Origin of the sequence: Pseudomonas sp. NPDC088429, from assembly GCF_044753305.1 — a bacterium.
Taxonomy (GTDB): Bacteria; Pseudomonadota; Gammaproteobacteria; order Pseudomonadales; family Pseudomonadaceae; genus Aquipseudomonas; species Aquipseudomonas rustica.
In genome coordinates this window covers 19,644-104,259 of the sequence record NZ_JBIVMX010000015.1, presented here as the reverse complement: position 1 = coordinate 104,259, position 84,616 = coordinate 19,644, and the positions used below count along the sequence as shown (strand labels likewise).

Here is an 84,616-nt window from a genome sequence, read left to right as displayed (position 1 = left end):
CTGATCGACCCTGTCGAACGCCAGACCGAAATGCAGGACTGAGGATAATTTTATGCACCCACACTTGATCAAATTACTCAGCCTGTCGGCCCTGACCGTGGGCATTCTCGCGGCCAGCAACGGCGCCCGCGCCGATGAAGGCGCCGCCGCCACGCCGCCAAAGTTCAGCGCCGAACCGTGCTGCAACCTGTGCCCGGCCGCCCATGACGCGAAGAACTACACCACGCGTTATCAGCAGAACTTCACCACGCTGGTGCAGGCGCAAGGCGACTGGCTGTTCCGCACTCAGGAAGATTTGCGCACCGAGTTCAACACCACCCCGGCCGGCTACAAACGCCTGCAACAGCTGCACGATGCGTTCAAGGCCAAAGGCGTCGAGCTGGTGATTGTTTATCAGCCAACCCGTGGCCTGGTGAACCGCAACAAGCTCAACCCGCAGGAAAAAGCCGCGTTCGATTACGAGAAAGCGCTGGGCAACTACAAGACCATGCTCGGCCGTTTCGCCAAGATGGGTTACGTCGTGCCGGATCTGTCGCCGCTGACCAACGAATCGCTGCCAGACACCCTGCCCGCCCACGATTTCTACTTCCGTGGCGACCAACACTGGACGCCATACGGTGCACAGCGCACGGCGAAAATCGTCGCCGAGAAGGTCAAGCAGATCCCGGCCTTCGCCGACGTGCCCAAGCGTGAATTCGAAACCAAACGCTCCGGGCGCATGGGCAAGACCGGCACCCTGCACAACATGGCCGGGCAACTGTGCGGCACCAGTTACGCGATCCAGTACATGGATCAATTCACCACCGAGCCTAAGGGCGAGGCTGGCGACGGCGATCTGTTCGGCGATTCCGGCAACCCGCAAATCACCCTCGTCGGTACTTCGCACAGCGGCAAGAACTACAACTTCGCCGGTTTCCTCGAAGAAGCCATCGGCGCCGACATTCTCAACGTCGCGTTCCCCGGCGGTGGTCTGGAAGGTTCGATGCTGCAGTACCTCGGCAGCGACGAATTCCAGAAGACCCCGCCGAAAATTCTCATCTGGGAATTCTCGCCGCTGTATCGCCTCGACCAGGAGACCATCTATCGCCAAATGATGTCCCTGCTCGACAACGGCTGCGAAGGCAAAGACGCACAGATGTCCGCGAGCACCACGCTCAAGCCGGGCGGCAAACAAGAACTGCTGGTCAACAGCAAGAACCTGAACCTGCAAAACAGCAGCCATCAGGTCGACATCCGCTTCGCCGATCCTTCGGTGAAAACCCTGCAAGCCACCCTCTGGTACATGAACGCTCGCCACGAGCACATCAAGATCGAGAAACCGCAAACCTCCGACACCGACGGTCGTTTCGCCTTTGAGTTGCGCACGGACGAAGACTGGGCCACGCAGAACCTGCTGGCGGTCGAAGTTCAAGGCCCGGAAGCGGGCACCGCGCCGCAAAAAGTCGAAGCGAAAATCTGCAAACGCAACGTATTCCCGGGCGCTGGGCAACAAACCGCTCAGGTCGGGCAATGAGGTCTGCTATGCGAAACTCGAAACTGAAAACTCTTTTAGCGCCGACGCTGCTCGGGCTGGCGATCTTCGCCGGCACCGCGCAGGCCGCCGCGCCACTGCGTCCACCTCAGGGCTATTTCGCGCCTGTGGATAAATTCAAGACCGGTGACAAAAGCGAAGGCTGCGACGCGATGCCGACGCCGTACACCGGGCCGCTGCAATTTCGCAGCAAATACGAAGGCTCGGACAAGGCGCGTTCGACGCTGAACGTGCAGTCGGAAAAAGCTTTCCGCGACACCACCAAAGACATCACCACGCTGGAACGCGGCACCGCCAAACGGGTGATGCAGTTCATGCGCGACGGTCGTCCGGAGCAACTCGACTGCACGCTGAACTGGCTGACCGCGTGGGCCAAGGCCGATGCGTTGATGTCGAAAGACTTCAACCACACCGGCAAGTCGATGCGCAAATGGGCGTTGGGCAGCATGGCCTCTTCGTACATTCGCCTGAAATTCTCCGACTCGCATCCGCTGGCGCAGCATCAGCAGGAAGCGCAGGTGATCGAAGCGTGGTTCAGCAAAATGGCCGATCAGGTGGTCAGCGATTGGGACAACCTGCCGCTGGAAAAAACCAACAACCACTCGTACTGGGCCGCATGGTCGGTGATGGCGACCTCGGTCGCGACCAACCGCCGCGACCTGTTTGACTGGGCGGTGAAGGAATACAAGGTCGGCGCCAATCAAGTCGATGCCGACGGTTACCTGCCGAACGAACTCAAGCGCCAGCAACGCGCCCTCGCCTATCACAACTACGCCCTGCCGCCGCTGGCGATGATCGCCAGTTTCGCCCAGGTCAACGGGGTCGATTTGCGTCAGGAAAACAACGGTGCGCTGAAGCGTCTGGGTGATCGGGTGTTGTCGGGGGTGAAAGACCCGGATGAATTCGAGAAGAAGAACGGCAAAGAGCAGGACATGACCGACTTGAAAGAGGACATGAAATTCGCCTGGCTCGAACCGTTCTGCACGCTCTACACCTGTGCGCCGGATGTCATCGAGAAAAAGCGCGGCATGCAGCCGTTCAAGACCTTCCGTCTCGGTGGGGATCTGACCAAGGTCTACGACCCGTCCCATGAAAAGGGCAACAAAGGCTCGTAAGACCACAACCCTGTAGGAGCTGCCGCAGGCTGCGATCTTTTGATCTGGCCTTTAAAGATCAAGATCAAAAGATCGCAGCCTTCGGTAGCTCCTACAGGGGGCATCGAATTTGAGTTGGCCCGCCGGTTTTTCTTGGGGGGTTTGGGGGGGCTTTGGCCCTTGACTGTTGGTTCAAACATGGAGAGATCGGGATGGTATTTTCATCTAACGTGTTCCTGTTTCTGTTCTTGCCGATCTTTCTCGGCTTGTACTACTTGAGCGGGCAACGCTATCGCAATTTGCTGCTGCTGATCGCCAGCTACGTGTTCTATGCCTGGTGGCGTGTGGACTTCCTCGCGCTGTTCGCCGCCGTCACATTGTGGAACTACTGGATCGGCCTCAAAGTCGGTGCCGCCGGTGTCAGAACCAAACCGGCGCAGCGCTGGCTGTTGCTCGGTGTCGCCGTCGATTTGTGCATCCTCGGCTACTTCAAGTACGCCAACTTCGGCGTCGACAGCATCAACGCGATGATGACGTCGGTCGGTCTGTCGCCGTTCATCCTCACCCACGTGCTGCTGCCGATCGGTATCTCGTTCTACATTTTCGAGTCGATCAGCTACATCATCGACGTGTATCGCGGCGACACCCCGGCCACGCGCAACCTGATCGACTTCGCCGCCTTCGTAGCGATCTTCCCGCACTTGATTGCCGGCCCGGTGCTGCGTTTCCGCGACCTAGCCGACCAGTTCAACAACCGCACGCACACCCTCGATAAATTCTCCGAGGGCTGCACGCGGTTCATGCAGGGTTTCATCAAGAAGGTCTTCATCGCCGACACCCTCGCGGTGGTCGCCGACCATTGCTTCGCCCTGCAAAACCCGACCACCGGTGACGCGTGGCTCGGCGCACTGGCCTACACCGCGCAGCTGTATTTCGACTTCTCCGGTTACAGCGACATGGCCATTGGTCTGGGCTTGATGATGGGTTTCCGCTTCATGGAAAACTTCAAACAGCCGTACATCAGCCAGTCGATTACCGAGTTCTGGCGTCGCTGGCACATCAGCCTGTCGACCTGGCTGCGTGACTACCTGTACATCACCCTCGGCGGTAACCGTAAAGGCACGCTGATGACCTATCGCAACCTGTTCCTGACCATGCTCCTCGGTGGTCTGTGGCACGGCGCGAACATCACCTACATCGTCTGGGGCGCCTGGCACGGCATGTGGCTGGCGATTGAAAAAGCGCTGGGCCTGAACACCTCGCCACGCAGCCTCAATCCGATCCGCTGGGCGCTGACTTTCCTGCTCGTGGTGATGGGCTGGGTGATCTTCCGCGCCGAAAACCTGCACGTTGCCGGCCGTATGTACGGCGCGATGTTCAGCTTCGGCGACTGGTCGCTGTCGGAACTCAATCAGGCCAGCCTTACCGGTCTGCAAGTGGCAACTCTGGTAGTGGCGTACGTGACGCTGGCGTTCTTCGGCCTGCGCGATCTGTACACCAACCAGCCACCGGCCAAGAGCAAACCTGAAGTCAACGTTGAGGCCAACGGCCCTGCCACGGCGACTCCGGGAATGATCAAAGCCGCACCCGGCGAAAACCCGGCGAGCATCCATGAGCCTGGCTACACCGTCGGCGTCGAAGCCCAGGTGCAACCGGCCTACTGGAGCGCTGACTGGTCGCGCTACGTGATGCGCGGCCTGATCCTGCTGCTGTTCATCGCCTCGATTCTCAAACTCTCGGCGCAAAGCTTCTCGCCGTTCCTTTACTTCCAGTTCTGAGGGATCTGACATGACCCGCTCATTACGCATCTTCTACATCGCCCTGTTCCTGGTGACCCTGTTGGTCTTGGGTCTGTGGTCGGTTCGCAGCTTCTTCGGCTTCAGCACCAATGCCGATGCGACAGTGCTCAACGGTCGCTGGACCAAGGCTGTGGAAACGCACTACGACGATGAATTCCCGATCAAGCGTCTGGGCACCAACCTCTGGGCCGCGCTGGATTTCAAACTGTTCAACGAAGGTCGTCCGGGCGTGGTGCTCGGTCTCGATCAGTGGCTGTACAGCGATGAAGAATTCAACCCGATCGTCAACGAAGAGCTGAACCTGCAAGGCAACTACGCGCTGGTCGAAGGCGTGCGCCAGACCCTCAAAGAGAAAGGCGTGAAACTGGTGATGGCAATCGTGCCGGCCAAGGTTCGTCTCTACCCGGAGCATCTGGGTGAAGTGAAACCGGCGAGCATCCACGAAAATCTCTATCAGGATTTCCATGCTCGTGTAGCCGCCGACAAGATCCTCGCCCCTGACTTGCTCAAGCCGTTCCAGCAGGCCAAGCAAAGTGGTCAGCAAGTGTTCCTGCGCACAGATACGCACTGGACGCCTGAGGGCGCCGAGATCGCCGCGAACACCCTGGCGAAAACCATCGCCGACAAGTTCCCGCTCAGCGGCGAGCCGCAACGCTTCGTCACCACACCGGCCGAGAAGGTTACACACAAGGGCGATCTGCGCTTGTTCCTGCCGCTCGATCCGCTGTTTGAAAACCTGATGCCGGCGCAAGAGCCGCTGCAAAAGCGCAACACCGTCGCGGCTGGTGATCAGCCTGCCGGAGACGACGCGCTGTTCGCCAGCAATGAAGTGCCGGTGGCACTGGTCGGCACCAGCTACAGCGCCAACCCCAACTGGAACTTCGTCGGTGCCCTGAAACAAGCGCTGCACAGCGACGTGGTGAGCTACGCCGAAGACGGCCACGGCCCGATCCTGCCGATGCTCAGCTACCTGAAAAGCGATGACTTCAAGAACAGCCCGCCACAGGTGCTGATCTGGGAGTTTCCTGAACGATATCTGCCTGTGAACAACGAAATCGGCGACGCCGACCCGCAGTGGGTCGCAGAGCTTAAACAAGCCGGCGCGCGCCAACAAAACGTAGCAATCAACACTAAATCCGAGACGCCCGATCGGGCGCAAAACTGAAAGAGAGGTACACCATGACTTTCACTACTACTCCTCGTCGTCTCGCAAAACGCATTGCACTGGTTGCAGGTTTGAGCGTGCTGTCGGTTCAAGCTTTCGCCGGTGGTGACGCCGCACTTTATGGCCCGACTGCACCGAAAGGCTCGTCCTTCGTGCGTGTCTACAACGCCAGCAACGCTGAAGTCAGCGCCACCGTCGGCAGCACCAACCTGAGCGACGTTGCGCCACTGGCCAGCAGCGACTTCAGCTTCATGCCGGGCGGTGATTACAGCGCCAAAGTCGGCAGCCAGACCCTGCCGGTGAAACTCGCCGGTGACCACTACTACACCCTGGTCAACAACGCTTCCGGCGCGCCGCAGCTGATCGAAGAGCCGCCGTTCAAGAACAAGCAGAAATCCCTGGTACGCGTGCAGAACCTCAGCGACAAGCCGCTGACCCTGAAGACCGCCGACGGCAAGACCGACGTGGTGCCGAACGTGGCCGCCAAGGGCCGTGGCGAACGTGAAATCAACCCGGTGAAAGTCAGCCTGGCGCTGTACGAAGGTGACAAGAAAGTCGGCGACGTAAAACCGGTCGCCCTTGAGCGCGGCGAAGCTGCGGTGCTGTACGTCACCGGCAGCGGCAGCAGCCTGTCGCCAGTCTGGGTAAAACGCCCGGTGTCGACTCGCTAAACGCTCGAGCTATCAGCTACAAGCCTCAAGCTGCAAGTAAAGCGCTTCTAACTCGCCGCTTGCAGCTTGCAGCTCTCAACTGCATTTTATGGAGTAAACAATATGATTCCGGTGATCTTGTCAGGTGGTAGCGGTTCACGTCTTTGGCCGCTTTCGCGTAAGCAGTTCCCTAAGCAATTCCTCGCCCTGACCGGCGAACACACGCTGTTCCAGCAGACCCTCGAGCGCCTGGTGTTCGAAGGCATGGACACCCCGATCGTGGTCTGCAACAAGGATCACCGCTTCATCGTCAACGAGCAGTTGAGCAATCGCAATCTGGAATGCCAGCGCATCCTGATGGAACCGTTCGGCCGCAACACCGCGCCGGCCGTGGCGTTGACCGCGATGATGCTGGTCAATGAAGGTCGCGACGAACTGATGCTGGTGCTGCCGGCTGACCACGTCCTCGAAGACCAGAAAGCCCTGCAACGCGCCCTCGCCCTCGCCACCGTCGCCGCTGAAAACGGCGAAATGGTGCTGTTCGGCGTACCGGCGACCAAACCGGAAACCGGTTACGGCTACATCAAATCCACTGCGGATTCGCTGCTGCCCGAAGGCGTCAGCCGCGTCTCGCACTTCGTCGAAAAACCTGACGTCAAACGCGCTACCGAGTACGTGCAGTCCGGCGGTTACTACTGGAACAGCGGCATGTTCCTGTTCCGCGCCAGCCGCTTCCTCGAAGAGCTGAAAAAGCACGATCCGGACATCTACGACACCTGCCTGCTGACCCTTGAGCGCAGCGAGCAGGATGCCGACACCGTGACGCTGGACGAAGCCACCTTCGCCTGCTGCCCGGACAACTCCATCGACTACTCCGTGATGGAAAAAACCCAGCGCGCCTGCGTGGTGCCGCTGACCGCTGGCTGGAGCGATGTCGGTTGCTGGTCGTCGCTGTGGGAAGTCAACGAGAAAGACGCCAACGGCAACGTCACCAAAGGCGACGTGGTCATCCAGGACAGCAAGAACTGCATGATCCACGGCAACGGCAAACTGGTGTCGGTGATCGGTCTGGAAAACATCGTCGTGGTCGAAACCAAAGACGCCATGATGATTGCCCACAAAGACAAGGTTCAGGGCGTCAAGCAAATGGTCAACACGCTCAACGAGCAGGGCCGCAGCGAAACCCAGAACCACTGCGAAGTCTATCGTCCGTGGGGCTCGTACGACTCGGTGGACATGGGCGGGCGTTTCCAGGTCAAGCACATCTCGGTGAAACCGGGCGCGTGCCTGTCGCTGCAGATGCACCACCACCGCGCCGAACACTGGATCGTGGTCAGCGGCACCGCCGAAGTGACCTGCGATGAAAACGTGTTCCTGCTCTGCGAAAACCAGTCGACCTACATCCCGATCGCCTCGGTGCATCGCCTGCGCAACCCGGGCAAGATCCCGCTGGAAATCATCGAAGTCCAGTCGGGCTCGTACCTGGGCGAAGACGACATCGAACGCTTCGAAGACATCTACGGCCGCTCCACCCCGATCGAACGCGGCGTGTCGGTGAAAACCATCGCGCAGTAACTGATCGGCAAAACAAGAAGCCCTCGTCCAGCCCGTTGCGTTCCCTATCCGCAGCGGATTGGGCGGGGGCTTTTTTATTCCCAGACAGCCCCTTCATTCATGATGCGCCGCAGTAACCGTGGCGCGTTTGCCACGTTTATTGCCCATCTTCGAAGGATCCTCGGCCATCAGCGCCATCGATATGTTCGGTGGCGTCGCCGAACCGAATCCGGCGGCGAATAACTGCATCGAGAGTGCACTCGGCGCTGCGCTGGACTGTGCGGCTGTTTCGCCAATCTGATGGTTAAAACCGGTGAAAGCGGCCATCTCCGGTAACTTGCTCAACAGTGATGAGGTGTTGCTGGCAACCGGCACACTCGTTGGCAACATGTGCTGGGGGCTGCGTTGGCGGCTCTGCATCTGTGCTTGCGCATCGTAGACTTCGAGCACGCGCCCGCCGGTTTCCAGCACACTGCCCACGGCGCCGATCAACGGATGCTTGGCGTAAGACAAGGTCTTGCCAATGACCTGTGCGCCCTGAGCAATCCTTTCTCTGGTTTCGGATGAAACCTGTGGCAGACCTCGAGACGATTCCTGCATTCGCAATGCCGCACTGCCTGAGGCCTGAGTGGGCAATGAAACCAATCCATCCTGATCGCGATAGAACAGCGGATTGTTGCGCATCGCCCGGTATCGATTTGGCCCGTCGACCTCTTCGCCGGGATCGGGACTGACCCAGCGTTGCAGCCACGCGGCGTAGTAACGGAAGCCAAAATAATGCAGGCCGGTGGCATCCTCCTCCTTGCCTGAGTAACCGAGGCTTTTGTCGCTGACATCGCCGTCCTGCCACGCCGTTGCACCGAAGGCATAAAACATTTCGCGGCTGATGATTTGCCCATCGCCATCCAGTTCAAGACCGATGGAACCGACGTGATCGGTGCAGCCATAGCGGTAGCGATCCGGTCCGCCGTCACGATGCAAAACGCGCACGCTGTTGAGTCCGATCGCCACGCTGATCACCTGCAAATGCTCGTTGTTACCGCTGTGGCTGCGCAGTTCCAGCCCGGGCAGATAGCGCGTCTCGGCAATCACTGCGCGTGCAGGGGTCTGTCGTTCAGTGATTTTGCGCACGCGCAAACCGGCGCCGTCATACAGGTAAGACTCGCGATCATCGAGCCCACTCTCGCGGGTAATGGGCGTGACGCGACTGAGCTGATTGCGCAGGTTCCACTGCAGATTTCGCCCGGGCTCCAGCGCCAGCAAGTTGCCGTTGCTATCAAACGCGGCAGCGATGTCCGCCTCCGTGGGGGCCGTACCGTTGCGCCAGGACAGGCAACGATTGCTGTAGCGAGCGGCGCTGAGTTGATGACCCTGAGCTTGTCCGCCGACATGGCTCAATTGCAGGAGATTACCGCTGGCGTCGTAACGGAAGGTCTGCCGATAGTTGCCGATCGCTGCGGGATCCGCCTGGCCGCTCGCGCCGGGGCCCCGCTGAGTAACGAGCGACTCCCAGCCAGTGGCTTCGATTAACTGGTAAAGACTGTCGTAGCGAAAATGCCTGATTGGCTCGATGCGCTGGTTGGCGAAATAGCGCACGGGGAGTGCCTTGTCTTCAATGCTCAGTACATTGCCCATCGGGTCGTACTGATAAAGCCAATGCTGCAACACCACGCCAACAGTGCTCTTGGTCAGACGTTCGAGCAGTCGACCGTCCTGTGGCCGATAAAGCAACGTCGTGCTGACACCGTTGCCCGCCATTTCATATACAACCTGGCCTTCAGCGTTGTAGCGGATATCGCTGACCAACAGGTGCGCGCTGGATTGATGCTTCAATTGCAAAGCAGCGCCACGCAAACGGCCATCCACGGCCATCTCGAACGTTTGTCGATGACCCTTGGCATCAATGAGTTCGCGCAGCGTCCCCTGTGGCGTAAAGCGCCATTGCGTGGTCGCACCAGGCCCCGGTTCGAGCAATCGCAGACAATCATCCAGCAAAGGTGGCCAGTTCGGCGCAACAGAATCCTGGGTGAAGTGGCGGGTGTTTTCAGTGCTTTGGCCGCTGATCGCGAACTGTGTGAACAGCACGCAACCAGCGGGATCGAAGTGCTGGATCAGCTCGCCGAACTGATTGCATTGCGCATCGCCCTCCCCCGGCCGGCCGTACTCCAAGCGCTCGACACAGCGTCGGGGCTCGGCCACGGCCTCTTCGAACTTCGCCGTCGGGCGCAGACGCTGATCGTATTCATTCTCGTGCCGCGTGCCACGACTGTCCCAAGCGGACAACACTTGATTGCCCAGACCACGCAACTTGATATGCACACCGGCATCGGTGCTGTCCGAACGCAGCACTTCGCCATTCAATGCATGCACCGAAGTGAGGTTGGCCGGCGTCAACGGATCCGTTGCTTGCAGCGCCCACAGTCGCGGATCCCATTGTTTGACGGCATGCCCGGCGACGTCGAGGGCCGTACGGTGGATACGCGTTTCAGCAGGCCGGTTTTCATCGTCGCGCCAGTAATCCACGTTGCGAATCTGCAGTCCGCGTGGATCATTCACCTCAAGCATCGATGTATGACTGTGGATGCCCATGGGTTTCGACCACGTCCTTGGTGCGTGCGGTTATCACAGCAGGCAAAGTGCCGCGTGCCTACTGTCAGAAATTACAGTCCCGACCAACGGCGCAATCGACTGTTCTACGAATATCCATTGCGCCGGCCCTTCGGTAGGATGGTGCTCACGAACTCAAGGAGCGCTCCCCCATGTTCATCGGCATTTTGCTGGTCATCACCTGGCTGATCCTGTTGCTGCGCTATCCGGCCAAAGCCTTGCCGGTGTCAGTGGCAGCCGCTATCGGCCTCGGTCTGGTAGCGATGTGGGTGGTGTGGCTGGACAACCGCGAGATCAAGCAACTGGCGCGCCTCGAGTTGCGCATCAGCTACGCGCCGGAGCAATGCCCGGCCGATCGTCCGCTGCAACTGAAGATGAACAACGGCAACAGCGTGCCGCTGACCGAACTGCGCTGGCGCATCGCAGCCTACGCGCCGGGCGACACGGTCAATCTGGCCGACAACCAATACACCGCGCCGCGCTACCGTGGCCCCGGCGAATTGCAGGCCGGTTCGACATGGGAAGACTGTTTGCCATTGCCGCCACTGCGTCCCGGTTATCGCCCGCAAACTCTGGAGTTCCGCGCCGAGCATTTGCAGGGTAGTTTCTCCGACTGATCCCCCTTCCCAACTTTTTTGCACAAGGAATGCGCCATGCCCGTTGCGTTGATTACCGGTTGTTCCAGCGGCATCGGCCGCGCGCTTGCCGATGCGTTTAAAACGGCGGGCTACGAAGTCTGGGCCAGTGCGCGCAAGGCTGACGATGTCGCAGCATTGAGTGCGGCCGGTTTTACCGCCGTGCAACTGGATGTCAACGACGGCGCGGCGCTGGCGCAACTCGGCGAGCGAATCAGTCAGGAGCATGGCGGCCTCGACGTGCTGATCAACAACGCCGGTTATGGCGCGATGGGGCCGTTGCTCGACGGTGGTGTGTCGGCGATGCAACGGCAGTTCGAAACCAATGTGTTTTCCATAGTCGGCGTTACCCGCGCGTTGTTTCCGGTGCTGCGGCGGGGCAAGGGACTGGTGGTGAATATCGGCAGCGTGTCAGGGCTTTTGGTCACGCCGTTTGCCGGTGCTTACTGCGCCTCGAAAGCGGCGGTGCACGCATTGACCGATGCCTTGCGCATGGAACTGGCGCCGTTCGGCATTCGTGTGATGGAAGTGCAGCCGGGGGCGATTCAGTCGAGCTTCGCCAAGAATGCCGGGCATGAGGCCGAGCAATTGATCAATGAACAATCGCCGTGGTTTCCGTTACGTGAAGGCATTCGCGCGCGGGCCAAGGCTTCACAGGATAAGCCGACGCCGGCTGCTGAGTTTGCCGCTGATTTACTCAAGGCCGTGCGGCAGAGCAACCCGCCGCGCTTGATCCGCATTGGTAATGGCAGCCGGGCGTTGCCGCTGTTGGCGGCGTTGTTGCCGAAGGGGTTGCTGGAGTCGGTGTTGATGAAGCGGTTCGGGTTGGGTGGGGATCTGTAGGAGCTGCGGCACGCTGCGATCTGTTGATTTTGATGTTGATTTGAAGATAAAAAGATCGCAGCCTCGTTTCACTCGACAGCTCCTACAGGGAGTCGTTAGTTCCAGGTTTTCATGAAATCAATAAACGCCCGCACCTTCAGCGGCAAATGCCGGGTGTCCGGATACAGCGCGTACACCCCTTGCTGGGCAAAGCGGTAATCCGCCAACAACCGTTGTAACCGTCCCGCTTCCAAATCCTCCTGAATCAACCATTGCGGCAAAATCGCCACACCCTGCCCGGTCAACGCAAAGGCCCTGAGCGTCGCTGAGTTGTCCGCAACAATCGCAGTGGTTCCCGGTTTCGGCTGGTAGAAATGTTCAGCACCGTGCGGATCAGTCACCGTCATCTCCGGCACCCGCCCGTGCCCCAATGTCGGCATCGACTCCAGCACCGCCAGCGTATCAACCGGCGCAAAACGCTCGACCAACCCCGGCGCCGCCACCGCAAACACTTCGAATGTCGACAACTGCACCGCACGCAAATTGGAGTCGTGCATACGCCCCAGACGAATCGCCATGTCGAACCGTTCGGAGATCAGATCGGCATGGGTCGAAGACGTCGACAGGTGAATATTCAACTGCGGTTGCTGCTGACGAAACACCTCAAGCGCCGGCACCACCTGGGCCAATGCAAACTCCACCGTGGTGGTGATGCGCAACGTACCCTTGAGCTGTGAATGCTCCGAACGGGCTTCCTCGATCGCCAATCGTGCTTCGTCCAACGTACGCAAACAGCGTCGATAAAAACGCTCGCCGGCGTCGGTCAGCGCCAGTTGCCGGGTATTACGGGTGAGCAAGGTAACGCCCAATTCTTCCTCCAGCCGCTTGAGGTTGAAGCTCACCACCGCGCGCGTCTGGCCCAGCGTGTCGGCGGCAGCGGTCAACGAACCGGCCTCAACCACCGCTTTGAATGTGTCGAAACGGTCGAGACTGACCATGCTCATTGCGCTCCTTGTCAAAATAATTTTGACAAACTAGCAGCCAAACCAGCGTTTTCCTATCACCAGAAGCGCCCTACCCTGCACGTCTCATCACAGGGAAGCTGCCATGGCTTATCGCTCGAAAGTCGCGCTGGTGTATCTGTTGGGGTTCGCCCTCGACTTGCTGAACATGTTCGTCGCCAGCATTGCCTACCCCGACATCGCCCAACAATTGCACGCCTCGGTGACGCAACTGGCGTGGATCACCAACGCCTACATGCTCGGGCTGACGCTGATCATTCCGCTGAGCGTGTGGCTAGCGGCACGGATCGGCGAACGACGGCTGATTCTCGCCTCGCTGCTGTTGTTCGGGATTGGCTCGGTGCTGGTGGCGCAAGCGGCATCGATCGAAAGCTTGATTGGCTGGCGCCTGCTGCAAGGGCTCGGTGGCGGGTTGTTGCTGCCGGTCGGTCAGGCGTTGGCGTATCGACAGTTTCCGCCATCGCAGCGCGCGCATTTCACCGGCGTGGTGTTGCTGGTGGCGCTGATGGTGCCGGCACTGTCGCCGGCGGCGGGCGGATTGATTGTTCAGGCGTTGTCGTGGCGGTGGATTTTCTACCTCAATTTGCCGGTGGCGCTGCTCGCTATTGGCCTTGGACTGTTCTGGCTGAAAGCCGATCAGCCGTCGAGTGAACGCCCGACGCTGGATGCGCGCGGCTTGCTATTGGCGGCGACGGCACTGAGTTTATTGTTGATCGCCGTCAGCATGCTGAGCGAAACAGACACGCGCATCCTCGGTCTCTTTGTCCTCGTGCTCAGCGTCCTGACCCTGTGCATTTATCTGCGAGACGGCTGGCGTAAACCCAACGCCATTCTCGACCTGCAACTGATCAAGAATCCGTCGCTGCGCCTGGCGATGCTGATCTACCTGTGCGTGCCCGGCGTGTTCACCGGCACCCACATGATCGCCGTGTTGTATCTGCACAACCTCGGCTTAGGCGCAGCGCAAATCGGGGCGTTGATGCTGCCATGGGCAGTGGGTTCGGGCGTGGCGATCATGCTCGGCAAACGCAGTTTCAATCGCCTGGGGCCGAAGCCGCTGTTGAGCGCTGGCATGCTCCTGCAATGCCTCGGTATCGTCTTGCTGATGCGCATCGAACAACCCGCCAGCACGCCGCTGATCATCGCCTACGGCCTTATGGGCCTGGGCGGCAGCCTGTGCAGCGTCACTGCGCAGACCTTGGCATTCGTCGGCATCACGCCAGAAAAAATGGGCCATTCCAGTGCGCTGTGGAATATCAATCGCCAGCTCGGTTTCTGCCTCGGCGCGGCGTTGCTCAGCTCCTTGTTGGGGGCTTTGGGTGGTGAGGGTTTTCGCTACTGCTTCCTCGCTGCCGCGTTGTTGACGATGCTGCCGATGGTCAGTGTTTTGCGGTTCGATTCGACGGCAGTGCTCGCGCTGCTGACTCAAACTCCCCTCAAGGAAAAATCCATATGACCGACTACAGCGAATACTTTGATGAAGTGATTCAGGCACACGAAGCCATCGAACGATGGTTTGCCGTGGAGGGAGACGACGCTGAACTGGAGCGACTGCTAGCGCGGTTTTCGCCTGAGTTCTCCATGATTTCGCCGCTGGGCCGGATGCTGAATTTCGCGGCGTTGAACGCTCTGTTTCGGATGGCTGGAGGTAAGAAGCGCGGGTTCAAAATCGAGCTCAGCGAACTGCGTGCCATTGCGTTGCATGAACACGGGGCCACGGTGAGTTACCGTGAACTGCAGACGGATGCGAGCGGATTGAATACGGATCGACGCTCGACAGTGGTGTTTGAGAAAAACAAATCCGGGCGAGTGATCTGGCGGCATTTGCAGGAGACTTTTTGCCACGGCTGATATTGCCGGCGCTCGCTAAATCCTGTTTTTGCAGCGATGTCTACTGTCAGGTCTGACAGTAGACAGCCCGACCCACGCAGCGCAAATTCCAGTCATCGGCAGGGATGCCACCGGGTTCATCCTCGCTACGAGGTTATGCAACGGCCTCCCGGTTTATTTCAGAGAAAGGATCCTAGCCATGAGCCGCTCACTTTCCAACAACCTGCCAGGCAGTCGCGATGAAACCTGGGGGCCCGAAAAAAATGGATATCTGTCGCTTGCGCACGTATTCAAAGAACACCCTTATTCGACGAATACGCTGTTCGGTGCCTTATTGCTGGGCAATGGCGACTTGATCATTGCGACAGATGACGAGGAGGAGGGAAACGGACAGTTCCTGATTACGAAGGTGAACTCCGTCGGTGAGCTCGATCGACGCTTTGGAAAAGACGGCTTCATCCTGGATCGTTTCGCGCCGGGTAGCTTAGCGTTCAGTGGTGAGATGGCTCAGGGCAAGGATGGTCGAATCTACATGTTTGGCGCATCAGGATTCTCATTAACCCAACCTGACCCTGAAATCGCGATCCTGTGCTTCGATGAGGCAGGTAACCGAGTCAACGAATTCGGGATCGATGGCCAAATAATCGTGGAGAACCTGATCGATGAGCGCGTTTTCTATGGAGAGCGGCGCTTTATCCGGGTGTTGGAGGATGGCAGTCTGCTGATTGGCACGAATGGCGCTACCGGCGCTGCCAGAATCGAAACCGCTTACCTGATGAAGTTTGATGCCAGAGGTAATCCTGTGACCTCATTCGGCGTCAGCGGAATCGTCGACATCAAGCTTCCCAGAGCGCAAGCAACCACCTACCTCACGGACGGGTGCATTCTGGACGATGGTCGAATTCTTGTTGCCGGTTACTCGCGACCCGATGGCAGTACGAAATCCGGATTACTGGCCATGCTTAACCCAAACGGTTCGCTCAACCTGATGTTTGGGGATAGCGCGACACCGGGTATCCGATTGTTCACCAAGCAGCGCTTCGACATCGAACTCAATGCGGTCACCGAACGCGCGTTGGGTAAATACTTGGCGGCAGGCAGTGTCAAAGCCCCCGCGCTGCAGAACACTCAGGGTCTGGTGGTAGGTTTCGACAAGCTTGGGAAAAATGATCCGGACTTTAACAATGGGAGTCTTCTCGAGAGTTCACTGAGGCCCGGTTTTCCTACCAATTGGCAGAACATCCTCGCGCAAGGCCAACACATCTATGTCGCCGGCGGTGAATCAGGGCATTACCTCTTGCTGATTGGGCTTGATGGCAAGCCTGATCCGTCGTTTGGCGATGCCGGGATCGTCGAAGAAAGCCAGAATGCATTTGTCACCACGCTGCTGCTCGCCTATTCAACAAATCGGTTACTTTATGCAAGTAACTCTATCGGACTGGGCATCAGATTAGGCAGCCTCTACCGTTACTACCGGGCCTGATCGACCACCACGGTACAGGTAATCCCCGCCGCCAACAGAACCCCCTCCGGCACCTCATCAATGTGAATCCGCACCGGCACTCGCTGCGCCAACCGCACCCAGTTAAACGTCGGATTCACATCGGCGATCAGCTCGCGGCTTTCCGGGTTGTCGCGGTCGTAGATGCCGCGCGAAATACTTTCCACGTGGCCCTTGAGTACTTCGCCGCTCATCAATTGCATATCGGCTTTATCACCGACGCGAACGTGCGGCAGTTTGGTCTCTTCGAAGAAGCCGTAAACCCAGAACGAGTTCATGTCGACCACGGCCATTTTCGCTTCGCCGATACGGGCGTAATCACCGCGATGCACGTTGAGGTTGGTCACGTAACCGTCGACCGCCGCACGCACTTCGGTGCGTTTGAGGTTGAGTTCAGCAGCTTCCAGTTGCGCCTGCGCGTGTTGGTAATCGGCGAGCGCGGCGTCGGCGATGTTGCTGGCGTCGTCGCGGTTTTCCTTGGAGATCACCAGGTTGTCGAGGTCGGCGCGGCGATGGGCGTTGACCTTGCGCATCTCCCACGTCGACTTGCGCGAAGCGACCAGCGACTGCGCTTGTTTGACGGCGATGCGGTAGTGCTCGGGGTCGATCTGCATGAGCAAATCGCCCTTCTTCACCAGTTGGTTGTCACGCACCGGCACGTCGATCACTTCGCCGGTGACGTCGGCGGCGACGTTGATGATGTCGGCACGCACGCGGCCGTCGCGGGTCCACGGCGTGTTCATGTAGTGCTCCCACAACGTGCGGCCGATCCACAGCGCCAGGGCCAGCACCAGCAGGGTCGCGAGCAGGCTGAAAAACTTTTTCATCGGGACGTTCTCAACGGTAGACAGTCAGCGCCATGGCGCCGAACAGACAGGTAAACAGACTCAGACGCAGCAGCGCCGGGTGCCAGAAAAAACGGTACAGGTCGAACCCGGACAGGAACCGATCCACCGCCCAGGCCAATGCCGCAGCGACGAAAAACATCAGGGTCATGGTCGGCATGTACACGCCGTGGAAGGCGATTTCACGAGGCATGGGCAAGTCCTTCGGGCTTGGCGATGGCGTAGGCAGCGAGCGGTGATTGCGGGTCGAGCAACGAGGTGCGGATGAAGTGCAGATAGCTCTTCACCCGGCGCAATGCGGAGGTGTCGAAGTGCGGCGCGAACGGCTCATCGGTGGCTGCGACACGGCTGATTGCATGGTCGACCGCGACCAGTGCGCGTTCAAGATTGCTGGTGTTCGGTTGCAGAAACAGTCGCACCAGCGCGCGGCCCATCACGCGGATCGCCTGCCGCCACGGCTGCGATTCGGCATAGGCCGGGTGCACCGGCAAAATCGCCTGTTCCTTGCGTAACTCGATGATCGCGTGGCCGACTTCGAGCACCACGAACATCCAGCGCAGCAGGTTCTTTTGCACCTTCGGCTCACCAGCGGCGAGACCGTAGGCCTGATGCAGCAAATCGCGGGTACGACTCTCGAAGCTCGAGGCCAGACCTTTGAGTTTGCCGCTGATTGCGTAAACCACTTGGCCGCGCAGATCCTGCTCCAGACGTTTCCACAGCCAGCGACTGTTCGGCGGCAGAATAATCGCCCCCGCAGCGGCACAGACCAGCATGCCCATGACCATGGCGATGTAGTCGTTGATGAAGGTATACGGGTTGTAAATGGTCAGGTTGTCCGGCACCGAACCAGTACTGAAGAAGATCAGCAGACCGAGGCCGACACCGGCGTATTGCGGCCGCGATGTGAGAAACGAACCGAGCACGATCACCGGCGCGAGCATCACGCACAGCAATGGAAAACCGTCGATCCACGGGAAGATGAAAAACATCTCGACGAAGCCGATCAGGGCACCGAGGAAGGTGCCGCAGGCCATCTGGAACGCCATGCGTTTCGGGTTAGGTGTGGCAGCTGAAAGGCCCACGGTGGCGGCGGCGATCAGGGTCATCGTCGCGCCGCTTGGCCACGCGGTGGCGACCCAGTAGCTGCCGAGCACCACCAGAATGAACGAGGCGCGAATGCCCGAAGCCGCTGCCGCCCACCAGTTGGTTTGCGGGGTGAACGGCTCGTCCCAGCGCTCGCGTTCGTGGCGGTGATCGGCCAAGGAAGCGTGGGTCTGTGCATAACTGTGCAGGTCGTCGACGAAGCGATAAAGCAGCTCGTACGCGGTGTGGAAATCCAGTTGTTCGGCTTCGCTCGGATCTGTGTCCTGAAAGACCCCGCGCAGGGTTCGCACACGTACCGGCAACCCTTCTTTGTAGGTCGCCAGCGCAGTTGCCAAACGAGCGGCATCGGGGCTGGTCAGGGCGCGGCCGCTGAAGCCGTCGAGCACTTCGGCGAGATCCTGCAGGCCCGGTCTGATCGCCGCGACGACGTGCTCTTCGCCGTTGACGCGCAGGCGTTCGAGCAACTGATGCAAGGCGTTAAAGCGTGTGGTGATGCCCATGAATTCGCTGTTCAAACGGCTCAGGCGACCGTTGCGTCGGCGCATGTGCGGGTCTTCGAAAACCGTCACGCTGCGCAAGCCTTCAAGGCCCACCGCTTCGGCGATAAAGCGCACGTTGCTCGCTTCGAAAGACTCGGCTTTGCTGCGCCCGCGCAGGCCATCGGTGACGAACAATGCGAACACGCCGAAGCGCTGATACAAGGCGTTGCGCATGGCGGCGCTGGCGGTTTGCGGCAGGATCGCGGCGCTGATCACGGTCGCGCAAAGGATGCCCAGCGAGATTTCCAGCACTCGCCATACGGCGGCCATGAACGCGCCGTCCGGATGAGCCAGCGCGGGCAAACCGACCATCGCGGCGGTGTAACCGGCAAGGACAAAACCGTAGGCGCGGAAGTTGCGGCAACGCGCGGCGCCGGCCGAACAGATGCCGACCCAGATCGCCAATGAGCCGAGAAACAGTTCAGTGTTTTGCGCGAACAAGGCGATCAGCGTGACCATCATCGCCGACCCGGCCAATGTGCCGAGGAAGCGATAGAAACTCTTGGCGAACACCTGGCCGCTCTGCGGCTGCATGACGATGAACACGGTGATCATTGCGGTGCGCGGTTGCGGCAGTTCCAGGCGCATGGCCAGCCACAGCGTCAGGAATGCGGCGAGCAACACCTTGAAGATGTAGACCCAGGTCACGCCATCGCTGCGCGCCCAGTCGAAAAATCCACGGCGCCATTCCAGGGAGTAGAGCCAGCGCAGCGGTGCGGGCAAGGGAGTCATTAAATTCTGCTCAATGATCGAGAATTGAAGAATTTGTTACAGCGTACACAGCCCCTGTGGCGAGGGGATTTATCCCCGTTGGGTTGCGAAGCGGCCCCAAAACCTACGACCCGATTCCCACAGTCACACCGCGTGCACTGGCTTTGCGACGGCTGCGCCGCCGAACGGGGATAAATCCCCTCGCCACAGGGTTTGGGGTCAACTCCAAAGGAGGAAATTTCCAGCTGAGATTTTGGGTTCACCGCAGCAGTGCCGGGGTTTTCGGGGCCTGGGTTTTTTCGGCCGTCGGTACGTCGTTGCCGGCGCCAAGACCACCACCCAACGCAGTCACCAATTCGGCATGCGCACTCAGACGCGCCGCCTGCACCTGCTGCTGCACGTGCTGCTGCTTGAACAGCAACGTCTGCGCATTGAGCACGTTGAGGTAATCGGTAAGCCCACGCTGATAAGCAATCATCGCGATGTCGTAAGTCTTCTGCGCCGTGGCCACCGACTCGGCGGCAAAGCCTTGCTGCTTGTCCATCGATTCGCGGCGGATCAACTGGTCGGAAATGTTCTTCAACGCATTCACCAACGTCTGGTTGTAATGCGCCACGGCGATGTCGTAACCGGCGGAGGCTTCACCGAGTTCGGCACGCAAACGCCCACCGTCAAAGATCGGCAACGAGATCGCCGGGCCGACGTTGTAGTTGAGTTTCTTGCCGGTCAAAAACTCCAGCGCGCCGCCACCCGTGGCCATGTAACCGAGGCTGCCGACCAGATCGACATTGGGATAAAACCCGGCATGCGCCACATCGATTCCACGCGCCTGCGCCGCCACTTGCCAGCGACTGGCGACTACATCCGGCCGCTGACCGAGCAATTCGGCCGGCAACGCCGACGGCAATTTCAACTCAGCGCCAAGGGACAAAGTCGGGCGCTGCAACTGCGCACCCTCCCCCGGCCCTTTACCCGCCAGCGCGGCAAGTTGATTACGACTGAGGGCGATCTCTTCATCCAGCGCATCGATTTGCCGATGGGTTTCCGGCAACGGTGTTTCGGCCTGACTGACTTCGAAATGCGTGCCGATCCCGCCGTTCAAACGCTTCTGCGCCAGATCGAGAATCTGTTGTTGCTGCTTGAGCGTCGCCGCGACGATGTCGCGCTGGGCGTAATGCAGCGACAGTTCGATGTAGGCGCGGACGATGTTGTTCTGCAATTCCAGCTGCGCCAGTCGCGCTTCGGCCGCGCTCATGTGCGCCAGATCCACCGCGCGCTCGCTGCTATTGCTTTCGCGGCCCCAGAGGTCGAGGGCGTAGCTGAAACCCAGCGCAGCGTTGTTATCCCAGGTCGTGGTGTTGGCCAGATCGCCGGGGCCGTAGAACTGATCGGTCGGCCAGTTGTGGCGTTTGAACGTCGACTCGCCATTGATCTGCAACGACTCGGCCGCCTCAGCAACACCGGCCATGGCTTTCGCCTGGCGCACTCGCGCAGCGGCCATGGCCATGCTCGGGCTGCCTTGCACGGCGAGGTCGATCCAGCGATTGAGTTGCGGGTCGCCGTAGGCTTGCCACCATTGCGCGGTGGGCCAGTTGGCGTCACGGGCAGCGTGGGCGATGGCGTCGTCGGTGACCAGTGAATTGGCCTCCAACGCCTTGCCCTGCGGGACAATTCCGTCAGTTGAGATGCAGCCGCTGAGACCCAGGGTAAAAGCCAGAACACTGAGCGGCAAAAGCGCTCTGTTGATGCGACGCGGCACAGCTGCGAATTCCTGAGAGAGGGGATCGATACTTCTTCTGTAGGAGCTGCCGCAGGCTGCGATCTTTTGATCTTGATTCCCTTAAACCAAAATCAAAAGATCGCAGCCTGCGGCAGCTCCTACAGGGATCGGCGCAATTCTATGGAAGGCCCTGTGCGGCGATAAGCTGGGATTTCTGTGAATCTTTGTTACGGTTAACGAGATAATCCCTTGGTCGGGGGTCTCGCCCCTGAAACTTCGTGTCACAATTTGCCATCTCCCTTGAGAGCACCCCATGGACACTTTGCAAAACATGCGCGCCTTCAGTTGCGTCGCCGAAGCCGGCAGCTTCACCGCCGCCGCCGTGCAACTCGACACCACCACCGCCAACGTCTCGCGCGCGGTCTCCAACCTGGAAGCCCACCTGCAAACCCGCTTGCTCAACCGCACCACCCGCCGCATCGCCCTGACCGAAGCGGGCAAGCGCTACCTGCTGCGCTGCGAACAGATCCTCGCCTACGTCGAAGAGGCCGAAGCCGAAGCCAGCGACGCCCACGCGCGCCCGGCCGGGCAATTAAAAGTGCACACCATGACCGGCATCGGTCAGCACTTCGTCATCGACGCGATCGCCCGCTACCGCAAGACCCACCCGGACGTGACCTTCGACCTGACCTTGGCCAACCGCGTGCCGGACTTGCTCGACGAGGGCTACGACGTATCGATCGTGCTCGCCAGCGAACTGCCGGATTCCGGTTTTGTCTCGCAGCGACTGGGCATCACCTACAGCATCGTCTGCGCCTCCCCGGCCTACGTGAAAGCCAACGGTGCCGCGCAAAAACCCAGCGACCTGCTCAACCACGCCTGCCTGCGCCTGGTCAGCCCGGTGATCCCCTTGGAAAAATGGGCGTTCGACGGCCCGGAAGGTCAGGAAGTGGTCACCATCAACAGCTCACCGTTTCTGGTGAACTCCGCCGACGCGATGAAAACCGCGATCATCAGCGGCATGGGCCTGGGTGTGCTGCCGGTGTATGCGGCGATTGAAGGCTTGCGCAACGGCACGCTGGTGCGGGTGATGCCGAACTACCGCTCGCAGGAATTGAACCTGTATGCGATCTACCCGTCGCGGCAATATCTGGATGCGAAGATCAAAACGTGGGTCGAATACCTGCGCGGCTCCCTGCCAGAAATCCTCGCCGCGCACCAAGCCGAACTGGCCGCCTACGAACTCAGCGGCACCCTCGCCGGCGCCCGAGTCGCCAACTGACCTTTAAACACACCACGCCCCTGTAGGAGCTGCCGCAGGCTGCGATCTTTTGATCTTGCCGTTTAAAAATCAAAAGATCGCAGCCTACGGCAGCTCCTACAGAACGGGAATTTCGCGGATGTTTCCGACAGGTCGCGTCGGTTGTCCGTCGGAAGCGAGGTGGATAGGCTTTGGGTGTCGCTGACGAATCAGCGACCGGGCTTGGTCGCTCGGGTTTAGAATGGCGCACTTATCAAGCTTGCTTAATGGCGAGCCGTGCGTGGGAGAGCTTCGGCTCTGCCGGGTTTCCATTCCCTGGTCGACCAACCCGCGTACGGTTCGCCACCCTATTGCTTGGTCGCAGTGCTTGGCGAACTCCACTTCCCGAATGGAGCTTCACCATGATCAAACCAACACCGAATCCCCCCGAACTCGAAGACACCACCCCCTACGAATTCCCCGGTTCAAAAAGATTCCACGAAGCCGCCGAACGCGCCCTCGACCACTACCTAAAACCCAACGCACTCACCCTGCGCTTCCATAAACCCAGCACCATGTTCCAGGTCGCCCCCGATCAAGACAACGAAAGCCTGCTGGTACACGCCTGCGAATCCCTGGCCCAAGCCAGCCTCATGACCAGCGACATCGCCGCCTACATCGAACTCCCGCAGCGAAGAACGATTCTGGCGATCCAGCAAATCATCATGCTCGCCGAACTGGCCGTGAATCGCGCGCTGGATAACCACGAAATATCCCAACCCCCAACCCACAACTGATTCCCCCGTGGGAGCGGGCCTGCTCGCGAAGACGTCAGCACACTCAATATTTACGGCGTCTGACACACCGCTATCGCGAGCAGGCTCGCTCCTACAGTTGGATTGAGTACATCTGGCAGGAATTGGTCGGCTGTCAGGCCGCCATCGCGAGCAAGCTCTGCTCCTACGAAAAGCACAAGCAAGATCAAAGGATCGCAGCCTGCGGCAGCTCCTACACAGGATGAGCGCAAGCTCGACAAAGCTTTTGATCTTGATCCACGAGCGACGTCGGAAGGCTGAGTGGAGGGATTGATCCGGGGGTGGGAGCGCAGCGACCGTTTGGCGCAGCCAAACACAGCGAGAGGAGGTGCAGCGAAGCAAACCGTAGGCGCTGCCCCCGGATCAATCCCGCAGCGAAGGAACCCCGAGCCCCAGCGAGCGGGCCGAACGCAGGAGCAAAGCCTTTTCGGTTACCTTTTCGGCGTTTGGAAAAGGTGACTCGCCGTAAGGGCGAAACCTTAATCCGCCATCACCTAAAAAACGGATATACACCCAAACCCCCAAGAACATGGTCGGCCCAAAGGCCGCCAAGCCCCCCGAGACAATCAAAGCGAGAAAATGTTAGCTTGCTTGCAATCAAGCCCGTCGAGCCCTCAGCAATGAAAAAGACTGTCCTGGCCTTCAGCCGCATCACCCCGCCAATGATCGAACGCCTGCAACAAGAGTTCGACGTCATCGTCCCCAACCCAAAAACCGGCGACATCAACGCCCAATTCAACGAAGCCCTGCCCCACGCCCACGGCCTCATCGGCGTCGGCCGCAAACTCGGCCAGGCCCAACTCGAAACCGCGACCAAACTCGAAGTCGTCTCCAGCGTCTCCGTCGGCTACGACAACTACGACCTCGACTACTTCAACCAACGCGGCATCATGCTCACCAACACCCCCGACGTCCTCACCGAAAGCACCGCCGACCTCGCCTTCGCACTGATCATGAGCAGCGCCCGCCGCGTCGCCGAACTCGACGCCTGGACCAAGGCCGGCCAATGGCAAGCCAGCGTCGGCGCCCCGCTGTTCGGCTCTGACGTGCACGGCAAAACCCTCGGCATCGTCGGCATGGGCAACATCGGCGCCGCCATCGCCCGCCGTGGCCACCTCGGCTTCAACATGCCGATCATCTACAGCGGCAACAGCCGCAAGACCGAACTCGAACAACAACTCGGCGCCCAATTTCGCAGCCTCGACCAACTGCTGGCCGAAGCCGACTTCGTCTGCCTGGTCGTGCCACTCAGCGACAAAACCCGCCACCTCATCAGCCACCGCGAACTGGCCCTGATGAAACCAAGCGCCATCCTCGTCAACATCTCCCGTGGCCCGGTGGTCGACGAACCCGCGCTGATCGAAGCCCTGCAAAACAACCGCATTCGCGGCGCCGGTCTGGACGTCTACGAAAAAGAACCGCTGGCCGAATCGCCACTGTTCCAGCTGAAAAACGCCGTGACCCTGCCGCACATTGGCTCCGCAACCAACGAAACCCGCGAAGCCATGGCCAACCGTGCCCTCGCCAACCTGCGCAGCGCCCTGCTCGGCGAACGCCCGCAGGATCTGGTCAACCCACAAGTCTGGCGCGGATAAAAAAACGGGCAAGTGCAAACTTGCACTTGCCCGCCACAACTTGACTACACAACTTGAAATTCAACAACAGCCCTATTCACACTCCCGCGTTATAAGCTCTCGGCATTATCGAATGAACGATAAGACGCTATGGAGAGCGAAGACCTTGAACAACCTGAGCACCGAAAAACTTATCCGCTACAGCAAAGTCATCTTGATGGCCTACATCAGTTTTTTTGGCGTACTGGTGATCATTCATAACTTTTTCGACTACAACTCAAACTACGAATACGTTGCTCACATCCTGAGCATGGACACTACCGCCAACGAAAACATCAAGTATCGGTCGATCGATTCGCCTTACCTGCACCACCGGATCTTCTGGCTCATCATTACGCTGGAAGTCACCTATACCGTGCTATGCCTGATGGGTACCTATCACCTGTATCGAAAAGTGAATGACTCGGCGGAAGAATTCCATGAAGCCAAGAAGTTTTCGATCATGGGCATTCTGGTTGCCATCTTTATCTATTACGTGTGCCTGCAAACCGTCGGCGTGGAATGGTTTGACATGGACACTTCAACAGAATGGAACGCCAAAGACTGGGCTCGGCACATTGTTGACTTCATCTTCCCGGTAATGATTTACATCACCTTGAAAGTCGAGCGCTGATCAACAGCGCTCTTTCATATCAAGCTAACTTACCGTGCGGCGGAACCAAGACTGTTTTCGGTTTACGAAACACCAACACGTTACCCAACATCACCAACACCAGCCCGACCAGCGCCGGCGCCGTCCACTGGTAACCTTCGGCAAACGCCGAAACGTTAAGCGCGACCACCGGGAACAGCACCGTGCAATACGCCGCGCGCTCCGGGCCCATGCGGCCGACCAGCGTCAGGTATGCGGTGAAACCGATCACTGAACCGGGAATAACAAGGTAGAGCAGCGCGCCGACGTAACGCGGCGACCAGTCCATGTCGAACGGAATGCCTTTGACCAGGCACCACACCGACAGCATCGCCGCGCCATACGCCATGCCCCAGGCATTGGTGGTCAGCGGCTTGAGGCCCGCCTTCTGCTGCAGGCTCGACAGCATGTTGCCCGCCGAAAAACACAAGGTGCCGCACAACGCCAAACCGAGTCCAAGCAAGGTTTGCGGACTGGCCTGATGCCCGGCCAGTTCGGGCCAGAACAACATGCCCAGACCGAACAGCCCCAGCGCCCCGCCCATCAATACATTGCGCGCGATTCGTTGCCCAAAGAACACCCGCGCATTCAACGCATTCCACAAAGTTGCGGTGGAAAACACCACCGCCACCAGACCGCTGGGGATCCACTGGCTCGCCGTCAGAAAACACATGAAGTTCACACAAAACAGGCACAAGCCCTGCGCCACACAAATCAAATGACCGCGACGGTTCATCGGTTGCAACCGACGGCTGAGCAGCAACAACACAAACAGCACCAGCGCCGCGAGGCCAAATCGATAAACAATCGACACCGGAATCGCCACCACCCCCAACTGCCATTTCAAGGCAATCCAGGTGGTGCCCCAGATCAGCACGGTCAGCAAATACAACGACAGGTTCATGGCGCTTACTCCTCAATAGGCCTTGAGTGTCTGCCGAGGCTTGCCTTCGGCGCTTGCAGATTCTTGCGCTTTTGTCCGGCAGTGGGCTGGCAGCGCGAAGCCTACGGAGTAGGATGCAAGGCGTTGGAGAGAACCGATCATGGCCGCAATCGATAACCTGCAAGTCTTTCAAGCCCTCAACCGCTCGCCGAACGCACGCCTTGTGCACAGCGCCGAGCTCGGTGACGGCTTGTCTGCAGCTTTGTGGACCAACCACCACGACGCGCAGGAATACGAAGCGCCGAGCCATCACACGCTGTCCTGCTACATCGCTGGCGGCACCGGCACTTTCCGTCGCGGCCAGCCGGGGCAAAAAGGCGGGCCGGACAAGCTGTGCATCCTGCCCGCCGATCACGAATCGGGCTGGGTGATCAACGGTGATATTCGTTTGGCGCACCTGTATTTCAGCGCTGAACAATTCGCCCTCGGTTGCGTCACGCTGCTTGATCGTGAGCCGCGTGAGATGCAATTGCGCGAGCAGACTTTTCTTGAAGATCCGCAACAAGCGCAGCGCTTTCGGCAACTGCTGACGTTGAACTGGGACGAGCCTGCCGAGCGCTTGCTGACCAGCAGCATTGCTCACGAATTGATCAGCCACACTTTGCTCAGCCAGGTTGGCGCGCGTCAGGGTTTGCGTTTGAAGGGTGGGCTGGCACCGCATCAGCGTCGGCAATTGGTGGAGTTCATCGACAGCCAGTTGGCCGAGCCGATCAGCCTTGGGCAGTTGGCCGGATTATGTGCATTGTCGGAATATCATTTTGCGCGGATGTTTCGGATGAGCTTTGGCTTGCCGCCGCATCAGTACGTGCTGGCGCGACGCCTGGATCGGGCGCGGGAATTGTTACGGGGCACGGCGTTGCCATTGGGGGAGATTGCTTTGGCTTGCGGGTTTGCCAGTGCGAGCCACTTTACCAATCGATTCAAGCAGGTATTGGGCGGGACGCCGGGGGAGTATCGGCAGGCGTTTTTGCGTTGAGGCCTGGTTCCCCTCACCCCAGCCCTCCCGAAACGTCGGACCGCCCAGAGGGAGAGGGAGCCGATTGGGGGATGCTCAAGCATTACACCGACTTGAAAGTACTTTTCTGAATCCATAATCAATTCGGTGTTTCAGGTCGCCGTATCGCGCAAGACACCTCGGTCAGTCCCCTCTCCCTTCGGGAGAGGGTTAGGGTGAGGGGCTCTAGATCTTGACTTAAAACTCCAACGTGCTGGACAACGAAACCTGCCGCGAATCCCCCATCGACACAAAGAACCGGCTCGCCGCCGACGTGTAGTAAGTGCGATCAAACAGGTTCTTCACATTCAGTTGAAACTTGACCTTCTGCCCTTCAACCTGGGTGTCGTAAGTGGCAAACGCGTTCGCCACGGTATAGCTCGGCAGATCAAAATCATTCACCGCGTTACCCGCCCGCTCACCGACATACCGCGCCCCGGCACCGACGCGCAATTGATCGCCACCGATCACGCTGCCGAAGTCATACACCGCCGACAATGAGCCGCTATTCTTCGCCACGTTTTGCAGGCGCTTGCCTTTGTAGTCCGGGTCTTCCGTGACTTCGGCATCGGTGTAGGCGTAGCTGCCGATCATGCTCCAGCGCTCGCTCAACTGACCGCTCAAATCCAGTTCCAGACCGCGCGAACGCACTTCGCCGGCGGCGCTGTAAATCGTCGTTGGGCCTTCAGCATTGGCGACCAAAACGTTGCGCTTTTTGATGTCGAACAATGCAACGTTGCCGGTGACTTGTCCTGGCAGATCGAGGCGCGCGCCCAGCTCCCACGACTTGGCTTCTTCCGGCGCGATGCTGCCGTCGAGCACGGTGCTGCTGCCGCTCAGCGGGGCGATGGTCGAGTTGGGTTTGAACGATTCGGTGTAGCTGCCGTAGAACGACAAAGCGTCGGTGTAGCGATACACCAGCCCCGCGCGCGGCACCCATTTCTGCCCGTTACTGTCGGTGTTGGCCTTGAACGGCACGCCTTTGCCGGCGTACTGGTCGTACTCCTGAAAGCGCCCGCCGGCGACCAGAATCCATTGATCGGTGAGGTGAATCGAGTCCTGCATAAAGATCGAATCGCTGCGCAGTTCATCGGTCTGCGCGCTGTCGGCGGCACTGACCGTGGTGCCTTCGACTTCACGGCCATACACCGGATTGACGTAGCTGAAGGTGCTCAGGCTTTTCTGGCGGATCAGGTCGGCGCGGTAGATCTTGCGGTACTCATCGTCGACGCCGAACACCAGGTCATGCTGCATGCCCAACACGTTGACCTTGCCTTCGAGACTGGCGGTGGTGAAACGGTCGGTGCTGATCGCGTTTTGTGTGCCGTCCATGCTGCGGGTCAGCGTGCCTTTTTTGCTGTCGATGGCGGTGACGCGTACTTGGCTGGCGTCGTAGGTTTCGCGGTTCCAGCTGTAGCCGAAATGGGCTTTCCAGTCGTCGTTGAGTTCGTGGTCGGCTTCGAAGTGATAGAGATCCGAACGCCCTTCCATGTTGTTGAACGGCTCGTCGAGGCGCTCGTTGCGCGAGATATCCAGTGGATGATTGGTGCGCGGATCGATCAGCGTGCCACGGTCGAACGGCGTGAGAAATTCGCGATGCTCGTAGGCGAACAACAGCTTGGTGCTTTCGCCGAACCAGGCCAGCGAAGGCGCGATCAGGGTTTGGCGGAGCGTGCCGAAATTGCGCCAGTAATCTTCGTCTTCGTGATCGAGCACCATGCGATAGGCCAGCCCGGAATCGCCCAGCGCACCGGTGCTGTCGAAGGTGCCGCCGCTGCCATTCTTGCCGTCGCCGTAGGTCGAGCCGCTCAGGGTCAGCGCGTTGTACTGCGCCAGCTCAGGCTTCTTGCTGACCATGTTGACCACACCGCCCGGATCCTGAATGCCGTAGAGCAACGACGCCGGGCCCTTGAGCACTTCGACGCGATCGACCGTGGCGTTCATGCCTCGGCCCTGCACGATTGGCATGCCGTCGCGCATGATCGAGCCGTTGCGGTTGTCGCCGAAACCGCGCGTCATCACCGAGTCCTGCGTGCTGCCCAAGGTGTTGCCCTGAGTGATGCCGCTGACGTTGGCCAGTGCATCGTCGAGATTGCGCGGTGCCTGATCGCGGATGACCTGCGCCGGGATGACGTTGACGGTCTGCGGGACTTCTTGCAGCGAGGCCGACGAGCGCATCACCGAACTGGTTTCCGGCGGCTGATAACTCAACGAATCGTTGCGCATCGAGGTGATGGTGGTGGCGCCGAGGTTCAACGCGCCTGCGGTGGGCTGCGGCTCCAGTGCCAAGGTGTGACTGTCGGTGCGGCGGAAACTCAGGCCGGAACCTGTGAGCAACTTTTGCAGGGCCTGTTCCGCGCTCATCTGGCCGTTGACCGCCGGGGCGGTGAGGCCGTACGGCGCTTCGTCGGTGTAGACCACGCTCTGCCCGGTGACCCGGCTGAAATCGCTCAAGGCTTGCGGCAGCGGTTTGGCGGCCAGGCTGAACGTGAACTGCTTTTGCGGCTGGCTGCTGACGGTTTCAGCGGCGCGAGCCACGCTCATCGGCAACAGCGCCAATGCCGAAAAGCTCAACGCCGACACGCCTAACCACTGTTTGACCGAACCCGATTTTGCCCTGGACTTCATGACTCATGACCTGTGTAGAACCGCAACGGATGCGAATGACTCGCAGTTTCAGTCACTACACGGATGGGGCCTGGGTTTACCTCATCACAATTTGAAAATATTTTTGCAGGTGTGTTGTCGGGGCCGACGCCTTCGCGAGCAGGCTCGCTCCCACAGGGGATCGCATTTCAAAATGTGGGAGCGAGCCTGCTCGCGAAGAGGCCGGTGGCCCTATCGCAAAATAATCAAGTGCCCCAACACCTGATGCTGCTCAAACCCCAACACCCCCTGCAAAGAATTCAACACCGCCTGCGGATCCTTACTCGGAAAACTGCCACTGACCTTGCGCGCCGCCAACTCATCATTGAGCAGCACAATCCGCCCCGGATAATACCGGCGCAAATCCTCCACCACGTCCCCCAGCGTCGACTTGTAATACGTCAGCCAACCCTGCCGCCAGGCCAGTTGCGCCTCGCTGTCCACGGCATGCAGTTTTTCCGCCGATCCCGCTCCGTAAGCGACTTGCTGCCCGGCCGTGAGAATCTGCTGTTCGCCATTACGATCCGCCGTCACCCCGACACGCCCGGACAACACCGTCACCTGCGCGCCATGCGCTTGCAGTCGCACTTCAAATTGCGTCCCAAGCACCCGCGCCGAGCCTTTCTCGGCCTCGACCACAAACGGCTCACCAGTGTGCGTAACCGTGAAAAATCCGGCGCCACGGCGCAACTGCACATGCCGCTCACCCCGGCTGAAATCCACCGCAATCGCACTGTCAGCATCGAGGGTAACTTGCGATTGATCAGCCAACGTCACCGTGCGAATTTCCCCCGGCGCGGAAACGTAATCAGCCCCCAGGTCATCAATCCAGCGCTGCGGCTGCCACCCGGTGCCGAGGCTGATCATCAGCAACAGACACGCGGCCATCGCCAGCCCACCCGACCACCGCAAGAGTTGCGGACGACGCGGTCGATCCATCGCATCGAGATAACCCTGCAGCGCCAAAGCCTCTTCATCGGCCAACGTTCGCGCCGGGCCTTCGCTCAACTCCCAGACCACTTGCGCCTGCGCATAAGCCTCGGCGTGCGCCGGATCGGCACGCAGCCATTGGCTGAAGGTGAGTTGATCGCCCGCGCTTGGCCGATCATGCAACAGGCTGAGCCAAGCGAATGCAGCCTGCTCCTGAGCCGGTGTCGGGGTGACGTAATCGGTTGGCTTCACGGTGCTTTCCCTGGCAGACGTGGCGCGGGTTCGCGCAGGCTGGCCTTGCAGGCCTCGAGGGCGCGCATCATATGTTTTTCCACGGCACTTTGGGACAGGCCCATGGCTTTGGCGATGTCTGCGTACTTGCGACCGTGGATGCGATTGAGCAAAAAGATTTGCCGCGTGCGCTCGGGCAATGCACGCAATGCCGCTTCGACGTGGCGCAGATCATTGCCCGCTTCGAGCGCCGCTTGCGGCTCGCTGCCGTGGCTGTCCGGCGCGTCCGGTTGCCAGCCTTCGTTGACTCGCGAGCGCGCACCTTCGCTGCGTAAATGGTCGATGGCGATGTTGCCAGCGCAACGTAAAAGATAAGTGCTGAGTTCCTCGACCTGCACCAGCGGCCGCCGCCAGAAACGCAGAAACAAATCCTGCACCAGATCCGCCGCTGTCGCCCGGCAGCCGACGCGCCGATTCACCAGCGCTTCCATCTGCGAACGCTGGGACAGAAACACCTGGAGAAAGTGCGCACGCGCCCCGCGCGGTTCGTCGTCGCGGGATTCCGGAGGGAGACCGATCAACACCTCAGCACTGCGCCCATGCCGCCACCGGGCTGGCCAACAGACTCAGCCCGGCGAGCGCCAACGCCAGACGCGGGCGATACGGCATCAGCAACACCAGCGTCAATGCGCTGAGCATCAGCACGGCGAACCAGTCGACCAGGCCAAAGCTCCAGCCGTTCACCGTCACTGCCGCCCACAGCGATAAACACAGCAACAACCATCCGCCGATTTTCAGCGCCTGACGACGCGAGGCCGAAGGTTTGTGGCCGAGCAATTCATCGTGATGACGAGGCATCGACAGACACAACGCGGTGAACCCGGCATAGCACAGCAGCAGCGCCAGCAACATCAGTTCGCTCCCTGCTCAAGGGTGATCGCCCGAGCCTTTTCGCGACGAGGATTTTTCACGCTGACAGTGCTGGCGGCGCGTTGCATTTTCCATGCGGCCCACGCGAGAAACACGCCGGTGGCGAAGCAGGTCAGATCGAAACCGGCGAGCGTCCAATCGCCCTGCGTCAGGGTTGCCGCGAGATTCCACGGCGTGGTCAGCGCATTGATCACCGGCACGGCAGTAAACAGCAACGCGCCGCACGCCAGCTGCTCGACCCACGCCTTGCGCCCCGGCCGCAACAGCGCGTGCAACACGCTCAAACCCCAAGCGATAAAGAACGCATTCACTTCCCAATCCGCACGTCCGGCCAGACCTGTCGGCAGCAGACGATTGGCCAGGAAAAACACCGCGATCGCCGTCACCAGCCCGGCCATGCTGGCGATGTTCAGCACTTCAACCAGCCGCAGTTCGAACGGCATCACACCGCTCTTCGCGTGTTTCAGCTGACGCTTGCCGAGCCAGATCACCAGCCCGGTGCCGATCATCGCGGTGCCGGCCAGCCCGCAAATAAAGTACAGCCAACGCAACACCGGCCCGGCGAAGTGGCCCATGTGCAAACCATAGAAAGCGCCGCCGACCGCCATGGCCATCGGCTGATTCGGTGTGCTGCCGAGCATCTGCCCGCTGACCCCGTTGAACGTCACCGCACGGCCGAAATCGTGCACCACGCCGTCGCCGGCACGCGACAGCACCACCGTCGCATTGGCGTCGCCCGGATTGTTCACCGACAGTCGCGCCGTATGGCCGCCCGACCATTGTTCGCTGGCCTTGGCCAACAGCGGTGCCATGGGTGCCAGCGCCTGAGGAGTGTTGGCGCGTTCCGGGGTATTCGAGGCTGGGAATACTTCATCGTAAAACTTGTTCACGTCGCTGCCGTACGACGCCAAAATGCTCGCCGGCATGACCATCGACATGAAAATCACCAGGCTGCTGTAGGTGATCATCAGGTGAAACGGCAGCACCAGCACGCCGACCGCGTTATGCCCGTCGAGCCAGGAGCGCTGGCCTTTGCGCGGACGGAAGGTGAAGAAGTCTTTGAAGATTTTTTTGTGGGTGATGATCCCGGTGATCAGCGCGACGAACATCACCATCGCGGCGATCGTCGCCAGCCAGCGCCCCCACGGATAGGGCATTTGCAGCTGAAAGTGGAAGCGGTAGAAGAACTCGCCGCCCATGCTTTCGCGGCCCTGCACTTCGCTGCCGGTTTGCGCGTCGAGGGTATTCGATTCGAAGCGGCCGCGCTCGCCGGGTTTGCCCGGCGACTGCTGCCAGCGCACGGTCAGGCCGGGATCACGGGCGTCGGGCAAGTCGATCAACCAGCGCGAGGCGCCGGCGGCATGTTGCTGTAGATAATTTTGCGCCAGCGTCAGGCTCGCCTCGGCATTCAACGGTCGCGAGGGAATTTCCGGCTGCATCCAGTGCGTGGTTTCGTCATTGAAATAGGCCAGCGTGCCGGTCAGAAAAATCGCGAACAGCAACCAGCCGAACACCAGCCCGACCCACGTGTGCAACCAGGCCATGGCCTGGCGAAAACCCTCTTTCATGCAAAGCCCAACCCGCGAGCAGCGCCGGAGATGGTCGCCAGAATCACGCTCGGCACCAGCAAACCGACCCACGCCGACCACGCCGTGCGGCAGGCAAAGCACCACAACACCGCCACCAGATAGACCAGAAACGAAACAGTCATGCCGGTCACCACGGCTTCGGCGCGGTTGAGCGGCAACCACATGGTCAGGGTGACACTGGCCAGCGCCGCGACCAGATAGCCGCCAAACACCGCCGCCAGCACCCGCGAGGTAACGGCCAGACGATAGGACATGGGAAGTGTGGCGAGTTTGGCTTTCATGTTTCGACCCTGAAACGAAAACGTCCGGCCGACAAGCCGAACAACAGTCGAGCAATATTAATGATAAATATTCTCATACGCAAAAGCATCTGATTGCCGGACACCGTCAGCGCACCCTACAATGCGAACAGTTCTTGTTCTCTAACGCACCTCTCTACCGCGTCAGCAAAACGCCCGGAGTCACCGTTGTCGTCCGCCCATCCCGTCGAATCGCTCTATCAGGCCCACCACAACTGGCTGACCGGCTGGCTGCGGCGCAAACTCGGCTGCCCGGACAGCGCGGCGGATCTGGCGCAGGACACCTTCATCAAAGTGCTGACCGCTCGCGATCCACCGGTGATAATCGAGCCGCGCGCGTTCCTCACCACCCTCGCCAAGCGGGTGTTGTTCAATCACTACCGCCGTCAGGATCTGGAGCGCGCCTACCTCGACACCCTCGCGCAGATGCCGGAAATGCTTGCGCCCTCTGAAGAACACAAAGCGATCATCCTGCAAACCCTGATGGAGCTGGATGAGTTGCTCGACGGTTTGCCGCGCCAGGTCAAACGCGCGTTTTTGCTCGCGCAGGTCGATGGCCTGACGTATCCACAGATCGCCACTGAACTCGGCATTTCTGTGGCCACGGTCAAACGTCATCTGAACAAAGCGGCGATGCGCTGCTACTTCGCCCTATGAATCGCGCTCCGGATTTTTCTTCGCAGGTGGCCGAACAGGCTGTGCACTGGCTGATGGAAATGCAGCAAGGCGCCCTGAGCCCGCGCCAGCAGACGGCGATGCAGCAATGGCTGGAGGCGCACAGCGAACATCGGCGGGCGTGGGAACACATTCAGCGGGTCAATCAGCGGTTGCGCGGGGTGTCTTCGCCATTGGCGCATGCGGCGTTGAACGGGCCGAAGTCGGGCAGTCGACGTCAGGCGCTGAAATTGTTGCTGATTCTTGGCGCCGGTTCGGCTGCGACCTGGGGAATGCGTGAGCACAATCCGCTGCCGTCGCTGCTTGCTGATTACCGCAGCCCGGTTGGGCAACGGCGCAAAGTGGCGTTGGGTGCGGGCGATCAATTGCACCTCAACACGGCGAGTGCGGCTGACGTGCGGATTGATCAGCGTCTGATTCGTTTGCTTGAGGGCGAAATGCTCCTGACCGCGTCGCACGCGTTTGAAGTGCGTACGGCGCAGGGCATTCTGAAAACCCAGGGCGCGCGTCTCAATGTGCGGCAATTGGCCGATCGCACGCAGGTGGCGTTGTTTGAAGGGCGGGTCGAACTAAGCGCCGATGGGCGTGCGCCGATGCTGCTGCCGGTGGCTCGGCAACTGAGTTTTACCTCGACGATTGTTGGTGACGCGAAAGCGCTGGATGCCAACAGTGGCGCCTGGGTCGATGGCATGTTGGTGGCGGCGCATATGCGTCTGGGGGATTTTCTCGATGAGCTCGGTCGCTATCGTCGCGGGCAGCTTAATTGCGACAGGAAGGTTGCTGATTTGTTGATCTCCGGGACGTATCCGCTGGACGACAGTGAGCGGATTCTTGATCTGCTGGAAATCAGTTTGCCGGTGAAGGTGAAGCGCTTTACCCGGTATTGGGTGACCGTTGAGGCGCGGGTGTAAGGAACAAGATCAAAGGATCGCAGCCTTCGGCAGCTCCTACAGGAGATATGCATTGCAAATGTAGGAGCTGCCGCAGGCTGCGATCTTTTGATCCTTGAAAAATAAATGAGCCGTTTTTCAGATCTGGCGTGACAGAGAAGGAAAGCCCCCTTGATTCAACCTTCTCAGGATCATCCACCATGCACCCCACCCGCCTCACGCCACTGGCCCGCAGCCTGCGCAATCTCGTCCTCGGCGCCAGCCTGAGCTTCAGCGCCCTGCCCGCCGCGATGGCGGCCGACGCCAAGGCTTACCACATCGCACCGTCGTCGCTGGAAAATGCCCTCAACCAGTTTGGCCGTGAAGCGGGCGTGCTGATTTCTTTCGGTTCACAAGTCACCAGCGGCGTGCTAAGCCGTGGTCTGGAGGGGAGCTATACGCCTGAGCAAGGTTTGAATGCGCTGCTCGAAGGCACCGGTCTGCAAGCACGCGCCGAAGGTAACAACGCGTTCAGCCTGCAACCGATCACCGATGCCGCGCTGGAGCTGGACACCTCGAAAGTCGTCGGCGACTGGCTCGGCGATGCCGCGCAGATCAACGTCTTCGAACACCCCGGCGCGCGCGATGTGATCCGCCGCGAAGAGTTCGAACGTCAGGGCGCAACTCAAGCGCGCGATGTGCTCAACCGCATCCCCGGCGTCAACGCCCCGGAAAACAACGGCACCGGCAGCCACGACATGGCGCTGAACTTCGGCATTCGCGGTTTGAATCCGCGTCTGGCCGCACGCTCGACCGTGTTGATGGATGGCATCCCGGTGCCGTTCGCCCCTTACGGCCAACCGCAGCTTTCGTTCGCGCCGATCAGCATGGGCAACATGGATGCGGTGGACGTGGTGCGCGGCGGCGGCGCGGTGCGTTACGGCCCGCAGAACGTCGGCGGCGTGGTTAACTTCGTGACCCGCGCGATTCCCGACGAGCCAACGGTCAAGGGTGGCTTCCAGACTGAGACCAGCCCTTCGTCGAGCCACGACGGCTTCAAGACCAGCGCCAACCTGCTGGCTGGCGGCACCAACGCCAACGGTCTCGGCGGCGCACTGCTTTACTCCGGCACGCGCGGCGGTGATTGGCGTGAGCACAGCGACAGCGAAATCGACGACCTGATCCTCAAGGGTAAATATCAGCTCGACGAGGCCAACAGCTTCAACGCCATGGCGCAGTATTACGAAGGCAAGGCCGACATGCCCGGCGGCCTGAATGTCGCCGATTACGACGCCGATCCCTATCAATCGACGCGCCTCAAAGATCAGTTCTGGGGCCGTCGCACCATGTTCAACTTCGGCTATCGCTATCAGGAAGATCGCCGCGAATTCACCGCCAATACTTTCTTCACCAAAACCCTGCGCAGCGGTTATCTGGATCAGGGCAGCTTCCTCTCGCTGTCGCCACGCGAATACTGGGTGCGCGGTCTGGAAACCCGTTTCGCCCAAGGCTTCGACCTCGGCCCGACCAGCCATGAAGTCGGCGTCGGCTACCGCTACATCAACGAGGCCGGCCACGAACTGCGCTATCGCACGCCGATCGCCAGCAACGAATACCCGACCACCAACAGCCGCAACGACCGCGACACCCGTGGCGGCACCGAAGCCAATGCGTTCTTCGTCGACGACCGCATCGACATCGGCAAATGGACAATCACCCCGGGCGTGCGCTACGAGATGATCGACTCGCAGCAAACCAACAACCTGACCAACGTCAAATATGAAGGCGACTACAACACCGCGCTGCCGGCGCTGAACGTGCTGTATCACCTGACCGACAACTGGAATCTGTACGCCAACACCGAAGGTTCGTTCGGCAGCGTGCAGTACAGCCAGATGCCCAACCGCGTGAGCAGCGGTGAAGTGAAACCGGAAAAGGCCCGCACCTGGGAGCTCGGTACTCGCTATGACAATGGCGCGTTGCGCGCGGAAATTGGTGCGTTCTTGATCAACTTCGACAATCAATATGAAAGTAATCAGACCAACGATTCGGTGATCGCCCGGGGTGAAACTCGTCATCAGGGCATCGAGACCAGCATCAACTACGCGCTGGATGACTTGAGCCCGGCGCTGGCGGGTTTCGATGTTTACGCGACTTACGCCTTCGTTGACGCGACCATTCGTGAAGATGGGCCGAATAAAGGTAATCGTGTGCCATTCTCGTCGAAGCACAAAGGCACGATTGGTATGGGTTACACCGAAGGGGCGTGGAAGTTGAATCTGGACAGCAGTTTCCAGAGTGACCAGTTTGCCGATAATGCCAACACTTCGAAGGAAAGTGCTGATGGCAGTAACGGCAAGATCCCGGGTTACATGCTGTTCAGCAGCCGCGCGGGGTATGACTTTGGGCCGCAGTTGTCGGATCTGAATGTGGCGGTGGGGGTGAAGAACATTTTTAACACGCAGTACTTCACGCGCTCGTTTGATGACAACAACAAGGGCAAGTATGTGGGGGAACCGCGGACGGTTTATGTGCAGACTTCGGTAGCGTTCTGAGGATTGAAGAGCCCCTCACCCTAACCCTCTCCCGGAGGGAGAGGGGACTGACCGCGTTGTTTTGGCGTATTGCGCCGACATGCAATATCGAGCCGAACTCAAGTCTTGATACAACTAAGATCGGCCCCCTCTCCCTCTGGGAGAGGGCTGGGGTGAGGGTTCTCGGCTACAGTGAAATATCAAATCAACTTCACAAGGATCGTGAAGCATGCAAACTCGCCCCACCCTCGTCCAGTTCTCCCGCCAGTTACGCGCTAACCAAACCGACTGCGAACTCCTGCTCTGGCAGAGATTACGCTCCCGCCAAATCGCCAATCTTAAATTCCGCCGACAGTTTCCCTGCCCGCCTTACGTGCTGGATTTTTACTGTGCTGAGCTGAAATTGGTGATTGAGCTGGACGGTGGGCAGCACTTTGAAACGTCGGGATTGATTCATGATCAGCGTCGAACTCTCTATTTGTACCAGCAAGGCATTGAGGTCGTACGTTTCAGCAATCTGGAGGTACTTCAGCAGATGGATGCCGTACTGGAGCAGCTCATACGAATAGCGGCAGCTCGAAAATTGCCCTCACCCTCACCCTAACCCTCTCCCGGAGGGAGAGGGGACTGATTGGGGGATGCTTGCGAGTCACGCCGACCTGATTCTGCTTTACCGAATCCATAATCAACGCGGTCTTTCAGGTCGATGTACCCCGCAAGACACCTCGGTCGGCCCCCTCTCCCTCTGGGAGAGGGCTGGGGTGAGGGGCTGTCCTGCTACAAAAAAAACGGGCCTGCATTCGCAGGCCCGTTCTCATCAGGTTGGCTTATAGAATCAGCGCATCAACTGTTGATCGCTGCCTGTTCATTCTCGTCAAATTCTTCCGCCAACAGTTTGTCGTTGGCCTTGCCGGTGAAAGGCACTACAGCGGCGCGTGGTTTACCTCGCAGTTTGCCGAAGAGGTGCTCCAGGGCGTGCTCGAGTTTTTCGGCAGCGCCGTCGATCGCCTGTTCCAGCGAATCGGCTTTGTGGGTCACGGAAATCGGTTGATGGCCCTTTGGCCGCGCTTCCAGTTGGCAGCGCATGTCATGCGGTCCTGGTTTGTCACCGTTCTCGTCGCTCAGATGGACTTCGACACGGGTCAGGTCTTCCTCATAACGGTCGAGCGTGCTCTCAATGGTTGTACGTACCCACTCCTCCAGTCGTTTACTGCCTTGAACATGGTTATCGCTGTTGACTTGGATTTGCATAGTTCATCCCTTATTTCAGCTAGCTCGCGAGGGGCCTGAATTGAATTTCCTGACCCCTTGGTTACAACAATCGGCCCGACTGCCGAACATTTCAACCCCTGAGAAAAGATAAATATTCATTCGCAAAAAAAGCCGGACAACCGAGTAAAGCGCTGGTAAGGTCGGGAGTTGGGTCGCCTCGCAACCCGGCAAAAACTGCTCACAATTGCCCGTCGTTCAACGGGTGCAAGCTGCGAAAAATCCCCGCCTCTTCGACCAGCCAATCATGCACCGCTCGCACGCCCGGATGGCTCAGCGCCCCTGGCGCATAGAGCAACACGTAACGTTTGTGATTGGGCACCGACAAACCGAACGGCACGATCAACGCGCCCCGCTCCAGTTCATCGTTAAGCAATGTGCGCCGGGCAATCGCCACGCCCATGCCGGCAATCGCCGCTTCGATGGTCAGGTGATTGCGGTTGAAGGTGTGCCCGCGCCGTACGTCGGCGCCTTCGAAGCCGATCGCGTTGAGATAAAACTCCCACTCCGCGTATTCATAACTGCCGCGCCAGGCGGTGATGTCGTGCAGCAGCGGGAAATGCCCCAGATCCGCCGGCCCGTGCAGCGGTGGTCGACCGCGTAGCAGGCTCGGCGCGCACACCGGGAAAATCTGCTCATCGAGCAAGGCTGTGGATAACAATCCCGGATAGCTACCGTCGTTGAGATCGATCGCCAGATCGAAGTCGCCTTCATGCAACGGCACGCTGCTGTCCTCCGCCACCAGTCGCAACTGGATATCCGGAAAACGCTGTTGCAGGCGCGGCAAGCGTGGCGTCAGCCATTTGCTCAGAAACGATGGAATCGAGCGTACCCGCAGCGTGCCGCTGATCATCCCGGCATCGAGTCGACGCAATTCCGCATCGATGCTGCCGTACGCCTCGTTGACCGTGATCGCCAGCCGCTGCCCTTCCGCGCTCAACTCCACGCCCCGCGCACGCCGGTGAAACAGACGAAAGCCGAGGCGCTCTTCCAGTTGGCGGATTTGCTGGCTGACCGCGCCCGGGGTGATGTGCAGTTCTTCCGCGCACCGGGTGAATGACAGGTGCCGCGCGGCACAGGAAAACACCTGCAGCCAGACATAGGTCTGTGCGTGCAATTGACGACTCATCGTTTAGTCCTGCTAAAGGCTGTCTTAGGAAGTTTCGTTGGTCACGTCAGACCGAGAGAGGCAGTATCGCCGACATTGCGCTTGGCCTACAAAAAATGGCGGCGATTCCTACTCCATGACTTGCAAGGCTTTAGTATGGCTATCAGTGTTTTCGATCTTTTCAAAGTCGGCATCGGCCCGTCCAGTTCCCACACCGTCGGCCCGATGCGCGCCGCCGCGACCTTCGCTCAGGCGCTGATCGACCAGCGGTTACTCAATGATGTGCGGCGCGTGGAAATCCGCCTGTACGGCTCGCTTTCCGCTACTGGCGTCGGTCACGCCACCGATCGCGCCACGGTCATGGGCCTGATGGGCGAATGGCCGGACAGCATTGATCCGTCGACCATCGACCCGCGCATCCAGCAATTGCGTGAGTCCGGCCAACTGTCCCTCGCCGGTCAACGCGCGATTGCCTTCAACTGGCAGGAAGATCTCCAACTGCTCGACGAGCGCCTGCCCTACCACCCCAACGCCATGTCGCTGACAGCCTTCGGCGAAACCGACGTGCTGCTTGAGCAAACGTACTACTCGGTCGGCGGTGGTTTCATCGTCGAAGCGGCGGAAGCCGAGTCGGGTGTCGCCCCGGCCGGCGACGTGGTGCTGCCGTACGATTTTTCCAGCGCCGCCGAACTGCTGTCGTTGTGCAAAAAGCACGGCTTGCGGGTTTCCGAGCTGATGATGGCCAACGAGCGCGCCTGGCGCAGCGACGCCGAAATCCGTCAGGGCCTGTTGCACATCTGGTCGGTAATGCGTGAGTGCGTCGAACAAGGTTTGCGCCATGAAGGCATTCTGCCCGGCGGTCTCAATGTGCCGCGTCGTGCGGCGAAATTGCACCGCAGCCTGTTGGAAATCGGCAAACCGAATGTGATCAGCTCGACCCTGTCGGCAATGGAATGGGTGAATCTGTTCGCCCTCGCGGTGAACGAAGAAAACGCGGCGGGTGGACGCATGGTCACTGCACCGACCAACGGCGCTGCGGGGATCATTCCGGCCGTTCTGCACTACTACATGAAATTCAATCCGGACGCGTCTGACGACGATGTTGTCGCGTTCTTTCTCGGCGCGGCCGCCGTCGGTATTTTGTGTAAGAAAAATGCCTCGATCTCCGGTGCCGAAGTCGGTTGTCAGGGCGAAGTCGGCTCGGCCTGCGCAATGGCCGCTGCGGGTCTGGCTGACGTGCTCGGCGCCACTCCGGAGCAATTGGAAAACGCCGCCGAAATCGGTCTGGAACACAACCTCGGCCTGACCTGCGACCCGGTCGGCGGGCTGGTGCAAGTGCCGTGCATCGAGCGCAACGCGATCGCGGCGGTGAAAGCGATCAACGCCACGCAAATGGCCCTGCGCGGCGACGGCAATCACTTCATCTCTCTCGATCGGGTCATCCGCACCATGCGCGATACCGGCGCCGACATGCACGACAAGTACAAAGAAACTTCGCGCGGCGGCCTGGCGGTGAACTGGGTGGAGTGCTGATCCCGATTGCACTGTCAGCGGTCATCTGCGCAGTTCTGCCCTGAAACCGCGCGATAAAAAAAGGCGAGCCCCGTGGCTCGCCTTTTTTATCGCCGTGTTCATTGTTCGACAATTTTTCCGGCATGTCCCTTGCAAACTCCCCGTAGGAGCTGCCGAAGGCTGCGATCTTTTGATGTCGATCTTAAAAAACAACGTCAAAAGATCGCAGCCTGCGGCAGCTCCTACACGAGCAATTCGCGAATGGCCACGGAATGGCCGGTGATCAGGTTTGGCGAACCAACCCGATCACGGCCGGTCAACAACTGCACGTTCAATCAGGCGGTGACGCATCATGGACAATCCATTTCAGATCATTACCGATGCCTTTGCGCCGGACTATCAGATCAACCTGAGCATTCAAGGGCTGGACGGCAGCATTATGCTGACCCTGTCCAACAACGGCCGGATCGTGGCCAAACGCATGATCAGCGCCGAACAACGCAACGATCCCGCGCGCCTTAAACGCCTGGTGCAGAGCATTCAATTCGGCATCGCCATCGAACAGGGCCACAGCGCCATGGCGATCCTCGAATCGATGACCAGCGGCGACGAACTGACCCCGCCACCGCAAAAAATCATGGATCAGCCCCGACCAGCGGCCGGACTTTAAAGCTCGCCCTTCTCGACCTCGGGATGCTCGCTGGAACCTGTACCGAGGGTGCGCTGTGGTTTCTCGATTTTCACCGAGGGAAATTGTGACGAGGCGTAACGCACCACCAGAATCGCCAGCGCCAGCAGCAGAATCCCGCCGCACAGGTAGATGATGCCCATGTCCGGCGGGTTGTGGTGCGAGACGTTGGAGATCAACAGGCGCGTCAGCGCAGTGATCGCCACGTAGATCAGGAAGCGCACCGGCATGTGGTTGGTCTTGAAATAAATCCCGACCATCGCGCCCAATTCGAGATAGATGAACAGCAGCAGGATGTCATCGATCTTGATGTGGCCTTCCTCGAGCATCCCGAGAAACTCCATCACCGCCGCGTATGCCGTCACCGCACCGATGGCAAACAGCGCCAGATAGTGGAAGGTTTCGACGAACAGGTTGCCCAGGGACTCGGCCAGTTGATGCACGTTTTGCCGCAGTTTCTCGGCCCAGTTTATTTTCACGATGATGTTCCTTAGCTCGATGCGAGCGGATGATGCGCGTTGGACGTGACGGTTTTCTGCACGTAACGGTTTTCATGCAGAAAAGAGGCCACGCCATCATGGCGAGCCATCACCAAACCCGCGCCGTGGCGTTTGGTCGCAGGCCTCGGGTTTGCACGATCCCTGTGGGAGCGAGCCTGCTCGCGAATGGCCTCAACACGATCCCACTGCCAAACCTTAAATCCGGTCTACATTAAAATCCCACTACCCATGGCGCAGGGATTCGCTTATCCTTTTCGCTGTATATGGATACAGTAGTCGTCAAGACAACTTAATGTGAAGGCATGTGAGGTGGTGAATGGCCGTCGAAGTGGTATACCGCAGCAGCCGAGATCTGGAGCGCTTGTTCATGGATAAAGCCGAAGCTGACCGTCATGACAAAATGCTCGAACTGGCCGAATATCTGGCCGATGTCCTGCAAAAAGCCGTTCCGTCCCTGACTGAACAGCAAGTGGAAGAAGCCGGGATCTACATGGCGAAGAATCGTGATGTGTTCGCCCGGGCGTTCAAGAGCCAGCCTGACGCGCTGTCGGAGCTGATCAACGCCCCGGCCGAGCCTGTCGAGAACGCTGAAGTGGTGGAAGTTGCTGAAGCGCCGGCCAAGCCTGCGAAAGCGGCAAAAGCTGCAAAGTAATCAACAAAGGATCGCAGCCCCTGTAGGAGCTGCCGAAGGCTGCGATCTTTTGATCTTCCCCCATCACCGATATAAAACCCGCTCCGCCAACTCGTCCGCCACCCGCGCTGGCGAACGCTTCTCCGCCTGCGCATGAGCAAACACTTCCGTCAGCCGCGAACTGATTTTCGACAAATGCGCGGTAATTGTCGGCAACTCTTCGCCGCGATGCTTCAGCGAAACATAAATCAGCCCACCGGCATTGATCACATAATCCGGCGCATAGAGAATCCCGCGCCGTTCCAATTGATCAGCCACGTCCAGATGCGTCAGTTGATTGTTCGCCGAGCCCGCCACCGCCGAGCAACGCAATTGTGTGACGGTGTGACTGTTGAGCACCCCGCCCAGCCCACACGGCGCAAGAATGTCGCACGGCGTACTGAGCAAGGCATCGTTGGCAATCGGATGCGCGTTGAGTTGCTCCATCGCCAATTGCACTTTGCCGTGATCAATGTCACTGACCAGCAATTCGGCACCCGCCGCGTGTAGTTGCTCCGCCAGCGCATACCCGACATTGCCCAAACCCTGAATCGCCACGCGCAAACCTTCAAGATTATCGCTGCCCAGCCGCGCCATGGCGGTCGCGCGAATGCCGGCGAACACGCCCATTGCCGCATGCGGGGCCGGATCGCCCGCCGAAGTAGTGCTGGTGACGTGTTGGGTTTGTTGAGCGATGCAATCCATGTCCGCCACTGAGGTGCCGCTGTCGATGGCGGTGATGTAACGGCCATCAAATTGATCGATGCAGCGACCGAACGCCTCGAACAGCGCCGCACGATTTTCCACATGCGCCGGCCGCACGATCACCGCAACGCCACCGCCCTGCGGCAATCCCGCCAGCGCGGCTTTGTAGCTCATACCCTGAGCCAGGCGAATGGCATCCTCGATGGCTGATTCATCATTCGGATAGGCAAGGTAACGACACCCGCCCAGGGCTGGCCCGAGGCGACTGTTATGGATGGCAATGACCGCCTTCAACCCTGAAACCGGGTCGACGCTAAGGTGCAGCGAATCCAGGCGAGTGCTTTGCATGAGCGCAAACATTGTTGGGCTCCCGAATCACTTCTTGTAGAACGCCAGTATAGGCTTGCGCCTGAAAATTGCTGGAGCGCACCGGAATAAGCGGCCTCGAAGTCAGATGTTTTGCGGCATAACTCAATCGCTGCAAAATCCGCCACTGGACGAATAGCACTGACGGGGCTAAAACGAGGCATTCGAGGGAGATTGCGATGAGTCCGCGTCAACGATTTTTCGAGTGCCTGCACCGTTCACCGCCCGCGCTGTTAGAAGCCGCGTTGTGGATTGCTGCCGAGCACGAAAAAGACGTCGACCCGGCGGCGCTGCTGCACGACTTCAAAGAGCTGCAACAGCGCGTGAGTTATGGGCTGCCGATGCTGCCGGTCAGTGAACTGGCGCAACCGTTGCTGCGGCGGATGACCGATCTGGGTTTCGCTCAGGATGATTTTTTGCCGCTACGACCGCAGGCGGCGATGCTGCCCAAAGTCATGCAGACCCGTCGCGGCCAGCCTTTGGCGCTGGCGTTGATTGCGCTTGAGCTGGCGCAAGGTCTGGAGATTCCGCTGGTCGGGGTCAACTTCCCCGGGCACTTCCTGCTGCGGGTACCGGGGGCCGATCACCTGCTTGATCCCTGCGGCGGTCGACGTTTGTATCCGAATGATTGTCGCGAGTTGTTGCAGCGCCAGTATGGGCCGAACATGAAACTCAACGCCGAGCATTTGCTGACCGCCTCGCCGCTGCAGATGCTGCAACGTTTGTCGCGCAACTTGCGGCAGTTGCACCTGACCCATGAGGACTACATTGCCTCGCTGATCGACGCTGAACGGGTACTCGAACTGGGCGATGCTGCTGCCGCTGATTATCTGGCGCGGGCGAGTTTGTACCAGCGGCTGGATTGCCCGAATGCCGAGCGCTTCGATCTTGAGCGTGCGTTGTTGCTGAGTGATGATCCGATCCAGCGTCTGCGCCTGACCGACCGGCTCAGCCACTTGCCGCCTAATTCTGTCGTCCATTAAAAGCAAAAGATCGCAGCCTTCGGCAGCTCCTACAGGTGATCTCATGTAGGAGCTGCCGAAGGCTGCGATCTTTTGATCTTCAAGATTTAAAAGGCGCCGCAACACCCACAACCGAACCACCCTCGGAAGGCGAGCGCACCTGGATGATCAGCAGCGCAGCGATGACCGCCGGAATCGCGCAGAAGAAGAAAATCTGCTCCACGGGAATGTGCATCGCCAGCAGCAGACTGCCGAACAACGGCCCGAGAATCGAACCAAAACGCCCTACACCCAATGCCCAACCAGTACCCGTGGCGCGAACGTGCGCCGGATAAAAATTACTCGCGAACGCATTCAACGTCAGCTGCCCGCCGATGATGCAGAAACCCGCCGCAAACACGCAGGCCACCAGGTAACGCGGATTGTCGTGATTAAGGCCGAGCAAAATCGTACACAGCGCCGCGCCGGCCAACACGCCAGACAACAGCCGCACCTTGCGCTTTAAACGGTCGGCAAACCACGCCATGCAAATCGCGCCGAGGGTGCCGGCGAACAGGAACATCGACGTCACCAGATTGGCTTCGTTGAGTGTCAGGCCGCTTTCCAGCAGCAACGTCGGCAGCCAACTGATCATGAAATACAGAAGAATCAGGCTGACAAAAAACGTCGCCCAAATCAGCAGTGTCGGTCGCGCGTAGCCGTTGCGGAACAATTCGACCACGGTCAGTTTGCTGCCCTGCTCGCGCTCGTTCTGCTCGACGCTCGCCACTGGCGGTTGCCAGTCCGGCAACATTCGCGCGGTGATTTTGCGCAGGCGCGCATATGGCGGCGCGTCACGCAGCAAACGCGGCAGCGACTCCGGCAACATCCACCAGAGGAACGGGAACAGCAGCAACGGCGTCACGCCGCCAGCGAGGAACACCGCTTGCCAGCCGAACTGATCGATAAATCCGGCCGCGACAAAACCACCCGCCGCACCACCGAACGAAAAACCGCACGCCGCCAGCGTCACCATCAAAGTACGCAAGCGTGGTGGCGAATATTCCGACATCAACGCCATCGCACTGGGCATCGCGCCGCCCATGCCGATGCCGCAGATAAAACGCGCGATCATCAGCGTATTCAGGGAATCGGCGAACACCATCAACACGGTGAGCGTGGCGTAGATCAGCACGCAAGCAAGCAGAATCCGTCGCACGCCGAAGCGGTCGGCCAATGGCGTGACCACCAGCGAACCAATAGTCAAACCGAGCAGGTTGGCGCTGAAAACAGGTCCGAATGCGGCTTTTTCCAGCCCCCAATCCTGAGCCAGTGCCGGGACAACGTAACCGAGCACCTGCGCGTCGTAACCGTCGGTGACGAGCAGCAAGGCGAGCAGGATCAGGAGCAACCACTGATAGCGGGACACCGGACGGGCGTCGAGTGCCGCACGGAAGCTGGCAATCTGGTTGTGCATCGCAAGGTACCTGTTTTGTTTTTATGATTTTTTGCTGTGGCAACCGGATCGTTCCCACGCTCCGCGTGGGAATGCCGCCGGGGACGCTCTGCGTCCACTATGACGCAGAGCGTCACGGGATGCGTTCCCACGCAGAGCGTGGGAACGATCAGTCACAATTTTGGTTACGGGGTGTCAGGTTGATTCGCGGGATGGGCTTTGATGAATGCCGGATGGTCTGCCGCCAGCGCCGCCACTCGGCAGATTCGCGGATAAGCCTCCAACGAAACATTGAACCGCTCAGCCGCATACAACTGCGGAATCAAGTAAACATCCGCCACACACGGCCACTCGCCGAAACAGAAACCGCTATCACCAATCAACTGCTCCACCGTCGCCAAGCCTTGGCCGATCCAGTGGCTGATCCACTCCACCACCTGCGGCTCTTCCTGCCCCAACTGGCGCAGGCGATTGAGCACGCTGACGTTGTGCAGCGGATGCACGTCGCAACCGATCACCGCCGCGACAGCACGCACATGGGCGCGGGCCGCGAGGTCTTCCGGCAACAGCGGCACCTGTGGATAACGTTCCTCCAGGTACTCGATGATCGCCGGCGACTGGATCAATAACTCGCCTTCATCAGTGCGCAAGGCCGGCACGCGGCCCTGCGGATTGATCGCCAGATACGCCGCCTGCCGATGCTCGCCGCCGGCCGGCGCAATCAGATTGACCGGCAACGCCTGATAGTCGAGGCCCTTCAATGCCAGCGCGATCCGCACGCGATACGACGAGGTCGATCGGTAGTAGGTATAGAGATCCATGAACCGCTCCTGTCAGCGCGCCGCCAACACTTTGCCACGGCATTCGCCGAAGCCGATCGAGGCGAAACCATCACGGGCGCAACGTGCGCGCAGGATGATTTCGTCACCGTCTTCAAGGAATTTGCGCACTTCGCCGGAGGCCAGTTCGATCGGTTTTTTACCGCCCTCGGTGATTTCCAGCAGGCTGCCGAACTGACCGTTTTCCGGGCCGGACAAAGTGCCCGAACCGAACAGATCACCGGCCTGCAACTGGCAACCGTTGACGCTGTGGTGCGCGACCATTTGCGCGACTGTCCAGTACATGTAGCGGGTATTGCTCAGGGTCAGGCGATGGGCTGGCAGATTCTGTTCGCGCATGGCTTCGGTGAGCAGCAGCACTTCCAGTTCGATGTCGAAAGCACCGCCGTCCTGATCGCGTTGATCGAACAGGTACGGCAGCGGCTGCGGATCACCCTCAGGTCGTTTCGGTTGCGCGGTGCGGAATGGCGCCAGCGCTTCTGCTGTTACGACCCACGGAGAAATGCTGGTGATGAAGCTCTTCGACAGGAACGGGCCCAGCGGTTGGTATTCCCACGCCTGGATATCGCGCGCCGACCAATCGTTGAGCAGGCAGAAACCGGCGATGTGATCAGCGGCATCGCCGATGGCGATCGAATCGCCCATCTCGTTGCCCTGACCGATCCAGATGCCCAGTTCCAGTTCATAGTCCAGACGTGCGCACGGGCCGAAAGTCGGCTCAGTCTGACCGGCCGGTAGCGTCTGGCCTTTCGGGCGACGCACATCGGTGCCGGAGGCGCGCACGGTGGAGGCGCGACCGTGGTAACCGATCGGCACGTGCTTGTAGTTCGGCAGCAACGGGTTATCCGGACGGAACAGTTTGCCGACGTTTTGCGCGTGTTCGATGCCGACGTAGAAGTCGGTGTAATCGCTGATGCGTGCCGGCAGGTGCAGTTGGCAATCGGCGGCCAGTGGCAGCAGTTTTGCACCTTGCGCTTCGATGCTGCCACGGTGCGTGCTGCCTTCGCTGAACAGTTCCAGCAAACGCTCACGCAGAGCCACACGAGCGTCGCGACCGAGTTCAAAAAACGCGTTCAACTGGCCGCCGTGCATGGCTTCGACGGCACTGCGCGCGGCACCGTCGAACAGCCCGGCTTCCAGCGCGACTTGCAGATCAAAAATCTGTTCGCCAATCGCCACGCCTGCGCGCGGCGCCGAACCGTCCACGCTGAACACACCGAGCGGCAAGTTCTGCAGCGGGAAATCTGCGTGACCGTTGGCTGAAGCGACCCAGCTGCGGGTGATGGAATTCTGCGTCATGGGTTATCTCCGGGTCGGGTCGAACGTGGCGGGCAGCGTGGCCCAGCAAGCGTCGTAAGTAGATTGCAGTTGCGGGCAGTCGAGGGCGAAACGGCTTGGGCGCAGCACCTGACTGGTCTCGAACATGAAGGCCATGGTGTTGTCGATTTTCGCCGGTTTGAGCTCGGCGTTGACGGCTTTGGTGCAGGTCTCGCCGTCCGGGCCGTGGGCGCTCATGCAGCTGTGCAGCGACGCGCCGCCGGGCACGAAACCTTCAGCCTTGGCGTCGTATTCACCCTGGATCAGGCCCATGAATTCGTTCATCAGGTTGCGGTGGAACCACGGTGGCCGGAAGGTGTTTTCGGCGACCATCCAGCGCGGCGGGAAGATCACGAAGTCGAGGTTGGCCAGACCGTGCACGCTGGTCGGCGAGGTCAGCACGGTGAAGATCGACGGATCCGGGTGATCGAAACTGACCGTACCGATGGTGTTGAAACGGCGCAGGTCGTATTTGTACGGCACGTTATTGCCGTGCCAGGCGACCACGTTGAGCGGCGAGTGATTGAGTTCAGTGGCCCACAACTGGCCGAGGAATTTCTGCACCAGCGTGGTTGGCTGCTGCAGATTTTCGTAAGCGGCGACCGGGGTCAGGAAGTCGCGCGGATTGGCCAGACCGTTGCTGCCAATCGGCCCCAGATCGGGCAGACGCAGCGGCGCGCCATGGTTCTCGGCGACATAACCGCGCGCCTGCGGGTCGAGCAATTCAACGCGGAATTTCAAGCCGCGCGGCAGCACGACGATTTCCAGCGGCGCCACTTCCAGCACACCCAATTCAGTGGCGATGCGCAGACGGCCGAGTTGCGGCACTAGCAGCAGTTCGCCGTCGGCATTGAAGAACACGCGTTCCATCGAACGATTGGCGGCGTAGTTGTAAATGCTGATGCCGGACGGTTTTTCGGCGGCGGAGTTGGCCACCATGCTCACCAGGCCATCGATGAAATCAGTCGGCTCGGCCGGGATCTCCAGCGGATTCCAACGCAGGCGATTCGGTGTCACATCGCCCAACGGCCCACCGGCCAATTGCCGTTCCAGTTTGACGAACGCCGGGTGATTGGCCGACGGCTGAATCCGGTACATCCAGGTGCGCCGCGCTTCACTGCGGGTCATGGTGAACGCGGTGCCGGAAAACAATTCGGTGTAGAGGCCGTACGGGGCTTTTTGCGGGGAGTTCTGGCCGACGGGCAGCGCGCCGGGCAACGCTTCAGTGCTGAATTCGTTGCCGAAACCGGACTGATACGCCAGCGCCTGAGCGGTTGAATCGAGGTTCATGGAGCCTCCTGAACAGGGAGTCGGCAGTGGCCCATCGCTCTGGCTCAGAGGTTTCGGCACGCCGGGGTTGTTATTATCGTAATTCAATTACGCATAACGTAATTTGCTCGCTATCCAGCGTCAAGCTATAAAGACGCCCATTCGTATCGGAACCCGGCCGCACCATGGAAAAAACCAGCGACAGTAACGGCAAACAGAAAGTCCGCTCCGCCGAAGTCGGCACCGACATCCTCAAGGCTTTGGCCGAGTTGTCACCGTCGACCTCGCTGTCGCGTCTGGCCGAACACGTACAGATGCCGGCGAGCAAGGTGCATCGCTATTTACAGGCGTTGATCGCCTCGGGTTTTGCCGAGCAGAACGCCGCCACCAACCATTACGGTCTCGGTCGCGAAGCGCTACGTGTGGGTTTGGCCGCACTCAACAGTATGGACGTGCTGAAAGTCGCCGCCCTGCCGTTGGCCGAACTGCGCGACGAACTCAACGAGACCTGTTTTTTGGCGGTGTGGGGCAATCAGGGTGCAACCGTGGTGCACATCGAACCGGCGGTACGTGCGGTGACGGTGGTGACGCAGTTGGGCTCGGTGCTGCCGCTGCTCAGTTCTTCAACGGGACTGGTGTTCAGCGCGTTTCTGCCGCATCGGGAAACCGATGATCTGCGCGAGCAGGAAATCGCCGTTGCCGATCACCCGCTGAAAGACGAAAAGACTTACACAACCCTGTGCGAACAGATCCGCGAACGCGGTCTGCACCATGTTCACGGCTTGCTGATGCCCGGCGTGGACGCGTTGTCCGCGCCGGTGTTCAATGCCGTCGGCCAGGTCGCAGCCGTGCTCACGATTGTCGGCCCGACCTCGTTGTTTCACGCTGACGAAAACGGCCCCGCGGCGCAGCGATTGTTGGCGGCGACGCGGGCCGTGAGTTGGCGCATGGGCTTTCAAAGCGACGACGTCAGTCGTTGAACGGCGCCATTAGTGTGCGGCGCTGTGACATGGCACGGGACTGGTCAGATAATCGTGGTTTTACTGGTCAGGGCTTGAGGGCTATCCAGGATCTCCTGAATGGCATCCTTTGCCAGATCGGGCAGACTAGGGTGTCCTGTTGCCTGCCTGTAAAAACTCTCGATTTTATAAACGTCACCGATGAGTGAAACGAAGCTACTTTGCATTTTCGACGCGGCGCGCTTACCCGCGCCAGCCTTGCCCAACGAGGCCATTTCCGCAATTGCTTCCACAAAATGCTTCAGCGCTTTCGCCCGATCCCCTTGAACGAGTGCATCCAGCCCGGATACGGCCTCTTTTGTGAACAGCACAACACTCAAGGCAACGCCCACCGGCGGGAATACGAAACTCAGTGCGGTGACGGCCGTGACAACGCCGTCAAAAATCAGCCCAAAAATGATTTCGGCCATGCTTTGGGTTTTTTCATCAACATCGGAAATTACTTTGTAAATCAACTCGCTATAGCACGCTTGGAAGTTCTCGATTCGAGCATAGCGTTCAAGCGCAGGAGCCTCGGTAAAATTGCTTCGTAGTTCGAGTTGGTCTAGATAATCTTTGACCTTGGTTTGATATTTTTCCTCAACTTTTTCATAAAAATACCGACCATAACCGCGAGATTTCACCGCGTCGACAAACTCGGAGAATGGCCAGAGTTCACGACCATCCGGTGCGTCGGGGGCGAAGAGATATTCTTCGACATGACTGCCCAGCTGTATCCGAAAGACGAACACGCCTACAACCTTTGCTCTCTTGATGTGCAAATTGCACAGCGCGCTGTAACCAATTTGAGAAATATCTTCCATAACCGCTTTGGGTGGATGCTCGCTATCAACGTCCGCAACTACATCAAGTAACTCAGGTAATGCTTGAGCACTTAGTTGTCCACTGAAAAACGCCTGCATGACCGCTATATACATTTTTCGCTTCAAGATCGCCAAATACAGACGGCGATTGAAGGCGCCCGTCACATGCTGTGGATTCAGCTGAACAGTGCGCAACATATCAATGTACTGTTCGCCCGGCCGCAGCCTCTTCGACCAACTGGAGATATTTCGAATATCCAGCGCATCGAGCGGCGGATGACCACCCGTGACAATGAATCTCGGATATTTCGGCTCGCCGACACGGTCGGCATAAAAAGATACTTCACCAACGATCAACTGAGTCAAGGTCAGTTGTTGGTCTTCGCTGATCTCAATCCGGATCTGATCTGGATTGATCGAAACATAGACGCCTTTTTCCGACAAATGCTCTTCAACAAGCCTCTTGATGAGGTCAAAACAGAATTGTTCGTACGAAACAAATCCACCCTGACGCACGCTCACTGCTTGCAATGCCTGTAGTTCAGTATTAACGCGAGCAAACAGCTGACGCTGGACTGCAGTGGCCGAGCGATAGGCATAAGGTGTGACACTTTCCTCCTGCGCCACAATCCATGCACGCTGGTTGTACACCAGATTCAACATCACTTCCGAGCCACGGTAAGAAGTAGGCCCCACCTCCACACCTCGCCACAGTGAGGGTAACTGCAAGACCTTGTTAAGATGACTGGAAAGGGCCTGCCGATCCATTGCATGAGACTGCCACGCGAGATAATCGCATCCTTTTTCGGTCGCGGTCCAGCTACCGATTTCCAGACTCAGGCTGCGCAGATCCGGCAGTTCGCGCCATTCGCGATCGATTGGAGCGCCCGGCGCATAGAGAAGCCAGCCACCCTGACCTGGCTGCTCAGAACCGATGACGACGAGATCCTTAAGTGGCCGATTGTTAGTTCCGGGCAACTCCAGTTTCAGGCAACTGACAACGAGCCCCGCCTCACCTTCGACCGCGCGCCGAACACGCTCAAGATTGGTTTGATTGAGATGTCCCTGAAGCCGCGCCGAAAAAGCGCTCAGTAACAGCTGCTGTTTTACGAAAGCCGCCATGGCCTCGATGACAGTGCTTTTTTCGTAAGTCTTGCGCAAACTCGCACCGTAATCAGCGCGTAGATCTGAAGTGTCCATGGAGTTTTCAAGCCATTGCTGGTTCATTTGCGCAGGCACACCCTCCCCCACGCATTCCAGTCGGGCGCGTGACGATTTGTCGTGCAGCCCATACAGCGCAAACTCAGTCAGACTCCGTGAGTTGTCCTGCTGAATAGTGTGCGGGCCTTCTTTGAAAACGTACTGTGAACGAACGGTGATTTGATCAGGATTCAATACCGTACCGAAATCGAGCCTGATCGAATCAGCAATGACAAAGCGCGCATACGACTGGAGATCGGTCAGGTGCTCCAGTTGTCGTTCGAGATGCAGTCGACTGGCAACAAGCTGTTGTTCTAACTGCGCAAACTCGAGCTGCTTATCACCCTCGGCATTTCCCAGCCACTTTGCAGGTTCTTGCACGTTCGCCAAAATTCGCTTATCAAACAAGTTCATTCAATGCCCCTGAGTTACTTCAGAACACAACCAGCCGAATGGCAGGTCAACGGGCAAAAATTACTTCAGTTGGCGAAAACAGAAAAACCGACAAGCAATTCAAAATATGGGCAAAGCATGCAAAACGTCTCAATAACTTCTAGCCGCTGTTAGCACGCTTTATTTTTAACTCAGCACGCCTAACAACTTTGCCTTCGCGACCGCCTGAGTCCGGCGTTCTACGCAGAGCTTTACGTTAATACGTCGAGCGTGAGTCTTTACCGTGTGTAACGAGATAAACATTTCATCGGCAATCTGTTGATTCGAATAACCAAGGGCAATCAGCTTTAAAACTTTCAGTTCGCGCTGACTCAACAAAGGCAAACTGGCGGAGTTTTCAAAATCCGCATGATGAGCCGATGGCAGCGCCACCGTTTGCAGCATCTCGGCCCTGCGCAGACTCAACTCTTGCAACGCCTGACGGCACTGAAAATCCGCCGCCAGCCGCAGCCCCTGTCGCAAGGCTTTATCGGCTTCATCCTTACGGCCGGCGAGCCACAAAAGCTCGGCGATGACCAGCTGCAATTCCGTGTGCAAGGCGTTCATCGCGCTGGATTGGGCCTGGTTCATCCTGCGCTGCAACTGCGCCAGGTGCTCAGCGTCCATCGGCGAACCGGCAGCGCGAGCAAGGATCAGCAGGTATTCAATTCTCGGGATGAGCAGCACGGTTGCTGGCGGAGCCTGCACAGCTTGAGCTCCCTGGTAATGACGCAACACGCGGCTCAGCGCTTCACAAGCGAGATCCTGACGTTGCTGTTGCAACCAGAAATGGCTGCTGACCTGCAGCAACACACCGCGATAGACCGTGTCGGGAATCTGCCGCTGCTGCATCAAGCGTTCAGCCGCCCGGAGCCGATTGAAGGCCAGCTCAAAATCACGCTGATTGGCCGCCAATTGCGCCTGTCCCAAATAGCCGTACAGCACTCGTTTGTCGTGGCTGCGCAGGCAATCATTCAGGCCACTTTGAAACAGTGCCGCCGCGCGTTCGTCCAGCCCCTGATTAAGTGCGAGGCGCCCGCGCAGCAGCGCGATCCTGCCGTGCAAAGGCGTCAGCCGCACAGTGTGTTCGCGAAGCAATTCATCCATGTTGCTCAATAACGCCTCGGCCCGTGCGCTCGCACCGCGCTGTTCGAGCAGGTGCGCATGATCAAGTTCGAGCAGGCCTTCGAAGACCAATGAATCATGCGCCCGCGCCAGGCACAGCGCTTGCCGGTTGAACGCCTGCGCCACGTCGAGTTCACCGCGCAGAAATGCCTGCTGAGTCAGCCCCGACAGGCACAGCAGTCGGGTCGGCCACGTCTCGGGCGCCAGCTCGGCAAGCGCCTGCTGAAAGTGTTCCTGCGCGGGCTGCATCTGCCCTTGCAAATGCAGGAGCCAACCCTGTTGCGCCTGCCAACGGGCAATTAACTGCCGCTCGGATTGCGCTGACGGTTGTGGCAGGAATCGCGTCATATGCGCAATGCATTGTTCTGCTTGTTCAAACCGTCCGGCAAATAACAGCGCCCCGGTAAACAGCCCGACCAATTGCGGCGAACTCAAAATCAATTCTTCGCCCTTATGCTCGTGCAATTGCAGCAACAACACCACGGTCTGCTCTTCAAAAAGATGCTCGAAACTGAAGTGCTGCAACAGGCTGACCGCCACTTCGAATTCTTCGGCGAGCAGCGCTTGCTCGAAGGCCGAACGCCAATCCTTGCCGACGGTAAAAAACTGACAGGCACGCCGATGCCAGGAACGGCTCGCCGGCCATTGCTCTTCGCGCATGACTTGCGCGAGCGGCGGGAACACTTGCAGCCATTCAGCCGATTCGTGCCACGGCTCGATAAAGCAGCCCAGCGTTTGCAGCGTGCGCAAGAGTTGCGCACCCTCGCCGGCACCGAACAAGTGCTCGCACAGTTCGGCATTGAATCGCGGCAGATGCGCCAACACCCGCCAGGCTTCAGCCAGCTCCGGCGTAAGGCTGCTGAAGAGTTCGTGTTGCAGATAATCGAGCAGCGTATCGACCCGTTGTTGCGGTTGCAGACTTTGCGTCCAGTCGCACTTTTGCAGCAGCGCCATGCGCACCCCGGCGCACCAGCCGCCGGTGCGCTGGACAATTCGCCCGGCCACACTGTGGGCCTGCTCTGCCGTCAAATGCGTCAACGCACAGGCGATTTCGTCTTGGGTCAGAGCGAGGGTCACGCTTTCAGATTCATATAACTCATCGTCGAGCAGCAAACGCGGCCAGTTGCATTGCGGACGTCGGCGCGTGCCGATCCACCACGTGAGTGCCGGGCTGCTGACCGCCAGCAAACGATCAAGCAACGCATCCAGCGCCGGATCGGGCAGGCGGCAGTAGTCATCGATAAACAACCAGGTCGGCTCAGCCCAACGTGCCAGCGTCGCGATCAACCGCGCCTCATCCACCCGCTCGGGCAGTCCCAAGGTCTGCGCCAGACGCTGGCAGAATTCGGCGGGACTGAGCGTTGCGCCAGCCAACGGCAACCACCGCACCTCGCACGCGGGCGGCGCCTGAAACAGACATTCAGCAAGCAATGCACTTTTGCCGCTGCCGGCCGGCGCGCACACCAGCCGCACCCGCGCCACGGATTCGAGCAATGGCGCGCTCAAACGCGTACGCGACTGATGATGGGAAGAAAGCCTGGGCAGAAATCCGCGGCGATCCAGGCAGGGCGTCATGGCGGTCATCGAGTGAGCCTTCTTATCGTTGTGCACTCACCCTAGCCCGCTCCGGGCACCTTGTTGACGAGTATTCAGCGCGCTGATTGCGGCCCATAAAAAAGGCGACCGAGTGGTCGCCTTTTGCCTTGCCGATGTATCCGGACCGTTACCGAACGCCCTCGGCGCGCAAGGCCGATGGCGTGTAATCCGCCGCCTTGGCTTCGAAGCCGAATTCGTAACTGTGTTTCTCTTCGTTCTTCATGCCCAGGGCAATGTAGCGACCGGCAATGATGTCGTAGAGCGCTTCGAGGGTGTAAGCCTGGGCCTGATGCTCGTAGTGATATTCAGAGTGACCTTCGGCCACGCGCCACAGTTGACCGCGACCGTCATAGTGATCGACCAGTGCGACTTGCCAGCTGTCCTCATCGATGTACATGTGGCGCTTGGCGTAGATGTGCCGCTCGTTCGGTTTCACCGTACCGATCACCTCCCAGACACGGTGCAGTTCGTAACGGGTCAGATCCTGATTGATGTGCCCGGCCTTGACGATGTCGTCGTATTTCAGGCTCGGCGAATCGAGTTTGTAGCTGTTGTACGGGATGTACATTTCCTTCTTGCCGACCAGTTTCCAGTCGTAGCGATCCGGTGCGCCGGAAAACATGTCGAAGTTGTCCGAAGTACGCAGGCCATCCGCCGCCGTGCCCGGGCCGTCATACGCCACTTGCGGCGCCCGACGAACCCGACGCTGGCCGGCGTTGTAGATCCACGCCAGACGCGGCTCCTTCACCTGATCGAGGGTTTCGTGCACCAGCAGCACGTTGCCGGCCAGACGTGCCGGCGCGGTCACCGACTGTTTGAAAAAGGTCAGCACGTTGGCGGCTTTTTCCGGGTCGATATCCTTGATCAGTTGCGGCACGGCGATCTCTTCTTCGAAGCGGATCGGCGTGAAGCTGCCGTTAGTCTGCGGGGTCACCTGAGTGATGATGCGTTTGACGTTGCCGCCGTGGTAACGGGTGATGTGGTTCCACAACACCTCGACGCCGTTCTTCGGAATCGGGAAGGCGTAGTAGCGATTGCCGGTGAAATTGGCCAGGCCGTTACCGTCGTTGATCGTGGTCACATTGAGCGCACTGCGCTTGGCCGACTCGTAGATTTCCGGCGGCACGGCGACGGTGCGGTGAGTGGTGTAGACCGGAATTTTGTAGGTTTCAGGGTAGCGCTTGAACATCGCCACCTGGCCTTCGGACAGCTTGTCTTTGTACTTGTCGACGTTGGCCGGGGTGATGGTGAACAACGGTTTCTCGTTGGCGAACGGGTCGGCGAGGAAACCTTTGCTGTCCACCGCGGCGGCGTTTTTCGGAATGCCGCCGGTCCACGCCGGAATCGAGCCATCGGCGTTGCCGGCCTTTTCGGCGCCGAGCGGGGTCAGGCTGGTGCCGAGTTTGTTCGCTTCATCCGGCGACACCGCCGCCATCACGTTGGCCGCCAGCACACTCAAGGCCAGCACACCACATTGCAGAATCATTTTGCGCATTGCAGTCATCCTTCTCGGGCAGATCAGAAGTTCACGCCGAAGCTCAGGGCCACGAAGTCACGGTCTTCGAGGACGTTGTAGTCACCGCCAAAAAAGTCGGTGTAACTGAGGCTCGCGGTGTAGGTGTTGCGATAGTCGGCATCGACGCCGACGCTGATCGCTTTCGCGCCTTCGTTGAACAGGCCGTTGGGCCCGTAACCGGCGACGTCATGCGACCACGACAGGTTGGGTTTGAAGTTGATCCCGCCGACCACGTTGGCGTAATCGAGAATCGCCCGGGCGCGGTAGCCCCACGAGGTCGAGGTGACAAAGCCGTCGGTATCGCCGCCGAAACCGTACTGGCCGTACACCGAGTCGCGGCCATAACGCAGTTGACTGCGCGACTCCAGTCCGCCGACGTGCACCACCGCCGCTTCGCCGACCACGGTCAGACGTTCAGCGCCCAACACCTGATCGAAGAAGTGCGTGAGGGTGCTCTGCACTTGCGTCACTTCTTTACGGCGATAACCTTTGTTGTCCGCGCCCGGCGACGTCGCCAGTGGCGAGGCCGCACCGCCGGCAATCGGGTTGAGCAGCGCCAGCGTCAGGTCGTTGGTGTTGACCTGCACCGGCGCGTTGGGCCGGTAGCTGATCTCGCCAGTCCACGCGGTACCGGTGGGCAAAGTGGTGGAGAAACTCGCGCCGTACAAGCGAATGTCTTCCGGGTATTCGAGGTAGTACTGGCCGCGTCCGAGCATCACGCTCTGCGCCAGACCCGCACCGCTGCCCGGCGCCAGACCGTTGGCAATACCGACCATGCCCGGCAATGCCGCCAGTGTCGAAAGCCCCGCCGTGGTGGTGCCCACCGTTGGTGTGCGGCTGTGGTAATTCATGAAATAGAGGCCGTACTCGGTGTCGTCGCCGAGCCAGCGCAGCGCTGTGCCCCACTGCCCGGAATCCCGCGCATCACGGTCGCCACCACGGGGTACCACCACGCCTTCGCGCGTCACTTGAATGCCCTGACCGAATGCCTGAGTCAACGGCACAAACGGTGCAATTGCCGGGCTGCCGACGGTGTAGTTGTTGTTGCAACCGTCCGCCGCCACGTCAACGCCGAAGAAGGTGCCGCAGTTGTCGAGAACGGTTTGATCCCACTCCAGTTGATAGAAGCCCTCGACCGTCAGTTGATCGGTCAGACCTTGCGAACCGAACAGCATGTTCACCGGAATCAGGCCTTCCTTGATCTCGGCCCCAGGACGACGAAACGCGGAAACGTCGACCGGGTTGATGCTGTTGATCGAGTTGCCGATGAAAGTACTTTCGCCCCAGCTCACCACCTGCTTACCGGCGCGCACAGTGCCCGGCAGATCGGCGATGGAATAGTTGTGATAGACGAAGGCATCGAGAATCTGCGCGCCGGAAGACTTGGCGCCTTCCTTGCGACCGCTGTCGCTGATCTGTTTGAACTCGCGGTCTTCGTCCTTGAGCTCGAAGTCGTACCAATACTTGCCGCGCACAAACACACCGGTGTCGCCGTACTTCAGTTCGAGGTCGTGAATGCCTTTGAAGATTTTCGAAAAGGTCTCGCCCTTCTTGAAGTTCAGGCGCCCGTCATCACCCGTGGAAGATTGCCCGGTACCGCCGTTGACCGTACCGACCAGCGACTTGTCGGCATCACGCATGCCCCAGCTCGCCCCGATCGACAAGGACGAGTCGAACGTCCCTTCGATTTCGCCGATGTTGAACGAAACCGCCTGCGCCTGGGCACAGCAACCCAGAGCCACCGCAGCGGCCAGCGCTTGCGGTGTGAAGATGGCGCGCATTGTTGTTTTTGTCATGCGTCTTCCCCGGTGAGTGACAGAAGGCCCCACCCTACTGCCGCCACCACCGGACGATAAGCGCACCAAGGAGGTATTCACGCTGTCGCTCGAAAGGATGAATGCCCGCACAGCACGGGGCTTTGCGCGATCCATGGGTGAGCTGGATGGACGATCATCAGCGCAGCGCATGGTGCATGCCGGGGCACAGCGACTGTTGCATGCTCCGCAACAGTGCATGTCCGGAATCGCTATTTTTCCTACAGGCCGAACTGCTTATTCTGAGCGGGCTTTCACGGGATACGCCGAAAAGCGCCGAAGCACTGGCCATGAGCAACGCTGGCCATTGCTGACAGATTTCAGATGAATCGACGTGGTCGGTTTATCGCCCCGGTGTTCACTGACGTTGATTTGTAGCTCCTTGATCCAACGTCTTACCTTGGCCGCTGCGTTTGCAGCGGCCTTTTTTATGCCTCGGGAAAAGTCACTGCTTCGTCCTACGCGAATTTTCCGAAAGGGACATCGGAAATTTCTTTCTGCGTGTAACGAATTAACCGGCGAAATTTCCTAAGTAGTGAAATCTCACTCAACTCCGCACAACTTGACTTACGACCTTATCGGAAACATCCGATAAAATTCCGTTGTAACTTGAAACGTATCAAGCAATGGCGAGTGACAGAGATATCATCTTTCGACCTACAGCAAGAGCGCGAATATCAGAAATTACTCAAGGAGATGTGGTAATGGGCACCATTGAGCAAATCGTAAAAAATGAATCTTTGGATGACATCGTCACCGTATTCTCGCTGTTCAACGCGAATCCGCATCTGGACATGATGATCAGACGTTATAACCGAGAGCTGATCTCCGAATACGGAGCTTTGGAAATGGCATACGCGCGCCTTCTTGCTGCTGGTGTATTGGCACACGGCGACAAAGGCTTGGCAGCCAAAGGCCCAAACTGGAAAGCCCCAAAATTCATGATAGAAAACAGATACTCCTAACCGGACCATCAAGCCTGAGTTTGATGGTTCTTTTCTCAGAACGAAGACTTCTGTAAATGCGCCATCAATTGTCCAAGCGCCTCCATATTTATCTCAAAGATGCGCTCACTGACTTTTGATTTTTAGCTCCTTGATCCAACGTCTTACCTTGGCCGCTGCGTTTGCAGCGGCCTTTTTTATGGGCGCCGTTTTGCCCACCTCTCCTGCATTCATCAGGAAGTTTTCCCATCAGTTGTAGGAAATCTCTTTTTGACCCGCTGATGCCAAGCTTTTAGTCGGGGCTAAAGATTATTCATACAAATACGCGCGTCATTACTGACGAACGATGCAGATATGTCCGTTCAAAAGCTGATGTAGGTTAATCGCTCCGAAAATCCGAAAAACTTGCAGCGAGTAAAACGAATGTTGGAACAAGATTCTGTTAAAGCCGCAGAGACAAAAATCGAAAGAAAAGGATCTGCTGCCGACCTCATCATGCTTGCGCGTCTTGATGCCATCCTGGAGTGCAAGCTTGCGATGACCGACACCGATCGCCGGTACTATGCGCATGCGATTCGAATGATGGAGCGATTCAGAGCGATGGGGCTTGCTGACGACTACATTCCCAAAAGCAATCCGTCGCTTTGGAATAACGTCCATTCGGCCACACTTGAAGATTTCAAACTGGGTGACGATGAGGCATTGCGCTACACCGCCGAGGCGATTGACGCTGCGAAAAAGCAGGAGCTGGAAGCATTTGAATGCATCAGCAGAATCAAGAGTTCGCCTGCAAAACTAGAGCAGGCTGTCAGGCAAGAAAATCTCAGGGATTTGTTATCAGTGTTGGCAATCGGTTTGGCATTTCCCGCCCTCGATACACTGTTCGGGCGTTATCGATTTGAAGTCATTGCGCGCGGTGAACTGTGTAAAACATACGAGGAATTATTTCATGAGGGCGTATTGGCTGAGGGCACAGAGGCTGTCGCCATTTCGGGCCCAAATTGGAAACTCCCGGAATTCATAATTGATAAACGGTACGAGGAATAAAAGAAAGAGCCTCGCCACGTCGAGAACGCAGCGAGGCTAAAACGTCCCTTACAGCGAATACTTCTGCAAATTCGCCATCATTTCCTTCAGCGCTTCAATATTGTCCTTCGGATGCGCCGCCCCTTCGAAATCACAAATCTGCTGCCAATGCGCCGCGACATCTTCCGGCGAGAAACCCTCCCGCGGATCGAATCCGGCACCCAGGCTGCGTTCCCAACGCACCTTGCCTATCCAGCCGCCACCTACTTCGAACAGTCCTGAAGTTTCCTGGCATTGCTCGCTCGCCAAGTACACCACCAGCGGGCTGACCAGTTCCGGTTTGAGTTGTTCGAACACTTGCGGCGGGATCAGGCCTTCGGTCATGCGCGTGCCGCCGGTTGGGGCGATGGCGTTGACGAGGATGTTGTTTTTGCGGCCTTCGATGGCCAGGGTGCGGGTCAGGCCGTAGAGGCCGAGTTTGGCCATGCCGTAGTTGGACTGGCCGAAGTTGCCGTAGATGCCGGAGGTTGAGGCGGTGAAGATCACGCGACCGTAGTTTTGCTCGCGCAGGTGCGGCCATGCGGCGCGGGTGACTTTGTAGGCGCCTTCGACGTGGACGCGGTAAACCAGATCCCAGTCGGCGTCGTCCATTTTGTGGAAGGTCTTGTCGCGCAGGATGCCGGCGTTGTTGACCACGACGTCGACGCGGCCGAAGACGTCGAGGGCGTTTTGCACGAGTTTGTCGCCGTCGGTGACCGAGTCATGGTTGGCTTCGGCGGTGCCGCCGGCTTCACGAATTTCGGCGACGACGCGGTCGGCGGCGGAGGCATTGGCGCCTTCGCCCTGAGCCGAGCCGCCGAGGTCGTTGACCAGCACTTTCGCACCTTGTTTGGCGAATAGCAGTGCGTGGGCGCGGCCAAGGCCACCACCGGCTCCGGTGACGATCACGACTTTATCTTCGAAACGCACAGACTCATTCATCGAGGCAACTCCAGCAGGCCAATGGGACATTGAGTCCGAGTGTCAGGCACGGGGCGTGGTGTCACAACGAACAGGGCTGGGGCTGAATGGTGTGCGATAAGGTTGGGGGATAGTCAGGTTTGAAAAGCACAAGATCGCAGCCTTCGGCAGCTCCTACAGGGGATCGGTGTAGGAGCTGCCGAAGGCTGCGATCTTTTGATCTTCAGGAACAGGCCACTTTGCGCGGCGGCAGCACTTGGCGTTCGCGAAATTCCAGATAGTGCTTAAGCACCTGCACCGGCGCTTCGGTTTGCGGGTAGTGACCAATGCCCGGCAACAGCACAGCGTCGGCATCAGCAATCAACTCGCAATAGCGCTGCACCATGTGTGCACCAGAGATCGGGTCGACTTCGCCATCGATCACCCGCAGAGGAATTTCACCGCGCTGCATCGCTGCGACCCAACGATCACGCTGCACCCGACGCTCCGGAATATAACTGATCAGTTTGTGCATGATCCGTGGCCCCCGATTAGTGTCGACCAGGCTCCAGAAATCATCCAGTTCGCTCTCTGTCGGCCGGGTGTTCGGCCCAAAAATCTGCCGAAAACTTTTCACCAGCGCATCGCGGGTAAACGCGCGGCCGATCATCCAGCCCAATGGGCTAAGCAGCAGTTTCTGCATCAACACCGGCCGATGGGTTTCCGGAAACAGGCCACCATTGAGAAACACGCAACTGGCGATTTCGAGGCGATCTTCGTAATGCCGGGCCAGCAGTTCCTGGGCAACGCTGTCACCGTAATCGTGCGCCAGCACATGCACCGGTTGCTCAACCTGTAGATGCGCGAGCAATGCCTGCTGCAAATCCGCCTGTTCCAGCAAGCTGTAAGTGTGGTTGATCGGCTTGGCCGAATCGCCGAAACCGAGCATGTCGCAGGCAATCACCCGATAACGCTGGGCCAGTGGCTGCCACAGGTAATGCCAGTCCCAACTGGCGGTCGGGAAACCGTGGATCAGCAGCAGCGGCTCGCCCTGCCCCGCCGTCCAGTAACGGATCGGCTGGCCACGAAAGACAAACGTCTGGCTGCGTTTACGCCAGACACACAGAGGAATCTCGGCAAGTGGCATTAGAGTTTATATCCGGGGTCTTGTTTATCGAGTTTGCGCAGCAGCGCTGGCCAGGCCAGCGCGCCACCCATGCCTTGAGCACTTTTGGTGACGCCGGCGATCATCGCTTTGGCGCCTGCCAGAATTTGCGGTTCGATAGCGATGAGCTCAGCACCACCGGTTTGCGCCATCACCTGAATGTCGCAGGTGCGCTGGAAGGTGAACATCATCAAAAAGGTGTCGGCGACGGTGCTGCCACAGGTCAGCAGACCGTGGTTGTGCAGCATGAGAAAATTGTTTTCGCCGAGGTCGGCCTGTAAACGCGCCTTCTCTTCGTGGTTCAGCGCCACGCCTTCATAGCCGTGATAGGCGAGGCTCGACAGCACGAACAACGATTGTTGGCTGATCGGCAACACGCCCTGCTTTTGCGCTGACACCGCGACACCCGAGGCGGTGTGCGTGTGCAGCACACAAACCACGTCGTGCCGCACTTCGTGCACGGCGCTGTGGATGGTATAGCCGGCAGGATTGATTTCGTACGGGCTGTCCATGAGTTTGTTGCCGGCCTGATCGACCTTCACCAGGCTCGACGCGGTGATCTCATGGAACATCAGACCAAACGGATTGATCAGGAAGTCTTCGGTGCCCGGCACCTTGGCGGAAATATGCGTGAAGATCAGATCGTCCCAGCCATGGGCGGCGACCAGACGATAACAAGCGGCGAGATCGACACGGGTCTGCCATTCCGCAGCACTGACCTGGTCTTTGACGTTAAGGGACGATTGGACGGGGGCTACGCTCACTGTATGCACCTCTGCGTTCTTATTGTTCTGCAACGTGTGAGCAGTCTAGTCAGGTGCAGGCAATCACGTAGTTGCATTGGCAGCCAGCTTGATGACTGACCGGGTCAGTCGTGCAAACAGCTTGGATCCATGTCAAAGCAACGACGCCAACAAAGGTGCGGCAAACAGATTGAGCAACCCGGTGAGCACCATCACCAACCCGGCGACAGAGCCTTCTTCACCGCCCACTTCATGCGCGCGACTGACCCCGGCACCGTGCGCGCCAACGCCGAACAACGCGCCACGCGCCAGGGCACTGCGCAGCGGCAACCACTTCAACAGCACGCCGCCGAGCATCGCGCCGAACACGCCGGTGAACATCACGAACACCGCGGTCAACTCCGGCACACCGCCGAGGTTTTGCGCGAGCGGCATGGCGAACGGCGTGGTGATCGAACGCGGTACCAGCGACATCGTCACCGAACTGTCGAGCGCCAATGCCTTGGCCAAGCCGAACGAGGTGCCGATCGATGCCGCACTGCCCGCCACCATGCCGAGCATCAGCGCCGACCAGTGCCGCATCAGCAATCGGCGTTGCTGCCAGATCGGCACAGCAAACGCGACGGTCACCGGGCCGAGCACCAACATCAGCCAATGGGTGTTGCTGGAATATTCGGCATAGGCGGTGTGCAGCGGCACGGCGAGCGCCAGCAGCAGCGCCGGCACCAAAATCAGCGGCGACAACACATAGCGCCCGGTGCGCCGATAAATCCAGCGGCTGAACAGGTACGCCAACAAAGTGAAGGCGAGCCAGAACATCGGCATCCATTCAAGCTTCATGGGAACGCCTCGCGCGCACGGCCAATTCCACGGTGAATGCGGTCACCAGCATCACCATCAAGGTACTGGCGGCGATCACTAGCAAAATCCGCCAGCCGTCATCGCGCAGCAACGTGCCGTAATCCAACAGGCTCATCAGCGCCGGGATAAAGAACAACAGCATTTCGGCCATCAACAAGCCCGCGCCCAATTGCAGCGCCGCCGGTTTGACCCAGCCGAACGCGAAGGCCAGCAGCAACAGTGCCATGCCGATCACGCCGCCAGGAATCGGCCAGGCCAGCCACGCAGCGAGTTGGCAGCCGAGCAGGTAGAGACCGAGCAACACGGCGAGTTCGACGAAGAGACGTGAAAGGTGTTTGAAGCGGGCGGCGTTCATGAGATTGGCTCCTTACAGAAGCCTATTTTACGAAGTGACCTGCCATCCCCGAAGCGAATTGTTAGACTCAAAGCCATTCCAAAACGGAATCAGGCATATGGAATTCAAACAGCTGCGCAGCTTTGTCGAAGTCATGCATCAGGGCGGGTTTACCCAAGCGGCGAAAACCCTGCACATCAGCCAATCAGCGGTGAGCAAACAAGTCGCGCAACTGGAACAGAGCCTCGGTACGCCGCTGCTGGAACGCCTTGGTTCACAGTTGCGCCTCACCGCCGCCGGCAGCGTGGTCTTGCAACGGGCCGAAGGCATGCTGCGTTTACGCAACGAATTGCTGGTCGAACTGGACGATCTCAGCCATCTGGCCCGTGGCGAGTTGCGCCTCGGTCTGCCGCTGTTGGGCAGCGATGCTTTGTTCGCCGGATTATTTGCCGAATACCGTCGGCGCTACCCAAACATCAGCGTGCAATTGCTCGAGGGCGGCAGCCGCAACATCGAGCAAGCCGTGCTCAACGGGGAATTGGAATTGGGTGGCAGTTTGTTGCCGAAGGATCCGCAGTTCGACTGTCAGCCGTTTTGCGATGAGAAACTCGATGCGCTGCTGCCGATCGATCACCCGTTGGCGGATCGCGGCGAGATCGGATTGGAGGAGCTCGCCGATACGCCGTTCCTGCTTTATCAGCGCAGCTTCGTGCTCAACGATCGTTTGCTGCAGGCGTGCCAGCAAATGGGCTTCACACCGAAGGAAGGCGGGCGCAGCGGTCAGGCGGATTTTCTTGCGGCACTGGTGGCCGCCGGGCAAGGCGTGGTGTTGTTGCCCAGCGTGGTGGCGCGCGGGCTGGTGCGGCCAGGCGTGGTGCGCCTGACCTTGCGTGCGCCGGACTATCTGCGCTGGGACATCGCGTTTATCTGGCGTCAGGGCGCCTATTTGTCGAATGCCGCGCAGGCGTGGCTGGCACTCCTGCGCGAGCGGCCGATCAGCCCTTGAGCGCGTCGATCAACTGCGCCAGCCAAGGTTCGGCGTCGGTTTCCGGGGTCACGCTTTCGCTGGCGTCGATGCGCAGCATCTCCAGCATTTCACGCACACCCAGTTCGCCGAACAGTTCACGCATTTGCTCGCCGCCGCCGCAGAAAGTGTCGCCATAGCTGGCGTCGCCCAAGGCGATGACCGCGCCGGGCAAACCGCGCCACGCCGCTGGCAGTTGATCGCGAATGGTCGAATACAACGGTTGCAGGTTGTCCGGCAGCTCACCCATGCCGGTGGTCGAGGTCACCGCGAGGAACGCTTCCGGGCCGAACGCTTGAATGTCCGCCAGGCTGGCGCGCGAGTTGTAGAAGGTTTCAAAGCCAGCGGCTTTCAACAGGTTCTGGGCATGGCGGGCGACTTCTTCGGCGGTGCCGTAAACCGAACCGGAGAGGATGGCGACTTTCATCAATTTGATCCTGAAACTGAAAAAATGAGCGGCGATAGTAGCAGCCCGAGCCGCAACGCTGCGATTGGATCTCAACTGGCGATAATGGCCAGTAGACAGCGCTGACGGTTTATCTAGAATGCGAACCCTCGGCCATTCTGAACGGACTCACAGATGATCAACGCCAGCCTGCTGCAAATGGTGATCAACGCCTCGAACGATGGAATCGTGGTAGCGGAAAAGGAAGGCGATCAGGACACCATCCTGATTTACGTCAACCCCGCGTTCGAACAGCTGACCGGCTACAGCAGCGAAGAAATTCTCTATCAGGACTGCCGCTTTCTGCAGGCTGGAGACCGTGATCAAGCCAGTCTGGAGCGGGTTCGCGAGGTGCTGCGCAACAATGGATCGTGCCGGGAAATCCTGCGTAACTATCGCAAGGACGGCACACCGTTCTGGAACGAACTGTCGCTTTCAACGGTAAAAAGCGCTGACGACGGGCTGACTTATTTCGTCGGCGTGCAGAAAGATGTAACGATTCAGGTCAAGGCTCAGCAACGTGTTGCGCAACTCGAAGAGGAGGTCGCGACACTGAAAGCACAGCTGGCAGAACTGAAAGCGACGAACGGCGCAAACAAATCAGCGAACTAATTGTCATTAACTACAATCACCAATGACTTTGTAACTATATCTTTCGAGCTAGCCATGCAACGCGACGCCCTCCTCACTCAGGATGAGCTGGATTTCATCCAGACCATGCAGCACAACCCGCAACTCAATGTGCGGGATGCGACGTCGAGTCTGCTGGTTAATGGCGGTTCGCAGATCCGTGACTTGCTCACGCGCCTGGCCGCTCACGAACAAGTGACCATTCAGGCCAACTTCGAAAACCAACAGATGACTTTCCCGCTGCACCTGGTGGAAGACGAGTTCCACGCGCTGCATTTGCGCCTCGGTGTGCCGAGCATTTACGAAGACGGCCCGATGGTGCGGCCATGGCGCCTGGCGCTGGACGAGCCGGTGGCGCTGGAAAATGCCAATGGCCAACCGGGCACGTTGTGGGTTCATGAGGTGTCGCACAAAGGCGTGTTGCTGGAAGTGCGCAACAAGACCAAACCGCCGAAGCATTTCGCTCTGTGGTTCAGCCCTTCAGGCTATGAGCGAATTTCCCTGCGCGGCAATTTCGAGCGTGAGACTGACAAAGGTTTCTTCGCCTACGAACTGAGCCAGACCGATGCCGATGAAACCGAGCGCCTGCGCCAGTTCATTCTGCAACAACATCGCCTGACCCACCCTGCCCTGCACACCTGAGTCTCAGGTATCGAGTTTGCCCGCGAGAAATTGCGTCAGCCGCTGACGCATCGTCGCGCCTTCATTGCCCAGGCAACCGATTGACGATCCGGCCAGAGTTTCCTCTGCCAGATCCGCTGCATCCCCCGCCAGCAACACCTGACAATCCAGACTCAGTGCCAAACGATTCAAACGCCGTGGCAGCTCGGGGGCCGGTGCATGATTGGAAAACAGCACCAGCGCCTGTGGTTTGATCTTTTCGCAGACCAGCGTCAACTCATCGAATGGCTGACCGGTCGTCAATACCCGAACACCGGCGTCGCTGCTACTCAAAAACAGCGCGGCTACCAGCAATTCCAGTTCACGGCACTGACCGGCCAATGCGCTGACGAGAATCTTGCGGGGCTGCGTGGTGCGTAACGCGATGATTCGTTGCAGCACGCGGGTTCTGAGGTAGCCGTCGTAGAACAGCCATTCGCTGGTGTGTCCGAAGGCGTCCTGCCCCAGCAGCAATTGCCGCCACAGCGGCAGCAGGATGTCCTGAAAAACCACGGGCAGCGAATAAGAAGAAAAAATCTGGCCGTAGACTCGATCCAGTTCAAGATCGTCGAAGGCGCTGACCGCACGCTTTACCTGATGCTGCCACTGCTGGTAATCGGCCTGCACCTGATCATCGGAAATGATGTGCGCCAGTGCTTTTAGCGGTTCGGTCTTCGCGAGGATTTTGCCGACCTTGCTCACGGAGACGCCACGATCGATCCACTCGACAATGCGGCGAACGCGCTCGATTTCGGTCATTGAATACAGCCGATGCCCACTTTCGGTGCGCGTCGGTTCGATCAAACCGTAACGTCGCTCCCAGGCACGCAGCGTGACCGGGTTGACCCCGGTGAGTCGGGACACTTCACGAATGGGAAAGAGGTCTTCGCGCTCGAGCGCGTCAGACGCCCGTGAAACAGGGCTCAGCTCCGTGATGACAGGCATAGTGCGCTCAACGTCCTTGTAAAGTGATTGGATCCATTCTAGCTGCAATGCCCGCTAAAGGTAAAAGCGATGAACTGCGACGAAAGTCTCTGGTTAAATCGCAAAATTCAGGAATAATCCTTGCTTGGCAATAAACGCGGGCCTCTACCCCGGCGCGCGTCTGGCGAAACTCCTACCCGGAGTGCCGCGAACGAAATACGGAGATACACAATGTCTACTTCCCCCGTCACGCTGATGGTCGCGCGTCGCGTCGCCGATGGTCGCTATCAGGATTTGATCGCCTGGTTGCGCGAAGGCGAACAACTGGCCACCGACTTTCCCGGTTATCTCGGCTCTGGCGTGCTCGCTCCGCCGCCCGGTGATAACGAATTTCAAATCATTTTCCGCTTCGTCGATGAACAGACTTTGCATGCGTGGGAGCACTCCGCCTCGCGTACGGCATGGCTGGATCGGGGCAGCGATCTGTTTGCCCATCCGAAGGAACATCGCGTCAGCGGCATCGAAGGCTGGTTCGGCGCGGCCGGTCAGCGCCCGCCACGCTGGAAACAGGCGGTGGCGATCTGGCTGGCGTTCTTTCCGGTGTCGATGCTGTTCAACTTTGTGCTTGGCCCGTTGCTCGGCGAAATGAGTCTGTTGCCGCGGGTGTTTATCAGCACGCTGTGCCTGACGCCATTGATGGTTTATTTCTTTATTCCGCTGTCGACGCGATTACTGGCGAATTGGTTGAACAGCACGCCGGTTCGACGCGTGCCGGCCAAAACGTCTACGCAGCACCTTTAAAAGATCGCAGCCTTCGGCAGCTCCTACAGGGAGGCAAGCAGGCCAATGTAGGAGCTGCCGCAGGCTGCGATCTTTTCCGTCGTGTCGCTGTTATAGTTTTTGCTCCCACCGCGATGCGAGCCGTTCATGTCTACTTCCGCAGCCCCGATCCTCATCACCGGCGCCGGCCAGCGTGTCGGTCTGCACTGCGCGCAGCGTTTGCTTGAAGACGGTCATCGCGTCATCTTCACCTACCGCACCGAACGTCCCGACGTACAAACACTGCGCGATTTGGGCGCCATCAGCCTGTTCGCCGACTTCTCCAGCGAAGCCGGAATTTTCGCCTTCATCAGCGAACTGAAAAACCACACCGACAGCCTGCGCGCCATCGTGCACAACGCCTCCGAATGGCTCGCCGAAACCCCGGGCAGCGAGGCCGAAGCCTTCACGCGCATGATCAATCTACACATGCTCGCGCCCTACCTGATCAACCTGCACTGCGCCGATTTGTTGCAACGCTCGACACCCGCCGACATCATCCACATCAGCGACGATGTCACGCGCAAGGGCAGCAGCAAACACATCGGCTATTGCGCCAGCAAAGCCGGGCTCGACAGCCTGACGCTGTCCTTCGCCGCGCGCTATGCGCCAGCAATCAAGGTCAACGGCATCGCGCCGGCCCTGCTATTGTTCAATCCCGACGACGACGCGGCGTACCGCACCAAAGCGCTGGCCAAATCGGCGCTGGGCATCGAGCCCGGCAGCGAAGTGATCTATCAGAGCCTGCGCTATCTGCTCGACAACCCTTATGTCACCGGTACGACCCTGACCGTCAACGGCGGGCGGCACGTCAAATAACGCCTAGCTGCGAGGATGTCCATGAGCCTTTCCCTGCCCGAAAACTACCGTGAAATCCTCATCGGTCTCGGCGAAAATCCCGACCGCGAAGGGTTGCTCGACACCCCGGTGCGCGCGGCCAAAGCCATGCAATACCTGTGTCACGGTTACGATCAGAGCGTCGAGCAAATCGTCAACGGCGCGCTGTTTGCTTCGGACAGTGACGAGATGGTCATCGTCGCCGACATCGAGTTGTACTCGTTGTGCGAACATCACCTGCTGCCCTTCATCGGCAAGGCCCATGTGGCTTATATTCCGACGGGCAAGGTGCTGGGATTATCGAAGATCGCGCGGCTGGTCGACATGTTCGCCCGACGCCTGCAGATTCAGGAAAACCTCACCCGGCAAATCGCCGACGCGGTGCAACAGGTCACCGATGCCGCCGGCGTCGCCGTGGTCATCGAAGCCAAACACATGTGCATGATGATGCGCGGCGTGGAAAAACAGAATTCGACGATGAACACCTCGGTCATGCTCGGCGCCTTCCGCGAGTCGAGCAACACCCGTCAGGAGTTCCTGCAATTGATTGGACGGAGCAAGTAAATGCCACAACTTCAACCGGGAATGGCGCGCATCCGGGTCAAGGATCTGCGCTTGCGCACCTTTATCGGGATCAACGAGGACGAGATCCTCAACAAGCAGGATGTGCTGATCAACGTCACCATTCTGTATGCCGCGCAGGAAGCGGTGCGTGACAACGACATCGATCACGCGCTGAACTACCGCACGATCACCAAAGCGATCATCGCTCACGTCGAGGGCAACCGTTTTGCGCTGCTTGAACGCCTGACGCAGGAATTGCTCGATCTGGTGATGAGCAACGGTTCGGTGCTGTACGCCGAAGTCGAAGTCGACAAGCCGCATGCGCTGCGATTTGCCGAATCGGTATCGATCACCCTCGCGGCAAGCCGCTGAGCTTCAAGCTTCGGGCTGCAAGCGTTAAGCTACCGCCACCCACAATTCAAACTTGCAGCTTGAAGCTCGCCGCTTGAAGCTGTCTCGAAGAGACCTCCATGAACGAGCAACAACGCCTCGAACTCGAAGCCGCCGCCTTCCGCCGGCTGGTCGCCCATCTGGACAGCCGCAAGGACGTGCAGAACATCGACCTGATGAACCTCGCCGGGTTCTGCCGCAATTGCCTGTCGAAGTGGTACAAGGCCGAAGCCGACGAGCGCCAGATCGACGTCAGCCTCGATGACGCCCGCGAAGTGGTTTACGGCATGCCGTACACCGAGTGGAAAGCCCAATATCAGCAAGAAGCCAGCGCCGACCAGCAAGCGGCGTTCGCCAAAGGAAAAACCCATGAGTAACCTGAACACCCTGCGCGCCAGCCTGAAAAGCGGCGAGCACGCTTTCGCCGACACCCTGGCTTTTATTGCTGCCGGTTACGACTACCAGCCGCAAGCCTTCAACAACGGTGGCGTGGAAAACGCCGCCGGGCAGAACGAAGGTTCGTGCAAGACCTTGGGCCTGGCGCTGCTGGAAGGCCTGAGTGATGAAGAAGCGCTGCTGGCGTTTGGCGAGCATTATCGCTCGGTGGTGGCGACGCCTGAGGGCAGCGATCACGGCAATATCCGGGCGTTGATCAAGCATGGTCTGGCTGGCGTGAAGTTCACCGCACAGCCCCTGACCCGCCGCTGATCAAGATCAAAAGATCGCAGCCTTCGGCAGCTCCTACACCGTGATCGTTCCCACGCTCCGCGTGGGAACGCAGCCGGGGACGCTCCGCGTCCCATCGGACGCAGAGCGTCCATATGAGGCATTCCCACGCAGAGCGTGGGAACGATCATCACGTAGCTGAAACTCCGGACACAAAAAAACCGGCCAATCTGGCCGGTTTTTTTTGCCTGCGATCTTAGAACGATGCGTTCTGCAGACCGTCTAGGTAACGCTCGGTGTCCAGTGCCGCCATGCAGCCGGCGCCGGCCGAGGTGATGGCCTGACGGTAAACGTGGTCAGCCACGTCACCGGCAGCGAAGATGCCTTCGACGCTGGTCGCAGTCGCATTGCCTTCACGGCCGCCGTGCACCACCAGGTAACCGTCTTTCAGGGTCAACTGGCCTTCGAACAGCGAGGTGTTCGGGGTATGGCCGATGGCGATGAACACGCCGTCGACGGTGATTTCGTCGAAGCTGCCATCGTTGTTCTTCAGACGCGCACCGGTCACGCCCATGTTGTCGCCCAGGACTTCGTCGAGAGTGGCGTTCAACTTGAGGATGATCTTGCCTTCAGCGACGCGAGCGTTGAGCTTGTCGATCAGGATCTTCTCGGCGCGGAAGGTTTCGCGACGGTGAATCAGGGTCACGGTGCTGGCGATGTTGGCCAGGTACAGTGCTTCTTCAACTGCGGTGTTGCCGCCGCCGACCACAGCGACTGGCTTGTTGCGGTAGAAGAAACCGTCGCAGGTTGCGCAGGCCGAAACGCCTTTGCCCATGAACGCTTCTTCCGACGGCAGGCCCAGGTAACGAGCGCTGGCGCCGGTGGCGATGATCAGGGCGTCGCAGGTGTAAACCGCGCTGTCGCCGGTCAGGGTGTAAGGCTTGGCAGCGAAATCCACAGCGTTGATGTGATCGAAAACGATCTCGGTTTCAAAACGCTCGGCGTGCTCGCGCATGCGCTCCATCAGGGCTGGACCGGTCAGGCCGTGAACGTCGCCCGGCCAGTTGTCGACTTCGGTGGTGGTGGTCAGTTGACCGCCGGCCTGCATGCCGGTGATCAGCAGTGGCTTGAGGTTGGCACGGGCCGCGTATACCGCAGCGCTGTAACCGGCAGGGCCGGAACCGAGAATAATCACTCGCGAATGACGGACTTCAGACATGACCTGCTCCTGTTGACCGGGCCGAAAAAACTGGCACGGATCGCCGGACTGCCGGCGGAAATAAAAAAGGACCGTGGAAAACCTTGGGGAAGGCTTGAGCTCGACAGTCCTGTAAAAAGTTGGGTGCAGCGTATCGAGGGGGGCAAGATTAAGGAAATACGGATTAACAATCCAGCTCATAGGTGGTCTCTATGCCGACACACTGACGAGATGGACGTCTTTGTTACAGTGAATGTCGATCGCTCTACCGCGCTTTCGCCGCCGTTGCAAAGTCGGTAAGGTCGGCGCGTTTTCCCTTGCTCGGAGCACCTTATGCCCGCCCCTGTTCTGTCCGGCCCGCAATACCTGCGCGAAGGCCTCAAACTGGTTCTCAGCCCTGGCCTGCGCTTGTTCGTGTTGCTGCCGCTGGCGATCAACCTCGTGCTGTTCGTCGGATTGATCTATCTGGCCGGCCACCAGTTCAGCCTCTGGGTCGACACGCTGATGCCGTCGCTGCCGGAATGGCTGAGCTTCCTCAGCTACATCCTCTGGCCGCTGTTCGTCGTGCTGGTGGCGCTGATGGTGTTTTTCACGTTCACCATGCTCGCCAACGTGATCGCCGCACCGTTCAACGGTTTCCTCGCGGAAAAAGTCGAAGTGGTGGTGCGCGGCACCGATGACTTCCCGGCCTTCAGCTGGGGCGAACTGATCGAAATGGTACCGCGCACCCTCGCCCGGGAAATGCGCAAACTTGGCTACTTCCTGCCCCGCGCAATCGGCCTGTTCATCCTCTCGTTTATCCCGGTGGTGAACATCATCGCCGCGCCGCTGTGGCTGTTGTTCGGCGTGTGGATGATGGCGATCCAGTACATCGACTACCCGGCGGACAACCACAAACTCGGCTGGAACGAGATGCTCGCCTGGTTGCGGCAGAAGCGCTGGCAGAGCATGAGTTTTGGCGGGATCGTCTATCTGGTGCTGCTGATTCCAGTGGTGAACATTTTGATGATGCCGGCCGCCGTCGCCGGTGCGACGCTGTTCTGGGTGCGTGAGCGTGGCGCCGAGAACCTGGTGACTCAACGCTAACGCGGCGTCACAAATCCATCATCCGAACGTCACAACGACGACATGGCCTCAGCCGACACTGAGGTCATGACGACAGCTCTGCATATCACCCTCATCAGCGAAACCTTCCCACCGGAAATCAACGGCGTGGCCAATACCCTTGGCCGCTTGTGCGATGGACTGCGCGCGCGTGGGCATCAAGTGGATCTGGTGCGCCCGCGTCAGGCTGGCGATCCGCAGCGCAGCGATGACGACGCGCTGCTGTTGTGCCGAGGCTGGCCGCTGCCGGGCTATCCGGGGCTGCAATGGGGACAGTCGTCGATGCACAAATTGCTGCGCCGCTGGAAACGCCAGCGCCCGGATGTGCTGTACATCGCCACGGAAGGCCCGCTGGGTTTATCGGCTTTGCGCGCGGCGCGACGCCTGGGGATTTCGGTGGTCAGCGGCTTTCACACAAATTTTCAGCAATACACCAGTCAGTACGGCCTCGGCCTGCTGACGCGGATGCTCACGCATTATTTGCGCTGGTTTCACAATCGCTCGGCGATGACGCTGGTGCCCAGTCCCAGTCAACATCTGGAACTGGAGCGTCGGCATTTCGAGCGTTTGGCGTTGTTGTCGCGCGGTGTGGACAGCCAGTTGTTTCACCCGAGCAAACGCCTGAACGCCCTGCGTGAGCAATGGGGACTCGGCGAGCGCGACGTTGCCGTGATTCACGTAGGACGCCTCGCGCCGGAGAAAAACCTGGGCCTGCTCAAGCGCAGCTTCGAAGCAATGCGCAGCGCTTATCCACAGCGCAATCTGAAACTCATCGTGGTCGGCGACGGGCCGCAACGGTTGGCGCTGGAAAAGGAACTGCCTGAGGCGATTTTTTGCGGTGCCCAGCGTGGCGAAGCGTTGGCGGCGCACTATGCGTCGGGGGATGTGTTTTTGTTTCCGAGCCTGACCGAAACCTTTGGCAATGTGGTGCTGGAGGCGTTGGCGTCAGGGTTGGGGGTGGTGGCTTACGATCAGGCTGCGGCGGCGCAGCATATTCGCCATGGCTACAGCGGCGTGCTGGCGATGCCCGGGGACGAAGAGGCGTTTTGCGAGGCGGCGGTGTGGTTATTGGAAGAGGATGAGCGCTTGCGTTGCGTGCGCCTGAATGCGCGGCAGCATGCGAGTCGCCAGGGGTGGGCGGCGATTATCGAGCAGTTTGAGAGCCATTTGCGTGGGGCATGTTTGGGGGAGTTGGTGGTGCCTGGGGCTCAGACACTGCCCTGAATTGTTGTTGCCTTTGAAACCGCCTTCGCGAGCAAGCTTTGCTCCTACAAGACACGTGGCGAAATGCCGTTGAGCTTGTAGGAGCAAGGCTTGCCCGCGAAGAGGTCAGTGATAGCGCCGCTTAAACCAGCGACATCAACGCCTCACGGCTGAACGGCAAAATATCCTGCTCACGCCCTTCGCGGACTTTCAACGCCCAGTCCGGGTCAACCAGCAGCGCACGCCCCACCGCCACCAGATCGAATTCCTCTTTGTTCAGACGCTCCAGCAAGTTCTCCAGACTGGCCGGTTGCGCGACCTTGTCGGTGTTGACCATGAATTGCAGGAACTCGCCATCCAGACCAACGCTGCCAACGGTGATAGTCGGTTTGCCCGTCAGCTTTCGCGTCCAGCCAGCGAGGTTCAGGTCAGAGCCGTCGAACTCAGGTTCCCAGAAACGGCGCGTCGAGCAGTGGAAAATATCCACGCCAGCGTCGGACAACGGCTTGAGGAATTCACCCAGCGCTTCCGGGGTCTGCACCAGACGCGCGGTGTAATCCTGCTGCTTCCACTGCGAGAAGCGGAAGATGATCGGGAAGCCTTCGCCGACCGCAGCACGCACGGCTTGAATCAACTCGATGGCAAAACGCGAACGGTTGGCCAGGCTGCCGCCGTATTCGTCGGTGCGCTGGTTGCTGCCTTCCCAGAAGAACTGGTCGACCAGGTAACCGTGGGCGCCGTGGATTTCCACGCCGTCCATGCCGATGCTTTGTGCATCCTTGGCCGCTTGGGCGAACGCAGCGATCACGTCCTGAATGTCTTGTTTGGTCATGCCGTGCACCACGACTTGGCCGTCCTTGAGTTTTTCCGACGGGCCGTAACCCGGCACGCTGGCGTCCGGTTCGGTGCCGATGCGGCGCACGCTGCCCACGTGCCACAGTTGCGGAACGATCTTGCCGCCTTCAGCGTGAACGGCGTCGACGACTTTTTTCCAGCCAGCCAACGGCGCTTCACCGAAGAACTGCGGCACGTTCGGGTAACCGTTCGAGGCAACGTGGCCAACGGTGGTGCCTTCGGTGATGATCAAGCCAACACCGGCGGCCGCACGACGGCGGTAGTACTCGATGACTTTCGAATTGGGCACGCCACCCGGGGAGAAAGATCGGGTCATCGGCGCCATGACCACGCGGGTCGGCAGTTCGAGGGCACCGAGGTGGAACGGTTTGAACAAGGCTTGAACGGGCATCGAGAGGCTCCACAGAGATGGCTTTATGACGGCGATAATATGGAGAGCCGAAGCCTTTGAACAGCATTATTGATTTCGGTGATTAAGGATCAAAAGACGCAGAGCAAAAGATCGCAGCCTTCGGCAGCTCCTGCATGGGATTTTGAGGTCACCTGTAGGAGCTGCCGAAGGCTGCGATCTTTTGATCTTGCTTGATCAGCTCAGCGCTTTTTCAATCGCATGAACAATGGTCGGATCATCCGGCGCCGTACGCGGCGAAAACCGCGCCAACACCCGGCCGTCCTTGCCGAGCAGAAACTTCTCGAAATTCCAGGTGATGTCACCGGGAAACTCCGCGCCCTCGCCCGCCAGCAGACGGTAGAGCTGATGCCGTTCGTGACCGTTGACTTCGAGCTTGCTCGACAACGGAAACGTCACGCCATAGTTGAGGCTGCAGAAATCCTGAATGTCCTTTTCAGAACCGGGTTCCTGACCGGCAAACTGGTTGCACGGCAGGCCCAGCACGCTGAAGCCTTTGCCTTTGAACTGCTGATAGAGGTTTTCCAGCGCCGCATACTGGGGGGTCAAGCCGCATTTGGAGGCGACGTTGACCACCAGCACGACTTGGCCCTTGAAAGGCGCCAGCGGTAGCTCCTGACCATCCAGGGCTGTCAACTTAAGGTCGTGAAAAGCACTCATGACGAACTCCAAGATTCCCGTGTTCTACTCGAAACAGCCACTTGGCGAGACCACCAAGGACAGCCGCGGACTAAAAAGGCGCCCGCAGGCGCCTCTCCAGTACTCGAAGCTTAGCGCAGAAATCAGTGGTGATGGCCACCTTCGCCATGGACGTGACCATGAGCGATTTCTTCCTGGCTGGCATCACGGATGTCAACGATCTTCACTTTGAAGTTCAGACGCTGGCCGGCCAACGGGTGGTTGCCGTCAACGGTCACGTCGTCGCCGTCGAGGTCACGGATGGTGACGATTTGCATCTGGCCGTCCGGCGCCGAAGCGTGGAACTGCATGCCGACTTCCAGCTCGTCAACGCCTTCGAACATGCTGCGGCTCAAGGTGCTGACCAGCTCAGCGGCGTATTCGCCGTAAGCGTCTTCCGGTTCAACGGAAACGTCCAGCTCGTCACCAACGGTTTTGCCTTCCAGAGCTTTTTCCAGGCCCGGGATGATGTTGCCTGCGCCTTGCAGGTAGACCAGCGGAGCGCCGCCGGCGGAGCTGTCGATGACCTCACCAGCGTCGTTGGTCAGGGTATAGTCGATGGAGACAGCCTTATTGGCGGCGATCAGCATGGGGCGAGACCTTTTGCATAAGAATATAGAAAGGCCAAGTTTAGCGAAGCAATCGCGCGAAAGCGAACACAACCCGGACAAACGGGTTTCAACGATCACAGGCTTCCATCAAGACGAAGAGGGCCATTGGGTGGCCGAGCTTTCCTGTGGCCACACCCAGCACCTGCGCCATCAGCCGCCATGGCAAACCCGCGCGTGGGTACTCGACCCGGCGCAACGTATTGAAAAAATAGGTCAACCCTTTGCCTGCGGTTGGTGCGCACAAGGCTCGGTTAGCGATAACCTTGGCGACTGAATTTCGGTAGTCAGCCAGACATAAGCTGACACCATTGCCATGCAACTTTAGAGAATTCGCATGCAAACTTTTTTTATCGCACCCACCGATTTTGGTGTGGGTCTGACCTCCATCAGCCTCGGGCTGGTGCGCACGCTGGAGCGAGCGGGCCTGAAAGTCGGGTTCTTCAAACCGATTGCGCAGCCGCACCCGGGCGACACCGGCCCTGAGCGTTCCACCGAACTGGTGGCGCGCACCCACGGCCTGAAACCGCCGCAACCGCTGGGCCTCGCTCACGTTGAGCGGATGCTCGGCGACGGTCAGCTCGATGAGTTGCTCGAAGAAATCATCACCCTTTACCAGCAAGCCGCCATCGGCAAAGACGTGCTGGTGGTCGAAGGCATGGTGCCGACCCGTAGCGCCAGTTACGCCGCACGGGTCAATTTGCATTTGGCCAAGAGCCTCGACGCCGAAGTGATTCTGGTCTCCGCGCCGGAAAACGAAGTGCTCGCCGAACTCTCCGGGCGCGTCGAACTGCAGGCGCAATTGTTCGGTGGCCCAAAAGATCCGAAAGTCCTCGGCGTGATCCTCAACAAGGTCAAAACCGACGAAAGCATGGACGCCTTCGCCGCGCGTCTGAAGGAGCATTCGCCGTTGCTGCGCAGCGGTGATTTCCGCTTGCTCGGCTGCATTCCGTATCAGCCAGAACTCAACGCGCCGCGCACTCGCGACGTTGCCGATCTGATGGGCGCGCAGGTACTCAACGCCGGTGATTACGAAACCCGGCGGATGACCAAAATCATCATTTGCGCGCGTACCATGCGCAACACCGTCGAGCTGCTCAAGCCCGGCGTACTGGTGGTGACCCCGGGCGATCGCGACGACATCATCCTCGCCGTCAGCCTCGCCGCGATCAACGGTGTGCCGCTGGCCGGGCTGTTGCTGACCAGCGACACCCTGCCCGATTCGCGCATCATGGACCTCTGCCGTGGCGCGTTGCAGGCCGGTTTGCCGGTGTTGTCGGTGAGCACTGGCTCCTACGACACCGCCAACCTGCTCAACGGTTTGAACAAGGAAATCCCCATTGATGACCGCGAGCGTGCGGAGATCATCACTGACTTCGTCGCCAGCCACCTCGACGCCAAATGGCTGCACCAGCGCTGCGGCACGCCTCGGGAAATGCGCCTGTCGCCAGCGGTGTTCCGTTATCAATTGATTCAGCGTGCGCAGGCAGCGAACAAGCGCATCGTCCTGCCTGAAGGCAGCGAGCCGTTCACTGTGCAAGCGGCGGCGATCTGTCAGGAACGCGGGATCGCCCGTTGCGTGTTGCTGGCGAAACCGGAAGACGTCGAAGCCGTCGCCCGCGCCCAAGGCATCACATTGCCGCCGGGGCTGGAGATTCTTGATCCGGATCTGATCCGCGAACGCTACGTCGAGCCGATGGTGGCCCTGCGCAAAACCAAAAGCCTTAATGCGCCGATGGCCGAACAGCAACTGGAAGACACCGTGGTGATCGGCACAATGATGTTGGCGCTGGATGAAGTCGACGGCTTGGTCTCGGGCGTGATCAACACCACCGCCAACACCATCCGCCCTGCCTTGCAGCTGATCAAAACGGCACCGGGCTGCACGCTGGTGTCGTCGGTGTTCTTCATGCTCTTCCCGGAGGAAGTGCTGGTCTACGGTGACTGCGTGATGAACCCGCACCCGAGCGCGACCGAACTGGCCGAGATCGCTCTGCAGAGTGCCGATTCGGCTGCCGCGTTCGGCATCACCCCGCGCGTGGCGATGATCAGTTACTCCAGCGGCGAATCGGCCACTGGCGAAGAAGTCGAGAAAGTCCGCGAGGCCACCCTGCTCGCCCACGAACAACAGCACTCGCTGCTGATCGACGGCCCGCTGCAATACGACGCCGCGGCCAACGCAGAAGTCGCCCGGCAACTGGCGCCGAACAGTCAGGTCGCCGGTCGCGCCACGGTGTTCGTCTTCCCGGATCTGAACACCGGCAACACCACGCATAAAGCGGTGCAACGCAGCGCCGATTGCGTCAGCCTCGGGCCGATGCTGCAAGGCCTGCGCAAACCGGTGAACGACTTGCCGCGCGGCGCGCAAGTCGATGACATCGTCTACACCATCGCCCTCACCGCGATTCAAGCCGCCAACCGACCTATGGATGTGTAAATGCTGGATTTTCTACCTGCACCCGTGCGCGGTGTGATCGCTTCGCTGCTGTTGGCCCTCAACACGATTCTGCTCTGCTCGTTTCTGTTTTGCGTGGCGCTGGTCAAGGCGTTGCCGTTTGCCTTCACTCAACGCATCGCCGGTTGGCTGATGAGCCACACCCATGAAGCGTGGATCAGCAACAACAAAGGCTGGATGAACCTGGTGCGCCGCACGCGCTGGCACCTCAGAGGCTTGCAAGGCCTCGACTATCAGCACTCGTATCTGATCACCAGCAACCACCAGAGCTGGGTCGATATTCTGGTGCTGCAATACGTGCTCAACCGCCGGATTCAGCCGCTGAAATTCTTCCTCAAGCAGGAGCTGATCTGGGTGCCGGTGATTGGTCTGGCGTGGTGGGCGCTGGGCTTTCCATTCATGAAGCGCTACTCCAAGGCGTACCTGGCCAAGCACCCGGAGAAGAAAGGCAAAGACCTGGAAACCACGCGTAAGACTTGCGCGAAGTTTCGCCATAACCCGGTGGGGATTTTCAACTTCGTCGAAGGCACGCGGTTTACCGACGGCAAGCATGCGCAGCAGCAATCGCCGTTCAAGTATTTACTCAAGCCGAAGGCTGGCGGGATTGCCTTTGTGCTGGATGCGATGGGCGAGCAGTTGGAGTCGATCGTCAACGTGACCATTCATTACCCCGCCGGGCGTCCGGGGTTCTGGGACTTGCTGTGCGGCAATGTGCGCGATGTGGTGGTGCACTTTGAAGAGCTGAAGATTCCACAGCAGTTCATCGGCAAGAATTACGATCAGGATGGTGAGTATCGCTTGCAGTTTCAGGGCTGGATCAATCAGCTGTGGCTGGACAAGGATGCGCTGCTCGAACAAATGCACCGCGAATATCCAAAGCATTAAGATCAAAAGATCGCAGCCTTCGGCAGCTCCTACATGGATTGATGCAGGAGCTGCCGAAGGCTGCGATCTTTTGACTTTTAAAGGTCACAAAAAAGCCCGCCGATGATCACTCATCGGCGGGCTTTTTCTTGCAGCTTGAAGCTAGAAGCTTGTCGCTGCTTTATTGCTTAGATCGCGCCACGCTGACGCAGCAGATCCAGCACTTGCTTGACGCTTTCTTCCAGACTCAGCGTCTGCGTGTCGATCACCAGATCGGCATTCAGCGGCACGTCGTACGGGAAGGATTCGCCCGGGATGTTGTCGCCACCGGCGGCATACAGACCTTGCGGATCACGCTCGGCGCACACGGCCGGCGAGGCCTGTACGTAGACCGTCAGCAGACGATCCTTGCCGATCAGATCCTTGGCCTGCTCGCGACCTTCAGCGCTTGGCGCCACGAACGAGGCCAGGGTCAGCAGACCCGCTTCGTTGAACTGACGCGCCACGTGTGCGGCACGACGCCAGTTCTCGGTGCGACCGGCGCGATCCTGTGGCAGACCTTTGTTGAGATCCTGACGCAGGTTCTGCCCATCCAGCACAAACACCGCACGGCCCATGTCGAACAGCTTGCGCTCGACCGCATAAGCCAGCGTGCTTTTGCCCGCGCCCGACAGACCGCTGAACAGCACGGTGGCCGGTTGCTGGCCGAAACGCTGAGCACGTTCCTCAGTCGCAACATGCGCCAGTTTGCCGTGGTGCGTGGCAGTGCCATGCGTCACAGGCTGCGCGACGATCATGCCGGCGCCGACGGTGCCGTTGGTCAAGCGGTCGATGATGATGAACGCGCCGGTAGTGCGGTTGCTTTCGTAACCGTCGAGGGCGATTGGCGCATCAAGCGCAATCTTCACCTTGCCGATTTCGTTGAGCTGCAACGCGCTCGCCGGGCCTTCTTCCAGGGTGTTCACGTCAACCTTGTTAACGATGCTGGCAATCGAGCCCGGCACATAACTGGTAGCGCGTTTGATGTCGTATTTCTTGCCCGGCAGCATCGGCTCTTCAGCCATCCACACCAGCATCGCTTCGAAGCTGTCGGTGACTGGCGGCACGTTGTCGGCATGCACCAACAGGTCGCCACGGGAGATGTCGATTTCGTCTTCCATGGTCAGCGTCACTGCCTGACCTGGACCGGCGTGTTCCAGCTCACCTTCGAAGGTGACGATGGATTTCACGCGGCTGCTCTTGCCCGACGGCAGCACCACGACTTCGTCACCCTTGTGCACGATGCCGCTGGCCAGCGTGCCGGCGAAACCACGGAAGTTCAGGTTCGGACGGTTGACGTACTGCACCGGGAAACGCAGATCGGTGAAGTTGCGGTCGCCCGCGACTTCCACGGTCTCAAGAATTTCCATCAGCGACTGGCCTTTGTACCAAGGCGAGCGCTCGGACTTGTTGACCACGTTGTCGCCCTTGAGGGCAGACATCGGCACGAAATGCATGCTGGTCGGCTTCATCTTCAAGCCTTCGGCGAACTTCAGGTAGTCGGCCTTGATCGACTCGAACACGCCTTCGTCGAAGCCCTTCAAGTCCATCTTGTTGATGGCGACGACGATGTGTTTGATCCCCAACAGGGAAGCAATGAAGCTGTGGCGACGGGTCTGGGTCTGCACGCCGTAACGCGCGTCGACCAGGATGATCGCCAGGTCACAGGTGGAGGCACCAGTGGCCATGTTGCGGGTGTACTGCTCATGGCCGGGGGTGTCGGCGATGATGAATTTGCGTTTCGCGGTGGAGAAATAACGGTAAGCAACATCAATGGTGATGCCCTGCTCACGCTCGGCCTGCAGGCCGTCAACCAGCAATGCCAGGTCGATGTCATCACCGGTGGTGCCGACTTTCTTCGAATCGCGGGTAATCGCTTCCAGATGATCTTCGTAGATCATTTTCGAGTCGTGCAGCAGGCGCCCGATCAGGGTGCTCTTGCCGTCATCGACGTTACCGCAAGTCAAAAAGCGCAGCAGCTCTTTACGTTCGTGCTGG

At 59.2% G+C, this 84,616-nt stretch carries 78 protein-coding genes and 1 pseudogene; 42 read left to right on the top strand and 37 right to left on the bottom strand.

The window, feature by feature from the left end; all coding sequences use genetic code 11:
- Positions 1-52: 52 nt before the first annotated feature.
- The 6 genes from ACIP66_RS11150 (at position 53) to ACIP66_RS11125 (ending at position 7,814) form a co-directional block, all read left to right on the top strand.
- A complete protein-coding gene (locus ACIP66_RS11150) occupies positions 53-1,513 on the top strand; it encodes an alginate O-acetyltransferase (protein WP_400647960.1) in 1,461 nt (486 codons plus the stop codon).
- An 8-nt stretch (positions 1,514-1,521) separates the two neighbouring features.
- Entirely contained in the window at positions 1,522-2,646 is a 1,125-nt protein-coding gene (locus tag ACIP66_RS11145) for a mannuronate-specific alginate lyase (protein WP_400647957.1), read from the top strand.
- Between the two features lie 191 nt (positions 2,647-2,837).
- Complete coding sequence (locus ACIP66_RS11140) at positions 2,838-4,403, top strand: MBOAT family protein (protein ID WP_053117293.1); 1,566 nt, start codon at positions 2,838-2,840, stop codon at positions 4,401-4,403.
- Between the two features lie 10 nt (positions 4,404-4,413).
- Positions 4,414-5,589: an alginate O-acetyltransferase gene (locus ACIP66_RS11135; RefSeq protein ID WP_400647954.1), complete on the top strand. Its 1,176-nt coding sequence runs from the start codon at positions 4,414-4,416 to the stop codon at positions 5,587-5,589.
- A 14-nt stretch (positions 5,590-5,603) separates the two neighbouring features.
- Positions 5,604-6,260, top strand: coding sequence for an alginate O-acetyltransferase AlgF (locus ACIP66_RS11130; protein ID WP_105705573.1), 657 nt, complete (start codon positions 5,604-5,606; stop codon positions 6,258-6,260).
- A 102-nt stretch (positions 6,261-6,362) separates the two neighbouring features.
- Positions 6,363-7,814 (top strand): mannose-1-phosphate guanylyltransferase/mannose-6-phosphate isomerase, encoded by a 1,452-nt coding sequence (locus ACIP66_RS11125; RefSeq protein ID WP_159812211.1) that lies wholly within the window; start codon positions 6,363-6,365, stop codon positions 7,812-7,814.
- 93 nt (positions 7,815-7,907) lie between these two features.
- Here the strand turns inward: ACIP66_RS11125 and ACIP66_RS11120 are convergent, their stop codons facing one another.
- Positions 7,908-10,382 carry an RHS repeat domain-containing protein gene (locus ACIP66_RS11120; RefSeq protein ID WP_400647950.1) on the bottom strand — a complete coding sequence of 825 codons (2,475 nt, stop codon included), beginning with the start codon at positions 10,380-10,382 and terminating at the stop codon, positions 7,908-7,910.
- A 170-nt stretch (positions 10,383-10,552) separates the two neighbouring features.
- On the opposite strand from ACIP66_RS11120, the gene ACIP66_RS11115 reads away from it, so the two are divergent.
- Entirely contained in the window at positions 10,553-11,017 is a 465-nt protein-coding gene (locus tag ACIP66_RS11115) for a hypothetical protein (RefSeq protein ID WP_053117285.1), read from the top strand.
- A 36-nt stretch (positions 11,018-11,053) separates the two neighbouring features.
- Positions 11,054-11,878: an SDR family oxidoreductase gene (locus ACIP66_RS11110; RefSeq protein ID WP_400647947.1), complete on the top strand. Its 825-nt coding sequence runs from the start codon at positions 11,054-11,056 to the stop codon at positions 11,876-11,878.
- Positions 11,879-11,973: 95 nt separating this feature from the next.
- Here the strand turns inward: ACIP66_RS11110 and ACIP66_RS11105 are convergent, their stop codons facing one another.
- The gene (locus ACIP66_RS11105; RefSeq protein ID WP_400647962.1) at positions 11,974-12,855 is read right to left on the bottom strand and encodes a LysR substrate-binding domain-containing protein; all 882 of its coding nucleotides are present in this window, start codon (positions 12,853-12,855) and stop codon (positions 11,974-11,976) included.
- Between the two features lie 109 nt (positions 12,856-12,964).
- Here ACIP66_RS11105 and ACIP66_RS11100 point away from each other — a divergent pair, with 109 nt between their 5' ends.
- The 3 genes from ACIP66_RS11100 to ACIP66_RS11090 all read left to right on the top strand — a co-directional run bounded on the left by ACIP66_RS11100 (position 12,965) and on the right by ACIP66_RS11090 (position 16,192).
- Entirely contained in the window at positions 12,965-14,335 is a 1,371-nt protein-coding gene (locus tag ACIP66_RS11100; protein WP_400647944.1) for an MFS transporter, read from the top strand.
- Positions 14,332-14,730 carry a DUF4440 domain-containing protein gene (locus ACIP66_RS11095; protein WP_400647941.1) on the top strand — a complete coding sequence of 133 codons (399 nt, stop codon included), beginning with the start codon at positions 14,332-14,334 and terminating at the stop codon, positions 14,728-14,730. Before ACIP66_RS11100 ends, ACIP66_RS11095 begins: the two co-directional genes overlap by 4 nt.
- A gap of 178 nt (positions 14,731-14,908) precedes the next feature.
- A complete protein-coding gene (locus tag ACIP66_RS11090; RefSeq protein ID WP_400647938.1) occupies positions 14,909-16,192 on the top strand; it encodes a hypothetical protein in 1,284 nt (427 codons plus the stop codon).
- Here the strand turns inward: ACIP66_RS11090 and ACIP66_RS11085 are convergent.
- The 4 genes from ACIP66_RS11085 to ACIP66_RS11070 all read right to left on the bottom strand — a co-directional run bounded on the left by ACIP66_RS11085 (position 16,180) and on the right by ACIP66_RS11070 (position 21,168).
- Complete coding sequence (locus ACIP66_RS11085; protein WP_400647935.1) at positions 16,180-17,037, bottom strand: efflux RND transporter periplasmic adaptor subunit; 858 nt, start codon at positions 17,035-17,037, stop codon at positions 16,180-16,182. The genes ACIP66_RS11090 and ACIP66_RS11085 overlap by 13 nt on opposite strands.
- A gap of 10 nt (positions 17,038-17,047) precedes the next feature.
- Positions 17,048-17,248 carry a DUF1656 domain-containing protein gene (locus ACIP66_RS11080; protein WP_102356389.1) on the bottom strand — a complete coding sequence of 67 codons (201 nt, stop codon included), beginning with the start codon at positions 17,246-17,248 and terminating at the stop codon, positions 17,048-17,050.
- Positions 17,238-19,430, bottom strand: coding sequence for an FUSC family protein (locus ACIP66_RS11075; protein WP_400647931.1), 2,193 nt, complete (start codon positions 19,428-19,430; stop codon positions 17,238-17,240). The genes ACIP66_RS11080 and ACIP66_RS11075 overlap by 11 nt, the downstream gene beginning before the upstream one ends.
- 238 nt (positions 19,431-19,668) lie before the next feature.
- Positions 19,669-21,168 (bottom strand): efflux transporter outer membrane subunit, encoded by a 1,500-nt coding sequence (locus ACIP66_RS11070; RefSeq protein WP_400647929.1) that lies wholly within the window; start codon positions 21,166-21,168, stop codon positions 19,669-19,671.
- 274 nt (positions 21,169-21,442) lie between these two features.
- On the opposite strand from ACIP66_RS11070, the gene ACIP66_RS11065 reads away from it, so the two are divergent.
- The 4 genes from ACIP66_RS11065 (at position 21,443) to ACIP66_RS11050 (ending at position 25,431) form a co-directional block, all read left to right on the top strand.
- Positions 21,443-22,411: a LysR family transcriptional regulator gene (locus ACIP66_RS11065; protein WP_008088899.1), complete on the top strand. Its 969-nt coding sequence runs from the start codon at positions 21,443-21,445 to the stop codon at positions 22,409-22,411.
- Positions 22,412-22,791: 380 nt separating this feature from the next.
- Positions 22,792-23,166, top strand: coding sequence for a DUF6124 family protein (locus tag ACIP66_RS11060; protein WP_400647927.1), 375 nt, complete (start codon positions 22,792-22,794; stop codon positions 23,164-23,166).
- 638 nt (positions 23,167-23,804) lie between these two features.
- A complete protein-coding gene (locus ACIP66_RS11055; protein ID WP_053117267.1) occupies positions 23,805-24,779 on the top strand; it encodes a D-glycerate dehydrogenase in 975 nt (324 codons plus the stop codon).
- Positions 24,780-24,924: 145 nt separating this feature from the next.
- Complete coding sequence (locus tag ACIP66_RS11050) at positions 24,925-25,431, top strand: DUF2165 domain-containing protein (protein WP_053117265.1); 507 nt, start codon at positions 24,925-24,927, stop codon at positions 25,429-25,431.
- A gap of 19 nt (positions 25,432-25,450) precedes the next feature.
- On the opposite strand, the gene ACIP66_RS11045 is transcribed toward ACIP66_RS11050, so the two are convergent.
- Positions 25,451-26,353 (bottom strand): DMT family transporter, encoded by a 903-nt coding sequence (locus tag ACIP66_RS11045; RefSeq protein WP_159812200.1) that lies wholly within the window; start codon positions 26,351-26,353, stop codon positions 25,451-25,453.
- A gap of 139 nt (positions 26,354-26,492) precedes the next feature.
- Between ACIP66_RS11045 and ACIP66_RS11040 the strand changes: the two genes are divergently transcribed.
- Positions 26,493-27,368 (top strand): AraC family transcriptional regulator, encoded by an 876-nt coding sequence (locus tag ACIP66_RS11040; RefSeq protein ID WP_282358642.1) that lies wholly within the window; start codon positions 26,493-26,495, stop codon positions 27,366-27,368.
- Positions 27,369-27,584: 216 nt separating this feature from the next.
- Here ACIP66_RS11040 and ACIP66_RS11035 read toward each other — a convergent pair whose 3' ends face one another.
- The 6 genes from ACIP66_RS11035 to ACIP66_RS11010 all read right to left on the bottom strand — a co-directional run bounded on the left by ACIP66_RS11035 (position 27,585) and on the right by ACIP66_RS11010 (position 33,993).
- Positions 27,585-30,014, bottom strand: coding sequence for a TonB-dependent siderophore receptor (locus tag ACIP66_RS11035; RefSeq protein WP_400647922.1), 2,430 nt, complete (start codon positions 30,012-30,014; stop codon positions 27,585-27,587).
- Between the two features lie 210 nt (positions 30,015-30,224).
- Positions 30,225-31,214 (bottom strand): FecR family protein, encoded by a 990-nt coding sequence (locus ACIP66_RS11030; protein WP_400647919.1) that lies wholly within the window; start codon positions 31,212-31,214, stop codon positions 30,225-30,227.
- On the bottom strand, positions 31,211-31,777 hold the full coding sequence (locus ACIP66_RS11025; RefSeq protein WP_400647917.1) for an RNA polymerase sigma factor: 567 nt from the start codon (positions 31,775-31,777) through the stop codon (positions 31,211-31,213). Before ACIP66_RS11025 ends, ACIP66_RS11030 begins: the two co-directional genes overlap by 4 nt.
- A gap of 1 nt (position 31,778) precedes the next feature.
- Positions 31,779-32,105 carry a DUF3325 domain-containing protein gene (locus ACIP66_RS11020; protein WP_053117253.1) on the bottom strand — a complete coding sequence of 109 codons (327 nt, stop codon included), beginning with the start codon at positions 32,103-32,105 and terminating at the stop codon, positions 31,779-31,781.
- A complete protein-coding gene (locus ACIP66_RS11015; protein WP_400647915.1) occupies positions 32,105-33,691 on the bottom strand; it encodes a PepSY-associated TM helix domain-containing protein in 1,587 nt (528 codons plus the stop codon). Before ACIP66_RS11015 ends, ACIP66_RS11020 begins: the two co-directional genes overlap by 1 nt.
- Positions 33,688-33,993 carry a DUF3649 domain-containing protein gene (locus ACIP66_RS11010; RefSeq protein ID WP_053117249.1) on the bottom strand — a complete coding sequence of 102 codons (306 nt, stop codon included), beginning with the start codon at positions 33,991-33,993 and terminating at the stop codon, positions 33,688-33,690. Before ACIP66_RS11010 ends, ACIP66_RS11015 begins: the two co-directional genes overlap by 4 nt.
- A gap of 186 nt (positions 33,994-34,179) precedes the next feature.
- Between ACIP66_RS11010 and ACIP66_RS11005 the strand changes: the two genes are divergently transcribed.
- The 4 genes from ACIP66_RS11005 to ACIP66_RS10990 all read left to right on the top strand — a co-directional run bounded on the left by ACIP66_RS11005 (position 34,180) and on the right by ACIP66_RS10990 (position 38,693).
- Positions 34,180-34,668, top strand: a complete 489-nt coding sequence (locus ACIP66_RS11005) for a sigma-70 family RNA polymerase sigma factor (RefSeq protein ID WP_400647911.1) — start codon at positions 34,180-34,182, stop codon at positions 34,666-34,668.
- The gene (locus ACIP66_RS11000; RefSeq protein ID WP_400647908.1) at positions 34,665-35,597 is read left to right on the top strand and encodes a DUF4880 domain-containing protein; all 933 of its coding nucleotides are present in this window, start codon (positions 34,665-34,667) and stop codon (positions 35,595-35,597) included. The genes ACIP66_RS11005 and ACIP66_RS11000 overlap by 4 nt, the downstream gene beginning before the upstream one ends.
- Positions 35,598-35,776: 179 nt before the next feature.
- Positions 35,777-38,110 carry a TonB-dependent Fe(3+) dicitrate receptor FecA gene (gene fecA / locus ACIP66_RS10995; protein WP_400647905.1) on the top strand — a complete coding sequence of 778 codons (2,334 nt, stop codon included), beginning with the start codon at positions 35,777-35,779 and terminating at the stop codon, positions 38,108-38,110.
- A 208-nt stretch (positions 38,111-38,318) separates the two neighbouring features.
- On the top strand, positions 38,319-38,693 hold the full coding sequence (locus ACIP66_RS10990) for an endonuclease domain-containing protein (RefSeq protein WP_400647902.1): 375 nt from the start codon (positions 38,319-38,321) through the stop codon (positions 38,691-38,693).
- Positions 38,694-38,932: 239 nt separating this feature from the next.
- On the opposite strand, the gene ACIP66_RS10985 is transcribed toward ACIP66_RS10990, so the two are convergent.
- A complete protein-coding gene (locus ACIP66_RS10985) occupies positions 38,933-39,340 on the bottom strand; it encodes an HPF/RaiA family ribosome-associated protein (protein ID WP_053117239.1) in 408 nt (135 codons plus the stop codon).
- 199 nt (positions 39,341-39,539) lie between these two features.
- Positions 39,540-40,487 (bottom strand): LysR substrate-binding domain-containing protein, encoded by a 948-nt coding sequence (locus ACIP66_RS10980; protein WP_159812191.1) that lies wholly within the window; start codon positions 40,485-40,487, stop codon positions 39,540-39,542.
- 135 nt (positions 40,488-40,622) lie between these two features.
- Between ACIP66_RS10980 and ACIP66_RS10975 the strand changes: the two genes are divergently transcribed.
- Together ACIP66_RS10975 and ACIP66_RS10970 are read left to right on the top strand one after the other, a co-directional pair.
- A complete protein-coding gene (locus tag ACIP66_RS10975) occupies positions 40,623-41,999 on the top strand; it encodes an L-serine ammonia-lyase (RefSeq protein ID WP_400647898.1) in 1,377 nt (458 codons plus the stop codon).
- 331 nt (positions 42,000-42,330) lie between these two features.
- A complete protein-coding gene (locus ACIP66_RS10970) occupies positions 42,331-42,648 on the top strand; it encodes a DUF3509 domain-containing protein (RefSeq protein ID WP_400647895.1) in 318 nt (105 codons plus the stop codon).
- Here the strand turns inward: ACIP66_RS10970 and ACIP66_RS10965 are convergent.
- Positions 42,645-43,145, bottom strand: a complete 501-nt coding sequence (locus tag ACIP66_RS10965) for a phosphate-starvation-inducible protein PsiE (RefSeq protein WP_053117232.1) — start codon at positions 43,143-43,145, stop codon at positions 42,645-42,647. The two genes, ACIP66_RS10970 and ACIP66_RS10965, sit on opposite strands and share 4 nt — an antisense overlap.
- 337 nt (positions 43,146-43,482) lie before the next feature.
- Here ACIP66_RS10965 and ACIP66_RS10960 point away from each other — a divergent pair.
- Positions 43,483-43,737, top strand: a pseudogene (locus tag ACIP66_RS10960) (YebG family protein); the annotation flags it as partial.
- 144 nt (positions 43,738-43,881) lie between these two features.
- Here ACIP66_RS10960 and ACIP66_RS10955 read toward each other — a convergent pair.
- The gene (locus ACIP66_RS10955) at positions 43,882-44,901 is read right to left on the bottom strand and encodes a Leu/Phe/Val dehydrogenase (RefSeq protein ID WP_400647892.1); all 1,020 of its coding nucleotides are present in this window, start codon (positions 44,899-44,901) and stop codon (positions 43,882-43,884) included.
- 185 nt (positions 44,902-45,086) lie between these two features.
- On the opposite strand from ACIP66_RS10955, the gene ACIP66_RS10950 reads away from it, so the two are divergent.
- Positions 45,087-45,890, top strand: a complete 804-nt coding sequence (locus tag ACIP66_RS10950) for a transglutaminase family protein (RefSeq protein WP_400647890.1) — start codon at positions 45,087-45,089, stop codon at positions 45,888-45,890.
- Positions 45,891-45,969: 79 nt separating this feature from the next.
- Here ACIP66_RS10950 and ACIP66_RS10945 read toward each other — a convergent pair whose 3' ends face one another.
- The 4 genes from ACIP66_RS10945 to hmgA all read right to left on the bottom strand — a co-directional run bounded on the left by ACIP66_RS10945 (position 45,970) and on the right by hmgA (position 50,750).
- Positions 45,970-47,325 carry an MFS transporter gene (locus ACIP66_RS10945; protein WP_400647888.1) on the bottom strand — a complete coding sequence of 452 codons (1,356 nt, stop codon included), beginning with the start codon at positions 47,323-47,325 and terminating at the stop codon, positions 45,970-45,972.
- A gap of 164 nt (positions 47,326-47,489) precedes the next feature.
- The gene (gene maiA / locus ACIP66_RS10940) at positions 47,490-48,125 is read right to left on the bottom strand and encodes a maleylacetoacetate isomerase (RefSeq protein ID WP_212544047.1); all 636 of its coding nucleotides are present in this window, start codon (positions 48,123-48,125) and stop codon (positions 47,490-47,492) included.
- 12 nt (positions 48,126-48,137) lie between these two features.
- Positions 48,138-49,442 carry a fumarylacetoacetase gene (fahA, locus tag ACIP66_RS10935; protein ID WP_400647884.1) on the bottom strand — a complete coding sequence of 435 codons (1,305 nt, stop codon included), beginning with the start codon at positions 49,440-49,442 and terminating at the stop codon, positions 48,138-48,140.
- Between the two features lie 3 nt (positions 49,443-49,445).
- Positions 49,446-50,750 (bottom strand): homogentisate 1,2-dioxygenase, encoded by a 1,305-nt coding sequence (gene hmgA / locus ACIP66_RS10930; protein ID WP_400647881.1) that lies wholly within the window; start codon positions 50,748-50,750, stop codon positions 49,446-49,448.
- 164 nt (positions 50,751-50,914) lie between these two features.
- Between hmgA and ACIP66_RS10925 the strand changes: the two genes are divergently transcribed.
- Entirely contained in the window at positions 50,915-51,709 is a 795-nt protein-coding gene (locus ACIP66_RS10925) for an IclR family transcriptional regulator (RefSeq protein WP_400647878.1), read from the top strand.
- Between the two features lie 44 nt (positions 51,710-51,753).
- Here ACIP66_RS10925 and ACIP66_RS10920 read toward each other — a convergent pair whose 3' ends face one another.
- The 4 genes from ACIP66_RS10920 to ACIP66_RS10905 form a co-directional block, all read right to left on the bottom strand.
- Positions 51,754-54,165 (bottom strand): dermonecrotic toxin domain-containing protein, encoded by a 2,412-nt coding sequence (locus ACIP66_RS10920; protein WP_400647875.1) that lies wholly within the window; start codon positions 54,163-54,165, stop codon positions 51,754-51,756.
- Positions 54,166-54,330: 165 nt separating this feature from the next.
- A complete protein-coding gene (locus ACIP66_RS10915) occupies positions 54,331-56,892 on the bottom strand; it encodes a LuxR C-terminal-related transcriptional regulator (protein ID WP_400647872.1) in 2,562 nt (853 codons plus the stop codon).
- Positions 56,893-57,031: 139 nt separating this feature from the next.
- Positions 57,032-58,399, bottom strand: a complete 1,368-nt coding sequence (locus ACIP66_RS10910) for a DUF1329 domain-containing protein (RefSeq protein ID WP_053117210.1) — start codon at positions 58,397-58,399, stop codon at positions 57,032-57,034.
- A gap of 23 nt (positions 58,400-58,422) precedes the next feature.
- Positions 58,423-60,216, bottom strand: a complete 1,794-nt coding sequence (locus tag ACIP66_RS10905; protein WP_400647870.1) for a DUF1302 domain-containing protein — start codon at positions 60,214-60,216, stop codon at positions 58,423-58,425.
- Between the two features lie 101 nt (positions 60,217-60,317).
- On the opposite strand from ACIP66_RS10905, the gene ACIP66_RS10900 reads away from it, so the two are divergent.
- The 3 genes from ACIP66_RS10900 to ACIP66_RS10890 all read left to right on the top strand — a co-directional run bounded on the left by ACIP66_RS10900 (position 60,318) and on the right by ACIP66_RS10890 (position 62,225).
- The gene (locus ACIP66_RS10900) at positions 60,318-60,548 is read left to right on the top strand and encodes a hypothetical protein (protein ID WP_400647868.1); all 231 of its coding nucleotides are present in this window, start codon (positions 60,318-60,320) and stop codon (positions 60,546-60,548) included.
- Between the two features lie 390 nt (positions 60,549-60,938).
- On the top strand, positions 60,939-61,199 hold the full coding sequence (locus ACIP66_RS10895; protein WP_400647865.1) for a hypothetical protein: 261 nt from the start codon (positions 60,939-60,941) through the stop codon (positions 61,197-61,199).
- A 402-nt stretch (positions 61,200-61,601) separates the two neighbouring features.
- On the top strand, positions 61,602-62,225 hold the full coding sequence (locus ACIP66_RS10890) for a hypothetical protein (RefSeq protein WP_246541611.1): 624 nt from the start codon (positions 61,602-61,604) through the stop codon (positions 62,223-62,225).
- 48 nt (positions 62,226-62,273) lie between these two features.
- Here the strand turns inward: ACIP66_RS10890 and ACIP66_RS10885 are convergent, their stop codons facing one another.
- The 5 genes from ACIP66_RS10885 to ACIP66_RS10865 all read right to left on the bottom strand — a co-directional run bounded on the left by ACIP66_RS10885 (position 62,274) and on the right by ACIP66_RS10865 (position 66,267).
- Positions 62,274-63,185: an SDR family oxidoreductase gene (locus ACIP66_RS10885; RefSeq protein WP_212549698.1), complete on the bottom strand. Its 912-nt coding sequence runs from the start codon at positions 63,183-63,185 to the stop codon at positions 62,274-62,276.
- A gap of 202 nt (positions 63,186-63,387) precedes the next feature.
- Positions 63,388-64,290 (bottom strand): alpha/beta fold hydrolase, encoded by a 903-nt coding sequence (locus ACIP66_RS10880; RefSeq protein WP_400647862.1) that lies wholly within the window; start codon positions 64,288-64,290, stop codon positions 63,388-63,390.
- The gene (locus ACIP66_RS10875) at positions 64,290-65,072 is read right to left on the bottom strand and encodes a class II aldolase/adducin family protein (RefSeq protein ID WP_400647859.1); all 783 of its coding nucleotides are present in this window, start codon (positions 65,070-65,072) and stop codon (positions 64,290-64,292) included. Before ACIP66_RS10875 ends, ACIP66_RS10880 begins: the two co-directional genes overlap by 1 nt.
- Before the next feature lie 132 nt (positions 65,073-65,204).
- A complete protein-coding gene (locus tag ACIP66_RS10870; protein WP_053117198.1) occupies positions 65,205-65,891 on the bottom strand; it encodes an LrgB family protein in 687 nt (228 codons plus the stop codon).
- A complete protein-coding gene (locus ACIP66_RS10865) occupies positions 65,881-66,267 on the bottom strand; it encodes a CidA/LrgA family protein (protein WP_159812175.1) in 387 nt (128 codons plus the stop codon). The genes ACIP66_RS10870 and ACIP66_RS10865 overlap by 11 nt, the downstream gene beginning before the upstream one ends.
- 97 nt (positions 66,268-66,364) lie before the next feature.
- Here ACIP66_RS10865 and ACIP66_RS10860 point away from each other — a divergent pair, with 97 nt between their 5' ends.
- Positions 66,365-67,252: a LysR family transcriptional regulator gene (locus tag ACIP66_RS10860; RefSeq protein WP_400647857.1), complete on the top strand. Its 888-nt coding sequence runs from the start codon at positions 66,365-66,367 to the stop codon at positions 67,250-67,252.
- Here ACIP66_RS10860 and ACIP66_RS10855 read toward each other — a convergent pair.
- Positions 67,242-67,697 (bottom strand): flavodoxin, encoded by a 456-nt coding sequence (locus tag ACIP66_RS10855; RefSeq protein ID WP_400647855.1) that lies wholly within the window; start codon positions 67,695-67,697, stop codon positions 67,242-67,244. The two genes, ACIP66_RS10860 and ACIP66_RS10855, sit on opposite strands and share 11 nt — an antisense overlap.
- 153 nt (positions 67,698-67,850) lie before the next feature.
- Here ACIP66_RS10855 and ACIP66_RS10850 point away from each other — a divergent pair, with 153 nt between their 5' ends.
- On the top strand, positions 67,851-68,327 hold the full coding sequence (locus ACIP66_RS10850; protein WP_400647852.1) for a PAS domain-containing protein: 477 nt from the start codon (positions 67,851-67,853) through the stop codon (positions 68,325-68,327).
- A 54-nt stretch (positions 68,328-68,381) separates the two neighbouring features.
- Positions 68,382-68,987 (top strand): hypothetical protein, encoded by a 606-nt coding sequence (locus ACIP66_RS10845; RefSeq protein WP_053117187.1) that lies wholly within the window; start codon positions 68,382-68,384, stop codon positions 68,985-68,987.
- A 3-nt stretch (positions 68,988-68,990) separates the two neighbouring features.
- On the opposite strand, the gene ACIP66_RS10840 is transcribed toward ACIP66_RS10845, so the two are convergent.
- The gene (locus ACIP66_RS10840; protein WP_400647849.1) at positions 68,991-69,950 is read right to left on the bottom strand and encodes a MerR family transcriptional regulator; all 960 of its coding nucleotides are present in this window, start codon (positions 69,948-69,950) and stop codon (positions 68,991-68,993) included.
- Between the two features lie 210 nt (positions 69,951-70,160).
- On the opposite strand from ACIP66_RS10840, the gene ACIP66_RS10835 reads away from it, so the two are divergent.
- The 6 genes from ACIP66_RS10835 to ACIP66_RS10810 all read left to right on the top strand — a co-directional run bounded on the left by ACIP66_RS10835 (position 70,161) and on the right by ACIP66_RS10810 (position 73,247).
- Positions 70,161-70,730 carry an antibiotic biosynthesis monooxygenase gene (locus tag ACIP66_RS10835; RefSeq protein ID WP_400647846.1) on the top strand — a complete coding sequence of 190 codons (570 nt, stop codon included), beginning with the start codon at positions 70,161-70,163 and terminating at the stop codon, positions 70,728-70,730.
- Positions 70,731-70,856: 126 nt separating this feature from the next.
- Entirely contained in the window at positions 70,857-71,567 is a 711-nt protein-coding gene (gene folM / locus ACIP66_RS10830) for a dihydromonapterin reductase (protein ID WP_400647843.1), read from the top strand.
- Between the two features lie 21 nt (positions 71,568-71,588).
- A complete protein-coding gene (folE, locus tag ACIP66_RS10825) occupies positions 71,589-72,149 on the top strand; it encodes a GTP cyclohydrolase I FolE (RefSeq protein WP_053117179.1) in 561 nt (186 codons plus the stop codon).
- A complete protein-coding gene (gene folX, locus ACIP66_RS10820; protein ID WP_053117178.1) occupies positions 72,150-72,521 on the top strand; it encodes a dihydroneopterin triphosphate 2'-epimerase in 372 nt (123 codons plus the stop codon).
- Positions 72,522-72,619: 98 nt separating this feature from the next.
- Positions 72,620-72,916 (top strand): DUF1244 domain-containing protein, encoded by a 297-nt coding sequence (locus ACIP66_RS10815; protein ID WP_400647839.1) that lies wholly within the window; start codon positions 72,620-72,622, stop codon positions 72,914-72,916.
- A complete protein-coding gene (locus tag ACIP66_RS10810; protein WP_400647836.1) occupies positions 72,909-73,247 on the top strand; it encodes a HopJ type III effector protein in 339 nt (112 codons plus the stop codon). Before ACIP66_RS10815 ends, ACIP66_RS10810 begins: the two co-directional genes overlap by 8 nt.
- Before the next feature lie 214 nt (positions 73,248-73,461).
- Here the strand turns inward: ACIP66_RS10810 and trxB are convergent, their stop codons facing one another.
- The gene (trxB, locus tag ACIP66_RS10805; RefSeq protein ID WP_053117174.1) at positions 73,462-74,424 is read right to left on the bottom strand and encodes a thioredoxin-disulfide reductase; all 963 of its coding nucleotides are present in this window, start codon (positions 74,422-74,424) and stop codon (positions 73,462-73,464) included.
- Between the two features lie 312 nt (positions 74,425-74,736).
- Here trxB and cysZ point away from each other — a divergent pair, with 312 nt between their 5' ends.
- Both cysZ and ACIP66_RS10795 read left to right on the top strand, forming a co-directional pair.
- On the top strand, positions 74,737-75,489 hold the full coding sequence (gene cysZ, locus ACIP66_RS10800) for a sulfate transporter CysZ (protein WP_159812166.1): 753 nt from the start codon (positions 74,737-74,739) through the stop codon (positions 75,487-75,489).
- 42 nt (positions 75,490-75,531) lie between these two features.
- Positions 75,532-76,731, top strand: coding sequence for a glycosyltransferase family 4 protein (locus ACIP66_RS10795; RefSeq protein ID WP_400647832.1), 1,200 nt, complete (start codon positions 75,532-75,534; stop codon positions 76,729-76,731).
- Between the two features lie 121 nt (positions 76,732-76,852).
- Here ACIP66_RS10795 and ACIP66_RS10790 read toward each other — a convergent pair whose 3' ends face one another.
- The 3 genes from ACIP66_RS10790 to ACIP66_RS10780 form a co-directional block, all read right to left on the bottom strand.
- Positions 76,853-77,956: an NADH:flavin oxidoreductase gene (locus tag ACIP66_RS10790; protein ID WP_282355775.1), complete on the bottom strand. Its 1,104-nt coding sequence runs from the start codon at positions 77,954-77,956 to the stop codon at positions 76,853-76,855.
- A 195-nt stretch (positions 77,957-78,151) separates the two neighbouring features.
- Positions 78,152-78,634 (bottom strand): glutathione peroxidase, encoded by a 483-nt coding sequence (locus ACIP66_RS10785; protein WP_053117143.1) that lies wholly within the window; start codon positions 78,632-78,634, stop codon positions 78,152-78,154.
- A 122-nt stretch (positions 78,635-78,756) separates the two neighbouring features.
- A complete protein-coding gene (locus tag ACIP66_RS10780) occupies positions 78,757-79,242 on the bottom strand; it encodes a peptidylprolyl isomerase (protein ID WP_053117141.1) in 486 nt (161 codons plus the stop codon).
- On the opposite strand from ACIP66_RS10780, the gene ACIP66_RS10775 reads away from it, so the two are divergent.
- Genes ACIP66_RS10775 through ACIP66_RS10765 form a run of 3 tightly spaced genes read left to right on the top strand, consistent with a single transcriptional unit; the run spans position 79,211 to position 82,600 of the window.
- Complete coding sequence (locus tag ACIP66_RS10775) at positions 79,211-79,537, top strand: DUF3565 domain-containing protein (protein ID WP_082341397.1); 327 nt, start codon at positions 79,211-79,213, stop codon at positions 79,535-79,537. The two genes, ACIP66_RS10780 and ACIP66_RS10775, sit on opposite strands and share 32 nt — an antisense overlap.
- Before the next feature lie 60 nt (positions 79,538-79,597).
- Positions 79,598-81,697: a phosphate acetyltransferase gene (gene pta / locus ACIP66_RS10770; RefSeq protein ID WP_400647827.1), complete on the top strand. Its 2,100-nt coding sequence runs from the start codon at positions 79,598-79,600 to the stop codon at positions 81,695-81,697.
- A complete protein-coding gene (locus ACIP66_RS10765; RefSeq protein WP_400647824.1) occupies positions 81,698-82,600 on the top strand; it encodes an acyltransferase in 903 nt (300 codons plus the stop codon).
- 167 nt (positions 82,601-82,767) lie between these two features.
- Here the strand turns inward: ACIP66_RS10765 and cysN are convergent.
- Positions 82,768-84,616 (bottom strand): sulfate adenylyltransferase subunit CysN (gene cysN, locus ACIP66_RS10760; RefSeq protein WP_400647821.1); only part of this gene is annotated, 1,849 nt, incomplete at its 5' end.

What these genes read in the sequence shown, in the direction of transcription:
- ACIP66_RS10955 (WP_400647892.1), bottom strand. Translation starts at nt 44,901, where the DNA reads ATGTTTGCGCTCATGCAAAGCACTCGCCTGGATTCGCTGCACCTTAGC.
- ACIP66_RS11085 (WP_400647935.1), bottom strand. Translation starts at nt 17,037, where the DNA reads ATGAAAAAGTTTTTCAGCCTGCTCGCGACCCTGCTGGTGCTGGCCCTG.
- ACIP66_RS10990 (WP_400647902.1), top strand. Translation starts at nt 38,319, where the DNA reads ATGCAAACTCGCCCCACCCTCGTCCAGTTCTCCCGCCAGTTACGCGCT.
- ACIP66_RS10870 (WP_053117198.1), bottom strand. Translation starts at nt 65,891, where the DNA reads ATGAAGCTTGAATGGATGCCGATGTTCTGGCTCGCCTTCACTTTGTTG.
- ACIP66_RS10765 (WP_400647824.1), top strand. Translation starts at nt 81,698, where the DNA reads ATGCTGGATTTTCTACCTGCACCCGTGCGCGGTGTGATCGCTTCGCTG.
- ACIP66_RS10785 (WP_053117143.1), bottom strand. Translation starts at nt 78,634, where the DNA reads ATGAGTGCTTTTCACGACCTTAAGTTGACAGCCCTGGATGGTCAGGAG.
- ACIP66_RS11145 (WP_400647957.1), top strand. Translation starts at nt 1,522, where the DNA reads ATGCGAAACTCGAAACTGAAAACTCTTTTAGCGCCGACGCTGCTCGGG.
- folE (WP_053117179.1), top strand. Translation starts at nt 71,589, where the DNA reads ATGAGCCTTTCCCTGCCCGAAAACTACCGTGAAATCCTCATCGGTCTC.
- fahA (WP_400647884.1), bottom strand. Translation starts at nt 49,442, where the DNA reads ATGACGCAGAATTCCATCACCCGCAGCTGGGTCGCTTCAGCCAACGGT.
- hmgA (WP_400647881.1), bottom strand. Translation starts at nt 50,750, where the DNA reads ATGAACCTCGATTCAACCGCTCAGGCGCTGGCGTATCAGTCCGGTTTC.
- ACIP66_RS11010 (WP_053117249.1), bottom strand. Translation starts at nt 33,993, where the DNA reads ATGAAAGCCAAACTCGCCACACTTCCCATGTCCTATCGTCTGGCCGTT.
- ACIP66_RS10780 (WP_053117141.1), bottom strand. Translation starts at nt 79,242, where the DNA reads ATGCTGATCGCCGCCAATAAGGCTGTCTCCATCGACTATACCCTGACC.
- trxB (WP_053117174.1), bottom strand. Translation starts at nt 74,424, where the DNA reads ATGTCTGAAGTCCGTCATTCGCGAGTGATTATTCTCGGTTCCGGCCCT.
- ACIP66_RS10835 (WP_400647846.1), top strand. Translation starts at nt 70,161, where the DNA reads ATGTCTACTTCCCCCGTCACGCTGATGGTCGCGCGTCGCGTCGCCGAT.
- ACIP66_RS10970 (WP_400647895.1), top strand. Translation starts at nt 42,331, where the DNA reads ATGGACAATCCATTTCAGATCATTACCGATGCCTTTGCGCCGGACTAT.
- ACIP66_RS11045 (WP_159812200.1), bottom strand. Translation starts at nt 26,353, where the DNA reads ATGAACCTGTCGTTGTATTTGCTGACCGTGCTGATCTGGGGCACCACC.
- ACIP66_RS10840 (WP_400647849.1), bottom strand. Translation starts at nt 69,950, where the DNA reads ATGCCTGTCATCACGGAGCTGAGCCCTGTTTCACGGGCGTCTGACGCG.
- folM (WP_400647843.1), top strand. Translation starts at nt 70,857, where the DNA reads ATGTCTACTTCCGCAGCCCCGATCCTCATCACCGGCGCCGGCCAGCGT.
- ACIP66_RS11020 (WP_053117253.1), bottom strand. Translation starts at nt 32,105, where the DNA reads ATGTTGCTGGCGCTGCTGCTGTGCTATGCCGGGTTCACCGCGTTGTGT.
- ACIP66_RS10950 (WP_400647890.1), top strand. Translation starts at nt 45,087, where the DNA reads ATGAGTCCGCGTCAACGATTTTTCGAGTGCCTGCACCGTTCACCGCCC.
- ACIP66_RS10925 (WP_400647878.1), top strand. Translation starts at nt 50,915, where the DNA reads ATGGAAAAAACCAGCGACAGTAACGGCAAACAGAAAGTCCGCTCCGCC.
- folX (WP_053117178.1), top strand. Translation starts at nt 72,150, where the DNA reads ATGCCACAACTTCAACCGGGAATGGCGCGCATCCGGGTCAAGGATCTG.
- ACIP66_RS11080 (WP_102356389.1), bottom strand. Translation starts at nt 17,248, where the DNA reads ATGCCTCGTGAAATCGCCTTCCACGGCGTGTACATGCCGACCATGACC.
- ACIP66_RS10775 (WP_082341397.1), top strand. Translation starts at nt 79,211, where the DNA reads ATGGAGACAGCCTTATTGGCGGCGATCAGCATGGGGCGAGACCTTTTG.
- ACIP66_RS11095 (WP_400647941.1), top strand. Translation starts at nt 14,332, where the DNA reads ATGACCGACTACAGCGAATACTTTGATGAAGTGATTCAGGCACACGAA.
- ACIP66_RS11140 (WP_053117293.1), top strand. Translation starts at nt 2,838, where the DNA reads ATGGTATTTTCATCTAACGTGTTCCTGTTTCTGTTCTTGCCGATCTTT.
- ACIP66_RS11135 (WP_400647954.1), top strand. Translation starts at nt 4,414, where the DNA reads ATGACCCGCTCATTACGCATCTTCTACATCGCCCTGTTCCTGGTGACC.
- ACIP66_RS11090 (WP_400647938.1), top strand. Translation starts at nt 14,909, where the DNA reads ATGAGCCGCTCACTTTCCAACAACCTGCCAGGCAGTCGCGATGAAACC.
- ACIP66_RS10815 (WP_400647839.1), top strand. Translation starts at nt 72,620, where the DNA reads ATGAACGAGCAACAACGCCTCGAACTCGAAGCCGCCGCCTTCCGCCGG.
- fecA (WP_400647905.1), top strand. Translation starts at nt 35,777, where the DNA reads ATGCACCCCACCCGCCTCACGCCACTGGCCCGCAGCCTGCGCAATCTC.
- ACIP66_RS11065 (WP_008088899.1), top strand. Translation starts at nt 21,443, where the DNA reads ATGGACACTTTGCAAAACATGCGCGCCTTCAGTTGCGTCGCCGAAGCC.
- ACIP66_RS10850 (WP_400647852.1), top strand. Translation starts at nt 67,851, where the DNA reads ATGATCAACGCCAGCCTGCTGCAAATGGTGATCAACGCCTCGAACGAT.
- ACIP66_RS11105 (WP_400647962.1), bottom strand. Translation starts at nt 12,855, where the DNA reads ATGGTCAGTCTCGACCGTTTCGACACATTCAAAGCGGTGGTTGAGGCC.
- ACIP66_RS11110 (WP_400647947.1), top strand. Translation starts at nt 11,054, where the DNA reads ATGCCCGTTGCGTTGATTACCGGTTGTTCCAGCGGCATCGGCCGCGCG.
- maiA (WP_212544047.1), bottom strand. Translation starts at nt 48,125, where the DNA reads ATGGATCTCTATACCTACTACCGATCGACCTCGTCGTATCGCGTGCGG.
- ACIP66_RS10810 (WP_400647836.1), top strand. Translation starts at nt 72,909, where the DNA reads ATGAGTAACCTGAACACCCTGCGCGCCAGCCTGAAAAGCGGCGAGCAC.
- ACIP66_RS10905 (WP_400647870.1), bottom strand. Translation starts at nt 60,216, where the DNA reads ATGACAAAAACAACAATGCGCGCCATCTTCACACCGCAAGCGCTGGCC.
- ACIP66_RS11075 (WP_400647931.1), bottom strand. Translation starts at nt 19,430, where the DNA reads ATGACTCCCTTGCCCGCACCGCTGCGCTGGCTCTACTCCCTGGAATGG.
- ACIP66_RS11100 (WP_400647944.1), top strand. Translation starts at nt 12,965, where the DNA reads ATGGCTTATCGCTCGAAAGTCGCGCTGGTGTATCTGTTGGGGTTCGCC.
- ACIP66_RS11015 (WP_400647915.1), bottom strand. Translation starts at nt 33,691, where the DNA reads ATGAAAGAGGGTTTTCGCCAGGCCATGGCCTGGTTGCACACGTGGGTC.
- ACIP66_RS11055 (WP_053117267.1), top strand. Translation starts at nt 23,805, where the DNA reads ATGAAAAAGACTGTCCTGGCCTTCAGCCGCATCACCCCGCCAATGATC.
- ACIP66_RS11060 (WP_400647927.1), top strand. Translation starts at nt 22,792, where the DNA reads ATGATCAAACCAACACCGAATCCCCCCGAACTCGAAGACACCACCCCC.
- ACIP66_RS10860 (WP_400647857.1), top strand. Translation starts at nt 66,365, where the DNA reads ATGGAATTCAAACAGCTGCGCAGCTTTGTCGAAGTCATGCATCAGGGC.
- ACIP66_RS10885 (WP_212549698.1), bottom strand. Translation starts at nt 63,185, where the DNA reads ATGAATGAGTCTGTGCGTTTCGAAGATAAAGTCGTGATCGTCACCGGA.
- ACIP66_RS10910 (WP_053117210.1), bottom strand. Translation starts at nt 58,399, where the DNA reads ATGCGCAAAATGATTCTGCAATGTGGTGTGCTGGCCTTGAGTGTGCTG.
- ACIP66_RS10855 (WP_400647855.1), bottom strand. Translation starts at nt 67,697, where the DNA reads ATGAAAGTCGCCATCCTCTCCGGTTCGGTTTACGGCACCGCCGAAGAA.
- ACIP66_RS11125 (WP_159812211.1), top strand. Translation starts at nt 6,363, where the DNA reads ATGATTCCGGTGATCTTGTCAGGTGGTAGCGGTTCACGTCTTTGGCCG.
- ACIP66_RS10915 (WP_400647872.1), bottom strand. Translation starts at nt 56,892, where the DNA reads ATGACCGCCATGACGCCCTGCCTGGATCGCCGCGGATTTCTGCCCAGG.
- ACIP66_RS11035 (WP_400647922.1), bottom strand. Translation starts at nt 30,014, where the DNA reads ATGAAGTCCAGGGCAAAATCGGGTTCGGTCAAACAGTGGTTAGGCGTG.
- ACIP66_RS10980 (WP_159812191.1), bottom strand. Translation starts at nt 40,487, where the DNA reads ATGAGTCGTCAATTGCACGCACAGACCTATGTCTGGCTGCAGGTGTTT.
- ACIP66_RS11150 (WP_400647960.1), top strand. Translation starts at nt 53, where the DNA reads ATGCACCCACACTTGATCAAATTACTCAGCCTGTCGGCCCTGACCGTG.
- ACIP66_RS10975 (WP_400647898.1), top strand. Translation starts at nt 40,623, where the DNA reads ATGGCTATCAGTGTTTTCGATCTTTTCAAAGTCGGCATCGGCCCGTCC.
- ACIP66_RS11040 (WP_282358642.1), top strand. Translation starts at nt 26,493, where the DNA reads ATGGCCGCAATCGATAACCTGCAAGTCTTTCAAGCCCTCAACCGCTCG.
- ACIP66_RS10845 (WP_053117187.1), top strand. Translation starts at nt 68,382, where the DNA reads ATGCAACGCGACGCCCTCCTCACTCAGGATGAGCTGGATTTCATCCAG.
- ACIP66_RS10895 (WP_400647865.1), top strand. Translation starts at nt 60,939, where the DNA reads ATGGGCACCATTGAGCAAATCGTAAAAAATGAATCTTTGGATGACATC.
- ACIP66_RS10890 (WP_246541611.1), top strand. Translation starts at nt 61,602, where the DNA reads ATGTTGGAACAAGATTCTGTTAAAGCCGCAGAGACAAAAATCGAAAGA.
- ACIP66_RS11115 (WP_053117285.1), top strand. Translation starts at nt 10,553, where the DNA reads ATGTTCATCGGCATTTTGCTGGTCATCACCTGGCTGATCCTGTTGCTG.
- ACIP66_RS11130 (WP_105705573.1), top strand. Translation starts at nt 5,604, where the DNA reads ATGACTTTCACTACTACTCCTCGTCGTCTCGCAAAACGCATTGCACTG.
- ACIP66_RS10795 (WP_400647832.1), top strand. Translation starts at nt 75,532, where the DNA reads ATGGCCTCAGCCGACACTGAGGTCATGACGACAGCTCTGCATATCACC.
- pta (WP_400647827.1), top strand. Translation starts at nt 79,598, where the DNA reads ATGCAAACTTTTTTTATCGCACCCACCGATTTTGGTGTGGGTCTGACC.
- ACIP66_RS10865 (WP_159812175.1), bottom strand. Translation starts at nt 66,267, where the DNA reads ATGAACGCCGCCCGCTTCAAACACCTTTCACGTCTCTTCGTCGAACTC.
- ACIP66_RS11000 (WP_400647908.1), top strand. Translation starts at nt 34,665, where the DNA reads ATGAATCGCGCTCCGGATTTTTCTTCGCAGGTGGCCGAACAGGCTGTG.
- ACIP66_RS10880 (WP_400647862.1), bottom strand. Translation starts at nt 64,290, where the DNA reads ATGCCACTTGCCGAGATTCCTCTGTGTGTCTGGCGTAAACGCAGCCAG.
- cysZ (WP_159812166.1), top strand. Translation starts at nt 74,737, where the DNA reads ATGCCCGCCCCTGTTCTGTCCGGCCCGCAATACCTGCGCGAAGGCCTC.
- ACIP66_RS10945 (WP_400647888.1), bottom strand. Translation starts at nt 47,325, where the DNA reads ATGCACAACCAGATTGCCAGCTTCCGTGCGGCACTCGACGCCCGTCCG.
- ACIP66_RS10985 (WP_053117239.1), bottom strand. Translation starts at nt 39,340, where the DNA reads ATGCAAATCCAAGTCAACAGCGATAACCATGTTCAAGGCAGTAAACGA.
- ACIP66_RS10900 (WP_400647868.1), top strand. Translation starts at nt 60,318, where the DNA reads ATGCCCGCACAGCACGGGGCTTTGCGCGATCCATGGGTGAGCTGGATG.
- ACIP66_RS11120 (WP_400647950.1), bottom strand. Translation starts at nt 10,382, where the DNA reads ATGGGCATCCACAGTCATACATCGATGCTTGAGGTGAATGATCCACGC.
- ACIP66_RS10790 (WP_282355775.1), bottom strand. Translation starts at nt 77,956, where the DNA reads ATGCCCGTTCAAGCCTTGTTCAAACCGTTCCACCTCGGTGCCCTCGAA.
- ACIP66_RS10920 (WP_400647875.1), bottom strand. Translation starts at nt 54,165, where the DNA reads ATGAACTTGTTTGATAAGCGAATTTTGGCGAACGTGCAAGAACCTGCA.